The organism is Pseudomonas parafulva NBRC 16636 = DSM 17004 (assembly GCF_000730645.1).
Taxonomy (GTDB): Bacteria; Pseudomonadota; Gammaproteobacteria; order Pseudomonadales; family Pseudomonadaceae; genus Aquipseudomonas; species Aquipseudomonas parafulva.
In genome coordinates this window covers 1-111,283 of record NZ_BBIU01000007.1, presented here as the reverse complement: position 1 = coordinate 111,283, position 111,283 = coordinate 1, and the positions used below count along the sequence as shown (strand labels likewise).

At 62.4% G+C, this 111,283-nt stretch carries 108 protein-coding genes and 3 pseudogenes (1 of these 111 cut by a window edge); 63 read left to right on the top strand and 48 right to left on the bottom strand.

Features of this window, described 5'->3' with window-relative positions:
• The 3 genes from PPA02S_RS06250 to PPA02S_RS06240 all read left to right on the top strand — a co-directional run.
• A protein-coding gene (locus tag PPA02S_RS06250) for a sugar kinase (protein ID WP_028633943.1) crosses the window boundary here: on the top strand, positions 1-251 show its 3' end. Its footprint begins 694 nt before the window's first position; only the last 251 of its 945 coding nucleotides appear in the window; the start codon falls outside the window, past its left edge; its stop codon occupies positions 249-251.
• 64 nt (positions 252-315) lie between these two features.
• On the top strand, positions 316-1,608 hold the full coding sequence (locus tag PPA02S_RS06245; protein ID WP_028633944.1) for an MFS transporter: 1,293 nt from the start codon (positions 316-318) through the stop codon (positions 1,606-1,608).
• 9 nt (positions 1,609-1,617) lie between these two features.
• On the top strand, positions 1,618-2,580 hold the full coding sequence (locus PPA02S_RS06240) for a 2-hydroxyacid dehydrogenase (RefSeq protein WP_028633945.1): 963 nt from the start codon (positions 1,618-1,620) through the stop codon (positions 2,578-2,580).
• 33 nt (positions 2,581-2,613) lie between these two features.
• Here PPA02S_RS06240 and PPA02S_RS06235 read toward each other — a convergent pair whose 3' ends face one another.
• From PPA02S_RS06235 to PPA02S_RS06225, 3 genes are all read right to left on the bottom strand, one after another.
• Positions 2,614-3,567, bottom strand: coding sequence for an endonuclease (locus PPA02S_RS06235; protein WP_028633946.1), 954 nt, complete (start codon positions 3,565-3,567; stop codon positions 2,614-2,616).
• A gap of 104 nt (positions 3,568-3,671) precedes the next feature.
• A complete protein-coding gene (locus PPA02S_RS06230; protein WP_028633947.1) occupies positions 3,672-4,667 on the bottom strand; it encodes an aldo/keto reductase in 996 nt (331 codons plus the stop codon).
• Between the two features lie 88 nt (positions 4,668-4,755).
• Complete coding sequence (locus tag PPA02S_RS06225; RefSeq protein WP_028633948.1) at positions 4,756-5,217, bottom strand: Lrp/AsnC family transcriptional regulator; 462 nt, start codon at positions 5,215-5,217, stop codon at positions 4,756-4,758.
• A gap of 135 nt (positions 5,218-5,352) precedes the next feature.
• Here PPA02S_RS06225 and PPA02S_RS06220 point away from each other — a divergent pair, with 135 nt between their 5' ends.
• Complete coding sequence (locus PPA02S_RS06220) at positions 5,353-6,603, top strand: Zn-dependent hydrolase (protein ID WP_028633949.1); 1,251 nt, start codon at positions 5,353-5,355, stop codon at positions 6,601-6,603.
• 66 nt (positions 6,604-6,669) lie between these two features.
• Positions 6,670-7,884, top strand: coding sequence for a diaminopropionate ammonia-lyase (locus PPA02S_RS06215; protein WP_028633950.1), 1,215 nt, complete (start codon positions 6,670-6,672; stop codon positions 7,882-7,884).
• Positions 7,885-7,896: 12 nt separating this feature from the next.
• On the opposite strand, the gene PPA02S_RS06210 is transcribed toward PPA02S_RS06215, so the two are convergent.
• Complete coding sequence (locus PPA02S_RS06210) at positions 7,897-9,081, bottom strand: MFS transporter (protein ID WP_028633951.1); 1,185 nt, start codon at positions 9,079-9,081, stop codon at positions 7,897-7,899.
• A 150-nt stretch (positions 9,082-9,231) separates the two neighbouring features.
• Positions 9,232-10,113, bottom strand: coding sequence for a LysR family transcriptional regulator (locus tag PPA02S_RS06205; RefSeq protein ID WP_028633952.1), 882 nt, complete (start codon positions 10,111-10,113; stop codon positions 9,232-9,234).
• Between the two features lie 170 nt (positions 10,114-10,283).
• Between PPA02S_RS06205 and PPA02S_RS06200 the strand changes: the two genes are divergently transcribed.
• A complete protein-coding gene (locus tag PPA02S_RS06200; RefSeq protein ID WP_028633953.1) occupies positions 10,284-11,927 on the top strand; it encodes an acetolactate synthase large subunit in 1,644 nt (547 codons plus the stop codon).
• A gap of 207 nt (positions 11,928-12,134) precedes the next feature.
• Here PPA02S_RS06200 and PPA02S_RS06195 read toward each other — a convergent pair whose 3' ends face one another.
• On the bottom strand, positions 12,135-14,678 hold the full coding sequence (locus tag PPA02S_RS06195; RefSeq protein WP_028633954.1) for an HWE histidine kinase domain-containing protein: 2,544 nt from the start codon (positions 14,676-14,678) through the stop codon (positions 12,135-12,137).
• Positions 14,679-14,875: 197 nt separating this feature from the next.
• Between PPA02S_RS06195 and PPA02S_RS06190 the strand changes: the two genes are divergently transcribed.
• Complete coding sequence (locus PPA02S_RS06190) at positions 14,876-15,505, top strand: dTMP kinase (protein WP_028633955.1); 630 nt, start codon at positions 14,876-14,878, stop codon at positions 15,503-15,505.
• Positions 15,506-15,508: 3 nt separating this feature from the next.
• Here PPA02S_RS06190 and PPA02S_RS06185 read toward each other — a convergent pair whose 3' ends face one another.
• Together PPA02S_RS06185 and PPA02S_RS06180 are read right to left on the bottom strand one after the other, a co-directional pair.
• Positions 15,509-16,516 carry a zinc-binding alcohol dehydrogenase family protein gene (locus PPA02S_RS06185; protein WP_028633956.1) on the bottom strand — a complete coding sequence of 336 codons (1,008 nt, stop codon included), beginning with the start codon at positions 16,514-16,516 and terminating at the stop codon, positions 15,509-15,511.
• A 165-nt stretch (positions 16,517-16,681) separates the two neighbouring features.
• Positions 16,682-17,119, bottom strand: coding sequence for a nuclear transport factor 2 family protein (locus tag PPA02S_RS06180; RefSeq protein ID WP_028633957.1), 438 nt, complete (start codon positions 17,117-17,119; stop codon positions 16,682-16,684).
• A 99-nt stretch (positions 17,120-17,218) separates the two neighbouring features.
• Between PPA02S_RS06180 and hisI the strand changes: the two genes are divergently transcribed.
• Genes hisI through dksA form a run of 3 tightly spaced genes read left to right on the top strand, consistent with a single transcriptional unit; the run spans position 17,219 to position 19,412 of the window.
• On the top strand, positions 17,219-17,632 hold the full coding sequence (hisI, locus tag PPA02S_RS06175) for a phosphoribosyl-AMP cyclohydrolase (protein ID WP_028633958.1): 414 nt from the start codon (positions 17,219-17,221) through the stop codon (positions 17,630-17,632).
• A complete protein-coding gene (locus PPA02S_RS06170; RefSeq protein WP_028633959.1) occupies positions 17,629-18,975 on the top strand; it encodes a dihydroorotase in 1,347 nt (448 codons plus the stop codon). The genes hisI and PPA02S_RS06170 overlap by 4 nt, the downstream gene beginning before the upstream one ends.
• A 32-nt stretch (positions 18,976-19,007) precedes the next feature.
• On the top strand, positions 19,008-19,412 hold the full coding sequence (gene dksA, locus PPA02S_RS06165) for an RNA polymerase-binding protein DksA (protein WP_028633960.1): 405 nt from the start codon (positions 19,008-19,010) through the stop codon (positions 19,410-19,412).
• Positions 19,413-19,456: 44 nt separating this feature from the next.
• Here the strand turns inward: dksA and PPA02S_RS06160 are convergent, their stop codons facing one another.
• The 3 genes from PPA02S_RS06160 to PPA02S_RS06145 all read right to left on the bottom strand — a co-directional run bounded on the left by PPA02S_RS06160 (position 19,457) and on the right by PPA02S_RS06145 (position 23,124).
• Positions 19,457-19,711: a type B 50S ribosomal protein L31 gene (locus PPA02S_RS06160; protein ID WP_028633961.1), complete on the bottom strand. Its 255-nt coding sequence runs from the start codon at positions 19,709-19,711 to the stop codon at positions 19,457-19,459.
• A gap of 71 nt (positions 19,712-19,782) precedes the next feature.
• Positions 19,783-20,718, bottom strand: a complete 936-nt coding sequence (locus PPA02S_RS06155; protein ID WP_154660077.1) for a LysR family transcriptional regulator — start codon at positions 20,716-20,718, stop codon at positions 19,783-19,785.
• Positions 20,719-20,865: 147 nt separating this feature from the next.
• Entirely contained in the window at positions 20,866-23,124 is a 2,259-nt protein-coding gene (locus PPA02S_RS06145; RefSeq protein ID WP_028633963.1) for a TonB-dependent receptor, read from the bottom strand.
• A gap of 408 nt (positions 23,125-23,532) precedes the next feature.
• Here PPA02S_RS06145 and PPA02S_RS06140 point away from each other — a divergent pair, with 408 nt between their 5' ends.
• Both PPA02S_RS06140 and PPA02S_RS06135 read left to right on the top strand, forming a co-directional pair.
• Complete coding sequence (locus tag PPA02S_RS06140) at positions 23,533-24,099, top strand: hypothetical protein (RefSeq protein WP_245614642.1); 567 nt, start codon at positions 23,533-23,535, stop codon at positions 24,097-24,099.
• Between the two features lie 26 nt (positions 24,100-24,125).
• A complete protein-coding gene (locus tag PPA02S_RS06135) occupies positions 24,126-24,503 on the top strand; it encodes a hypothetical protein (RefSeq protein WP_028633965.1) in 378 nt (125 codons plus the stop codon).
• Between the two features lie 27 nt (positions 24,504-24,530).
• Here the strand turns inward: PPA02S_RS06135 and PPA02S_RS06130 are convergent, their stop codons facing one another.
• The 3 genes from PPA02S_RS06130 to PPA02S_RS06120 form a co-directional block, all read right to left on the bottom strand.
• Positions 24,531-25,820: a DUF2254 domain-containing protein gene (locus tag PPA02S_RS06130; protein WP_028633966.1), complete on the bottom strand. Its 1,290-nt coding sequence runs from the start codon at positions 25,818-25,820 to the stop codon at positions 24,531-24,533.
• Positions 25,821-25,912: 92 nt separating this feature from the next.
• Positions 25,913-26,689 carry an alpha/beta fold hydrolase gene (locus PPA02S_RS06125; protein ID WP_028633967.1) on the bottom strand — a complete coding sequence of 259 codons (777 nt, stop codon included), beginning with the start codon at positions 26,687-26,689 and terminating at the stop codon, positions 25,913-25,915.
• Between the two features lie 75 nt (positions 26,690-26,764).
• The gene (locus PPA02S_RS06120) at positions 26,765-27,736 is read right to left on the bottom strand and encodes a LysR family transcriptional regulator (protein WP_042141380.1); all 972 of its coding nucleotides are present in this window, start codon (positions 27,734-27,736) and stop codon (positions 26,765-26,767) included.
• A gap of 87 nt (positions 27,737-27,823) precedes the next feature.
• Between PPA02S_RS06120 and PPA02S_RS06115 the strand changes: the two genes are divergently transcribed.
• Complete coding sequence (locus PPA02S_RS06115) at positions 27,824-28,747, top strand: carbon-nitrogen hydrolase family protein (RefSeq protein WP_028633968.1); 924 nt, start codon at positions 27,824-27,826, stop codon at positions 28,745-28,747.
• A gap of 112 nt (positions 28,748-28,859) precedes the next feature.
• Here PPA02S_RS06115 and PPA02S_RS06110 read toward each other — a convergent pair whose 3' ends face one another.
• Positions 28,860-29,627, bottom strand: coding sequence for an SDR family oxidoreductase (locus tag PPA02S_RS06110; protein WP_028633969.1), 768 nt, complete (start codon positions 29,625-29,627; stop codon positions 28,860-28,862).
• Here PPA02S_RS06110 and PPA02S_RS22975 point away from each other — a divergent pair.
• Positions 29,605-29,883 carry a hypothetical protein gene (locus tag PPA02S_RS22975; protein ID WP_154660078.1) on the top strand — a complete coding sequence of 93 codons (279 nt, stop codon included), beginning with the start codon at positions 29,605-29,607 and terminating at the stop codon, positions 29,881-29,883. The genes PPA02S_RS06110 and PPA02S_RS22975 overlap by 23 nt on opposite strands.
• 74 nt (positions 29,884-29,957) lie before the next feature.
• Here PPA02S_RS22975 and PPA02S_RS06105 read toward each other — a convergent pair whose 3' ends face one another.
• Positions 29,958-30,905 (bottom strand): aromatic alcohol reductase, encoded by a 948-nt coding sequence (locus tag PPA02S_RS06105; protein WP_028633970.1) that lies wholly within the window; start codon positions 30,903-30,905, stop codon positions 29,958-29,960.
• Positions 30,906-30,952: 47 nt separating this feature from the next.
• Between PPA02S_RS06105 and PPA02S_RS06100 the strand changes: the two genes are divergently transcribed.
• Positions 30,953-31,396, top strand: coding sequence for a winged helix-turn-helix transcriptional regulator (locus PPA02S_RS06100; RefSeq protein WP_028633971.1), 444 nt, complete (start codon positions 30,953-30,955; stop codon positions 31,394-31,396).
• Positions 31,397-31,569: 173 nt separating this feature from the next.
• Here the strand turns inward: PPA02S_RS06100 and PPA02S_RS06095 are convergent, their stop codons facing one another.
• Together PPA02S_RS06095 and PPA02S_RS06090 are read right to left on the bottom strand one after the other, a co-directional pair.
• Positions 31,570-32,892 carry an APC family permease gene (locus PPA02S_RS06095; RefSeq protein WP_028633972.1) on the bottom strand — a complete coding sequence of 441 codons (1,323 nt, stop codon included), beginning with the start codon at positions 32,890-32,892 and terminating at the stop codon, positions 31,570-31,572.
• A 94-nt stretch (positions 32,893-32,986) separates the two neighbouring features.
• Positions 32,987-33,808 (bottom strand): carbon-nitrogen hydrolase family protein, encoded by an 822-nt coding sequence (locus tag PPA02S_RS06090; protein ID WP_028633973.1) that lies wholly within the window; start codon positions 33,806-33,808, stop codon positions 32,987-32,989.
• 160 nt (positions 33,809-33,968) lie between these two features.
• Here PPA02S_RS06090 and PPA02S_RS06085 point away from each other — a divergent pair, with 160 nt between their 5' ends.
• The 5 genes from PPA02S_RS06085 to PPA02S_RS22970 all read left to right on the top strand — a co-directional run bounded on the left by PPA02S_RS06085 (position 33,969) and on the right by PPA02S_RS22970 (position 38,493).
• Positions 33,969-34,754, top strand: a complete 786-nt coding sequence (locus PPA02S_RS06085) for a helix-turn-helix transcriptional regulator (RefSeq protein WP_028633974.1) — start codon at positions 33,969-33,971, stop codon at positions 34,752-34,754.
• A 167-nt stretch (positions 34,755-34,921) separates the two neighbouring features.
• The gene (locus tag PPA02S_RS06080; protein WP_033728051.1) at positions 34,922-36,349 is read left to right on the top strand and encodes a coniferyl aldehyde dehydrogenase; all 1,428 of its coding nucleotides are present in this window, start codon (positions 34,922-34,924) and stop codon (positions 36,347-36,349) included.
• A gap of 124 nt (positions 36,350-36,473) precedes the next feature.
• Positions 36,474-36,695 (top strand): nucleotidyltransferase family protein, encoded by a 222-nt coding sequence (locus PPA02S_RS23425; RefSeq protein WP_248696670.1) that lies wholly within the window; start codon positions 36,474-36,476, stop codon positions 36,693-36,695.
• 315 nt (positions 36,696-37,010) lie between these two features.
• Positions 37,011-37,607: a P-loop NTPase family protein gene (locus PPA02S_RS06075; RefSeq protein ID WP_028633976.1), complete on the top strand. Its 597-nt coding sequence runs from the start codon at positions 37,011-37,013 to the stop codon at positions 37,605-37,607.
• A 235-nt stretch (positions 37,608-37,842) separates the two neighbouring features.
• Positions 37,843-38,493, top strand: coding sequence for a hypothetical protein (locus tag PPA02S_RS22970; protein WP_154660079.1), 651 nt, complete (start codon positions 37,843-37,845; stop codon positions 38,491-38,493).
• Positions 38,494-38,519: 26 nt separating this feature from the next.
• Here the strand turns inward: PPA02S_RS22970 and PPA02S_RS22520 are convergent.
• Together PPA02S_RS22520 and PPA02S_RS06065 are read right to left on the bottom strand one after the other, a co-directional pair.
• Positions 38,520-38,708, bottom strand: a pseudogene (locus tag PPA02S_RS22520) (IS3 family transposase); the annotation flags it as partial.
• Positions 38,709-38,742: 34 nt separating this feature from the next.
• Positions 38,743-38,856, bottom strand: a pseudogene (locus PPA02S_RS06065) (transposase); the annotation flags it as partial.
• A gap of 342 nt (positions 38,857-39,198) precedes the next feature.
• Between PPA02S_RS06065 and PPA02S_RS06060 the strand changes: the two are divergent.
• Complete coding sequence (locus tag PPA02S_RS06060; protein ID WP_028633979.1) at positions 39,199-39,810, top strand: class I SAM-dependent DNA methyltransferase; 612 nt, start codon at positions 39,199-39,201, stop codon at positions 39,808-39,810.
• 76 nt (positions 39,811-39,886) lie between these two features.
• Here the strand turns inward: PPA02S_RS06060 and PPA02S_RS06055 are convergent, their stop codons facing one another.
• Entirely contained in the window at positions 39,887-41,104 is a 1,218-nt protein-coding gene (locus PPA02S_RS06055; RefSeq protein WP_028633980.1) for an MFS transporter, read from the bottom strand.
• Between the two features lie 323 nt (positions 41,105-41,427).
• Here PPA02S_RS06055 and PPA02S_RS06050 point away from each other — a divergent pair, with 323 nt between their 5' ends.
• Both PPA02S_RS06050 and PPA02S_RS06045 read left to right on the top strand, forming a co-directional pair.
• On the top strand, positions 41,428-42,681 hold the full coding sequence (locus PPA02S_RS06050) for an MFS transporter (protein WP_028633981.1): 1,254 nt from the start codon (positions 41,428-41,430) through the stop codon (positions 42,679-42,681).
• Positions 42,682-42,688: 7 nt separating this feature from the next.
• Positions 42,689-43,942 (top strand): arsenic transporter, encoded by a 1,254-nt coding sequence (locus PPA02S_RS06045; RefSeq protein WP_028633982.1) that lies wholly within the window; start codon positions 42,689-42,691, stop codon positions 43,940-43,942.
• A gap of 37 nt (positions 43,943-43,979) precedes the next feature.
• On the opposite strand, the gene PPA02S_RS06040 is transcribed toward PPA02S_RS06045, so the two are convergent.
• From PPA02S_RS06040 to paaY, 4 genes are all read right to left on the bottom strand, one after another.
• The gene (locus PPA02S_RS06040) at positions 43,980-45,194 is read right to left on the bottom strand and encodes a type II toxin-antitoxin system HipA family toxin (RefSeq protein ID WP_028633983.1); all 1,215 of its coding nucleotides are present in this window, start codon (positions 45,192-45,194) and stop codon (positions 43,980-43,982) included.
• Positions 45,194-45,538, bottom strand: a complete 345-nt coding sequence (locus tag PPA02S_RS06035) for a helix-turn-helix domain-containing protein (RefSeq protein ID WP_028633984.1) — start codon at positions 45,536-45,538, stop codon at positions 45,194-45,196. Before PPA02S_RS06035 ends, PPA02S_RS06040 begins: the two co-directional genes overlap by 1 nt.
• A 132-nt stretch (positions 45,539-45,670) precedes the next feature.
• Positions 45,671-46,594, bottom strand: a complete 924-nt coding sequence (paaX, locus tag PPA02S_RS06030) for a phenylacetic acid degradation operon negative regulatory protein PaaX (protein ID WP_174435879.1) — start codon at positions 46,592-46,594, stop codon at positions 45,671-45,673.
• A 77-nt stretch (positions 46,595-46,671) separates the two neighbouring features.
• The gene (gene paaY / locus PPA02S_RS06025; RefSeq protein WP_028633986.1) at positions 46,672-47,271 is read right to left on the bottom strand and encodes a phenylacetic acid degradation protein PaaY; all 600 of its coding nucleotides are present in this window, start codon (positions 47,269-47,271) and stop codon (positions 46,672-46,674) included.
• A 305-nt stretch (positions 47,272-47,576) separates the two neighbouring features.
• Between paaY and paaF the strand changes: the two genes are divergently transcribed.
• The 16 genes and pseudogenes from paaF (at position 47,577) to PPA02S_RS05945 (ending at position 63,439) form a co-directional block, all read left to right on the top strand.
• Positions 47,577-48,350, top strand: coding sequence for a 2,3-dehydroadipyl-CoA hydratase PaaF (gene paaF, locus PPA02S_RS06020; protein WP_028633987.1), 774 nt, complete (start codon positions 47,577-47,579; stop codon positions 48,348-48,350).
• Positions 48,351-48,383: 33 nt separating this feature from the next.
• Positions 48,384-49,175: a 2-(1,2-epoxy-1,2-dihydrophenyl)acetyl-CoA isomerase PaaG gene (gene paaG / locus PPA02S_RS06015; RefSeq protein ID WP_028633988.1), complete on the top strand. Its 792-nt coding sequence runs from the start codon at positions 48,384-48,386 to the stop codon at positions 49,173-49,175.
• A gap of 1 nt (position 49,176) precedes the next feature.
• Positions 49,177-50,694, top strand: coding sequence for a 3-hydroxyacyl-CoA dehydrogenase PaaH (paaH, locus tag PPA02S_RS06010; protein WP_028633989.1), 1,518 nt, complete (start codon positions 49,177-49,179; stop codon positions 50,692-50,694).
• Positions 50,687-51,127: a hydroxyphenylacetyl-CoA thioesterase PaaI gene (paaI, locus tag PPA02S_RS06005; RefSeq protein ID WP_028633990.1), complete on the top strand. Its 441-nt coding sequence runs from the start codon at positions 50,687-50,689 to the stop codon at positions 51,125-51,127. Before paaH ends, paaI begins: the two co-directional genes overlap by 8 nt.
• Positions 51,120-52,340, top strand: coding sequence for a 3-oxoadipyl-CoA thiolase (pcaF, locus tag PPA02S_RS06000; protein WP_028633991.1), 1,221 nt, complete (start codon positions 51,120-51,122; stop codon positions 52,338-52,340). The genes paaI and pcaF overlap by 8 nt, the downstream gene beginning before the upstream one ends.
• 120 nt (positions 52,341-52,460) lie before the next feature.
• Positions 52,461-53,780 (top strand): phenylacetate--CoA ligase PaaK, encoded by a 1,320-nt coding sequence (paaK, locus tag PPA02S_RS05995; protein ID WP_028633992.1) that lies wholly within the window; start codon positions 52,461-52,463, stop codon positions 53,778-53,780.
• Positions 53,781-53,969: 189 nt separating this feature from the next.
• Positions 53,970-54,959, top strand: a complete 990-nt coding sequence (gene paaA / locus PPA02S_RS05990) for a 1,2-phenylacetyl-CoA epoxidase subunit PaaA (protein ID WP_028633993.1) — start codon at positions 53,970-53,972, stop codon at positions 54,957-54,959.
• A 25-nt stretch (positions 54,960-54,984) separates the two neighbouring features.
• Positions 54,985-55,266, top strand: a complete 282-nt coding sequence (paaB, locus tag PPA02S_RS05985; protein WP_028633994.1) for a 1,2-phenylacetyl-CoA epoxidase subunit PaaB — start codon at positions 54,985-54,987, stop codon at positions 55,264-55,266.
• A gap of 8 nt (positions 55,267-55,274) precedes the next feature.
• Complete coding sequence (gene paaC, locus PPA02S_RS05980; protein WP_028633995.1) at positions 55,275-56,033, top strand: 1,2-phenylacetyl-CoA epoxidase subunit PaaC; 759 nt, start codon at positions 55,275-55,277, stop codon at positions 56,031-56,033.
• The gene (gene paaD / locus PPA02S_RS05975; protein WP_028633996.1) at positions 56,020-56,553 is read left to right on the top strand and encodes a 1,2-phenylacetyl-CoA epoxidase subunit PaaD; all 534 of its coding nucleotides are present in this window, start codon (positions 56,020-56,022) and stop codon (positions 56,551-56,553) included. Before paaC ends, paaD begins: the two co-directional genes overlap by 14 nt.
• A 15-nt stretch (positions 56,554-56,568) precedes the next feature.
• Positions 56,569-57,645 (top strand): 1,2-phenylacetyl-CoA epoxidase subunit PaaE, encoded by a 1,077-nt coding sequence (gene paaE / locus PPA02S_RS05970; RefSeq protein ID WP_028633997.1) that lies wholly within the window; start codon positions 56,569-56,571, stop codon positions 57,643-57,645.
• A gap of 107 nt (positions 57,646-57,752) precedes the next feature.
• On the top strand, positions 57,753-58,061 hold the full coding sequence (locus PPA02S_RS05965) for a DUF485 domain-containing protein (protein WP_028633998.1): 309 nt from the start codon (positions 57,753-57,755) through the stop codon (positions 58,059-58,061).
• Positions 58,052-59,620, top strand: a pseudogene (locus PPA02S_RS05960) (cation acetate symporter); the annotation flags it as partial. The gene PPA02S_RS05965 and the pseudogene PPA02S_RS05960, both read left to right, overlap by 10 nt.
• A 39-nt stretch (positions 59,621-59,659) precedes the next feature.
• Positions 59,660-60,892: an OprD family porin gene (locus PPA02S_RS05955; protein ID WP_028634000.1), complete on the top strand. Its 1,233-nt coding sequence runs from the start codon at positions 59,660-59,662 to the stop codon at positions 60,890-60,892.
• 33 nt (positions 60,893-60,925) lie between these two features.
• Entirely contained in the window at positions 60,926-62,980 is a 2,055-nt protein-coding gene (gene paaZ / locus PPA02S_RS05950; RefSeq protein ID WP_028634001.1) for a phenylacetic acid degradation bifunctional protein PaaZ, read from the top strand.
• 159 nt (positions 62,981-63,139) lie between these two features.
• The gene (locus tag PPA02S_RS05945) at positions 63,140-63,439 is read left to right on the top strand and encodes a hypothetical protein (RefSeq protein WP_028634002.1); all 300 of its coding nucleotides are present in this window, start codon (positions 63,140-63,142) and stop codon (positions 63,437-63,439) included.
• A gap of 19 nt (positions 63,440-63,458) precedes the next feature.
• On the opposite strand, the gene PPA02S_RS05940 is transcribed toward PPA02S_RS05945, so the two are convergent.
• Positions 63,459-65,081: an ATP-binding response regulator gene (locus PPA02S_RS05940; RefSeq protein ID WP_028634003.1), complete on the bottom strand. Its 1,623-nt coding sequence runs from the start codon at positions 65,079-65,081 to the stop codon at positions 63,459-63,461.
• A 113-nt stretch (positions 65,082-65,194) separates the two neighbouring features.
• On the opposite strand from PPA02S_RS05940, the gene PPA02S_RS05935 reads away from it, so the two are divergent.
• Both PPA02S_RS05935 and PPA02S_RS22965 read left to right on the top strand, forming a co-directional pair.
• A complete protein-coding gene (locus PPA02S_RS05935; protein ID WP_028634004.1) occupies positions 65,195-65,809 on the top strand; it encodes a LuxR C-terminal-related transcriptional regulator in 615 nt (204 codons plus the stop codon).
• A gap of 148 nt (positions 65,810-65,957) precedes the next feature.
• Positions 65,958-66,128, top strand: coding sequence for a hypothetical protein (locus tag PPA02S_RS22965; protein ID WP_154660081.1), 171 nt, complete (start codon positions 65,958-65,960; stop codon positions 66,126-66,128).
• A 22-nt stretch (positions 66,129-66,150) separates the two neighbouring features.
• Here the strand turns inward: PPA02S_RS22965 and PPA02S_RS05930 are convergent, their stop codons facing one another.
• Positions 66,151-66,420: a DUF6555 family protein gene (locus tag PPA02S_RS05930; protein WP_028634005.1), complete on the bottom strand. Its 270-nt coding sequence runs from the start codon at positions 66,418-66,420 to the stop codon at positions 66,151-66,153.
• Between the two features lie 248 nt (positions 66,421-66,668).
• Between PPA02S_RS05930 and PPA02S_RS05925 the strand changes: the two genes are divergently transcribed.
• Together PPA02S_RS05925 and PPA02S_RS05920 are read left to right on the top strand one after the other, a co-directional pair.
• Positions 66,669-70,808, top strand: coding sequence for a CheR family methyltransferase (locus PPA02S_RS05925; RefSeq protein WP_028634006.1), 4,140 nt, complete (start codon positions 66,669-66,671; stop codon positions 70,806-70,808).
• A 91-nt stretch (positions 70,809-70,899) separates the two neighbouring features.
• Positions 70,900-71,298 carry an NUDIX hydrolase gene (locus PPA02S_RS05920; RefSeq protein ID WP_028634007.1) on the top strand — a complete coding sequence of 133 codons (399 nt, stop codon included), beginning with the start codon at positions 70,900-70,902 and terminating at the stop codon, positions 71,296-71,298.
• Positions 71,299-71,319: 21 nt separating this feature from the next.
• On the opposite strand, the gene PPA02S_RS05915 is transcribed toward PPA02S_RS05920, so the two are convergent.
• Complete coding sequence (locus tag PPA02S_RS05915) at positions 71,320-71,871, bottom strand: ATP-dependent Clp protease proteolytic subunit (protein WP_028634008.1); 552 nt, start codon at positions 71,869-71,871, stop codon at positions 71,320-71,322.
• A gap of 181 nt (positions 71,872-72,052) precedes the next feature.
• Here PPA02S_RS05915 and PPA02S_RS05910 point away from each other — a divergent pair, with 181 nt between their 5' ends.
• Genes PPA02S_RS05910 through PPA02S_RS05895 form a run of 4 tightly spaced genes read left to right on the top strand, consistent with a single transcriptional unit; the run spans position 72,053 to position 75,904 of the window.
• Entirely contained in the window at positions 72,053-72,970 is a 918-nt protein-coding gene (locus PPA02S_RS05910) for a DUF72 domain-containing protein (protein ID WP_028634009.1), read from the top strand.
• Complete coding sequence (locus tag PPA02S_RS05905; RefSeq protein ID WP_028634010.1) at positions 72,967-73,752, top strand: endonuclease/exonuclease/phosphatase family protein; 786 nt, start codon at positions 72,967-72,969, stop codon at positions 73,750-73,752. Before PPA02S_RS05910 ends, PPA02S_RS05905 begins: the two co-directional genes overlap by 4 nt.
• The gene (gene clsB / locus PPA02S_RS05900; protein WP_028634011.1) at positions 73,749-74,951 is read left to right on the top strand and encodes a cardiolipin synthase ClsB; all 1,203 of its coding nucleotides are present in this window, start codon (positions 73,749-73,751) and stop codon (positions 74,949-74,951) included. The genes PPA02S_RS05905 and clsB overlap by 4 nt, the downstream gene beginning before the upstream one ends.
• Positions 74,951-75,904, top strand: coding sequence for a lysylphosphatidylglycerol synthase domain-containing protein (locus PPA02S_RS05895; RefSeq protein ID WP_028634012.1), 954 nt, complete (start codon positions 74,951-74,953; stop codon positions 75,902-75,904). Before clsB ends, PPA02S_RS05895 begins: the two co-directional genes overlap by 1 nt.
• Before the next feature lie 80 nt (positions 75,905-75,984).
• On the opposite strand, the gene PPA02S_RS05890 is transcribed toward PPA02S_RS05895, so the two are convergent.
• Positions 75,985-76,209: a metallothionein gene (locus PPA02S_RS05890; RefSeq protein ID WP_028634013.1), complete on the bottom strand. Its 225-nt coding sequence runs from the start codon at positions 76,207-76,209 to the stop codon at positions 75,985-75,987.
• Positions 76,206-76,670: a hypothetical protein gene (locus PPA02S_RS05885; protein WP_028634014.1), complete on the bottom strand. Its 465-nt coding sequence runs from the start codon at positions 76,668-76,670 to the stop codon at positions 76,206-76,208. The genes PPA02S_RS05890 and PPA02S_RS05885 overlap by 4 nt, the downstream gene beginning before the upstream one ends.
• Before the next feature lie 145 nt (positions 76,671-76,815).
• On the opposite strand from PPA02S_RS05885, the gene ligD reads away from it, so the two are divergent.
• Genes ligD through PPA02S_RS05860 form a run of 5 tightly spaced genes read left to right on the top strand, consistent with a single transcriptional unit; the run spans position 76,816 to position 82,399 of the window.
• Positions 76,816-79,305 (top strand): DNA ligase D, encoded by a 2,490-nt coding sequence (gene ligD, locus PPA02S_RS05880; RefSeq protein ID WP_028634015.1) that lies wholly within the window; start codon positions 76,816-76,818, stop codon positions 79,303-79,305.
• 31 nt (positions 79,306-79,336) lie between these two features.
• Positions 79,337-80,380 (top strand): acyl-CoA dehydrogenase family protein, encoded by a 1,044-nt coding sequence (locus PPA02S_RS05875; RefSeq protein WP_028634016.1) that lies wholly within the window; start codon positions 79,337-79,339, stop codon positions 80,378-80,380.
• On the top strand, positions 80,377-81,132 hold the full coding sequence (locus PPA02S_RS05870) for a PIG-L deacetylase family protein (protein WP_028634017.1): 756 nt from the start codon (positions 80,377-80,379) through the stop codon (positions 81,130-81,132). The genes PPA02S_RS05875 and PPA02S_RS05870 overlap by 4 nt, the downstream gene beginning before the upstream one ends.
• 11 nt (positions 81,133-81,143) lie before the next feature.
• Positions 81,144-81,743 (top strand): class I SAM-dependent methyltransferase, encoded by a 600-nt coding sequence (locus PPA02S_RS05865; protein WP_028634018.1) that lies wholly within the window; start codon positions 81,144-81,146, stop codon positions 81,741-81,743.
• Positions 81,740-82,399: a glycosyltransferase family 2 protein gene (locus PPA02S_RS05860; RefSeq protein ID WP_028634019.1), complete on the top strand. Its 660-nt coding sequence runs from the start codon at positions 81,740-81,742 to the stop codon at positions 82,397-82,399. The genes PPA02S_RS05865 and PPA02S_RS05860 overlap by 4 nt, the downstream gene beginning before the upstream one ends.
• A gap of 5 nt (positions 82,400-82,404) precedes the next feature.
• On the opposite strand, the gene ku is transcribed toward PPA02S_RS05860, so the two are convergent.
• The 6 genes from ku to PPA02S_RS05830 all read right to left on the bottom strand — a co-directional run bounded on the left by ku (position 82,405) and on the right by PPA02S_RS05830 (position 87,551).
• Positions 82,405-83,265, bottom strand: coding sequence for a non-homologous end joining protein Ku (ku, locus tag PPA02S_RS05855; protein WP_028634020.1), 861 nt, complete (start codon positions 83,263-83,265; stop codon positions 82,405-82,407).
• Between the two features lie 81 nt (positions 83,266-83,346).
• Positions 83,347-83,934: a 5'-methylthioadenosine/S-adenosylhomocysteine nucleosidase family protein gene (locus tag PPA02S_RS05850; protein WP_028634021.1), complete on the bottom strand. Its 588-nt coding sequence runs from the start codon at positions 83,932-83,934 to the stop codon at positions 83,347-83,349.
• Between the two features lie 126 nt (positions 83,935-84,060).
• Complete coding sequence (locus PPA02S_RS05845; RefSeq protein WP_028634022.1) at positions 84,061-84,237, bottom strand: con-10 family general stress protein; 177 nt, start codon at positions 84,235-84,237, stop codon at positions 84,061-84,063.
• 147 nt (positions 84,238-84,384) lie between these two features.
• Positions 84,385-85,668 (bottom strand): NTP/NDP exchange transporter, encoded by a 1,284-nt coding sequence (locus PPA02S_RS05840; protein WP_028634023.1) that lies wholly within the window; start codon positions 85,666-85,668, stop codon positions 84,385-84,387.
• Between the two features lie 4 nt (positions 85,669-85,672).
• Positions 85,673-86,578 (bottom strand): aldo/keto reductase, encoded by a 906-nt coding sequence (locus PPA02S_RS05835; RefSeq protein WP_028634024.1) that lies wholly within the window; start codon positions 86,576-86,578, stop codon positions 85,673-85,675.
• A gap of 91 nt (positions 86,579-86,669) precedes the next feature.
• Positions 86,670-87,551, bottom strand: coding sequence for a Dyp-type peroxidase (locus tag PPA02S_RS05830; protein ID WP_028634025.1), 882 nt, complete (start codon positions 87,549-87,551; stop codon positions 86,670-86,672).
• A gap of 181 nt (positions 87,552-87,732) precedes the next feature.
• On the opposite strand from PPA02S_RS05830, the gene PPA02S_RS05825 reads away from it, so the two are divergent.
• Positions 87,733-88,632: a bile acid:sodium symporter family protein gene (locus PPA02S_RS05825; RefSeq protein ID WP_028634026.1), complete on the top strand. Its 900-nt coding sequence runs from the start codon at positions 87,733-87,735 to the stop codon at positions 88,630-88,632.
• A 3-nt stretch (positions 88,633-88,635) separates the two neighbouring features.
• On the opposite strand, the gene PPA02S_RS05820 is transcribed toward PPA02S_RS05825, so the two are convergent.
• Entirely contained in the window at positions 88,636-89,106 is a 471-nt protein-coding gene (locus PPA02S_RS05820) for a sterol desaturase family protein (RefSeq protein ID WP_028634027.1), read from the bottom strand.
• A 392-nt stretch (positions 89,107-89,498) separates the two neighbouring features.
• Here PPA02S_RS05820 and PPA02S_RS05815 point away from each other — a divergent pair, with 392 nt between their 5' ends.
• Positions 89,499-90,218: an MgtC/SapB family protein gene (locus PPA02S_RS05815; protein WP_028634028.1), complete on the top strand. Its 720-nt coding sequence runs from the start codon at positions 89,499-89,501 to the stop codon at positions 90,216-90,218.
• Here the strand turns inward: PPA02S_RS05815 and PPA02S_RS05810 are convergent.
• Entirely contained in the window at positions 90,215-91,771 is a 1,557-nt protein-coding gene (locus PPA02S_RS05810; RefSeq protein ID WP_028634029.1) for a sensor domain-containing diguanylate cyclase, read from the bottom strand. The two genes, PPA02S_RS05815 and PPA02S_RS05810, sit on opposite strands and share 4 nt — an antisense overlap.
• A gap of 155 nt (positions 91,772-91,926) precedes the next feature.
• Between PPA02S_RS05810 and PPA02S_RS05805 the strand changes: the two genes are divergently transcribed.
• Together PPA02S_RS05805 and PPA02S_RS05800 are read left to right on the top strand one after the other, a co-directional pair.
• Positions 91,927-92,427 carry a DUF4142 domain-containing protein gene (locus tag PPA02S_RS05805; protein WP_028634030.1) on the top strand — a complete coding sequence of 167 codons (501 nt, stop codon included), beginning with the start codon at positions 91,927-91,929 and terminating at the stop codon, positions 92,425-92,427.
• Positions 92,428-92,434: 7 nt separating this feature from the next.
• Positions 92,435-92,704, top strand: a complete 270-nt coding sequence (locus PPA02S_RS05800; protein ID WP_028634031.1) for a hypothetical protein — start codon at positions 92,435-92,437, stop codon at positions 92,702-92,704.
• Positions 92,705-92,761: 57 nt separating this feature from the next.
• Here PPA02S_RS05800 and PPA02S_RS23305 read toward each other — a convergent pair whose 3' ends face one another.
• Positions 92,762-92,935, bottom strand: coding sequence for a DUF6021 family protein (locus PPA02S_RS23305; RefSeq protein ID WP_245614640.1), 174 nt, complete (start codon positions 92,933-92,935; stop codon positions 92,762-92,764).
• Between the two features lie 55 nt (positions 92,936-92,990).
• The gene (locus PPA02S_RS05795) at positions 92,991-93,977 is read right to left on the bottom strand and encodes a DNA-binding protein (protein WP_028634032.1); all 987 of its coding nucleotides are present in this window, start codon (positions 93,975-93,977) and stop codon (positions 92,991-92,993) included.
• A gap of 224 nt (positions 93,978-94,201) precedes the next feature.
• Between PPA02S_RS05795 and PPA02S_RS05790 the strand changes: the two genes are divergently transcribed.
• Both PPA02S_RS05790 and PPA02S_RS05785 read left to right on the top strand, forming a co-directional pair.
• Positions 94,202-94,807, top strand: coding sequence for a helix-turn-helix transcriptional regulator (locus PPA02S_RS05790; RefSeq protein WP_028634033.1), 606 nt, complete (start codon positions 94,202-94,204; stop codon positions 94,805-94,807).
• A 78-nt stretch (positions 94,808-94,885) separates the two neighbouring features.
• Positions 94,886-95,884, top strand: coding sequence for a threonine/serine dehydratase (locus PPA02S_RS05785; RefSeq protein WP_028634034.1), 999 nt, complete (start codon positions 94,886-94,888; stop codon positions 95,882-95,884).
• A gap of 18 nt (positions 95,885-95,902) precedes the next feature.
• Here the strand turns inward: PPA02S_RS05785 and codA are convergent, their stop codons facing one another.
• Genes codA through PPA02S_RS05770 form a run of 3 tightly spaced genes read right to left on the bottom strand, consistent with a single transcriptional unit; the run spans position 95,903 to position 98,507 of the window.
• Entirely contained in the window at positions 95,903-97,144 is a 1,242-nt protein-coding gene (gene codA / locus PPA02S_RS05780; protein WP_028634035.1) for a cytosine deaminase, read from the bottom strand.
• Positions 97,145-97,200: 56 nt separating this feature from the next.
• The gene (gene tenA, locus PPA02S_RS05775) at positions 97,201-97,863 is read right to left on the bottom strand and encodes a thiaminase II (RefSeq protein WP_028634036.1); all 663 of its coding nucleotides are present in this window, start codon (positions 97,861-97,863) and stop codon (positions 97,201-97,203) included.
• Positions 97,860-98,507 (bottom strand): TenA family protein, encoded by a 648-nt coding sequence (locus PPA02S_RS05770; RefSeq protein WP_028634037.1) that lies wholly within the window; start codon positions 98,505-98,507, stop codon positions 97,860-97,862. Before PPA02S_RS05770 ends, tenA begins: the two co-directional genes overlap by 4 nt.
• Positions 98,508-98,669: 162 nt before the next feature.
• Between PPA02S_RS05770 and PPA02S_RS05765 the strand changes: the two genes are divergently transcribed.
• Positions 98,670-100,895: a putative bifunctional diguanylate cyclase/phosphodiesterase gene (locus PPA02S_RS05765; RefSeq protein ID WP_028634038.1), complete on the top strand. Its 2,226-nt coding sequence runs from the start codon at positions 98,670-98,672 to the stop codon at positions 100,893-100,895.
• 78 nt (positions 100,896-100,973) lie between these two features.
• Positions 100,974-101,924 (top strand): site-specific integrase, encoded by a 951-nt coding sequence (locus tag PPA02S_RS05760; RefSeq protein WP_028634039.1) that lies wholly within the window; start codon positions 100,974-100,976, stop codon positions 101,922-101,924.
• Here PPA02S_RS05760 and PPA02S_RS05755 read toward each other — a convergent pair.
• Together PPA02S_RS05755 and PPA02S_RS05750 are read right to left on the bottom strand one after the other, a co-directional pair.
• On the bottom strand, positions 101,914-103,065 hold the full coding sequence (locus PPA02S_RS05755; RefSeq protein ID WP_028634040.1) for a glycerate kinase: 1,152 nt from the start codon (positions 103,063-103,065) through the stop codon (positions 101,914-101,916). The genes PPA02S_RS05760 and PPA02S_RS05755 overlap by 11 nt on opposite strands.
• 108 nt (positions 103,066-103,173) lie before the next feature.
• Positions 103,174-104,271 (bottom strand): sugar diacid recognition domain-containing protein, encoded by a 1,098-nt coding sequence (locus PPA02S_RS05750; protein ID WP_028634041.1) that lies wholly within the window; start codon positions 104,269-104,271, stop codon positions 103,174-103,176.
• A gap of 161 nt (positions 104,272-104,432) precedes the next feature.
• Here PPA02S_RS05750 and PPA02S_RS05745 point away from each other — a divergent pair, with 161 nt between their 5' ends.
• Positions 104,433-105,758, top strand: a complete 1,326-nt coding sequence (locus PPA02S_RS05745) for an MFS transporter (RefSeq protein ID WP_028634042.1) — start codon at positions 104,433-104,435, stop codon at positions 105,756-105,758.
• A 143-nt stretch (positions 105,759-105,901) separates the two neighbouring features.
• On the top strand, positions 105,902-107,434 hold the full coding sequence (locus tag PPA02S_RS05740; protein ID WP_028634043.1) for an FAD-dependent oxidoreductase: 1,533 nt from the start codon (positions 105,902-105,904) through the stop codon (positions 107,432-107,434).
• A gap of 69 nt (positions 107,435-107,503) precedes the next feature.
• On the opposite strand, the gene PPA02S_RS05735 is transcribed toward PPA02S_RS05740, so the two are convergent.
• Both PPA02S_RS05735 and PPA02S_RS05730 read right to left on the bottom strand, forming a co-directional pair.
• A complete protein-coding gene (locus tag PPA02S_RS05735) occupies positions 107,504-108,202 on the bottom strand; it encodes a TraX family protein (protein ID WP_028634044.1) in 699 nt (232 codons plus the stop codon).
• Positions 108,203-108,205: 3 nt separating this feature from the next.
• Positions 108,206-109,282 (bottom strand): metal-dependent hydrolase, encoded by a 1,077-nt coding sequence (locus PPA02S_RS05730; RefSeq protein ID WP_028634045.1) that lies wholly within the window; start codon positions 109,280-109,282, stop codon positions 108,206-108,208.
• 165 nt (positions 109,283-109,447) lie between these two features.
• On the opposite strand from PPA02S_RS05730, the gene PPA02S_RS05725 reads away from it, so the two are divergent.
• Complete coding sequence (locus PPA02S_RS05725; RefSeq protein ID WP_028634046.1) at positions 109,448-110,332, top strand: alpha/beta hydrolase; 885 nt, start codon at positions 109,448-109,450, stop codon at positions 110,330-110,332.
• A gap of 13 nt (positions 110,333-110,345) precedes the next feature.
• Here the strand turns inward: PPA02S_RS05725 and PPA02S_RS05720 are convergent, their stop codons facing one another.
• Positions 110,346-111,077, bottom strand: coding sequence for a hypothetical protein (locus PPA02S_RS05720; RefSeq protein ID WP_028634047.1), 732 nt, complete (start codon positions 111,075-111,077; stop codon positions 110,346-110,348).
• Between the last annotated feature and the right edge of the window lie 206 nt (positions 111,078-111,283).

Below are 111,283 nucleotides of genomic sequence, written 5' to 3'. Positions count from 1 at the left end.
CGGGCGCCTATTTCCGCAGTGCCAACAGCGAAGGCCAGGTCGCCGCCGTGCGCGCCCCCCAGGTTGTGGACACCGTGGGTGCGGGTGACGCATTTGCCGTTGGCGTGCTCAGCGCGCTGCTCGAAGGGCGTGACATCGGCCAGGCGGTTGCCCGTGGCAACTGGTGCGGCAGCCGCGCCGTGCAGTCGCGGGGCGATATGGAGGGCCTGCCCCGACGCCACGAACTGGAGGCCTACGAACGCCTGCCATAGCCCTGAAGTTGCTCCAACCAATCACCTGTCGCGACAAAAACAACAAGCTCAGGAGAACCACCCCATGAACAGCAAAAGCCTGGCCCCACGCCGTTGGTGGTACATCATCCCCATCGTGTTCTTCACCTATAGCCTTGCCTATCTGGACCGCGCCAACTACGGCTTCGCAGCGGCCTCCGGTATGGCCGAAGACCTGCGCATCACCCCCGTGCTGTCGTCGCTGCTGGGGGCACTGTTCTTCCTCGGATACTTCTTTTTCCAGGTGCCTGGGGCCATCTACGCCGAGAAGCGTAGCGTCAAGAAGCTGATCTTTGTCTGCCTGATCCTCTGGGGCGGGCTCGCCACGCTCACGGGCATGGTCAGCAACGTCTACATGCTGATCGGCATCCGTTTTCTGCTGGGCGTGGTCGAGGCGGCCGTGATGCCGGCGATGCTGGTGTACCTGTGCCACTGGTTCACCCGTGCCGAACGCTCACGGGCCAACACGTTCCTGATGCTGGGCAACCCGGTGACCATCTTGTGGATGTCGGTGGTTTCGGGGTACCTCATCAAGCATTTCGACTGGCGCTGGATGTTCATCATCGAAGGCCTGCCGGCGGTGATCTGGGCGTTCTGCTGGTGGCACCTGGTGGACGATCGCCCGGCCCAGGTCACCTGGCTGAGCGACACGGAGAAGCGCGACCTGCAGCACGCACTGGCTGCCGAGCAGCAGGGCATACCGCCGGTGAAGAACAACCGTGAGGCGTTCCGGTCGCGGCAAGTGATCATCCTGTCGCTGCAGTACTTCTGCTGGAGCATTGGCGTATACGGCTTCGTGCTGTGGCTGCCCTCCATCCTCAAGCAGGCTGCCAACGTGGATATCGTCGAAGCCGGCTGGCTGGCCTCGGTGCCTTACCTGGCAGCAGTAGTGGCCATGGTGGGTGTGTCGTGGGCATCGGACCGCCTGCAGAAACGCAAGTGCTTCGTGTGGCCACCGCTGCTGATCGCCGCCATTGCCTTCTATGGCTCGTATGCACTGGGCAGCGAGCACTTCTGGTTGTCGTATGGGTTGCTGGTGGTGGCGGGTGCCTGCATGTACGCACCCTACGGCCCGTTCTTCGCCATTGTGCCGGAAATCCTGCCGGCCAACGTGGCCGGCGGCGCCATGGCCCTGGTCAACAGCATGGGTGCGCTGGGGTCGTTCGGCGGCTCCTGGCTGGTGGGTTACCTGAACGGCGCCACAGGCAGCCCGGGCGCTTCGTACCTGTTCATGTGCGGTGCACTGCTGTGCGCCGTGGCACTCACCGCGGCCCTCAACAATTCAACCACCTCCGGCCGGGCCAAGCGTCAGCGTCCGCGGCTGGCGATGAACCACTAGGAAGCGATCATGAACAAGCGCATCGTGCTGTACAAACGCCTTTCACCAGACTTGCTCGCGCGCCTTGAGCAGCACGTGGAGGTGACCTTCGTAGACTTGGCCCAGCCCGATGGGCTAGCCAGGCTGCGCGAGGCATTACCGGGCGCACAAGGGCTGCTGGGCGCAAGCCTGCGCCTGGATGCCAGCCTGCTGGACCTCGCGCCCGACCTTGAGGTGATTGCCAGCGTGTCGGTAGGGGTGGACAACTACGATATCGCTGACCTCGACCGGCGCGGGGTAATGCTCACCAACACCCCGGACGTACTCACCGAAACCACCGCAGACACGGGGTTTGCGCTGATCTTGGCGACAGCCAGGCGCGTGGTGGAGCTGGCCAACTGGGTGCGCGAGGGCCACTGGCAGGCCAGCCTGGGGCCCGCGCATTTCGGCTGCGACGTGCACGGCAAGACGCTGGGGATCGTGGGCATGGGGCGTATTGGCGAGGCCCTGGCCCGGCGCGCAGCGGCGGGTTTCGGTATGCGCGTGGTGTATCACAGCCAGCGGCCCAAGCCTGAGGTGCAGGCGCGATACAACGCCCACCGGCGCGACCTGGACACGCTGCTGGCCGAGGCCGACTTTGTGTGCCTCACCGTGCCGCTGAGTGCCAGTACCGAAGGGCTGATCGGCGCGCGGGAGCTGGCCCTGATGAAGCCTGAGGCCATTCTGGTGAACATCTCCCGGGGGCGCGTGGTGGACGAAGCAGCATTGGCCGAGGCGTTGCAGGCCGGGCGTTTGCGCGGCGCCGGCCTGGATGTGTTCGTGCACGAGCCATTGGCGGCCGACTCGCCGTTGCTGAAACTGGACAAGGTCGTGGCCACACCGCATATCGGTTCGGCCACCGAGGAAACCCGCCAGGCCATGGCCCGCTGCGCGGTAGACAACCTGCTCAGCGCGCTGCGGGGCGAACGGCCAGCCAACCTGGTGAATGGCTAAGCCCCGGGCCCTGGCTGTGACGGGCTTGGCGGGTCAGCGGCAGTTGCCGGCCTTGCGATAACCGGCGGCCTGCGCCTCGCCTTCGCTGGCGAAGTTCACCTGGTTCTTCGACGCGACCTGGTGATAGCCCGGGCAGCCAGAGGCCAGGTGATACACATGGCTGTTGCGGTTGCCGAGCACCGCGCCGACTGCGACGGCACGGGCCTGGCCTGCTGGCTGGCGCGCTGCTGGCACAGCCTGTACCACGCCATCGCCCACGGGCTGGTAATTGGCGGTCCACTGGCGTTCGCCGGTCACGAACGGGTTCGCGTGCCCCATGATTGCGGCAATGCGCCGGTCACGCTCCTTTTCCCAGGCCGAAACCGGGTGTTGCTTGTCCCAGGCCATCAGCAGCTGCTGTTGCTGGCGCGACATGTTCAGCTGGTAGCGGTCGAACATGTAGAACGTGGTGCGTGCTACCAGGCCTTTCACTTCATCACGGGGCTCGGCGGCGCGCTGCACGAAGTCGACCTTGGTGGTGCACCGCCCGTACTCGCCAGCATTACCGGCGACCATGCCATAGTTGAAATTGCTGCGGTCGCCGTTTACTTCACCCACGGCCGGGTACAGGTTGAACAGGTCCGCTTCCATGGCGCGGAATACCGGGTCGGTGTCTACGCAATGCTCACGGCCGCCGTTTCTCCAGCACTGGCGCTGGTTGCCGAACGTATGGGCAGGCACGATGTGCTCCCACTCCGTACGCTCGGCGCGGTTCTGCTGCTTGCGCGTCTGGTAGCCGCAGGAGGCTGCGTCGATGCGCCCGCCAGACTTGCCCACCCAGGTCCACTGGCAGCCACAGTACAACTCGCCCATGGGGCTGCTGGCCTGGTCCATATAGACCCGCTGCTTGGCTACAACCTTGGCTTCGGTGAAGGTGGAGGGCGGGTTTGCCCAAGCTGCGAAGCTTAGAAGCAGCAGGAGGTTCAGGGCGTAACGCAATGATTTCATAGCTAAACAACACGCGGTTTTAACAGGGTCGCGCATTGTAATGCTTTATGTCTGGCTGAACAGCCCGCTGGCCGCGAGGCGCCAGCGGGCCCTGTGCACCAGGCTTATTTGAACCCTGTTACCCCGTGGGGCACGTAAGGGGCCTGCAGGCGCGCGATTTCATCCTCGTCAAGGTGCAGCGCCAGCGCGGCCAGGGCGTCATCCAGGTGTGCGGGCTTGGAAGCACCGACGATCGGCGCCGACACACCGGCCTTGCCGAGCACCCACGCCAACGCCACCTGTGCCATGGGTACCCCGCGTTCCCCGGCTATCTGCTCGACCACGTCGATGACCCGGCCGTCCTCCAGCTCGGTTTTTTCATAGAACGACTGGCCGGAAATATCAGTGCGCGTGCGTTCGGTCTGCTGGCCGTTGGGCCGGGTCAGGCGGCCGCGCGCCATGGGGCTCCAGGGCATCAGGCCAACACCTTGGTCGAGGCACAGGGGGATCATCTCGCGCTCTTCTTCGCGGTACAGCAGGTTGAGGTAGTTCTGCATCGACACGAACCGGCTCCAGCCGTGGCTGGCCGCCACCTGTTGCGCCTTGGCGAACTGCCAGGCATACATCGATGAGGCGCCGATGTAGCGGGCCTTGCCGGCCTTCACCACATCATGCAGGGCTTCCATGGTTTCCTCGATGGGCGTGTGGTAGTCCCAGCGGTGGATCTGGTAAAGGTCGACGTAATCGGTGCCAAGGCGCGTCAGGCTGGCGTCGATGCTGGTCATGATGGCCTTGCGCGACAGCCCTTGCTCGTTGGGCCGGCTGGCGCCTTGCCACATGTTGGCGGGGTAGAACACCTTGGTGGCGATGACGGTTTCGTCGCGGCGGGTGAATTCCTTCAGCAGCTTGCCCACGATCACTTCCGAGGTGCCGGCCGAGTAGCTGTTGGCGGTGTCGAAGAAGTTGATGCCTTGTTCCACCGCGTGGCGGATGATCGGCCGGCTGGCCTCTTCACCCAACGTCCAGGGGTGGGTGCCGGCATCCGGTTCACCGAAGGTCATGCAGCCCAGGCACAGCCTGGAGATGTCCAGCCCGGTGCTACCCAGCTTCACGTATTGCATCGTTGTCTCCTTCAGGGGCGCTAATGAGGGTTCAGCGTACCGACATCGGGCTTGTAGGCAAATTCCCCGAAGGTGGCGAACAAGGGTGTTACGCCGTCGGCACGCGCACGCCAGTCTTGACGTTGCTCATGGACACCAGCGTATTGAAGCGCTTGACGTTGTTGTTCTCGAAAAACAGCTCACGGGTGAGCTGGGTGTACTGCTCCATGTTGCGCACCAGCAGGATCAGCACGAAGTCATAGGCACCCGTGACGTAGTAGCACTGCTGCACCTGAGGGCAGGCCAGGAAGGTGCGCTTCATGGCATCGAGCAGGTCCAGGCGCTCGTTCTCCACCTCAACCTCGGTGATCACGGTCAGTACGTAGCCCAGCTGCACGGGGTCCACCTGGGCCACCGTTGCTGTGATCACGCCATCGGTGGTCATTTTTTTCAGGCGGCGGTTGACCGCGGCCGAGGACAGGTTGACTTGGGTGCCCAGCTGCATTTGCGAGGTGGTAGCGTCTTGCTGTACCGCATCGAGCAAGGTGAGGTCGAAGTGATCGAGGGGCATGACGCGCGTCCGGGGCAAAGTGAAGGTAATGCGTAATGAAAGTGCGTCAAGCACTCGATAATCAAGCTTTTATTGCACTGGCAGTGAATAGAATCTCCCCATTCGGATAAATAATCCTCATGGGCGGAGAACGGTATGGACACGGAACCTGCACTGCGCCTGGATGGCGCACTGCTGTTGCGGCAGCTTCACGCGCTTGGCCAGGTGGGCGCGGACCCTTACCAAGGCGGCCGCACGCGCATCGCGCTGACTGATGCAGACAAGGCCGGGCGGGACATGCTGGTGGGCTGGATGAAGGCCCTTGACCTGCACGTGCAGGTGGACCGCATTGGCAACATCTTCGCCACCTTGCCTGGGCGCGGCAAAGGCGCCGGGCAAGCGCCGTTGATGATGGGCTCGCACATCGACACGGTCACCAATGCCGGCGCCCTGGACGGTTGCTACGGCGTGCTGGCGGGCCTTGCGGTACTGCGCGCCTACCGGGTGGCTGGGCGGCTGCCCGAGCGCCCGCTCACCGTCGCGGCGTTCACCAACGAGGAGGGCGTGCGCTACCAGCCCGACATGATGGGCTCGCTGGTGCATGCTGGGGGGCTGGCGCTGCAGCAAGCGCTGGACACCGTAGGCAGTGACGGAACCCGCCTTGGCGACGAACTGGCACGCATTGGCTACGCCGGCCCGCTTGTGCCAGGGGCGATTGCTGCCCATGAATATGTCGAGCTGCACATCGAGCAAGGCCCCATTCTGGAGGCAGAAGGCGTTGAGATTGGCGTGGTGGAGCGCCTGCAGGGTATTTCGTGGCAGCAGGTGCAGGTCAAGGGCCACGCCAACCACGCCGGTACCACCCCCACCGCATTGCGGCACGATGCCGGGTTCGTCGCCTGTGCGGTGGTGGCAGCGCTGCGTGACCTGGCAACGGACTGCCCAACCACGCTGGCAACGGTCGGCTGCATGCAGTTCGAACCCAACGTCATCAATGTCATCCCGCGCAAGGCAACGTTCACGGTCGACCTGCGTGATCCTGACGAAGGCCGCCTGGCGGCTGCCGAAGCGCGTCTTCAACAGCTACTGGCCGACCTGGCGGAACGCGAGCAGGTCAGCATCAGCAGCGAGCGCCTGGCACGGTTTGCGCCAGTGGTGTTCGACGCAGGCCTGGCGGATGCCATCGAACAATCAGCGGCCCGCCTGGGCTTGAGCTATCGACGCATGGTGTCAGGTGCAGGCCATGACGCGCAGATGATCGCCCGTACGGCACCGGCAGCGATGATCTTCGTGCCCAGCCAGGGCGGTATCAGCCATAACCCGCGTGAGCACACCGATGACGCGCTGTTGATCCAGGGCGCCAACGTGCTGCTGGACGTGGTGGTCCAGCGCCTGAGCAGCGCATGAGCCACGCCTGTGTGGGCATTTCACTGACTGTTGCCATCGCTGGCTTGCCAGCAGGAGCCGTACTGCATGTTCGTTCGTAACCCCAACGCTTGCCGCCAGCCTTACCCACGTGCCCTTCAAGCGGTGATGAGCATCGCCATCGCCCAACAGAGCCGCCACTGGATGGGCGGGTGGGCTCGCCTGAACCAGAAGCCCACCCCGCTGTACAGCTTGCCCGGCCTTGCCGCTGAACTGGGTGTTGCGCAGGTAGCGGTCAAGGATGAATCTGTGCGCTCGGAACTGGGCAGCTTCAAGGCACTGGGTGCGCCTATCGCGCTGCTGCGCCTGGTACTGGGAAGCTTCCCCCTGCAACGCATGCACCCGTACGGCGTGCTTGCGGGGCACCACGCTCAGCTGCTCAGCGCGTTCACCGTTGTCAGTGCAACCGATGGCAACCACGGGCGGGCCCTGGCGGCGGCGGCGCAGAGCATAGGTTGCCGCTGTGTGATCGTGCTGCATGCGCACGTGAGCATCGAGCGTGAGCGCGCCATTGCCGCGTACGGTGCCCTGATCGTGCGTATTGCCGGCAATTATGACGCGTCGGTGGCACACGCCGCGGCGCTAGCCGCCAGCAACGGCTGGCACGTGGTGTCCGACACGTCCTATGAAGGTTACGAGGTGATCCCGCGGGACGTGATGCAGGGTTACGCCACCATTGCTGCAGAAGTCGTCGAAGCCAACGCCGGGCAGCCACCGTTCACCCATGTCTTTCTGCAAGGTGGGGTGGGCGGCCTGGCGGCAGGTGTTGTCAGCTACCTGTGGGAACTCTACGCGGAGCACCGTCCGGTGTTCGTGGTGGTTGAGCCCGAACAGGCCGACTGCCTGTACCAGAGCGCGTTGCGCGGTGAACCGGCCAAGGCTACCGGGTCGGTGGACTCGGTGATGGCGGGGCTGGCCTGCGGCGAAACATCACCGCTGGCGTGGCGCTTCTTGCAAACCAGCGTCGATGCCTTCATGACCATCAGTGATGCCGAAGCGATAGCTGCCATGCGCCGCCTGGCAGCCGGCAGTGAAGGTGACATACCGGTGTTGGCGGGTGAGTCGGCCGTGGCCGGGCTGGCAGGCGCCATGCAGTTGCTTGAACAAGCACCCGACGTTGCAGGGGGCCTGGCCCTTGGCCCTGAAGCACGCCTGCTTGTGATCAGTACCGAGGGCGCCACAGCCCCGGGTGTGTATGCCGAACTGGTGGGGGAGCGGGCCGAGTCGGTACTGGCGCGTCAGGCTGCGTGGACGGCTGCCTGACGCTGGTAAGGTTCAGTGGCCGCCCTTCATCCGCCGGGCGATGAAGTACAGCCCAAGGCCGGCCAGGGCGGTAGCCGCGCCGATGAAACCGGTGCTGGTCCAGCCCATGCCCGCCGTGATGGCCATACCGCCCAGCCAGGGGCCCAGGGCGTTGGCCAGGTTGAAGGCCGCGTGGTTCGAGGCAGCGGCAAGGCTTGGCGCCTCGTGGGCGATGTCCATCAGGCGGATCTGTAACGGGGCTGCCAGGGCGATCATGGTGCCCACCAGGCCAACGCCGAGCAGCAGGCTCCACAGGGCGTGGGCAGCGAAGGTGAAAAACAGCAGCACCGCGATGGACCATGCCAGCACCAACCCCACCGCCCGGAACTGCAGCCGGTCAAACAGCTTGCCGCCGGCAATGTTGCCGATGATACCGCCCAGGCCGAACGCGGCCAGGCCAAAAGGGATCCACTGCGGGGCTACCCGGGTGACTTCCAGCATGGTGGGTGCGAGGTAGCTGAACACGCAGAACATGCCGGCGAAGCCAATGGAGGCGATGGCCAGCGCCATCCACACCTGGGGCAGGGTGAAGGCCTTGAGTTCCTTGCGCGGGTCGCTGCGCACTTCATCGTGCCGCTGGGGGACGAAGCGCCAGACCATGGCGATGGTGCACAGGGCAATTACGCCCACCAGCACGAACGCAGAACGCCAGCCAAAGTATTGGCCCAGGAAGGTGGCGACCGGGTTGCCCAGCAGCATGGCCAGGGTCAGGCCCATCATGACCCGTGCTACAGCCCCCGCCCGCTGGTTGCTGACCACCATGCTCGAAGCGACCACGGCGGCTATGCCGAAATAGGCGCCGTGGGGCAGGCCGCTGACGAAACGGAAGGCCACCAGGCCACCAAAGGAGGGCGCGAAGGCAGTGGCCAGGTTGCCCAGTGCATACAGCGCCATCAAGAGCAGCAGCATGTGCTTGCGCAGCAACTTGGCCCCCAGTATCGCCAGGGTCGGGGCGCCCACCATCACTCCCAATGCGTAGGCACTGATGGCGTGGCCAACCTGGGGCTCGCTCAACTGCAGGTTGCTGGCGATATCAGGCATCAGGCCCATGATCGCGAATTCGCCGGTCCCGATGGCAAAGCTGCCCAGGGCCATGGCGGCTTCCATCCTGGCGACGGTGCCTTTAGTGGGCAACGGGGGTAATTGCTGAACTGACATCGTGGTCCTTAATGCAACAAGCTGAAACGATAAAGTTGAATCTTAGAGAATCATGGGCCTTGACGTCGAGCGTGTCTAACGGCGAGGCCTAGGGTCTGACCGTGCAAAAGGAGGGAAGTGCAGGCAGGAGTACAAATGTGCTCTTGCCGTTCAACGTTCCAGGTATTGGCTTTGCTCGGCAAAGTCGATGAACCGTTTACTGGCCAGCGATAGGTACTCCCCGGCCCGCCAGCACAGGCGAAAGCTCATCTGCTGCGCGGGTTTGAACGGTACCCCGACGATGCCGGGAGTGCGCAGTTGCACCGAGCGCAGCAACGTCGCGACGCCAAGGTTGTCCAGTGCCGCCTGCACCACCAGCGACACAAAGTTGCTTTGCAGGGCCACCTGGTAGGTGATGCCGTGTTCTGCAAAAAACGCATCCAACAGTTGGCGCTGCACGAATGTGCGGTCGAACACCACCATGTCGGTGTTGCGCAGGTCCTCGGCCGTCAGGCTGTCCTTGCGGGCATAAGGGTGGTCCGGGTGCATGCAGGCCAGCATCTCGTCGCTGCCCAGCAGGATCGACTGTTTGTCAGGGGGTACTCGCCTGGATTCGAGTAAGGCCAGGTCGATGTCACGTTGCTCCAGGCGCTGGCCGATGTCCTCGGCGCTGCCCTCGAACACGGTCATGGCAATGCCAGGGTAGAGGCGGCGGAAGGCGTTCATCAGGCCGGGCACATAGTGCAGGCCGAACATCGGCGGGATGCCCAGGCGCACTTCACCGCGCTTGAGGTCGGCCATATCACGCAGTTCCTGGCGGGCCACGTCCATCTCCCGCAGGGCCGATGCAATGCGCGGCAGAAACTGCTCGCCTTCGGCCGTGAGCACCACTTTGCGGGTGGTGCGGTTGAACAGGCTGACGCCCAGTTCCTCTTCCAGGCGCGTCACCGCCATGCTCAATGCTGGCTGGGCGATGTGCAGGTGCTGGGCCGCTTTGGTGAAGCTGCCCTGACGTACGATTTCGACGCAGCAGCGCAGTGCTTTGAGGTTCATCGGCGCGGTTCACCATTCATAACGTTTTGTGATGCTGAGCATCATAACAATATATTTAATATTATTAACGCGAAGGCCTACGATGCGCGGCACTGAGACATCCTGCAACATCTCAGTCACGCCGCTTTAACAAGCCGCAATTCCTCCAAGATTTCGAGGTAGTACCCTAAATGGCCAAGGCCGCCGATGTCGTTGTGCAATGTCTGGAAAACGAAGGTGTCGAGTATGTATTCGGCATCCCTGGTGAGGAAAACCTCGACCTGCTCGAATCCCTGCGCAAGTCGAAGATCAAGCTGGTACTGACCCGCCACGAGCAGTCCGCAGGCTTCATGGCGGCCACCTATGGCCGCCTGACCGGCAAGACCGGCGTCAGCCTGTCTACCCTCGGCCCCGGTGCTACCAACCTGGTCACTGCCAGTGCCTACGCTTACCTGGGCGGCATGCCGATGATGATGATCACCGGCCAGAAGCCGATCAAGAAGTCCAAGCAGGGCCGTTTCCAGATCATCGACGTGTGCGGCATGATGGACCCCATCACCAAGTACACCCACCAGTTCGCCTCGGCTGACAACATCCCGGCGCGCATGCGTGAAGCCTTCCGCCTGGCAGAAGAAGAAAAGCCCGGTGCCGTGCACCTGGAGCTGCCGGAAGACATCGCCGCCGAGCAGACCGACAGCCTGCCGATTCCCCCCAGCCTGCACCGTCGCCCGCTGGCTGAGCACAAGGCCATCGAGGCAGCCGTGCAGAAGCTGCAAAACGCCCGCAACCCGATCCTGGTGATCGGCGCCGGCGCCAACCGCAAGATGACCGCCAAGGTCTTGAAGCAGTTGATCGACAAGACCGGTATCCCGTTCATCACTACGCAGATGGGCAAAGGGGTGGTGGACGAGCGTCACCCACGCTTCTTGGGCAACGCCGCGTTGTCTTCGGGTGATTTCGTGCACCGCGCCGTCGAAGCAGCCGACCTGATCGTCAACATCGGCCACGACGTAATCGAGAAGCCGCCGTTCTTCATGGTGCGCGGCGGCACCGAGGTTATTCACATCAACTTCCGTTCGGCTGAAGTGGATGCGGTGTACTTCCCGCAGGTGGAAGTGATCGGCGATATCGCCAACGCCGTGTGGCAGATTGGCGAGGCCCTGACTGACACCAGCCACTGGGACTTCACGCGCCTGATGGCCATTCGCGAGGCCAACGAAGCGCAGACTGCCGAAGGCGCCGACGACGACCGCTTCCCGGTCTACCCGCAGCGCCTGGTGGCCGACATCCGTCGCGTGCTGCCGTCCGAAGGCATCGTGGCCTTGGACAACGGCATCTACAAGATCTGGTTCGCCCGCAACTACAAGGCCCATAAGCCTAACACCGTGCTGCTGGACAACGCCCTGGCGACCATGGGCGCCGGCCTGCCTTCGGCCATGGCGGCGCACCTGGTGTACCCGGACCGCCCGGTGATTTCGGTGTGTGGCGACGGTGGTTTCATGATGAACAGCCAGGAGCTGGAAACTGCCGTACGCCTGGGCATGCACGTGACCGTGGTGATTCTGCGCGATGACGGCTACGGCATGATCCGCTGGAAGCAGGCGAACATGGGCTTCACCGATTTCGGCCTGGACTACGGCAACCCGGACTTCGTGAAGTATGCCGAGGCCTACGGTGCCAATGGCCACCGTGTGGAAAGCGCTGAAGGTTTGCTGCCGTTGCTGGAGCACTGCATCAAGACCCCAGGCGTGCATGTGATCGACTGCCCGGTCGACTACAGCGAGAACGACCGCATTCTCAACAGCGAACTGCGCGAGCGCGCGTTGGCCATCTGAGATCAAGGTGGCGGGTGTACGCGGCTCGCCGCCTGCCTCTTTCCGGGTGCCCCGCACCCGGATTGCCAGCTAGATCTGATCTGATGAAGCTCACATAAGCTATTGATATTATGGGGTTCTGTGGGAGCGGCTTTAGCCGCGAACACCGGCGAAGCCGGTGCCATATATCGCGCTGCCTTCTTCGCGGGTGAACCCGCTCCCACAGGGTTACTGTGGCTTCAACAAGCTCTGCAGGTTTGCCAGGATGGTGCTGGTGTCGTACGGCTTGCGCGTGACCGGGATGTGCTTCAGATGCGCGGGGATGCTGATGCCGTCGCCGTAACCGGTGGCGAACAGGAAGGGTATCCCACGGCGCGTGAGCTCATCAGCCACGGAAATCGACGTGCTCCGCCCCAGATTCACATCCAGAATGGCTGCATCCGGCTGGCGCACTGTCAGCAACTGCATGGCTTCGTGCTCGGAACTCGCCGTCATCACGCAGTCCACGCCCGCGTCGGTCAAAATCTGCTCCAGGCCCACGGCAATCACCAGCTGATCCTCCAGAATCAGCACGTTCAAACCCGCCCGAGCCGCAAAGCGCTCCCCGGACGATGCCGCCGTCGTGCCGGCTGTCGCCGCAGCCTCCGCCTCGCCAAGCGCCAGGTGTTTATCGGGGATGGTGAAACAACCACGCAGCCCCTCCGGGCAATACTCGACCTGGCTGGTGCCACCCAGGTCGAAGGGGATGCTGCGGCTGATCAGCACCGAGCCAAAACCATTGCGGCTCGGCGCGCGCACAGGCGGGCCGCCGCGTTCCTGCCACTCGATGGTGCAGGCGCCTGCCTCATCCAGTGCCCAGCTGACCGACAGGGTACCGCCCGGGCGCGACAACGCCCCGTACTTGGCCGCGTTGGTGGCAAGTTCATGCAGGACCAACGCCATCACCGAATAGGCCCGTGCATCGAGGATCACGTTCGGCCCCTGCAGCTCGATCACCCCACTGGCGGTGCGGTAGGGCGACAGCTCCGCGTCCAGCAGCATCGCCAGCCGCCCACCGCCGTCACCGCGTACCACTTGGTCGTGCGCCAGTGCCAGTGCCTGGATCCGCCCCTGCAGCGTGGCCACATAACCCTGTAGCGTCTGGCTTTCGGAAGTGGGGTGGGCGACCAGCGCGCCAATCAGCGACAGGATGTTCTTGACCCTGTGGTTCAGCTCTTCGTTGAGAATGCGCTGGCGCACCTCGGCTTTGGACCGCTCGCTGGCCAGCAGCTCGCTGTTGTGCAGCACGACTTCAACGATGGCGGTGCGGATGGCATCGCCGAACTGGCGGTCCTGCTCCGTCCAGGGCAATGACTGCTGGTGGACGGTTTCTTTCCAGATGGCAAAGCTTTTGCGTGGCGTCAGGCGGTCACCCAAGGCGCCGCTGATGTAGGTTTTATTGGGATCGCCCGCCCAGTCGAGGGTTTCCACCACCTCCTTGCGGAAGAAGATGATGTAGTCCCGCGGGCGCTGCGATATAGGCAGTATCAGCACCCCGGACACCTCGGTGAAGTACGCCTGGGCTGCCGGGTGAGCCGCTGCCAGGCGGTGGGATGCCCAGGTTCTGCCTTCGGTGATGCCGTCGGCAAACCGCAGCAATTCTGGCATCGCGGATTTTGGCGGCACCGTGCCGGAGGACGACCAGCGCCCCTGCAGCGACAGGCCAATGCCGTCGCACGGTATCAGCGCCATCAGGCGCGGCAGACGCCCCTGGAAGAAGATGTCCATATCTGCCGCATGGTTGGCATCACGCAGCATCACGTCGAGGGTTTCGTGCACTTGCACGGCGGCTTCCAGCTTTTGCCGGCTGTGCAGGGTCTCGATGTGCAGCGAGAAGAACTCACCGAACATCTCCGCTGCCACGCGCTGCCCCATGTTCAACGTGCGCGGCGAATAGTGATGACAGGCAATGAGCCCCCACAGCTCACCTTTGACGATGACGGAAATCGACATCGAGGCGCCCACGCCCATGTTGTGCAGGTACTCGCAGTGCACGGGGGAGACGCTGCGCAGGTGCGCGTACGAAAGGTCCAGGGGCTCACCTGAAGCGTTGACCACAGGTTCAATGGCGACTGGCTCGAAGCCTACATCCGGGATGACCCTGATCAGGTTGCGCAGGTACAGCGAGCGTGCCTGGGGTGGAATATCGGACGCCGGAAAGTACTGCCCCAGAAAGCTCTCCAGAATGCTGCGCTTGGCTTCGGCGATGACCTTGCCGGCACCGTCACTGTCCAGTTGGTAGATCATCACCCGGTCATAGCCCAGCACCGCCCGCACAAAGCGCGCCGCATCACGGAACAGGCGGTTGGTCTTGTCGATTTCCCGCAGCTCGGCAATCAGGGTGCGGGCCAGCTCGACGGGCTCGGCGCCACTTTGGCCGGCCAGCTCGAACTCCAGCAGCGCATTGCCCTTGTACAGGTGGGCAGTGACATCCACAGCCACCCCGTTGGGCAGCCTCTCTGCGAAGCGAAGCGCAGGGCGGGAGCCTTCGCGCAGGCGTGCCAGGGCATTGCGCAGGGTATGAGCAAGTTCGGCACCGAGGACGGCGTCCAGCTTCTGGCCGTTGATGGCACCCTCTACCCCCAACAGTTGCGGGGCGTTCAGCGAATGACGCAGGAGGGTGGTTGCGGACGCGTCGCAGGTCAGTAGGCAGCCATGGGGCTGGATGCTGCCTGGAATCTGGATGGGCTCGTGGTCGCAGTTGCTCAGGTTTACCAGTGGGTCGGAGGTCATTAGCCAGGCCTGTGAAAAATGTAAAGGCTGCCCGCTGGGCCGCCTTGGTCAGCCTAGCAGGCCGGCTGGCCCGGGCATAGCTGGCGGTTGCAGGGCTAGCGGTTTTTTTGACGGTCAGCTGTTTGAATGGACGGCTGGCTTGTCTGAACACGGGGTTCGGTGGTCTCATGCCGCCCACTGCTCAACGGGTAACCTTGATGAACCGACCGCTTTTCATTGCCATGGACGGGCCCAAAGGCACCGGCAAGACCACATTGCTGGAGGCCGTGACCCAAGCGCTGAGGGCAGGCGGCAGAAAGGTGATCAGGCTCTGTGAGCGCAAGTGCGACCCGGCACGTGGCGACACCATGGCCTTGGTCAATCAGCTTGCCCGGCACCCCGGCGCCGAGCTGGAGCTACGCGTGTGCGAGCGCCTGGCGCACAGCCGGGCCTGGATCACCCGGCACGTCCTGCCCCGGCAACCCCAAGACAGCATCATCCTGATTGACCGCTGGTATCCGTCTGATGCAGCGTTTCGCCGAACCCTGCCGTTCAGCCAGATTTTGCAACTGAACCGGCAATACGATGTACAGGTACCCGACCTGCACATCGCCGTGGTCACGGCCCCGCAGGTTTCCTGGGCCAGGGCTGCCTCACGCACCCGTGGGCTGGGCAGCACTGTGATCCATACCTTGGAGGAGCAGGCCGCGTGCACGGCCGCGTTCACACTCGCCGCTCAAGAGCACGGCTGGCTGCTGTGCCACAACGACGGGCCCATCGATGTGGCTGTGGCGCAAATCGTGGCTGCAGTCGAGCGCGTACATAGCGAGCGCTATTGCATCGAATAAGGGTTAGAACCCCTCAAGCACGATCTTGCCCTTCGCCTTGCCGCTTTCGATCACTGCGTGAGCGCGTTTCAAGTTGGCGGCATTGATCGGGCCAAAATGCTCGCCCAAGGTGGTCTTCAGCACGCCGTCATCGACCAGTTGCGCGACACGGCACAGCAATTGGTGCTGCTTGATCATGTCGTCGGTCTGGTACAGCGAACGGGTGAACATCAGTTCCCAGTGCAGCGACAACGATTTGCGCTTGAGCGGCATCACATCCAGCTGTGCCGGGTCATCGATCAGGGCCAGTTGACCCTGAGGGCGCAACACCTCCACCAACTGCTCTAGATAGGTGTCGGTGTGGGTCAGGCTGATCACGTGGTCGATGGCCTCCAGCCCCAATTCGCGCAACTGCGGCGCCAGCGGCGCGCTGTGGTCGATCACATGGTGTGCGCCAAGGTCCTTGATCCATTGCCGGGTTTGCGGGCGTGAAGCCGTGCCGATTACGGTAAGTTGGGTCAGGCGCCTGGCCAGTTGCACCAGTATCGAACCTACGCCACCGCCGGCGCCAATGACCAGCAGGCGCTGGCCCTGGCCGCCTTGCTCTTCGACACGCAGGCGGTCGAACAGCAGTTCCCAGGCCGTGATGGCGGTCAAGGGCAGGGCGGCGGCCTCCGCAACAGTCAGGCTGTGCGGCTTGGCGCCAACGATGCGCTCGTCGACCAGGTGAAACTCGCTGTAGCAGCCCGCGCGATCAATGGCACCGGCGTAGAACACTTCATCGCCCGGCTTGAACAACGTAACGTCAGCGCCCACCTCGCGCACCACGCCAACGGCGTCCCAGCCCAGCACCTGCGGCGTGTCGCCACCACGGCTGGCCCTGATCTTGGTGTCGACCGGGTTCACCGCAATCGCTTTCACTTCTACCAACAGGTCACGGGCGCTTGGCGTCGGGATGGGCAGGTCTGCGTCATACAGCGATTGCGCGTGCTCGATCGGTAGACCGGGTTGCGAATAAACGACAGATTTCATGAGGCTGGCCTTGAGCAATAGGAAAGAGAGTCAGGGTATTCCTGTCGCTGAAAGAGAAAAATAGCCTTGAAGCATTAAGACTTTGTCTCAGGCAGTGAAAGCCAGTTACGGGCCAGCAGAGGAGGAAGATCGTCTACGGAAGTAAAGGCTGTTCATGGCGGTAACTCATGCTTCGATCGACGAATGATGCCCAGTGATAAGCCACCGTTCATCGATGCGCTCGAAGGTGAACAGAAAGCGCGCCGGTACGGTGCACTGCTCGCCACCGTCCCGGTAGACGAACGTGTAAAGCCCACCCACCACCACGGTGCCCAGCTTGCGACTGACACGTTTCTTGAACACCTGGATGTCGCACACCAGGCCATCGTTGGCCAGGAAGTTCTCGAAGTAATTACGGCGGCTGTCGTCGCAGTCGCGTACCAGATTGGACAGGGTAGGGACCAGGATCGCGTCGGCAGCATACAGCGCCAGCACCTTGTCCACATCACGCGTGGCTACGGTTTCGGCCCACCTGTACAGGGCTGCCTTGGCACCTGCTAGGCAGGCCATCTCCGTGTCAGCATAGGGTGCCTGGGTGGCAGGTGATGGGGGGGTCTGGCTCATGAAGGCTTACCTTTTTATGACTAACGCAAGGGGAGGGGGCTGAAAAGATAACAACATATGTTATGTTATAACACATGCATTTTACTCAGGTCCCAGCCTATGTTCACTACCCTCGAGCACGCACGAGCGGGCGCCCGCTTTCCCCTGGACGATGTCATCGGCCATATCCCCTGGAACGACCAGGGGCTGGTGCCTGCCGTCGCCGTGCAATACGACACCGGCGAGGTACTGATGCTGGCCTGGATGAACCGCGCCGCCCTGCATGAGACCTTGCACACCCGCCGTACCTGCTACTGGTCCCGTTCGCGTCAGGGCCTTTGGCGCAAAGGCCTGACCTCTGGCAGCGTCCAGCACGTGAAAGAGGTGCGCCTGGATTGCGACGGGGACGCCTTGCTGCTGTTGGTCGACCAGGTTGCGGGGGCTTGCCATACCGGTCGACGCAGCTGTTTCTATAACGTCATCGACGGTGATGAGGTGGTGGTGCAGGGCAACCCGGCGGGGTCAGTGCCATGAGCAGCGTTCTTATCCGTAACGCCCGGGCGGTCAACGAAGGGGCTGTGTTCGACGCTGATGTCTTGGTGGCCCATGGCCGAATTGAAAAGATTGCCTCCAGCATCTGCAACGGTTCGGCCGAGGTGGAAATCGACGCCGAAGGGCGCTGGCTCATCCCCGGTATGATCGATGATCAGGTGCACTTTCGTGAGCCGGGTGCCAGCCACAAGGCGACCATCGCCAGCGAATCCCGCGCCGCCGTGGCCGGTGGTATCACCAGCTTCATGGACATGCCCAACACCAACCCGCCTACGCTCACCCTCACCGCACTGGAGGACAAGAAGCGCCGGGCGGCGGCCTCATCAATGGCCAACTACGGCTTCCACTTTGGCGTGAGCAACGACAACCTCGACACCGTGGCTGCGCTGGACCCACGCCAGGTGGCAGGCGTGAAGGTATTCATGGGGGCATCCACGGGCAACATGCTGGTGGATGACCCCAAGGTGCTTGAGCGGCTCTTCGCGCAGGTGCCGACCCTTCTACTGGCGCATTGCGAGCACACGCCCTCGATTCTGGCGAATGAAGCACGCTACCGGGAGCGCTTCGGCGACCATGTGCCACCCGAGATGCATCCGCTGATCCGTGACGCCCAGGCGTGCTGGCGCTCGTCCAGCCTGGCTGTGGAGCTTGCCAACACCCACGGCACACGGCTGCATGTGCTGCACCTGACCACCGCACGGGAGCTGGCGCTGTTCGAGCCTGGCCCGGTGCTGAACAAGCTGATCACCGCCGAGGTCTGTGCGCACCACCTGCTGTTCGATGACAGCGACTACGCCGCCCTGGGCCACCTGATCAAGTGCAACCCGGCCATCAAGGCCCGCGAAGACAGGGATGCCTTGCGCCGGGCATTGCTCGACGACCGCATCGATGTGATAGGTACCGACCACGCACCGCACGCCTGGGCTGAGAAGCAACGCCCCTATGCGTCGGCACCCTCCGGGTTGCCCCTGGTGCAGCACGCTTTGCCGGCCCTGTTCGAGCTGGTGGAGGAAGGCCTGTTACCCCTCACACAGTTGGTGCGCAAGACCAGCCACGCGGTGGCCGACCTGTTCGGCATCCAGCACCGCGGCTACCTGCGCGAAGGCTACTGGGCGGACCTTGCACTGGTCGAACGGCTGGCCGTGCCGCGGCCGGTTCGCCTCGACCCTGTCCTTGCCCACTGTCAATGGACGCCGTTCGAACACCACAGCCTGCGCTACCGGGTTACCACCACCCTGGTGTCCGGCCAACTGGCCTGGCATGAGCAGCGCCTGCACGACAGCTGCCAGGGCCTGCCATTGGCCTTCGCTGCCTCGCGTCGCTGACCTCACCACACCCAGAATCAAGAGATAACACCATGACGGAACAAGAACTGCTGGGCATGCCTGCCGAGGCCTACATGGACGCCGCCCAACTGGCGTTTTTCCGCGACCTGCTGCTCGCCCAGCGTACCGATTTGCAACAGCGCATCGACCACGAGTTCGAACAGATGCGTGACTACGAGCCCAGCAGCGACCCTTCCGACCTGGGCACTGTGGAGGAGCAACGGCAGTGGCAGCTGCGCCTGCTGGAGCGGGAGAAAAAGCTGCTGGACAAGATCGACGAATCGCTTGAGCGCATTGCACGCGGGGAGTACGGCTGGTGCAAGGACACCGGCGAGCCTATCGGGCTGCGCCGCATGCTGTTGAGGCCAACGGCCACCCTCAGCATCGAAGCCAAGGAACGGCAGGAGAGAAAGGAGCGTCACCTGCGTGACGATTGAACGGCCCTGGCGTGCCTGAGGGCAGTGGCCAGGGCAGGAGGCGGTTATTTGCCGGTGAATGCCGCGAAGCGCTTGTTGAAGCCAGCAACGCGGCCTTCGGTCTTGGCCTTGCGTTCCTGACCGGTATAGACGGGGTGGGAGGCACTGGATATGTCGAGTGTGACGTACGGGTAGGTGACGCCGTCGCTGTGGGTATGCGTCTTGTCGGTATCGATGGTGGAACCGACCAGCCAGAACGCATTCGCAGAAACGTCATGGAACAGGACAGGGCGGTAGTTGGGGTGGATGCCAGGCTTCATGAGTAAGGTCCTTGAAATGATATAAAGTAACAATATAGATGATATTCACTCTCATTCCAAGGTCGGCACTCTCAGTTCGCCAGTTTCAACGCAGGGCCGAATGCAGCAGGCCGGGCGTCAGCCTCTTTGATGTACTCCAGCAGCCGTTCGCAAGCCGGACTCAGCCGCTGCTCGCGCCGCTGGATGACTGCATAGCGGGCAAACGGGCGCAACCCCTCTTCCAGTTGATCCAGGGGTTGAACGCCGAGCGCGGCCATTTCCGCTTCAAAGCCGGCCACCTGCATGAGCCCGATCAGATCGCTGCTTGCCACCACCCGCAGCAGCCCGTTGGCAGTATCGCTTTCCAAGGCTACCGCTGGGGGCTGAACCCCCAGTACCCGGGCCATGCGGCCGAGCACCGGGCGTGCACCGGCTGGCAGCGCGACCGGGAAGCTGAACAACCGTGCGGCTGTGAGTCGGCCAGGCTGTTGCAACAATGGGTGGCCCGCCCTGCAAACCAGTGCCATGCGTTGGGGATGCAATGGGGTTACCTCGTACTGCTCATCCAGCGTGAAGGGTTCCGAGGCCGTGATGAGAAAATCCAGCGTGTCACGCTTCAGCCCTCGCACCAATCCCTGCCAGTGCGCCACCTCCAGGCGTACCTGCATGCGCGGGTAGTCGCCCAAGAAACGCGCAATAGCGGGTGGCACAAGCCGTTCGCCGGCCAACGGTGCGCAGCCCACACGTATTTCGGCGGCCTCAAGCCCGGCCCCGGTGTGCAGTTCGCGGGTGAGGCGCGACATGCCCTCCAGCACGCTGCGGGCATGCTGCAGCACACGCTCGCCCTGTACCGTAGGCTGAAAGTTGCGGCCCGATTGACGATCGACCAATTGGCAGCCCAGCGCCTCTTCAAGACCTCGAATACTACGGCTGAAAGCTGGCTGGGTGATGTTGCAGGCTTCGGACGCCCGCACGAAACTGCGGTGTTCGATGAGGGCGACAAAATGGCTGAGCTGTTTGAAGTTCATGGCGCGGTCGACGGTAAGGAGGGCGCCGGCACTAAACACGCCGGCGCTTGGGACGACCAGAATAAGGAAATTATTTATTCCTAAATAGAATCAATATTCATATTCTTATGCGCCTATTTTTACTGCCTGCCACCTGATGGTTTTTGCTCAGAAGTCGACTGACGCGCTCAGGGACAAGGTGCGTGGCGCTCCCAGAACCAGGTAGTTGGAACCCGGGTAGCCACCCGCAGACGCCCAATAGTCACGCCCGGCAACGTTATCCAGGCGTGCACGCAGGGTCACGTCCTTGTCGTCCACCTTGAAGCCGTAACGCGCACCCAGGTCCAGGCGGGTCCAGGACGGGATTTCCAGGCTGTTGGCGTTGTTCACGTACTGGCGGCTGGTATAAACCACCCGGCTGGTCAAGGTCAGCCCATTCACGCCGGGTACGTCCCATTCACCACCCACGTTAGCCTGGGTTCTGGGCACGCCAATGGGTTCGTTGCCATCATTCTGGCCGTTCTGGGTCTTGGTCAGTTCAGCGTCCAGCAGCGTCACCCCACCCAGCAGCCGCACCCCAGGGCTTGGCTCGCCGAACAGCGAAAGTTCGATACCACGGTTGCGCTGTTCGCCACCGTCCTTGAATACCTGGTTCTCGACGATGCCCACCGGCTTGCGGGTCTCGAACACGGCCAGGCTACCGCCCAAACCGCCGCCGTCGTATTTCACGCCAACCTCGGTCTGTTTGGCCACATAAGGTGCCAGGGAGGCGCCAGCGTTGAGGACGGGCGCCTTCGAGCCGTCGGGCAGGGTAGTGGTGGCACCCGCCGTGTCGCCCTTGGTCAGGCCTTCGATGTAGTTGGCGTACACGGAGAACTGCTCATTGAGCTGATACACCACACCGGCTACAGGGGTGGTCTCGTAGCGGTTGTACTGGGACGTTTTGTCACCCGAGTTGTAGTCGTAACCGGTCACGTCCAGGCCCTGGCGGCGTGCGCCGAGGGTAACGAGTAACTGGTCATCGAAAAAGCCGAGTGTGTCGGCGATGGCAAGGCTCTGGGTGTGGGTGCGTGAGGTGATGTGTGGGTCGGACATGGAGCCGCTGAAACTGGTGTTGCCTGGCTTGGCCACGGTGAAGGGGTCGTACAGGTCATTGGCAAACCCGGTAAAGTTGCCAGCCCAGGCATTGCGGTCCTTGGTGTCGTACATCGCGCCGGATACCACCCACTGATGCGACACGGGGCCGGTCTGCAGGCTGTAACGCATGCCCACCTCACCGGTGGTTACGGTTTCTTCCCGGTAATTGTCAAAGCGCGTGGAGCGTGTCACGCCGTTTGCATCGGAAGACGGGTTGGCCAGCACGTTTTTCTCTTCGCCCTTGCGCATGCCCACCGCCGCCCAGGTGGTGAGCGCGTCGGACAGGTCGTACTCGGCGCGGAAGGTCCCGAACGTCTGTTTTTCTTTGGAATAGGTCCAGGGTTGCCCGTAGTTCTTGTCGGCATCCGGTGGGCTGGGCACCCGGCCGGTGGGGGTGACGCTGGGCAGCGGGTTGTCGATGAAGTGGTACTGGTTGCCAAGGTCCGCCGACAGGCGCAAGCGCTCACCCTGGTAATCCAGGCCCAGGGCGAACATGTCCAGCGAGCGGTCCTGGTCCTGCACCGCCGTTTCACCGCCGCGTTTGGCCACGTTCACGCGTACGCCAAAGCGGTCCTCTTCACCGAAGCGCCGGGCCACGTCGGCGGCCACCGTGCCGAACCCGCGGTTTTCCGCGCCCACGGTCAGCCGGGTGAGCGGGGTATTTGGTGCGCGTTTGGGCAGAATATTGATAGCCCCGCCAATGCCCGTGCCGCCCGGGGCTGCGCCGTTGAGGAACGCGCTGGCACCCCGGAACACTTCAACCCGCTCGATGAATTCCGAGGCCACGTATTGCCGAGGCAGCAGCCCGTACAGCCCGTTGTAGGCGATGTCATCGGAGTACAGCGGGAAGCCGCGCATCATGTACAGCTCCTGGAAGTTGCCGAACCCCCTGGCGATGCGCACAGAAGGGTCGTTTTGCAGGATATCCGCGACGCTGTGGGCCTGCTGGTCCTGGATCAGCTGGTTGGTGTAGGAGGTGGAGGTGAACGGCGTCTCCATGTAGTCCTTGTTGCCCAGGATACCCACCCGCCCACCGCGGGCCACCTGGCCACCCTCGTACTCAGGCACAAGGCCGTCCCTGGATGCGTCTGCACTGGCCGATACCGCTGTCTCTTCCAGCTCCAGCACCGCTCCCTGTGCCCCCTTGGCGCTGGCCGGTTGCGGAGTGGGGACGGGGATCTCCAGGCTCTGCTGTGCCAAGGCCATGGGGGATGCAACGCTCGCAACAAGCCCAAGGGGCAGCCAGACAGCGCGCAACGCGCATTTGCGCGGGAAGTTTGGGACGTACATGAGTCGACCTGCTTGAGGAAAAGGGGATGACGGGATCCAGCCTGGCGGCGGAGAACTGCATGATAGCGATTGCGAATCATTACCGCTTAGATTTTATGTAACGGCGGGAGCGCCCGCCTGCAGGGGCGGGCATGTCGTCGGCAGGGATAGGGAGTGGCAGACAGGTCAAATCGCGGGCAAAAGAAAGCCCGCTGCTAGGCGGGCAAGGTCTATCACACGTAGGGATAGCTTCAGGATCGCGCAGAGGGGGTGAAAATTAAGTGAAAGGAACGTCTTGAGTTTGTTTATTTTTGCGGTAGCAGGCAGGCCCTCAGTGCATCCGCCTAGTGCGCATGTACTAGATAGCCCTTTGCCAACCAACGACCGTGCAACGCTTGCAGTTTTTCACTAATGGCAAAGGAATGGCTCATGATGCGCTCTCCAACATGGCGATTGCTGCCGCTAGCACTGCTGTGCAACGCCGTCTCGGCCCAGGCAAGTGATGTGCTGATGGGCGACTACTGGGTGGTTCACTATCAGGGCGGTCTGGGCAAGCAACAGGTGTTCCTCGCCGATGGCGACCCCAAGAATATCTTTGCACGCCCGGGTGGTGCACAGTCGTTGGGGGTGTACCGGCTTTACGAAGAGCCGGGAAAACCCAATTTCACCGCCTATGACGTCGAAATCGACTGCAAGAAGAATCGTGCACGCGTCATGGGCGCGCAGGACTTCAGCAGTGTGTCCAACCAATTTCGCAAGGGCAAGTTCAATGCCCAGTGGCAAACCAAACCTGAGCCTTGGGTGGCGCAAAGCCGCGATTTTGTTTGTAAGCCAGGCGAACGCCCAGCGAAGAAAATGGAGCGCCTGGGTGTGATGTCTGCATCGCAAATGACCAAGGCGGGCCCTCAACTGTTCGAGATCCTCAACCGTGAATCGCTCAAGGTCGAGCTGATCAAGCAGATAGACGAAGCCTTTGCACAGATGCCTGCCAAGTAAGCCGGCTTTCAGGGAGAAATAACCTAATGCACCGATTGTTCATGCTGTGCCTAGGCGCGGCCTTGCTCAGCGGCTGTTCTTCACTGGAGGCCACCAGTGCCTGGAAAGGCCGGCCTGTTGGCGAATTGATCGACCATTTCGGCGCGCCGCGGGTGATCATGATTGCGCCGGACCAGGACCTGGTGGTGCTCAGATACGTGCGAGACACCGACTACATCACCCGCGAGGCGGCAGGCACGTACACCGGGCCAATGAACGGGCAACTGGTACACCAGGAGTACTGGGAAGACGTGCGGCATTCAGGCAGCTGCGAAATCAATGTATTCGTGAACCGGGCGCACATCGTCGAGAAGGTCAGGGCCAATGGCCGGTGCGCGGTTGTGCAGATGGCACCGAATACGTAGCCAGGCATGCTGACACGCCTTTGCCAATTAGCTCGGTCTACTGCCGGGCAATGGCGCCGACGACAAAACCAGCGCCTGCAGCCGCGCTTTGTCTTCCTCCAGCGGTAGCGCGCGTTCAGCGCGCTTGACCAGCAGGGCGGCATGCATGGCGCAGGCCTGCCCAAACTTGTCTGCGTCAATAGCCGCCAAGCTGGCGAGTGCCTTGATAAAGCGGATATCGATTTCAAGCAGGCCCGCTCCGTCGCGCGCGATCAGCGTGAAAAAGTCATCGAACATGTCATCCACACTCAGCGCACGCACGTATACATCCCTGCATGGGTGTTTGGCTTCCTGCTCGGGCGCCTGTTGAGCCCACTGGGTGAAACAGCGTACCCCCCGGCCTATCACGTCTATCACGGTGCCTGAGTCGTTGGTGGCGGGCGACAACGCGCGCGATGCGATCTCTGCCAGCACCGACAGCCCGAAGCGTGGGTCTTGCTCATAAGTGCGGCGCAAGCCGATGGTGAGCGCGGCCAATACCGCAGTTTGTAACTCAGCGCTGACCTGCTGGCTCCCTTTGCCCACGATGTGCGCAACCACGGCACCCAGATGCAGGAAACTGCCTGGCAGCACTTCCAGGTAAATGGCCACACCATGCTGCTTGGCCGCAAGCGCCAGGGCATTCACATCCACGTGTTGGACGTAGCCGGTGCCAGCACTCACGAGGGTGCTGGCATGGGCGGGCAGGGCAAAATCGCGGGGGTAGGCTTCGCCGCCCAGAAACGGCCAGCGCGCCCGGTTTTCCAGCGCCGTGATAGTGGCGACCTCCACACGGTCGATGGTCTCACCGACCCGGCCGAGCTTGGACAGGTGATCGATCCAGCGCAGCAGCGTGTACACGATCAGAATGACCATCACGAGGGTGACCGCAAACAGCACCACCCGGCCCTGCGCGCCATAGGCACCGGTGCTCAAGGCAATGATGCCCACCAGGCTGAACAGGAACGAGCCTATGAATGTGGCCAGTGCGTTCTGGGTGGTGGAGTCTTCCATCACCAGGCTGGTGGCCCGCGGGGTCACGCCGCTGCTGGCGGCGCCATAGGCCGACACCATGGTGCTGAGGGAGAACGTGGTCACGGCCAGCATGCTGGAGGCGATGATGCCGAGGATCTTGTCGACCGAATCCGCACCGACCTTGGCCGGCAGTGAGGGCGGCACGAAGTCGCGGAAGGCGATAGCCAGCAAGGCGGTGAGCACACCGATGAAGGAGAACAGGGTGGCGCGAAACCACAGCCGTTTTGTGGTTTGTGCCAGTGCCCAACGCCAGCGAGCGATCATGCGGGAGCCCTTGTTTCGTGATCAACGATCGAGAGACGACAGAGCTGCCGCCGTATTGGCCGATTGAGTGGGATCAAGGCGCAATAGTTTCATCAGCGTGGGTTGAGAAACGCTTCCAGCATCGGCATCAGCCATTGAGGCCGGCTTTCATGGGGGGAGTGATCGGCAAAGGCGAGGTTGAGCAGCTGCGCCCCAGGCACTTGGTCTGCCAGTTCCAATGCGTTGATACGGGACACCAGCAGATCTTCGTCACCGCGCACCACCAACAAAGGGGCGGTGATGGTACTGACGCTGGCGCCTGGGTACCCCGCCTCGCTGGTGTCGAGCCAAAGTGCTTTGACTGCATCCATCAAATGGGCAAAGTCAGGTTCCGGATTCAATGATTCGTACTGTTCGACGTCTTCTGCAAACAGCCCTCGCCACTTCGCAGCGGTTATGCCTGCATACAACCCACGCGTAGGGTCATCCTGGTTCAACGCCCAGTGGGCACCCAGGGTAACCAGCTTGTCCACTTGAACCTGCTTGGAGGCAGCAAGGCGCAGGCCGACAATGCCGCCATCGCTGTGCCCAATGATGCTGACCGATGTAAGCCCCAGGTGTTCAATAACGCGCTCTACATCCTGCTGCAAGCGCTGGTAGGTGAGGCCGGCAGCGCCCAACGTGGATTTGCCTTGGCCTCGGCTGTCGATACCGATCAAGCGCCAGTGTTCGGCAAGGTATGGGGTGATGGTATTGAAGGTTTCGATGTGGCCGAGGCCGCCGTGCAGCAGAATCAGTGTAGGGGCGTCTTGCGCACCCAGCTGTTCGAAATAGATACGGGCGTCGTCGATATCGAGGTAAGCGCCGTTACGGTGATTGAAGACATTCATGTCAGAACCTTCCCTGTTGCAAAGCGGTGAGCGGATAGAGGGCGGCATTGTATGTTGGATTGCGGTTGGGCCCAATCAAACCGAGCCGGTCAAATCACGCTGCACTCCGTCATGACCGAGCACCAGGTCGTGCGCCCCCATGGCCTGCAGCACCTCGCCAATCAAACCGCTAACCTTCCGCACCACCGGATCCCGCGCGCTGTCCACCCGCCAAGCCAGTTCGACCGAGTACCTGGGCAAGTCGATGGGGCAGGGGCAGCAGACCACCGCACTGGTCTTCGCCAAGGCATGGGCTGCATGGCTTGGAAGCGTGGCAACGCAATGGGTGCCCGCCAGCAGGCTGGGCAGTACGGCGAAGTGGGTGGTGGAGGCCTCGACCGTGCGTGACCTGCCCAGCGCTGCCAGGGCTTCATCGACCACGCCTACGTACCCACCCGACGACACCAGCAGGTGATTGCGCTCGAGAAACCCGTCCAGGGTCAGCTCAACCGGTTGCTGATCGGCTTGCCGGGCGATCAGGCAAGCGTAACCGCCGGTGCCCAGCACCTTGCGGCCCAGCGCCTGCGAACCGAGGGTACCTGCGGTCAAGGCCAGGTCGATATGCCTGCCCATCAAGGCATCGCCTGCCACCATGCTGTGGGTCTGCTTGAAGATGATCCTGAGCCCCGGCGCGCTGCGCTTGGCCAGGTCGACCAGTTGCCTGCCGATGGCCAGTTCGTGGTCATCGGAGAGCCCGAGCGTCAGGGTGCGCCCCGTGAACCCGTCGCCATCGGGGCTGGCGAGCAACAGGCTCTGACGGCACTTTTCCAGGGCGCTGGCGATCACCGGCCGCAGTTCTTCGCTCTTGGCCGTGGGGCGCAGGCCCCGGCCGGTCCGTTCGAACAGGTGGTCTGCGTACACCACACGCAAGCGCGTCAACGCAGCACTGACGGCGGGTTGCGTGATACCCAGGCGGATCGCGGCGCGGCTTGCACCGCCTTCTTCGTACAGGGCTTCGAACACTTTCAGCAAGTTGAGATCCATGCCCAAGATATCAATACTGCTCATATCAGTTAGTCAGCCCTGCGGATTGATTGATAGGTGGCCTGGGCGGACTATACCCATATTCCAGCCCTAACACCCGAGATGACGACTATGGCCACCACTACCGTTGCTGCACTGCAAATTGGCTCCAGGCCTGAAGGCAAAACCAGCACACTCGAGGCCATCCTGGCCTACGAGCCAAAGATCAAACAGGCGGGCGCCAACCTGGTGGTCATGCCAGAGGCCGTGCTTGGCGGTTACCCGAAAGGTGAAACCTTTGGCACCTACCTGGGCTATCGGCTGCCAGAGGGGCGGGAAAGCTTCCAGCGTTATTACGAGAACGCCATCGATGTGCCGGGCGTGGAAACCGACGAGCTGGCCGGGCTTGCCGAACGCACCGGTGCTCACTTGGTTGTGGGTGTGATCGAGCGGGGCGGTAATACCCTGTACTGCACGGCGTTGTTTTTCTCACCGGAACACGGGTTGGTCGCCAAGCACCGCAAACTGATGCCAACCGGAACCGAGCGCCTGATCTGGGGCCAGGGGGATGGCTCGACCTTGCCTGTGCTTGAGGCGCCATTCGGCAAGGTGGGCGCGGCGATCTGTTGGGAGAACCACATGCCGCTGCTGCGCACTGCGATGTACGCCAAGGGCGTGCAGGTCTGGTGCGCCCCTACGGTGGACGAGCGGGATGTATGGCAGGCGTCGATGCGCCACATTGCTCACGAGGGCCGGATGTTCGTGGTCAGTGCCTGCCAGGTGCAGCCTTCGCCGAAGCAACTGGGTGTGCAGGTGCCGCATTGGGACGAGGACCGGCCACTGATCCAGGGCAACAGTGTGATTGTGGGGCCACTGGGCGATGTGCTTGCCGGGCCGTTGCGTGGGGAGGAGGGGTTGTTGACAGCGCAGATTGATATCGAGGAATTGACCCGGGCTCGGTATGACTTCGATGTGGTTGGGCACTATGCGCGGCCAGATGTGTTTTCGCTTTCGGTCGATGAACGCGTGAAAAGTACCGTGGTGTTTAGCCGGTAACTGTACCTCAGCACTGGTGTTCCGGATTGTTTGGTACCGCCACGATCAGTAAGACCAGTGGCGACTTGAGTTAACAATACTCCAGTCGCCGCTGTGCCAGTGTTGCGCTCAACTACTCGCCGACCCGCGCAGCGACCATCTGGTCGTTGAACTGCTTGAAGAACTCGGCATATCCGCCATTCACCTCTGCAAACCGTAACGGTTTCACGCGCTCGACCAGAATCTCCTCCGCATCAGGCGAGTTCTGGAAAATGCCCATGACTTCGTCGATGTAGTCCTTCAGAGGCATGGCATGGGGGTCATTGGCCTGGCGCTCGCCCATCAGCTCGGTCTGTACGTAGGGCGGCACCAACTCGTGAACTTTCACCGCCGTGTCCTTGAGCTGATAGCGCAGCGACTGGCTGTAGGAATGCACTGCTGCCTTTGTCGCGCAGTAGCTGGGCGTGAGTGCCAGTGGCACGAAGGCAAGACCTGAGGAAACCGTTACGATGGCGGCGTGGGGTCGGGTCAAAAAGTGCGGCAACAGCAAGCCATCGAGGCGGATCGGGCCCACCAGGTTGGTGGCGACGGTAGTCTCGAGTTCTGTGGCGCCGTCGCGTAGGGATTCGCCACGCATGATGCCGGCACAATGGATCACTGCGTTGAGTTGCGGGTAATCGATGATCAATTGCCTGGCGACTTTTTGTGTAGATTCTGGGTCGCTGGTGTCCAGTACCACGTAGTGCAGGCCGGGGTTAGCCTCGGCCACTTGCTTGAGAACGGCCTCGCGGCGCCCGGCGATGATGATTTCATTGCCCAGCGCCAGAAAGGCTTCAGCGAGCGCACGGCCGATACCGCTGCCGCCACCGGTGATCAGGATGGTATTGCCTGTGGTTTGCATTGCAGGTCTCCTTGGGAATTCGGACGTTAATGCCCCTTTTATCATTCCACTGCTGTTGTCGGTCATATCACTGCTGCTGGGCGGCCTGACTGTATCGAGTCGATGGGGAGTGCCTCGCTGGCTGGCGGGGCTGGTGCGGGTGCCGCTGGTGATCATCGCTTTACTGCTGTCGCTGATAGCGACGTTGTTTTTTATGGGTGAGCCGCAAGCGGTATTCAGCCATTGGCAAGCGGCAGTTCGAATAATCTGGCGATGAACCCCGGCCCAGTGCCGCGCTATTGATCAGGGTGTAAAGCTGACCAAGTTTTGATGGACGAGTGCGCTGCACCTCTACAACATCCCCTCGCGACTGCGAAGATTGGCTCGAGCCCATTGTTCAGCGCTGGTCATGGGTATTCCATGGACTGCGTTAAAGGTTGCTGCCACGTCCCACGCCACACCTTGGCCGAGTGCGAAAACTGCCCGGTATTTTCGTAAACGGTCGTCTGGTCGTTGCTCAAGTTCCGCCAACACCTGAGGAATACCAAGCTCTCTACGTTGTATTTTCCGTTCGAGGACGCGCTCCACCAAGTTTGCCAGAGCACCATAGGTGAGGGTGTCACCAGCGGTATATACAATCTGGTTAACAAGCCGTGGTGTATGCAGAACAATGGCTGCGGTGAGCGTACCTATGTCTTCAGGGGTTGTGACCGTGACTTGTGTGTCGAAGCTGCCTAGTGCATTCACCTGTCCTGCGGTCAGGTCAACCACCCCGAAAGCAGGGTCGAACAGAAAGCTGGTGAACATACCTGTAGAAATGATGACCCATTCCGTTCGGGCCTGGGCACGTAACAAGTCGCGAACATCCAGTTGCTCGTCGAACAGATCTTGAGGGCTGCCACGCCCAATCAAATCGTAATCAACGCCAAATTGCCATGGAATATAGCGCTTCACCCCAGATGAAAGCGCGGCTTCAGTGAGCTTCAGTTGCGTGCCACGGCCTGCGGCAAACCCCACGCAGCTGATGACTGTGTCAAAACGTCCCAGCACGCCAGCAATCTCCTCGACGGTAGCAGTGGCGATGTCCAGTGTCTCGACGGCAATCCCCAGCCCCCTGATGGTTTGGATATCGTGATGTTTATCAGCTGACGAACACTCCTCGGTGGCCTGGCGCAGCAGCACGGTAATGCCTGACGACTCGGTCAATCTCGCTGCCAACCCTCGTAGGACGGCAAGCCCCAGCTCGCCGGCACCTAATACCAGAATGCCTTGTTTGACGTTTGAAATAGTAGTCATCATGGTTAACCTCTTTTTGACGTACTCCATCCGAAGTCAGGGATCTTGTCATGGGTATCGATGAGCAGAAAGTAGGTACACCGGTGATACCGAGCGGTCTGGATGCTCAGGAAATCGTCCGGCTTTCGCAACAGGCCTGCCGCGCACTTAGGGACGATGAAGATGGCCTCAAGCGAGATATTCTCGGTCATGCCGGTAATCGGTGGTCACTGGGCGTGGTGCACGCGCTGGGTGTAAAAAGCCCCCTGCGCCATGCAGAGTTACGCCGTCAGTTGAACGGCGTGACTCAACGCATGCTCACACATACCCTGCGCCAGCTGGAGCGCGATGGGCTGATATCCCGCCATGACTTCGGGGAGAAGCCGTTGCGTGTTGAATATGCGTTGACCGACCTTGGGATGGGATTGTTGGTCCAGATGATTCCTCTGTGGACATGGGTGCTAGGGCAGTCAGAAAGGTTCACCGATGCGCGAAGACGTTATGACCAGTGCTAGCGCCCTCTCAGACTCTCTCATTCAACTTATGGGCGATGTCATCTGCAGGGGGGGCTAGTCCACGAGGTGGTAGGTTTTTACTCAGCGATCAGTGACTGCAATGAGGAAATGATGGCAGATGCGCCGGAACACGCCCTGTCGTTTCCTGGCAAAGGCAGGGCGTCCGATCAGACCTAGGCTTCCTCGAAACTCATCTCTGGAGGGAGGTGTTTGAAACCGCGAGTCAGCACGGTGAGATAGATCATGCCGAGACAAAGCCAACCTATGCCGAGGTAGATTGCCAAATGATCCAGGCTCGCCATCAGCCAGAGGTTAGACGCGAGCCCTACCACTGGAAACGCCAAGTACATCAGCGCCGCCCTGCCACCGCGCTTTTTCATCGGGAGCCAGTAATGGAAAATCACGGCTAGGTTTACGAGACTGAAGGCGAGGAAGGCGCCGAAGTTGATGAACGAGGTAGACGTCGTCACGTCCATGCGCAGAGCGAGCAGGGCGACTACGCCACACAAAATGATGCTGGGAACAGGTGTGCTGAAACGTTCACTGAGCCTGCCAAAAAACGAGCGCGGAAGCACGCCATCACGGCCCATCGCGTACAGCAATCGGGATGCACTGGCCTGAGCTGAAAGGCCGGAGGTGAACTGCCCTACGATCAGTCCTAGAAGGAAAATGCTAACGAAGACATCGCCTCCGATGTTCTTGGCAATTTCGTAAGCCGCCGCATCTGCGTTGGCGAAGTCGGCCGATGGGTGAGCGAGTTGAACGAAGTAGCTGCAAGCGATGAAGATGCCCCCGCCAATCAACGTGATCAACATGATCGCTGTGGGGATGTTCTTGCGTGGGTCTTTCGTTTCTTCGGTCAGTGTGCTGACGGCATCAAAGCCCAGGAAGGAGTAGCAGGCGATCGCCGCACCACTCATGATGAGTGGAAGTTGAGCGCCTTCTTTGAAGAAGGGCTCAAGTGTCCAAAGAGGCCTGGTCGGGTCACCCCATACGTAGTGCACGGCCAGGACAACGAACGCCACGAGTACCAGTAGCTGAATTAGCATCAGCAAACCATTGACCGTTTTCGCCAAACGCAGGCCAATCACATTGATCGTTGTGGTGATGCCGATGAATGCTAATACCCAGAGAGCCTGGGGGACGTTCGGAAAGGCAGAGTGCAGGTAGGCTGCACCGATTAGCCATATCGCCATGGGAAGGAAGAGGTAATCGAGCAAGACTGCCCAACCTGTGATGAAGCCTAGCTGTGGACTTATAGATTTACGCACGTAGCTGTATGCCGAGCCAGCGACGGGAAATGCACGCGCCATGTTGCCGTAGCTGAACGCGGTGAACAGCATGGCGATGGAAGCGGCAAGGTAGGCCGCGGGGACGATCCCGTCGGTCGTATCAGCCAGAATCCCAAAAGTGCCAAGGACGATGATAGGGGTCATGTAGGCGATGCCGAATAGCACCACCGAGCCCAGCGAAAGTGTCCGCTTGAGTTTGGCCATTACTGCTTGCTCCAGTTTGTGATTGTTATTCAGAGTCGAACGTTGCGCCGTCCGTGGCAGCCATGCTTCTTCAATGGTTTGGATAGCCGAGCACTCAGGCGGGGATGATCAGCTCGCGAAGTCCGGTGTCGTGCTCGACGTGCTTACCGGGCAACTGGATGCGACGTTGCGCGACGTAGGTGTAATGGCGGCGGGACAACTGCAATTCTGACAAGTCCAGGTTGACTGTCATACGGCATTCGCTGCGACCCGCTTCGCACAGCAGTTGGCCGTAGGGGTCGACTGCTGCACTGCCGCCAGCGAATAGCAAGCCGCCGTCGCCTTCTCCGACCCGGTTGACCATAACTGCGAAAGCCTGGTTTTCCATAGCGCGTGCAGTGATCGCGGCTTTGTGGGTCGCCCCATAGGGATCCATATTGCCGTTGGTGACGATGATCAGCTCTGCGCCCAATTGCCCCAGCGCTCGGGCTGTTTCTGGGAACTCGATGTCAAAGCAAATCAGCAAACCGACTCGGACGCCTTTGAACACGGCGGTGGCAAAGCGATCGCCTGGGGTGAATACGCCGCAGTCGGATGACCAAAGGTGAGTCTTCCGGTAGCTCAGCGCCACGCCTTCTGGGGTGATCAATACAGTGGTGTTGTAGAACTTACCGTCGTCTCCCGCTTCCGCCGTGCCTACTACGACACCCACGTTCCTTGCTTTAGCCGCTTGCTGAACTGCGACTAGGCTAGGTCCATCTAAGGGTTCAGCGATGCGTGTTATGTTCTCAGCAGATGGAAACCCCATTAGCTGGGTTTCAGGAAAAACGATAAGGTCGGTATCAGCTCCGCAGCTGTTAATCGCCTCGACTGTGCGCTGTAGGTTGTACGCAGTGTCGCCATCACTGCCCGCCAATTGGATAAGCTCGACCTTCATTTTGATCCTCGACTAGCAGCCTCAATTTCCATGCTCTGGCGGCATGAAGCATTAAAAACAATCCCGGTGCAGGGTCTGTCAGCGTAAGCTAGCCCGGATTATGGGGGGTCATCACTACGCCGGGTATTACGCCCGGGAGGTAACCCCACAGGGGTAGAGCATGAATTTAACACTGCACGAAATTGCCTGGCACCGATCTATGGGCCAAATGATCGAGTCCCTGGACAAGGACAATTTCTGGGCGGCGCTGGCAAGACTGCTTGGCGAGTACGTCGCATGCGATAGCTGGGTTGCGCTGGTGTTTACGGTTGGGCGTCCGGTGGTTTTTGCTGAGTCTCCTACGGAGGATGGAAATCCAGATCCTCTGTTTCAGGACTACCTGAATGGCCTGTATTTGCTGGATCCATTCTACGTAGCCAGCCGTGAATCAGCGGTCAATGGATTGTTCCGGCTATCTGACGTAGCCCCCGAATGTTTTGACCAGACCGACTACTACCAGCGCTATTTCAGACTCAATGTCGTCGCCGACGAGCTTCAGTTCAACGTGCAGTTGGATTCGCAGCGCACGCTCTGCCTTTCCCTCGGGAGCAAGCGCCGATTCACCCTTGAACAGGTGACGTTGCTCGAGTTGTTGCGACCGTGGGTTGCTGCGCTGATGCGCCAGAGGATGACTTTTGAACGGGAGCTGCTTGACGCCGCCACGGAGCCCGCGCCGCATTGGCAGAGCAGGATAGAATCCCGCGTAGGACAGATCAACCCACCCCTGACGGGGCGGGAGCTAGAGGTTGGCCAGCTGGTGCTCAGTGGGTACTCCAGCAAGGAAATTGCCGGCAAGCTTGAGATCTCCGTGGAAACTGTCAAGGTTCATCGCAAGCACATGTACAGCAAGCTCGGTATAAAGTCGCAATCAGAGCTCTTTTCGCTGTTCCTGCAAGCGCAAATGTGAGTGATGGGCCACTCGGTGATAAAGGCAGTGATCTACTAACCCCGGATACCTTTTTAGGCGAGAATGCTCGCTGTACAGCGGTTTCGTGCCGCCGGCGGTTGCGGAAGAAAAACTCAATTCTGTGTCCGGGAATTGTTGACCACTGCATGCGATCACAAGAATCCCTCATGAACGTTCAAATCAATATCCCCGCCGAGTTCGTCCAGTGCCTGGAAGGCCAGCGCGCTCATTTCGAGGCCAACCGCTTCCCCGACCATGCACAGCGCGTGGCCGACCTCAAATCACTGGTGCGCATGGTCGCGGATAACCTTGAGCAACTGGTCGAAGCAGTCAACCGTGACTACGGCTGCCGGTCGCGCTTTGAAACGCTGTTCGCCGAGATCGCCGTGACCCTTGACGGTCTGCGATCGGCGATCAAACAACTGAAGAAGTGGATGAAGCCGCAAAAGCGTCACATCGACCCGCTGCAGTTGCCATTGGCCAAGGCACGCCTCATTCCGCAACCGATCGGTGTGGTCGGTGTAGTGGTGCCGTGGAACTTCCCGATTGCCATGGCCATGCACCCATTGACCTGCATCTTCGCAGCCGGTAATTCGGCCATGGTCAAGATGTCAGAAAACTCAAACCACCTGGCCCAGTTACTGCGCCAGCTGACCCCGCGCTATTTCCCACAGGGCAAGTTGGCGTTTTTCGCGGACGGCGGTGGCCATGGTCCCGCCTTCACTGCGCTGCCGTTCGACCATATCTTCTTCACGGGTTCGTCGGCCACCGGCAGCGCCGTCATGGCCAATGCTGCACGCAACCTCACCCCGGTAACGCTAGAGCTGGGCGGCAAGTCGCCGGCGGTCGTTGCGCCGGACTTCGCCATCGAAACCGCCGCACAGCGTATTCTCTGGGCCAAGATGTTCAACGCCGGGCAGGTGTGCACCAGCGTCGATTATCTATTCGTTCCAGAAGGCCAAGTTCAGGCCTTTATCACCGCGGCCAAGGCTTACATAGCCCGGCATTACCCTGATATCAACCGCGGGGACTACACGGCGATCATCGATCAGCGCGCCTACGACCGCCTGCAGGCCTCGCTAGCCGACGCCCAAAGCAAAGGCGCGCGCATCGTGCCCTTGTTGGAAAACCAGAAGCCGGATGCCACTCGGCGCATCATGGCGCCGCATATCGTGCTCAACCCGAGCGAGGCCATGGACGTGATGCAGCGCGAAATCTTCGGGCCGATACTGCCGATCAAAACCTACAAAACCCGCGAGGAAGTGGTGGCCTACATTAATAGCCATCCACGGCCGCTAGCCTTTTACGCTTATACCCGCGATCGCGATCTGGCCGACTGGTACGTCTACAACACCTTGTCCGGCGGCGTAACGATCAACGACAGCCTGCTGCATGTGGGTGTGCACAGCCTTCCGTTCGGTGGTATTGGGAACAGCGGAATGGGCCATTATCACGGCTACGAAGGCTTCCTGGCGTTCTCCAAACTGCGGCCGGTGCTGTACCAGGGCCCGATACGCGGTATCAACATGTTGTTGCCACCCTATGGAAAATTGGCCGATCGAGTGGTTAACCTGTTGATCGGGATGAAAAGCTAATGAGGATTGTGATGGAGGAGGGCGCTGTCCCAAGCCACACCTCTGACCAGTACCCTGGCACGAGCGGTCTTGAGGGAAGGCCACCGAATGAAGCCATGATCAACCAGCATCCACATCCGGTGACATGCACGTGACGTCTCAAGTGGGCAATAGCAATAGCTCGAGAATTAAAGCAATTATTTCGGATGACCCCATTCGGCGGAGGGTGCTCGAAATAGTGCGGTCCTTGAACTTGCCCGACTGCTGGATAGGCGCAGGTTTCGTCCGGAACGCGATTTTGGATCATCTGCACGGTAGCAGTGCATCTAGGGTCTCAACAGACTATGAACATTGCGAGCTCAGTTAGTGACTTTACCCCTGAGTTCTAGTGTGAAGCTGCCGACCTGGGGTTCGACCAAGGTCACAGTCGACGGTTCATTTCCATAGTGATGCTTCCCAAACTCGATCTATTCAAATCGTAGGCGTATGTGCCCAGAGTGGATTAGGCAGGGTTGAATCTTTGGTCCGGCCAACATATGATGCCGCCCGGCTTGATCGAAGCCTGCTGCCCACAGAGGCAAACCCGAATGGGACGGTCTTCTCCTTGATTTACAGCGTTTGGGATTCCCTGTGCGGATCTCGGCAGTGGGCACCGAATATCCGCGATCAGAGGAGTTACCCCTTGAAACGCATTTTCCTTATCCCCCAAAAAGCCGTCTCCCTCCTGAAACAACGTGCTCGCAATCTTAAGCGAAATCGCCAGATAACCCACCATGAAGCCCTTGAGATCGTGGCCAAAACCGTTGGATTCGACAGTTGGCATCAGGTCGCAGGGGCTGCAGAGAAGTGCAGACCAATTGAGGATGCATTTCGCAGAGGTTTTCTACTCGCCTTTGATAGCTCAGAAGTCCCTGACTTAGAAAACGATGAGTTACCAATCGAGTGGGAGGAGTACGCGTTCGAATTACTCAGAAGCCAGCTTTTCGAGAACTATTGCGCTCAGCTTGACGAAGAAGATCTAGCTCTGCGGCCTATATCGAAGACGCTCGACAGTGATGATCTCAAAGAGTATTTTGAACTGGATTGGGGTCACTTGTATTTTTTCAGGCTGCGCAGCCCTGAAGATGTATCGTCCTCGGTTCAGCTATTGGAGCTTATTGCAGAGCATTCCTTATGGATGCCAAGACTCGTTTTCTTCGAAGGGGAATTGATTGACATGTCTGTTCTGCCAGCTACTGACAAGGACCGCGAATGCTTGGAGAATTCCCATCTGTACTGAATTTTGGGCTGCTCGACAAGCGACTGATCGATTTGTCCATGGTATTCCCCGATAACCCAGACTTCGCCATCACGACTGCTTTTCCAAGATTGGACGATATCGTTCACCGAGAAATTGTGATGAGTAGTCGTGACGCAGTCTTCCTATATGGATCAATTTCGCGTCGTTAGTTAGGCTCAGTACGACATTCAGAACACCATATCGGCCTTTTCAGCGTACCCGAGGCCGGGGCGGAGTGCCTGTCTATAAAGACGGAAACTTTCGAGTATCAGCATTGGATCAGGACAATCTTGAGTTTCACCTATTTGGCGAGCAAAAGATAAACGATATCAAGTTTTCAGATAGAAAACGAATGAAATTCCCCTTAGTCAGGCGCCCGTATTATCCCGTTGCCATACACAAAATGCTAACAAAGATCGCTTTGGCACTTCTGCCTCCACGTGAACATGAGAAATTCCCTCACCTTAAAGCATGGTTGCTACGTCAGGATCATCAACCTCTGGCTAGTAGGGGCCCGCCTGTCATAGAATGGTTAGTCAGTGGCCCCATGCCTCCGGATCGGATCTATTGTGCGATTGCCAGGGCGAGGCCCGCCTTTCAGGAAAAAATGTTCAGATACCAACTCATATTTCAGTTTGGAAATTTTCAGTATCAGATGATCATTCCGCTGCTGGAAGAGAATGGTTGCTCTAAGGGCATTGTGGAACCGCCACTGCTTCTCCCAGACGAATATATTCGTCGCAACGGAATCTCTGATTTTAGACTGCATTCGTTCGACTCCAGCGAAAGGGTAAAAGGCGAAGAGGTAGAGGTTACCATAGGATACGAGTCAGAAGTAACTTATCTGGATGTTAAACAACTGCATTTTGGCGGCAACATCTCCTAAACCTGCTATGCAGATACTTGTAGTGGTCAACTCATTCCGGACACAGTTTTGAGTTTTTCTTCAGCTTTCGCCGGAGCCAGCCCATCGTTGAATTGATGCGGGCGGATCATGCGGTAGCACCACAGTCTCCGGCGGAACTGACGGCTGCCATATTGCGACCCCTGGTCGTAGTGGAACAGTAGCCCTTGAGGTTTGCCACGTTGTTCGTAAGCGAGGTGTTCGAAGTCACTCGCTCAAGTTACTACGCACATCGTCCAAACCGAGCGAGCGGGCTGCTTCGGCATGACTGTAGCCTTGATCGAGCACAAGGCAGGCAGCTTCGAGTTTGAACTCAGGGGTAAAGGTACGACGTTGCTTGGTCATCAGACACCTCTCTGTGGCGAGCATTCTCGCCTAAATAGAATGGGGATCAGGGTCGAGTGTGGTCAACCGGAGGTTGGTGAAGGGCCATGCGCAGAGATAGGATTATGAATGGAACCCAAGCTTTTGAATTTCTGTGAAACGGGGGTTTGTGGGGGTTTGACCGTAGGTATGTGGGATTGGACAGACAACAACGAGAGCGCCCGCATAATACCCAGTTTAACATAATATGGATTATGCGCATCCTTGGATTTTCCTCTGAGGGACACCTAAGGTACATTTCCGTCTCTGGATTACCTCAAATACGTCCTTTCTCGCCACTCAAGCCAAGGATGCCATTTACTCATGGTCCACCACCCATCCGCAGACCAGATCATCGATCTTTACGATCGTCACGCGTCTACCTGGAACACCCTACGTGCCAACCACTTCATCGACCGCAAATGGATTGAACGCTTTGGTTCGTTGCTGCCGTCAGCCGCCAATGTCCTTGATCTGGGCTGTGGCTCTGGCCAACCTGTAGCGCGTTACCTGGTAGAAATCGGCGCATCTGTCGTCGGTGTCGATACCTCTGCGCACATGCTGGCGCTGTGTAGCGCGCAGTTGCCGGCGCAGGAATGGATTCATGCAGACATGCGCACGCTTGCGCTGAACCGCCAGTTCGATGCGATTTTAGCTTGGAATAGCTTTTTCCATCTGACGCCCGATGATCAGCGCCAGATGTTTTCGGTTTTCAGCCGCCATGCAGCGCCGGGTGCGTTGCTCATGTTTACAAGTGGGCCCTCACATGGCGAGGCATTGGGCGTATTTGAAAGCGAAACGCTGTATCACGCGAGCCTGGATCCGCAGGAATATGCCACGTTGCTTAAAAATCACGGGTTCGAGATACGGGAGCATGTCGTCGAAGACGCAGAATGTGGCGGTCATACTGTATGGCTTGCGCGCCGCCTACCCTGATTAATAGGCGATTCGGTAATAACTATGCTAAATATTGATTTAGTTTAGTTATATATTAGGCTGCTGGTGATCTCTCTCACCCTGCCTGGGCGTCCAAGCCGCGCTGCACATACCAAGACAGCGGTAGCGTCAGTAGCAGAGTCGCGGCTAGCGCCATCACCGCCAAAGGGACCGCGGTTAGGTCGCCAAGGCCACCGAACAACACCGGGGCAAGTGCCCCGCCGCCGATGGTGCCGGTATAGAACAGAGAGAAGGCCTGCTCGCGTTTGCCTGCCCCCGCCAGGTCTGGCACCGCACCGTAAAGCACGGACGATGTACCGTTCAGCGCCAGCCCTAGCAGCGGCAGCGTCACCATCAACCCTCCATAGGGCAGGAACACGGCCAGCACGACCAGGCTGGCCGTGGTGAACTCGGTGATCCACACGGTCTTCATCATGCCGATGTGGGCCCCCAGGTAACCGCACAGCAACTTGCCGAAAGCGCCGCCAACGAAAAGCAGGGTCAGTGCCAGGCCGATACCCGCGGTGCCGGCGCCCTTTGCCTTGAGCAGGAATGGCAGGAAGGTCAGGAAACCCATACGTACCGCACTGTCCAGGGTACCCGTGAGAATCAGTGCTCGCAGGCCGCCCACCGAGCCCTGCCCCTGAACAGGCCTGGGCGCCTTTTGCTGCATGGCCAGGGTGGACGCGCGGGATGGCATCAGCCACCACAGCGCCAACGCGGCGGCCAGCCCGAGGAGGCCGATCAGGGACACGCTGGCGCGCCAGGTGATTACCGTCAGCAGTAGCCCCACCAACCCGGGAATCAGGGTCTTGCCGATGTCCCCGGCGAAGTTGTACTGGGACAGCGCCTGCTTGACCCCGCCACCGGCCTCATGGGTGTCGGTGATGAGCGATGATGCCAGCGGGTGCTGGGTACTCGCCCCCAAGCCGCCCAGCAACAGCGCCAGGAGCAGCACCCCTAGCCCCCCGGCCTGCCCCGCCAGCAGGTAGGCCAGCCCGGCCAGGGCAGTACCACCCACCAGCAGGCGCTCGCGCCCCCAACGTTTGGCGCCGCGGCTAGCCAGTAACTGGAAGCCGGCCATCATCCCGGAATAAGCGCCGCGCAGCAGGCCGATCTGGGCGTAGCTCATTGCGAACTGCGATTGCCAGATCGGAAGCAGCACGTAGATCACGTCGGTCAGGCCATCATGCACCGCATGGGCACCGCACCCGGCCAATAGGGAGCGGCGACGCACTGACACATCAGCTGCAGGCAATGCCTTCGGTGAGGCGAAATGTTTTAGCTCATTCATCGTCGAGGCGTACTGCAAAGGTAAAGGGGGGGCCAATTACGTACAGGATCGCATAAAGCATGATAGATGCCGTACAACCTTCCAGAAATAGAGTGACTCCGCGCAAGCTGTCCAAAAAACTTTCATTTTTCTTGTTGATCTACTTTGCCCTGCCCTCGCCTATCATCACGCACAGAGTACCCTTGATCACGGTTGCGCGCAGGCGCTCACCGGGCTGTTTCCAAGCCGGAACCTATTACTCAACGCCGCAGTCTTTTGCCACAGATACCCCAGCGCTGGTCCCCAACCAGCCCCATCCCCGTGGCCCACTCGAGATCACGTCCTTGGAAAACCAAAGGCCCAACACTCCCCATCGTTCGCTTGACTGGTTGAACTTCTTCCTTGCCGATGTGCGCGATGGCCTCGGGCCGTACCTCGCCATCTACCTGCTTGCGGTGCATCAGTGGCAACCGGCAAGCATCGGCCTGGTGATGACCCTGGCCGGTGTCACCGCACTGCTCGCCCAGACGCCCGCTGGCGCATTGATCGACCGCACGCCGGCGAAGCGGGCGGTGGTGGTCATCGCGGCACTACTGGTAACCGGCAGTTGCCTGGTATTGCCGTTTACTTCCTCCTTTACCTGGGTAGCGGTGACACAAACCATCAGTGCCTTGGCGGGCTCGGTGTTTGCGCCTGCGATCGCCGCCATCTCGCTCGGTATCACGGGGCCGAAGGCATTTACCCGGCGCGTCGGTCGTAACGAAACCTACAACCACGCGGGCAATGCATTTTCGGCGCTGTTGGCCGGTGGCCTGGCCTACCTGTATGGCCCTGTGGTGGTGTTCTACCTGATGGGTGTGTTGACCGTTGCCAGCATCTTTGCGGTCAGCCGTGTGCCGGCTGCTGCCATCGATCACCAAGTGGCACGTGGCCTGACACATGCCGATAACGGCCAGGAAAGCCCTGCAGGCTTTGCACTGCTGTTGCACAACCGTACGCTGCTGCTGTTCGCGGTGTGCTGCGCGCTGTTCCACCTGGCCAACGCGGCCATGCTGCCGCTGGTGAGCCAGAAGCTGTCGCAAGTGGACTTGCGCCTGGCTACGCCGCTGACGTCGGCGTGTATCGTTGCCGCACAACTGGTGATGGTGCCGATGGCACTGCTGGTGGGCGCCCGAGCCGAGCAATGGGGGCGCAAGCCGTTTCTGCTGGCGGGTTTTCTGATTTTGCCGTTGCGCGGCGCCCTGTACACGTTCTCCGACAACCCGTTCTGGCTGGTAGGTGTGCAACTGCTGGACGGCATTGGCGCTGGTATTTTCGGTGCGCTGTTCCCCATCATCGTCAAGGACCTCACCGAAGGTACCGGCCGCTTCAATGTCAGCCTTGGCGCGCTGACGGCAGTGTTCGGGCTGGGTGCAGCGCTGAGCCCTGGGCTTGCCGGGCTGGTGGTGCAGTCCTCAGGGTACAATGCCGCGTTCCTGACACTGGCGGGGATCGCTGCAGTCGCGTTCCTGCTGGTACTGCTCGCGCTGCCGGAAACCAGCCCACGCCGCAGCAGTGACACCCCTTCCCCGTCCATGCCCTCACCTGCCGGAAACTGAACCACCCATGCTTGCAAGCGAACATTCAATGATCATCTGGGCGGTGGCCGCTTTGGCCACTGCCGGTGTCATCCTGCGCCCCTTTCGCGTTCCCGAGTATGTCTGGGCGTTGGGTGGCGCGATATTGCTCACCGTATTCGGGCTGATCAGCCCGCGCAGCGCCCTGGCCGCCGTGGCCAAGGGTGGCGATGTGTACCTGTTTCTAATCGGCATGATGGTGCTGGCCGAGCTGGCACGTCAGGAGGGCTTGTTTGACTGGCTGGCCCGCTATGCCGTCGGTCACGCCCGTGGGTCGGGCCAGCGGTTGTTCGACCTGGTGTTCCTGGTGGGTACGGTGGTCACCGTGTTTCTGTCCAATGATGCCACGGCGGTCGTGCTGACCCCGGCAGTGTACGCAGCGTGCAAGGCGGCCAAGGCCGAGCCTCTGCCGTACCTGTTCATCTGCGCCTTCATCGCCAACGCCGCCAGTTTCGTACTGCCCATTTCCAACCCGGCCAACTTGGTGGTGTTCGGCAGCCAGATGCCGCCGCTGCTCGACTGGCTCCGGCAGTTTACCCTACCCTCGCTGGCGGCCATCGTCGTCACCTACCTGGTGCTGCGGGTCACCCAGCGCCGGCAAATCCGACAGCCACTGGCGCTGACGGTAGCCACCCAGCCGCTGTCGGCGGGCGCGCGGTTGTGTGCTGTCGGCATCGTGCTGACTGCCAGCTTGCTGCTGGTGGCTTCAGCCCTGGATCTGCCGCTGGGCCTGCCCACCTTTGGCGCAGGTGTTGCCACCACTGCACTCATCCACTTACGCCAGCGGCGCAGCCCCATGCCTGTACTGCGGCACGTGGCGTGGGGCGTGCTGCCACTGGTGGCCGGCCTGTTCGTGCTGGTAGAAGCTGTCGCGCAAACAGGCGTTATCGAATACCTGGCGCATGCGTTGTTGCACATGGAGCAAGGCTCGCAAGCCAAGGCAAGCTGGGTTGCCGGGGTGGGTGTGGCGCTGGCCAGCAACCTCATGAACAACCTACCGACGGGCCTGATAGCAGGCTCCATGGGCGATATCGTGCAACTGTCCCAGCAGACCACTGCGGCCTTGCTGATCGGTGTGGACCTGGGGCCCAACCTGTCGATCACCGGCTCGCTCGCCACCTTGCTCTGGCTGGTGGCGATTCGTCGGGAGGGTGAGTCGGTGAGCGCCTGGCGCTTCCTGCGTCTGGGTGTGCTGGTGATGCCGCCAGCGCTAGCTGCAGCACTGCTGTGCCTGACCCTCTGAAGCCTCGCGGCAAACGTGGCCTGCCTAAAGGGCGGGCCTAGCCGAGCATTCGCACCGCGCTGACTGCGTCACACGCCTTGTCCAGGTCTTCGCCTGACAGAAACTGGGCGTAGTGGTCCTTGAGTGCCCCTCCCCAGCTGGCGACTTCCTCCAGCACCTGCTCCGCCTCTTCCCGGCCCAATGCGAAGTGCGTGTGGTGGCTCAGCAGGTTCGCCCGGCTTATCTGGCTGCCTTCACGGCCAACAGCCATGGCCAGGGTTTTCGCCGGGCCTTCGTCAAGCATAGGCAGTACGTCATACAGCGGGGACAGGCGCCATTGCCCGCCCAGCCAGATCACCGCATGGTTGCGTGGGTGGTCGTCCGAGTTGCCCACCAGCGCGTTGTAGCACATGCGCTTGAACAGCTCCTGCAAATCGGCGGCTGGCACCCCGCGCCTGCGCATCTCATCGGCCACGCCTGCATAACGCCAGTCCTTGTGGTACGGGCCGTTCCATTCCGAGTCGAGCAAGGTCAGCGCGCTGAGCATGGGGATACGCCTGGCGCCCTGGTCAATGGGCGTACGGTCGAAGCGCTCCACCAGCAGGGTGGAGGGATGCTCGGCGTGCAGTGCAGTGCGGGCGACATGCAGCCCCTTCTGCGCGGCGAATGTCATGCAGGCATGTTCGATAGTGGGCAGGTCGTAGTGATCGAAGCGGTCCCGTGGTTTGGCCAGAATCAGCATGCCTTTATCCTGCAAGGTGCGTTTGGGCCGCGCGCCCCCCAAGGCGGAACGCTGTTGCCGTACGCTCAGCGCCGCGATGGCTTCAGCGTTCAGATGGCCGTCATACACCGCTTCGCACGCAGCGATGAACCGTGCCAGGCCTTTCAGGCCAGGCACAGCCCCATCGCCGATGCCTTCGGCCGGGGTATTGGCGCTGCCGGCCATCAGGTTGCCTACCCGGTCGTTGTTGGGGGACTTGAGCAGAAAATCCAGCGTGCTCAGCTCCTGGCCATACACCCGGTGCAGCAGCCGTTCGCCCCAGCCGTCAGGCATTGCATCATTGATGAAACCAGGTATACCCCGGTTGCGCGTGATGCCGGTGTAGGGCTCCGCCCGCAGCGGGTAGTTGATCGGGTCTGGCACCCAGTGGCCTTGGGCGACGTAATCTGGCGCATAGATGAACTCGCCGGCTTTGCCCTTGAGGGTCAGGCGGCCAAGCGTGACCACGCGCCCGGTGTCCGGGTGCTGCATGTAGATATAGGCGCGCTGCATCAGAAATCCTCCGCCTTGGGCTTGGCCAGGCGTACCCGTCTACTGGCCAGGCTCTGCGCACCTTCGACGCTCTCGGTGAAGCGGGTGACCTGAGAGGCCTGCTCCAGGCCCTCAAGCGATGTGAAGACGACATCGCTGATGCCCAGGCGCCAGAGCACCAGCATGAATGACCGCAGGTCGACCTGTTCGGAACCGCTCTCGATCTTGCGCAGCGTATGCGCCGACACGCCAATCGCCGCTTTGATATCAGCCTGCCGCAGGCCAAGCGCCAGGCGGCGAGCCTTGACCAGCAGCCCGATTTTCCCAAGCGTATCCGCGCAGGCAACCGGAAAGAAATCCAGCATAACTGTCACCTTCGTCGACCTTATGGTGCACAAGGCTAACGCTGGTGCGCTTTAAAGGACAGCAATAAATTAATAAGATTAACCGGTGTTAGCTTTATCCTGAATAAAACCTATGGGTATGAGCTTTAAAAACTATTCAAGGCCTCCAAAACGGCTGTAGAAACTTTCACTCACATCAGGCAACGGCCCGTCTGCCGTTTCCAGTGCAGTGTTCAGCCACTGCTCAGCCTGGGCGAATATCAGACGGTAAAGGTTGCGGCACAGCTGGCGGGCTGCCCTGCCTTCCCAGTCGCCTGGCAGCAGCTCATCCGGCAATTGCGGGTCGCGCAGCAGCAAGCGGCGGTACTCGTGAATCAGCAGCGTGCGCGCCAGGAAGCAGTCCTGGGGATTCAGCTCGGGCTGTTCCTTCAGGCTTTGCCACAACGGCCTGAACAGCTGGATGAACTCACTGTATTGCTGGCCAAGCTCTTCGATACGCCAGCTCTCGCGCACCTGGGCACGCATGGCCTTGGAGGCCAATACTTCCTGGGTGTGGGTTTCGAAGACAATGCTGTCATCCACGGCCTCCAGCTCACGCAACGTGCCCGCAAGGTCAGTACGGTCCGCACGCGGGCACCCGAGCAGGTTCGGCGCCATCAACCCGTAGCCCTGCCACTCAAGCTCCTCCCTGACCGCTTTGCGCTTGGCGGCGTCGAGCTGGGACAGCAACACCAGGGTCCAGGCGCCGTCCCAGGCTGGCTGGCTGGGGCTGTATACCCGTTTGAACGCTTTTTCGAAGCGCCGCCGACCGGTGCCGGTAAGGCTGTAATAGCTACGCCGGCCAACCTTCTCGGCGGTCAGCCAGCCTTCTTTGGTAAGCCGGAAGATGGAGGTGCGGATCAGCCGCTCATTGATCCCGATGGGTTCCAGCAGGTTGATCAGACTGCCCAGCCATACCGTGCCGCCATGGGGCTCGATGGCATCGCCGTACAGCGTGATGATCAACGAGCTGGCGCGGATTGGCGTCTGCTGCTGAAAGCGGGTGACCAGCGTGTTGAGGGGGGCAAGAGTGCTCATGGATGGACTGTGCGCAGATAAAGCCGTGACTATACCTGCGCTGCGGCCTGCGTGGCCATTGCGGGGGCTGGCAAGGCTCATGCCGGCCGCTGGCCTTTGGGGCGCAGCCCATCATCGGCCATGCGTGGGCGTTGTGCCTCAGCCTGGGCCAGCGGCGTGCATTCTACCAACCCCTGCATGCAACGCAGGGTCAATTGCTGGTACTGCGCCGTGCCACGCTGCTTCCAGGCCAGTTCCTCGTCAGTCAGTGCACGCTTGACCTGCGCAGGTGAACCCATCACCAGGCTTTGCGCAGCACCCTGGAAGCCCGCCTTGACGAAAGCAGTGGCCGCCACGATGCAGCGTGGGCCGATACTGGCACCGTCCATCACCACCGCATTCATGCCAATCAGCGCATCCTCGCCGACCCGGCAGCCGTGCAGCACGGCGCCGTGGCCGACGTGGCCGTTGCGTTCGATCACCGTATCGCCGCCCGGGAAACCATGCATCACGCAGGTGTCCTGCAGGTTGGCGCCCTCCTCGAGCACGATACGGCCAAAGTCACCGCGCAGCGAGGCCAGGGGGCCGACATAGCAACCGGCCCCGACTATCACGTCACCGATCAGCACCGCGCTGGGGTGCACATACGCACTGGGGTGGACGACCGGTGTAAGACCGTCAAGCCGATAACAAGGCATTGTAATCTCCCTAAAAAATTCGATACGTGAATAGATCTTGTATCACGTTTTAGAGTGCGTCAACGTCGAGATTTTCAGCGTAACCGCGGAGTTAAGCCCCGAATCAACGCCTTGAAGCCGCATATTTTGTCGATTAATTGAAGCGCACAAAGGATACATAAAAGCAATTTTGAAGTTGATTATAGGTATCGCATGTGACATATACTTGGTCACCGAGGCCGCCACCTGCGTGTGACGCCCCTGCAAACAACTCCAATAAAAGCCGGTGCCTTGACGCGCCGTGCGTGCAGCCCGAGGAACCCGACATGCCGCGATACCTTGACGTGCAGCCACCTGCAAACGGCGTCCAGTTGGTCACCCTGCAACGTCCAGACGCCCTGAACGCGTTGTGCACCGCACTACTGGCGGAACTTGCTGCCACCCTCGAAGCCGCTGCGCAGGATGATCAGGTGGCGGCCGTGGTCATCACAGGGAACCTCAAGGCCTTCGCTGCCGGCGCCGACATCGCGGAAATGGCTGAACGTGACCTGGTGGGCATGCTCAACGACCCCCGCATTGCCCACTGGCGCACCATCGCGGCATTCCCCAAAGCCTTGGTGGCTGCCGTCAACGGCTACGCCCTGGGTGGCGGCTGTGAGCTGGCCATGTGCGCGGACATCATCGTGGCAGGCAGTGATGCCCGCTTCGGCCAACCGGAAATCAACCTGGGGATCATGCCCGGTGCCGGCGGCACCCAACGCCTGTTGCGCGCCGTCGGCAAGCCCCTGGCCATGCAAATGGTGCTCACCGGCGAGCCCATCAGCAGCCAGCATGCCTTGCAAGCCGGGCTTGTCAGTGAGGTCACACAGCCCGAATTCACCGTGGAGCGGGCCCTACACATCGCCCGCACCATTGCCGCAAAGGCGCCCCTGGCCGTGCGCCTGGCCAAGCAGGCCCTTCTGCAGGCCGGCGACACCGACCTGGCCAGCGGCCTGCGCCTGGAACGCCAGGCCTTCACCGTGCTGGCGGGCACCGCCGACCGGGACGAAGGCATCCGCGCCTTCCAGGAAAAACGCCAGCCGCACTTCCAGGGCCGCTGAAACACTACCCGCCACCGACGGAGCGAGTCTGTCATGCCTTTCCAGCACATCGTGTTTGCCATCGAGGACGGCGTAGCCCTTCTCTCCTTCAACCGGCCAGCGCAGCTCAACAGTTTCAACACGGCCATGCACCTGGAAGTGCGCGAAGCGCTCAAACAGGTGCGCCACAGCAGCGAGGCCCGCGTGTTGCTGCTGACTGGCGAAGGCCGCGCGTTCTGCGCGGGCCAGGACCTGTCCGACCGTAACGTGGCACCAGGGGCCGACATGCCTGACCTGGGTGAGTCCATCGACAGGTTCTACAACCCGTTGGTGCGCACCCTGCGCGACCTGCCCATGCCGGTAGTGTGCGCCGTGAACGGTGTCGCCGCAGGGGCCGGGGCCAATATCCCACTGGCGTGCGACCTGGTGCTGGCAGCCCGCTCAGCCAGTTTCATCCAGGCTTTCTGCAAGATCGGCCTGGTGCCAGACTCGGGCGGCACCTGGCTGCTGCCGCGGCTGGTCGGCATGGCACGGGCCAAGGCCCTGGCCATGCTGGGCGAACGCCTTGGCGCAGAGCAGGCCGAGCAGTGGGGCTTGATCCACCGCGTAGTGGACGACGCCGCACTGCGTGACGAAGCGCTGGCCCTCGCCCGCCAGCTCGCCACCCAGCCCACCTATGGTCTGGCCCTGATCAAGCGCGGGCTCAATGCCAGTTTCGACAACGGGTTCGACGACCAGCTGCAGCTGGAGCGTGACCTGCAGCGCCTGGCCGGCCGCAGCGACGACTACCGTGAAGGGGTGAACGCGTTCATGAACAAACGCACCCCCGCGTTCAAGGGGCGCTGACATGAGCGTACTTTCTCGTGAAACCTACGTCGCCGTCATCGGTGCCGGGGCCATGGGCGCCGGCATCGCGCAGGTCGCGGCCCAGGCAGGCCACCCTGTGATGCTTTACGACACCCGCCCCGGCGCCGCAGCCGAGGGGCGGGCCGGTATCGACCGGCAATTGTCACGGCTGGTGGAAAAGGGCAAGTTGCAAGCGGCTGAGCGCGCCGCCATCTGCAACCGGTTGCACCCCGTCGACAGCCTGGAAGCGCTGGCCGATGCCGGCCTGGTGATCGAAGCGATCGTCGAGGACCTGCAGGTCAAGCAGACCTTGTTCCAGCAGCTGGAGTCGGTGTGCCGCAGCGACTGCATTCTCGCCAGCAATACCTCCTCCCTGTCCATTACCCGTCTGGCCTCCGGGCTGCAGCGCCCTGAGCAAGTGGTGGGCATGCACTTCTTCAACCCAGCCCCGCTGATGGCCTTGGTAGAGGTCGTTTCCGGCCTGGCTACCGCCCCGGATGTCGCCGCTGCCGTGCATGCCACGGCTCAAGCCTGGGGCAAACGCCCGGTGCATGCGCGCTCCACGCCGGGCTTCATCGTCAACCGGGTAGCACGGCCTTTTTATGCTGAAAGCCTGCGCCTGCTGCAGGAAGGTGCGGCCGACTGCGCCAGCCTCGATGCGGTGTTGCGCGAGGCCGGCGGCTTTCGCATGGGCGCCTTTGAACTCACCGACCTGATTGGGCATGACGTCAACTACGCCGTGACGTGCTCAGTGTTCGAAGCGTTTTATGGCGACCCTCGCTTTCAGCCATCCTTGGCGCAAAAAGAACTGGTGGATGCGGGCCGCCTGGGGCGCAAGAGTGGGCATGGCTTTTACAGCTACCGCGAACAGGCCGAACGCCCCCAGCCCGCAGAACTGTGTAGCGATGCGCCTGTGGACGCCTGCACCCTGGAAGGCCCGGCGGGCATCCTGCAGCCATTGATTGACCGCTTGCGCGCCGGTGGCGTTGCCGTCAACGGCCGCGCTGGCAGCGGCCTGATCCGGGTGGGCGATGCGAGCCTGGCACTGTCCGACGGGCGCCTGGCCAGCCAGCGCGCTCAAGAGGATGGCCTGCCCAACCTGATCTTGCTCGATCTTGCCTTCGACTATGCCACCGCCACCCGCCTTGCCATCAGCTGGTCGGCCGACACGTCCAACCAGGCGCTGGAGCAGGCCGTGGCATTGCTGCAGCGTGCGGGTTTGCGTGTGACGCCGGTGGCCGACCTGCCTGGGCTGGTGGTGCTGCGCACCGTTGCCATGCTGGCCAATGAAGCGGCCGATGCCGTGTTGCAAGGGGTTGGCACAGCAGCGGACATCGACCTGGCCATGCGCGCAGGCGTCAACTACCCCTGCGGGCCACTGGCATGGGCGTCGGCCATTGGCCTGGCCAACACCTTGCAGGTGCTCGAGAACCTGCAGCATGCCTATGGCGAAACCCGTTACCGGCCCTCGCTGCTGCTGCGCCGTTGTAAGGCCGAGGGAGGGTCTTTGCATGACTGATCACGAACTGGCGCAGGCCTGCGCCCAGGCCATGTACGCCCGCGACCCCGCCAGTCAGGGGCTGGGCATGCGCCTTGAAGCCGTTGCCCCCGGGCGTGTCACCGTCAGCATGGCGGTGCGGGCCGACATGATTCAGGGCCACGGCACCTGCCACGGTGGCTTTCTGTTCGCCCTGGCGGACTCGGCGTTCGCGTTCGCCTGCAACAGCCATGACCAGGCCACCGTGGCCTTGGGCTGCAGCATTGACTACCTGGCACCTGCGCTGCGCGATGACGTGCTCACCGCCAGCGCCGAGGAAGTCAGCCGCAAGGGCCGCACGGGCCTGTACCACGTGCGCATAAGTAACCAGCACGGAGCGCTGGTGGCGATGTTCCATGGCAAATCCTACAAAGTGCGCGGCACCGTGCTGGCGCAGGAGAGCGAAGATGAATGAACACATGCCCGGCGATGCCTTGATCATCGACGCCATCCGCACCCCCATCGGCCGCTACGGCGGGGCCCTGAGCGGGATCAGGGCCGATGACCTTGCCGCCATACCACTCAAGGCCCTGATGCTGCGGCACCCGGGGCTGGACTGGCAGGCCGTCGACGATGTCATCCTTGGCTGCGCCAACCAGGCCGGCGAGGACAACCGCAACGTGGCGCACATGGCCAGCCTGCTGGCTGGCCTGCCGGTCGACGTGCCGGGCACTACGCTGAACCGGCTGTGCGGCTCGGGCCTGGATGCCATTGGCAACGCTGCGCGGGCTTTGCGCTGCGGGGAGGCCGGGCTGATGCTGGCAGGCGGTGTGGAGTCCATGTCGCGAGCGCCCTTCGTGATGGGTAAAGCCGAGCAAGCCTTTGGCCGTACAGCCGAACTGTACGACACCACCATCGGCTGGCGCTTCGTCAACCCGGCGCTCAAGCAGGTATACGGCACCGACTCGATGCCAGAGACCGCCGAGAACGTAGCCGATCAGTACGGCATTTCCCGCGCCGACCAGGATGCCTTCGCCCTGCGCAGCCAGCAAAAAGCCGCCGCCGCCCAGGCCCGCGGGCGCCTGGCACAGGAAATCGTGCCGGTCGAGGTTGCCCGGCGCAAAGGCCCGGCCCTGGTGGTAGAGCATGACGAACACGTGCGTGCCGAAACCACGCTCGAGCAGCTTGCTCGCCTTGGTACGCCGTTTCGCGAAGGCGGCACCGTCACGGCGGGCAATGCCTCGGGGGTCAACGACGGCGCCTGCGCGTTGCTGTTGGCCAGCCCCTCGGCGGCGCGCCGTCATGGGCTGAAGGCCCGTGGCCGCATCGTCGGCATGGCTGTCGCCGGCGTCGAACCCAGGCTGATGGGCATCGGCCCGGTGCCCGCGACCCGCAAGGTGCTCGAACTGACCGGCCTGGCACTGGCAAGCATGGACGTCATCGAGCTCAACGAAGCGTTCGCTGCGCAGGGGCTGGCCGTGCTGCGCGAACTGGGCGTGGCAGACGACGACCCACGGGTCAACCGCAACGGCGGCGCCATTGCCCTCGGGCATCCGTTGGGCATGAGCGGTGCGCGGCTGGTGACCACGGCCCTGCACGAGCTAGAAGAAACCGCCGGGCGCTATGCCCTGTGCACCATGTGCATCGGGGTGGGCCAAGGCATCGCGATGGTCATCGAGCGCCTCTGAGCGCCCTGCGCCATCGCCGTATTACCTAGCGGCGCGCAGCCCTATATGCTGCGTTTATTGCACTCACCGCCCAGTGCCCTGACCGAGGCCACGGCGTACAACAACAATTCGAGTGAAACCATGAACATGTACCATGATGCCGATCGTGCCCTGCTGGACCCGCTGGAAACCGCCAGTGTCGATGCCTTGCGCCAGCACCAGCTGACGCAGTTGCGTTGGAGCCTGAAGCACGCCTACGACAATGTCCCGTTGTACCGTCAGCGCTTTGCCGAATGCGGTGCTCACCCCGATGACCTGCGTTGCCTGGAAGACCTGGCGAAGTTCCCCTTCACCGGCAAAAGCGATCTGCGTGACAACTACCCCTACGGTATGTTCGCCGTGCCCCAGGAAGAGGTGGTGCGCCTGCATGCCTCCAGCGGCACCACCGGCAAGCCTACGGTGGTGGGCTACACCCAGAACGACATCGACACCTGGGCCAACGTGGTGGCCCGCTCCATCCGCGCTGCGGGTGGGCGCAAGGGTGACAAGGTTCACGTGTCCTACGGTTACGGCCTGTTCACCGGCGGGCTCGGCGCTCACTACGGGGCCGAGCGCCTGGGCTGCACGGTGATCCCCATGTCGGGCGGGCAGACCGAGAAGCAGGTGCAGCTGATTCGCGACTTCCAGCCCGACATCATCATGGTCACGCCGTCCTACATGCTCAACCTGGCCGACGAGATCGAGCGCCAGGGCATCGACCCGCACGCCCTGAAGCTGCGCTTGGGCATTTTCGGCGCCGAGCCATGGACCGACGAACTGCGCCGGTCCATTGAACAGCGCCTGGGCATCCAGGCGCTGGACATCTATGGCCTCTCCGAAATCATGGGCCCCGGGGTGGCGATGGAATGCATCGAGACCAAAGATGGCCCGACCATTTGGGAAGACCACTTCTACCCCGAGATCATCGACCCGGTCACCGGTGCAGTGCTGCCTGACGGGCAGTTGGGCGAGCTGGTGTTCACCTCGCTGAGCAAGGAAGCCCTGCCCATGGTGCGCTACCGCACCCGCGACCTCACCCGGCTGCTACCCGGCACTGCCAGGCCGATGCGGCGCATCGGCAAGATCACTGGCCGGAGCGACGACATGCTCATCATCCGTGGGGTGAACGTATTCCCCACGCAGATCGAGGAGCAGGTGCTGAAAATAAAACAGCTTTCAGAGATGTATGAAATACACCTGTATCGCAATGGCAACCTCGACAGCGTCGAGGTGCACGTTGAGCTGCGCGCAGAATGCCAGCACCTCGACGACAGCCAGCGCACGTTGCTCACGGCCGAACTGGCGCGGCAGGTCAAGACCTACATCGGCATCAGCACCCAGGTGCGGTTGCAGCCCTGCGGCACGCTCAAGCGTTCAGAGGGCAAGGCTTGCCACGTTTTTGACAAGCGGCTTGCCAGCTGACTAATCCAGCTGCCTCCGAGCCCCGGCCTGTCCGGGGCTTTTTTTTGCACGTCGTGCCCCCGGTGGGGCGGGCTTGCCCACGAAAAGACCTGAACCGATACAAAAATCTCATTTGATACAGCATAAACTGTTTGACGATGTATTATGTATCGCTTACAAATGACGCATGCCCCAGCAGGAGTCGCCCCCATGTACGCACAGCTAGTGGAAACCGGCGTCAAGCACGTCAAGGCCCTGGAAGAAATGTCCCCCGAAGAGCGGCATTTCCAGGAAAAGATCGACGCTGAAATCAAGATCGAGGCCAAGAACTGGATGCCCGAGGCCTACCGCCAAACGCTCATCCGGCAGATCTCGCAGCACGCCCACTCAGAAATCGTCGGCATGCTCCCCGAAGGCAACTGGGTCACCCGCGCCCCCAGCCTCAAGCGCAAGCTGCAACTGATGGCCAAGATCCAGGATGAAGCCGGCCACGGGCTCTACCTGTACAGCGCCATGGAAACCCTGGGGGCCGACCGCGATGATGAAATCGCCAAGCTCCACAGCGGCAAGGCCAAGTACTCCAGCATCTTCAACTACCCCACCCTCAGCTGGGCCGACATGGGCGCCGTGGGCTGGCTGGTGGACGGCGCTGCCATCGTCAACCAGGTGGTGCTGCAGCGCACCTCCTATGGCCCATACGCCCGGGCCATGGTGCGCATCTGCAAGGAAGAAAGCTTTCACCAGCGCCAGGGCTACGAAATCCTCCTGACCATGATGCGCCAGGGCACCCAGGCCCAACGGGACATGGTGCAGGACGCCATCAACCGCCTGTGGTGGCCGGCCCTGATGATGTTCGGCCCAAGCGACGAGCATTCGCCCAACAGCGCCCAGTCCATGGCCTGGAAAATCAAACGCCAGACCAACGACGAGCTGCGCCAGCGCTTCATCGACCAGACCGTGCCGCAACTCGAACTGCTGGGCTGCACTGCCCCGGACCCGCACCTGAAATGGAACGCCGAGCGCGGCCATTACGACTTTGGCGACATCCAGTGGGACGAATTCTACGAGGTGATCAAGGGCAATGGCCCTTGCAACCAGGAACGTGTAGCCACCCGGCGCCAGGCCATCGAAGGCGGCGCCTGGGTACGCGAGGCCGCGGTGGCCTATGCGCGCAAGCAGCAGAACAAGAACGCCGCCTGAGCGGCGAATGATGCGGAGATTGAAAATGTCTGTCTGGACCCTCTACGAAGTGTTCGTGCGCAGCAAGCACGGCCTGAACCACAAGCATGTGGGCAGCGTGCACGCCGCCGATGCGGCCATGGCCATGGAAAACGCCCGCGAGCTGTACACCCGTCGCAGTGAAGGCGTCAGCCTGTGGGTAGTGCCTTCGGCTTTGATCACTGCCTCTGCGGCGGATGAAAAGGACCCGCTGTTTGCCCCCGCCGATGACAAGGTGTACCGCCATGCCAGCTTCTATGAGCTGCCCGATGAAGTGGGGCACATGTGAGGTCGGCCATGCATACACAACCCCTGATTCCCTACTTGCTGCTGCTGGGCGACAGTGCCCTGGTGCAGGGCCAACGGCTGTGCGAATGGTGCGGGCGGGCACCGGCCATCGAGGAAGAACTCGCGCTGATGAATGTCGGCCTCGACCTGGTGGGCCAGGCCCGCAACTGGCTGGACTACGCCGCCGAGCTGCTGGGCGACGGTCGCGATGCCGATGACCTGGCCATGCGCCGCGACGAGCGCGCATACCGCAACCTGCTGTTGGTCGAGCAGCCCAATGGTGACTTCGCCGTCACCATGACCCGGCAGTTTTTTTACGACGCCTGGCACCATGCCGTGCTGCAGGGCCTGGCGGGTTCCAGCGACGCACGTGTCGCCGGTATCGCGGCGAAGGCACTGAAAGAGGCGACCTACCACCTGCGCCGTTCCAGTGAATGGGTGCAGCGCCTGGGCGGCGGCACCGATGAAAGCCGCCGGCGCATGCTGGCCGCCATCACGCTGCTGTGGCGCTTCACCGTCGAATTGACCGCAGGCAGTGATGACGAAGTGCAGCTTGCCGAAGCGGGCGTGGCCGCAGACCCGGTCGCCGTGGCAAATGCCTGGCGCGAGCAGGTGGCCGCCACCTTCGCCGCCGTGGAGCTGCCCGTGCCCCAGCCTGCCAGCCATTTTTACCTGGATGGGCGCAAAGGCCTGCACACCGAGCACCTGGGCCTGTTGCTGGCCGAGATGCAGTTCCTGCCGAGGGCCTACCCTGATGCAACCTGGTGAGCTGATAGCCGGTGACCGCGGCGCCCGGGCCCTGCGCGAGGGCGACCTGGCCCGTGCCTGGGGGGTACTGGCCCAGGTCATGGACCCGGAGGTACCGGTTGTCAGCGTGGTGGACCTGGGCGTGGTGCGGGATGTGGCCTGGCGTGACGGGCACCTGCACCTGGTCGTGACCCCTACCTACTCCGGCTGCCCGGCCACCGAAGTGATCGAAGGCGATATCCGTCAGGCACTGGAGCAGGCCGGGTTTAGTGCGCCTGCGCTGGAGCGGCGCCTGACCCCGGCCTGGAGCAGCGACTGGATCAGCGAGCTGGGCCGCCAGCGCCTGCACGCCTATGGCATTGCCCCGCCCGAAGGCAGCACCAGCAAGGCCAGTTTGTTGGGCAAGCCGCCCGAGGTGCGCTGCCCGCAATGCGGCAGCGCCCATACCGAGCTGCTCAGCCAGTTCGGTTCCACGGCCTGCAAGGCGCTGTATCGCTGCCGCGCGTGCCTGGAGCCGTTCGACTATTTCAAATGCATTTGAGCCGTGGAGAGCACCATGAGCCAGTTTCACAGCCTGACCGTCAAGCAAGTGCGTAACGAGACCCGCGATGCGGTGTCCATCGTCTTCGACGTGCCCGAGCACCTGCAGGCGCAGTTTCGCTTCACCCAAGGTCAGTACCTGGTCATGCGTACGCAGCTGGATGACCAGGAGGTGCGCCGTTCCTATTCCATCTGCAGCGCTGTGCAGGACGGCGAGTTGCGGGTTGCGGTCAAGCGCGTGCCGGGCGGGCGCTTTTCGGCGTTTGCCAATGAAGTGCTTCAGCCCGGGCAGCAACTGGAGGTGATGCCGCCCGCCGGCAGCTTCTTCGTGTCGCTGGATCCAGCCCGCCACGGGCAGTACCTGGGTGTGGCGGCCGGCAGCGGTATCACGCCGTTGCTGTCCATCATCGCCACCACCCTGGCTACCGAGCCCCACAGCCGCTTTACCTTGCTGTACGGCAACCGCGCCAGCGCCAGTGCACTGTTTCGCGACAAGCTCGAAGACCTGAAAAACCAGTACCTCGACCGCCTCAACCTGATCTTCGTGTTCAGCCGCGAGCAGCAGGACGTGGACCTGTACAACGGCCGGATCGACGCAGACAAGTGCGGCCAGTTGTTTACCCGCTGGCTGGATGTGACGGCCCTGGACGCCGCGTTCATCTGCGGGCCACAGGCCATGACCGAGACGGTGCGGGCCAGCCTGCAGGCCAATGGCATGGCCAAGGATCGCATCCACTTCGAACTGTTCGCCGCTGAAGGCAGCCACGCCCGCCGCGAGGCGCGGGCGGTGGCCCGCCAGGTGGACGCTGCCGTCAGCCATATCACCGTGATCAGCGATGGCCGGGCGCTGGCCTTCGACTTGCCGCGCAACACCCAGAGTGTGCTGGATGCAGGCAATGCCATGGGTGCCGAGCTGCCGTATTCGTGCAAGGCCGGGGTGTGCTCCACCTGCAAGTGCCGCGTGGTCGAGGGCGAGGTGGAGATGGACAGTAACCATGCCCTGGAAGACTACGAAGTGGCGGCCGGGTATGTGCTGTCGTGCCAGACGTACCCGGTAAGCGACAAGGTAGTCCTCGACTTCGACCAGTTTTAAAACTGCGGCGCCTGCTTCGCGGGTAAAACCGCGAAGAGGCCCTGAGCAACACCGCAACACCTGCGTGACCTCAACAAAACAATTACAAAACCAAGAGATCGCTTGCCATGACCCCCGAGCACATAGAGAGCATCACCAACCACCCCGATTTCCAGCACCTGGTGCGGCGTAAGCGCCGCCTCAATGGCAGCCTGACCCTGACCATGCTGGTGATCTACTACGGCTTCGTGCTGCTGGTGGCCTTCTCCCCCAGCACCTTGGGCCAGTCCCTCAGTGGTGGCGTAACCACCGTCGGCATGCTGGTTGGGGTGCTCATGGTGCTGTTGTCCTTCGCCCTTACCGGCATTTATGTGCACCGCGCCAACCATGTGCTCGACCCGCTCAACGACAAGGTCCGCCAGGAGTGCGCACAATGAACTGGACAGCCATTTCGATGTTCATGGTGTTCGTCTGCTTCACCCTGCTGGTGACCCGCTGGGCTGCCCTGCGGACCCGTTCGGCCAGTGACTTCTACACTGCTGGCGGCGGCCTGACCGGCATGCAGAACGGCCTGGCCATCGCCGGCGACATGATCAGCGCGGCCTCGTTCCTGGGCATCTCGGCCATGATGTTCATGAACGGCTACGACGGGCTGCTGTACGCCCTGGGTGTGCTGGCAGGCTGGCCGATCATCCTGTTTCTGATCGCCGAACGGCTGCGCAACCTGGGCAAGTACACCTTTGCCGATGTGGTGAGCTACCGCTTGGCACAAACCCCCGTGCGCCTGACCTCCGCTTTCGGCACCCTGGTGGTGGCGCTGATGTACCTGGTGGCGCAGATGGTGGGGGCCGGCAAGCTGATCGAGTTGCTGTTCGGCATCAGCTACCTGTACGCGGTCATGCTGGTGGGGGTGCTGATGGTCGCCTATGTCACGTTTGGCGGCATGCTGGCCACCACCTGGGTGCAGATCATCAAGGCGGTGATGCTGCTGTCGGGCACCAGCTTCATGGCATTCATGGTGCTCAAACACTTTGGTTTCAGCACCGAGGCCATGTTCGCCAGTGCCGTGGCCGTGCACGCCAAGGGCCAGGCGATCATGGCGCCCGGGGGGTTGCTGTCCAACCCGATCGACGCCATTTCCCTGGGCCTGGGCATGATGTTTGGCACGGCCGGGCTGCCGCACATCCTCATGCGCTTCTTCACCGTCAGCGATGCCAAGGAAGCGCGCAAGAGCGTGTTCTACGCCACCGGCTTCATCGGCTACTTCTACCTGTTGCTGATCGTGATCGGCTTCGGCGCCATCGTCATGGTCGGTACCGAGCCTGCCTACCGTGATGCCGCTGGGGCCATCATCGGCGGCGGCAACATGGTGGCCGTGCACCTGGCCCAGGCTGTAGGCGGCAACCTGTTCCTGGGCTTCATCTCCGCTGTGGCCTTTGCCACCATCCTGGCGGTGGTGGCCGGCCTGGCCTTGTCGGGCGCTTCTGCCGTGTCCCACGACCTGTACGCGTGCGTGGTTCGCCAGGGCAAGGCCACCGAGCAGGAAGAAATGCGCGTGTCGCGCATCGCCACGCTGATGATCGGCCTGCTCGCCGTCATCCTGGGCCTGCTGTTCGAATCGCAGAACATCGCCTTCCTTTCCGGGCTGGTACTGGCCGTGGCCGCCTCGGTCAACTTCCCGGTGCTGCTGCTTTCGATGTTCTGGAAAGGCCTCACCACCCGCGGTGCGGTGTGCGGCAGCATGGCCGGGCTGGTGTCGGCGGTACTGCTGGTGGTGCTGGGCCCTGCGGTGTGGGTGAACGTACTGCACCACGAGCAGCCGTTGTTCCCCTACAGCAACCCGGCGTTGTTCTCCATGAGCCTGGCGTTTCTGGGTGCCTGGGCATTCTCGGTGACTGACACCTCCGAGCGTGCCCGCGAAGAACGCGGCCGCTACCTGGCCCAGTTCATCCGCTCCATGACCGGTATCGGCGCTGCCGGCGCCAGCAAGCATTGACAGCCAAGGCCTATCACCATGTCGGATAAAACAACAACAATGAACCGTACCCCTTTCATGTCAGCAGCGTGCCTGGCCGCCCTCGCCCTGCCCTTGCCCGCCTTTGCCGACTTCATCGGCGACAGCCATGCGCGGCTTGAACTGCGCAATCACTACATCAACCGCGACTTCAGACAGGCCAACGCGCCCCAGGCCAAGGCCGAGGAATGGGCACAGGGTTTCACCGCCCGTGTGGAGTCGGGCTTCACCGAAGGCCCGGTTGGGTTTGGCGTCGATGCCATGGGGCAGCTGGGCCTCAAGCTGGACAGCAGCCGCGATCGGCGTAACACCGGCTTGCTGCCCTTTGGCCCGCGCAGCCATGAACCGGTGGATGACTACAGCGAACTGGGCCTGACCGCAAAGGCCCGGGTGTCGAAAAGCACCCTGCGCCTGGGCACGCTGCAGCCGATATTGCCGGTGGTGGTGTTCAACGACACGCGCCTGCTGGCCTCCACCTTTCAGGGCGGCCTGCTCACCAGCCAGGAGGTGGACGGCCTGACCCTAAACGCAGGCAGGCTGACCAAGGCCAACCTGCGCGATTCTTCAGGCCGCGATGACATCGGCTACGGCGCCGCCAGCAGCGACCACCTTGACCTGGCGGGCGGCAGTTACGCCATCACCCCGCAGACCAGCGTCAGCTACTACTACGCCAAACTGCAGGACATCTACCGCCAGCAGTTCATCGGCCTGGTCGACACCCGCCCCTTGGGCGAAGGGCTGAGCCTGCGCAGCGACCTGCGTTATTTCGACAGCCGCAGCGATGGCGCACAGCGTGCGGGCGACATCGACAACCGCAACTTCAACGCCATGTTCACCCTAGGGGTACGTGCCCACAAGTTCACCGCCACCTGGCAACAGATGTCCGGAAGCAGCGCCTTCCCGTTCGTCAATGGCGGCGACCCGTTCACCGTGAACCTGGTCACCTACAACACCTTCACCCGCGCCGGGCTGGACTCCTGGCAACTGCGCTACGACTACGATTTCGTCGCGCTGGGCATCCCCGGGCTGAGTTTCATGACCCGCTACATCGATGGCCGTGGTGCACACACCGCCACCATCAGCAACGGCCGTGAGCGTGAGCGCGACACGGACCTCACCTATGTGATCCAGAGCGGCCCGTTCAAGGACGTGAGCCTGCGCTGGCGCAACGTCACCTTCCGCTCCGGCAACGGGCTGACCAATGCCGTTGACGAGAACCGCCTGATCATCGGTTACACCCTGGCGCTGTGGTAAGCGCCCCCTCACTTGACTCGCCTGGAGAAACGCATGTCTGCCGCCCCTACCCTGCAAAGCTTCATCGCCGGCCGCTGGCTGGGCCAACACGGTGCCCAGGCCCTGCGCAGCGCCCTTGACGGGCACACACTCGCCTACAGCCATGAGGAACGCCCCGACTTCGCCGAGGCTGTGGACTTCGCCCGCCAACGCGGCCTGCCCAGCCTGATGGGCATGGACTTCCAGCAGCGCGCTGCACGCCTCAAAGCCATCGCACTGTACCTGGCCGAACGCAAGGAACAGCTGTATGCCCTGTCTCACCACAGCGGCGCCACCCGCGCCGACAGCTGGATCGACATAGAAGGCGGCAATGCCACGCTGTTTTCCTATGCCGGTATCGGCAGCCGGGAGTTGCCGTCCGGCAATGTGCTGCACGAGGGCCCGGCCATGGCACTGGGCAAGCTCGGGCATTTCGCCGGCACCCATATCCTGGTGCCGCGTGCGGGTGTGGCGGTGCACATCAACGCCTTCAACTTCCCTATCTGGGGCATGCTGGAAAAGTTCGCGCCCACCTTCCTGGCTGGCATGCCGTGCATCGTCAAGCCGGCCACCTCGACCAGCTACCTGACCGAAGCGGTGGTACGCCTGATGCACGCCTCCGGGCTTCTGCCCGAAGGCAGCCTGCAACTGGTGATCGGCAGCACCGGCGACCTGCTCGATCGCCTGCAAGGGCAGGACGTAGTGACGTTCACCGGCTCCGCAGACACCGCCGCCAAGCTGCGCGTCACCCCTAACCTGATACGCCACTCGGTACCGTTCACCGCCGAGGCCGATTCGCTCAACTGCGCCATTCTTGGGCCCGACGTCAGCCCGGACAGCGAGGCATTCGAGCTGTACATCAAGGAGGTGGTGCGCGAAATGACCACCAAGGCCGGCCAGAAATGCACCGCTATCCGCCGCGCCATCGTGCCGGCCAGGCATATCGACGCCGTTGCCACGCGCCTGCGTGAGCGCCTGGCCAAGGTGGTGGTCGGTGACCCTTCGGTGGAGGGCGTGCGCATGGGCGCCCTGGCGTCCCATGACCAGCAGCGCGATGTGGCCGAACGTGTGCGCAGCCTGTTGCACAGTTGCGATCAACTGTTCGGGGCCAGCGACGGGTTCGCCCCCCGCGGCGAAGGCGTGGCCGAAGGCGCCTTCTTCGCGCCGACCTTGCTCCAGGCCCGCGACCCCCATGCCGAAGGCGGCGCCCACGACATCGAGGCCTTCGGCCCGGTGAGCACGCTGATGGCCTACCACGACCTGGAGGAAGCCCTGGCCCTCGCGGCCCGTGGCAAAGGCAGCCTGGTGGCCACCCTGGTGACCAGCGACCGCGCAGTGGCAGCCAAGGCGGTTCCCGTCGCAGCCGCCTGGCATGGCCGGCTGCTGGTGCTGGACAGCGAAGCGGCCAAGGAATCCACTGGCCACGGCTCGCCACTGCCGCAGCTCAAGCATGGCGGGCCTGGGCGCGCCGGTGGCGGTGAAGAACTGGGCGGCCTGCGCGCGGTCAAGCATTACCTGCAACGCGCCGCCGTACAGGGCTCACCCAGCATGCTCAGCGCAGTCACCGGTGAGTATGTGCGTGGCGGCGAAGTGATCGAAACCGAGGTGCACCCCTTCCGCCGCTACTTCGAACAGCTGCGCATCGGCGAGTCGCTGCTCACCCACCGGCGCACGGTCACCGAAGCCGACCTGGTGAACTTCGGTTGCCTGTCGGGCGATCATTTCTACATGCATTTCGACGAGATTGCCGCCAAGGCCTCGCAGTTTGGCAAGCGCATTGCCCATGGCTACTTCGTGTTGTCGGCCGCCGCCGGGCTGTTCGTCTCGCCCGGCGAAGGGCCCGTGCTGGCCAACTATGGCCTGGACACCCTGCGCTTCATCAACCCGGTAGGCATCGGCGATACCATTCAGGCGCGCCTGACCTGCAAGCGCAAGATCGACCAGGGCAAGGCCAGCCCGCTGGGCCAACCCCAGGGGGTGGTGGCCTGGGATGTGGAGGTGACCAATCAGCTGGGGGAAGTGGTTGCCAGTTATGACATCTTGACACTAGTGCTCAAGCAACCTGTATAAGCGGCAGCAGCCGTCGCGGCCCCGAGCCGTGCGCCGCGACGGCTGCACAAGCGATTAAGCAAGGTGGTGGCCTCTGGCTATTTAGTACATCCGTCCTAATCGCCCCGCCTGACTCGTGGGTTTATAGTCTGGGGATAACACCGCCAAGGAAGCTTCTTCATGACCCCCTTCAAACTGCTCATCAGTGCCGCCATCCTGGTCGGCGTGGCCGGCTGCCAGACCGTCAAGCCTTCTGACGAAACCCTCAAGCAACGTACCGAACTGGTGCTGAACACCAAGGTGTCCCGGATCGCGGACGTGCGCAACGACAGCACCATTACCTATTACACGGCAGCCACTGGCAAAGGACGATTCGAGTGTCAGATCCCGAGCGGCGGCCTGGTGGCGGTGGCGGGGATGGGTATCTACCAACCTTCACCCAGCTGCGTGAAGGAAGGCGAAACCCCGAGGCTGCAGTAGCAGCTGATACAGCGCTGGTTTAACCGACCGGCGCCGCCGAACCTTCGCGCAACGTGCGCAGGGCGGCCCGCAGCTCGGCTGGGCGCACGGGTTTGGACAGTACCGCGATGTCGCGACCCTGCACCACTGCCTGGATTCTGTCCGGGTCATGGCCGGTCATGATCAGCGCTGGTACTGCCCACCCCCGCTGCGCCCGCAACCGTTCAATGCAATCCACACCGGTCGCCTCTTGTCCCAGGTCATAGTCCGCCACGATCACGTCGCAGTCACGGTTGGTGACCTGCGCCGAACTGTGCGCAGCCACCTCGCATCCCCAGCGCTGCAGCAGCCCGGTGGTCGCGCGCAACACGTTGTGGTCATCCTCGATCAGGCACACGCGCAAGCCGCTCAGCATGCCGGGTGCTGCCAGTGTCTGTTCGGTAACGGCCTTTTGGGTTTGCGCAGCCAGGCGCGGCAAGCCTTGCAGGGCCAGTGTGGTGCCATGCCCCAGCCGCGAGCGCAATTGCACGTGCAAACCCATCAACCGGCCCAGCCTGCGCACAATCGACAGGCCCAGCCCCACGCCTTCGATGTCCTTGTCACGCACCTGCCGTACCCGATAGAACTCTTCGAAGACCAGCGCCTGGTGCGCCGGGTCGATCCCCCTGCCCTGGTCGCAGATGACAATGGCCAGCCCGTTACCACAGCGCCTTACGGCAATCAGCAGTGGGCGTTGCGCGGCGTACTTGAAGCTGTTGGACAGCACGTTCTGCACCATGGTGGCCAGCATCCCGCGGTCAGCCCGTGTCCAGTGGGTGCAGGGGCGCAGGCGCATGTCCACGCCGGCCCACCGGGCTGCTTCGGCGTTCTGGCGCAACAGCTCGGCCAGAAATTCGCCCAGCGCAAAGGTTTCGTAGCGAGGCTGCACACGGCCGTTGTCCAGGGTGTACAGGTCGAGAATCGAACGGAACAGCTGCGACACGTTCAACAGCGAGCGGTCGATGCTGTCCACCAAGCTGCGCTCTTCTTCCCCCAGCCGTGCCTCGCGCAGGCACGCCGTGAACAGGCTGATGGAGTGAATCGGCTGGCGCAGGTCATGGCTGGCCTGGGCCAGAAAACGCGATTTTTCGCGGTTGGCCGCCGCCGCCTGCTCCGAGGCCTTGCGGGTGCGTTCCAGCAGCAAGTGGGCGTAGCCGGGTATCACCGTGCTGGTGACCAGCAGCATCAGCACCATGAACGGGTTGGCCTGCCAGTACGGGGTAATCTGGTACACGGCCAGCAGCGCCACCAGCGCAAGGCCGGTAGCAATCGCCAGGTAGCGCGAGCCAAAGCGCATGCCGTTGCCCAGGTTCACCCACACCATCACTGCATACAGCGGCAATGCGGGCTCTCCGCCTACCACAAGGCCAAAGCAGGTGCCGGTGTAGTCATGCACCATGCCCAGCACCCGCCGCCAGGGGTAGTGGCCGGGCCAGCGGGCGATGGCCTGGCGCAAAGCCACCGACACCAACAGAAAAATGAAAATGTAGCAGCTTACGGTGAGATGGACGCCAGGCGTGCTGCCGGGCAGAAACACCAGCAGGCTGACGTACACCAGTGCACAACTGCCCACCACCAGGCGCAGGTTCGCTTGGTCCAGTTCAGTGTTCTTGTCCAGTTCCATGGGCATTGTCCTTTCCGTGCGGCTGAATCAAGCGAGTGCGAGCAGGCCCTTCCTGGAGGGGATGCTAAGTTAACATGGTTGGATCCAACCGCGGCCATAGGGAGTTGCCAAGCGTGAAGTGTCGCATCATTGTGGCGGATGACCATCCGCTGTTCAGGGAAGCCATGGTGCGCACCGTGCAGCGCGTGCTGCCGGGTGCCTGCGTGGAAGAAGCAGGGAGGCTGGACGAGGTGATCGCCCTGGCCGTGGTCGGGGACGTGCCAGATACGCTGATACTGGACCTGCGTTTCCCTGGTTTGACGGATATCGCCAGCCTGGCGCAGCTGCGCCGGCAGTGGCAGCGCACTACGCTGATCATCGTGTCCATGGTGGATGACCCGATGATCATCGAGCAGGTCATGGCCACAGGCGTGGACGGGTTTATTGGCAAGAGCCTGGGCGCTGATGAAATCGGGGCGGCCATCCTGGCCATTCGCCAGGGCGATGTGCTGGTCCGGTACCTGCCTTCAGGGTTGCTGCCCAGCCTCGACGCCGAGCAGGGCGTGGAGCAGCTCACCCAGCGTCAGCAGGAAGTGCTGCAACTCATTGCCCAAGGCAAGACCAACAAGGAAATCGCCAAGGAATTGGACATCTCGCCGTTCACCGTGCGCATCCATGTGTCATCACTGTTGAAAGCGTTGAACGTCAGCTCCCGCACCGCTGCCGCAGTCAAGTACACCGGCAGTTGAACCGTTGGTCCGGCTTGAGCCAACTGACGGGGACCTCTCACACATTAAGCGCTTCTCACACTATGAGAGGTCATCGGTGGCTTGGCCTCTCACTCCTGTGTTGGCCCGCCCATAGGCGGGCCCTTTTACCCGGACGGAGGGCGCAAACATGAGTACCAGGCACTGGATGGGTGGCGGTAACGTGCAGGATGATTGGCCGGAACTCGAACCAGACCGGCGTAACGACCGGGTGGATGACCCTGACACAGACCCTGGCATAGCAGATGACGAGCAAAACCGGCCAGCGGTGCCTGCCAGTGATCCGGAGTCAGGGGCCTGACAGGGCGTTATTAAAGGTGGTTTCAGGCAGTGGTCGCCGGGTCTTCAACTGACTGGTTGGGCTTGCTGCCTGAAATACGCCAGCTCACGTCGGTGACGCCATACCGTTCAGCCATTGGCCGGCTGACCTTGCGGATCTTCTCGCGCCCGAATTTCGGGATGATGCCAATCCCGGCATCACAGCTTGCCCAATGCCACGCCTCTGCATTGTCCATGCGCTCCAGGCGGATGATGAAACTGCGCAGCTCCCCGTGAAGCTTGTAGTCGATGATGTACAGCTGGGGACTAGGCATCGCTCGACCCTCCTCTTTTCCATGGATGACCCAAGGATGGAGTCTTGGGACTGGCCAAAAATTCCATCGGATGTGAAGCCTGGGCTGCACAGCGCCCCCGGCGCGCCAGGATGCCAAAAACTTGCAGGCCAACCATTGGCGTAATATCAGAGCGCTCGCGAATCCCCAGGCGCGGTGCCTATAATGGCCGCCTTCCTGCCCGGCGATGCGTCGATGGGCTGTCTGTCAGGTCTGTACAAGGCACCGCCATGAAGTCGACCGCTAACCAGCCCGCCGCGCCCCACCCGTCGAATCTCAGCCCCAGCCACTTGGACTTCCCCGTGGTCGGCATCGGCGCCTCGGCGGGTGGCATGGAGGCCATCTGCACCCTGTTCCGGCAAATGCCGGCTGACTCCGGCATGGCCTTTGTCATCGTGCTGCACCTGTCGCCCGACCATCAAAGCGTCGCCGACCGCATCATCCAGGAAACCACCAGCATGCCAGTGCGCCAGGTCACCGAGCCGGTGCCTATCGAGCGCAACCACGTCTACGTCATTTCGCCTGCCAATCGGCTGTCGACCAACGACGGTTATCTGCGTGTAGCGCCGGCCAACCGTCGCCGCGGCGATCACGTGGCGATCGACCTGTTTTTCCGTGACCTGGCCGACGTGCACAAGGACCATGCGTTCTGCGTCGTGTTGTCCGGTACCGGCGCGGACGGCGCGGTGGGCCTCTCGCGTATCAAGGAGCAAGGCGGCGTGACCCTGGTGCAGAGCCCGGACGATGCGCAATACGACAGCATGCCCCGGGCCGCCATCGAGACCGGCCTGGTGGATGTGGTGCTGCCGGCTGCGGAACTGGCGCAGAAACTCATGGAGCTGTGGCACAATGCCTGCCAGGTGAAGCTGCCCCGCATTGACGACGACACGCTGCCACCTGCCCTGGGTACTCGGGCAGGCGACCCGCAAGCCTCCGAGCCCCTGCTTGAGGAAATACTGCTGCAACTGCGCAGCGTCACCGGCCACGACTTCCAGCATTACAAACGCGCGACCGTGCTGCGCCGTATCGAACGGCGCCTGCACGTCACCGGTCAGCCCGACCTGGCCGCGTACCTGCATTACCTTGAAGAACACCAGGACGAGTCGGCAGCCCTGCTCGCCGACATGCTGATTGGCGTTACCAATTTCTTCCGCGACCGGGAAGCCTTCGAGGCCCTGGAGCGGCACGTGTTGCCACAGCTGGTCAGCGAACCGGACCCCAGCGAAGGTGCAGGCGAGATTCGCATCTGGTCTGCCGGCTGCTCCACCGGCGAAGAAGCGTACAGCCTTGCAATCCTTGCCTGCGAGCAACTTGCCGTGGAACAGCGCGCCAGCCAGGTGCAGGTGTTCGCCACCGACCTGGACGAACGGGCCATCGTCAATGCCCGCCAGGGGTCGTACCCGGAATCGATCGTGACCGACGTGCCGCCTTCCCGGCTACGCCAGTTCTTCGTCAGGGAAGACCAGCACTACCACGTGCGCAAGGAAATCCGCGAGAAGGTGCTGTTTGCGCGGCACAACCTGCTGTCTGATCCACCGTTCTCGCAGTTGAACCTGATCGTCTGCCGCAACCTGCTCATCTACCTCGACCGGGAGATCCAGAAGGACATCCTGCGGATGTTCCATTTTGCCCTGCGCCCGGGCGGCTTCCTGTTTCTGGGCACATCAGAGTCCGCCGAACTCGCCAGTGAGCTGTTTGCCGTGGTCGACAAACGCAACCGTATTTACCGTGCGCGCGAAGTCAACCATAGCAACCCGCGTTCCGGCCGCCAGTTGACGGGGGCCGACCTGCCCAACCTGCAGGTGCGTATTCCAGGCAAGGCAAAAGCAGCACGCAAGCCTGATTTCGCCGAAGTGCACCATCGGGCGTTGGCGCGATGCACCCCACCCAGCCTCATCATCGACGGCGAAGGCACCATCCTGCACCTGAGTGAAGGGGTTGGCCGCTACATGCAGCTAGGTGGCGGCGAGCTGAGCCGTAACCTGCTCAACCTGGTGTTGCCCAGCTTGCGCCTGGCCCTGCGCAGTTCGTTATTCCAGGCACGCCAGGGTAGCGAAGCCGTCACTTCCCGGCCGGTTGACCTGGGCGAAGGTGAACAGCGCTCCCAGGTGGAAATAACGGTTCAGCCCCACAAGGATGAGTTCAGCACCGGCGAGTACCTGCTGGTGGTGTTCGACGAGCGCGCGCCAGACCTGTCGCTCCCGTTGCCGGGCGCCATCCGCCAAACCGACAGCATGGTGCTGAACAACCTTGAGCGCGAACTGCAGCGCACGCGCCTGCAATTGCAGGAAACCATTGAGCAGTCGGAAGTTTCCAGCGAAGAGTTGACCGCTTCCAACGAAGAGATGCAGGCGATCAACGAGGAGCTGCGCTCGGCCAGCGAAGAGCTGGAAACCAGCAAGGAAGAGCTGCAGTCCATCAACGAGGAGCTGCTGACGGTCAATTACGAGCTGAAGAACAAGGTCGAGGAAACCGACAAGGTCAACGACTACCTCAGCAACCTGATCGCCAGTACCGATATCGCCACGGTGTTTGTCGACCGCAATCTGCACATCCGCTGGTTCACCCCCCGTGCTACCGACCTGTTCAACATGCTGCCGGTGGACACCGGCCGCTCCCTGCTCGACATCACCCACCGGCTGGACTACCCCGCCTTGGGGGATGATGCCCGGGCCGTGGTCAAAGGCGAGCACATCATCGAGCGGGAAATTGGCGGCAAGGACCAGCACTGGTACCTGGCGCGGTTGCTGCCCTACCGCTCCAGCGAAAAGAAGATCGACGGCGCGGTACTCACCTTCATCGACATCAGCAAGAGCCGCGCCGCCGAAGAGCGCGTACGCCTGGGCGAAGAGCGCATGCGGGTGGTGGCCGAAAGCACCCATGAATTTGCCATCATTCTGCTGGATGAACAGGGCCTGATCACCGACTGGAACACCGGTGCCACGCTGATTTTCGGCCACAGCAAGGCCGAGGTGATGGGCCAGCACTACCAGCTCATCTTCACTGAAGAAGACTGCCAGCACGGTGTGCCCGAGCACGAACTGCACGCCGCCCGGGTGAATGGCCGGGGCCAGGACGAGCGTTGGCATGTGCGCAAGGACGGCAGCCGCTTCTTTTCCAGCGGTGAAATCTCACGCCTCAAAGGCAGCTCCCTGCGCGGCTTCGTCAAGATCGCCCGCGACCTCACCGGCCTCAAACGGCTGCATGACGAGCAGAGCAAGCAGTTGGCCGAATCGCAGAGCAACAGCCACCTGAAGGATGAGTTCTTCGCCATCATGTCGCACGAGCTCAAGCACCCGCTCAACCTCATCCAGCTCAACGCCGAGATCCTTCGGCGCTTGCCATCCGTGGTGCACATGGGCGCTGCGAGCAAGGCGGTGGCGACCATTCGTGATGCGGTCACCAGCCAGGCACGCATCATCGATGACCTGCTGGATGTGGCGCGCATTCGCACCGGCAAACTCAAGCTCAAGACCGAGCCCGTGGATGTGTCGGCCATCGTGCAAGGCATCCACGCCGTGGTAGTGAGTGAGCAGCCGGCCTCGGGCGTGCTGCTGGAGCTGCCAGCCGACGGTTTGCCGCTGTATATCGACGGCGACAACACCCGCCTGGAACAGGTGATCTGGAACCTGTTGAACAACGCCATCAAGTTCAGCCCGCCCGGCAGCCCGATCCGCCTGGCGCTGAGCCACGACGAGGCGAAGGTATCGCTGCGCGTCATCGACCAGGGCATCGGCCTCACGCCAGATAGCCTGGAGCACATCTTCGACCTGTTCAGCCAGGCTGCGCCCCAAGGGGGGCACCCGGCCCGCGAGGGCCTGGGCATCGGGCTGTCGCTGGTGCGGCAACTGGTCGAAGCCCACGGCGGCACCGTGCATGCGCAGTCGGCTGGCATCGGCCAGGGGTGCACCTTTACCGTTACCCTGCCCTTGGCGCACGCCGGCCAGGTCACACCGGTGGCACCCAGCGACCCCGACACCGATGGCCGGCTGAGCGGCATCCATGTATTGCTGGTGGACGATTCGCCGGAGGTACTGGATGTGATGCAACAGTTGCTGGAAATGGAATGCGCCCGGGTAAGTGCCTTCAGTGACCCGCAACAGGCCCTGGCGGCCGCGCAAACGGGGCGTTACGACATCATCCTGTCCGATATCGGTATGCCGGTGATGGATGGCCATGCTCTGATTCGGGCACTCCGTGCGCTGGACCATCTGAAGCATGTCCCGGCAATTGCCCTGACGGGCTACGGGGCCAGCGCCGACCAGCACAAGTCTCGGCAATCCGGGTTCGACCGCCACCTGAACAAGCCGGTTGGCTACGACGAATTGGTAGAGGCTATCGAAAACCTGCACGGATCGGTGCCGTACTGACCGTTCGTCGGGATTGACGTGCCCTCAAGACACCAATGTGTGTCTCCTGGTGACTAATTCCTCATAGGAATATGCGTCACCAGGAGCCTGCATGAAATCGACCAAAGCCCGCGCCACCATCATCTGCCGCCATGGCAAGCACGGCCATAAATGGTTGTGGGTGCGCAAGCACAAAGCGCCGTGGACGCTGCCCGGCGGCAAGGTCGAACCCGGTGAGACACCTGCCCAGGCGGCGGAGCGTGAGTTGCTCGAAGAAACTGGCCTGCAGGCCATGAACCTCACGCTGCTGATGCGCCACGAGTCCACCGAACGGATGCATTACGTGTTCGAAGCAGAGTTTGACGACGCCCCAAAGCCTTGCGCCATGCACGAGATCGCTGACTTTCGCTTTGCCCATATCGACCATGTCGCGGCATTGAAAGGCGAAATAAAGGACCTTATACGCTCCTTGCTCGCCTGTGACGCCTCTACCGCTGCTTCTGTCCGTTAGCAGGCTGCCACAACGCGCTCGTCAGGCGTGAACACTCCATTGACACACGCCAGCCTCGATGGGCATCTCGTCTATCCCATGGATCAGACCACTGTCCAACGCTTCCTGCGGACCAAGTATGCGCGGGGCCGCCATTAGGTAACGGGGCACGTCCAGTACTTCACTGCCACCTTGGGTACGTTCCGAGACGATCTCTGCATACAGCCGCAGGTCGTAGTCCAGGCTCATCGCGTATTCGGCCATGCGCGCATGGTCGACGGAGCCGTGCAAGGTCCAGTGAAACGGGTGGAACAGGAACTTGCTGTGGGTACAGGCGGTACGGTGATCACCCGCCAGAAACAGGATATTGCCCATCGACTCCACGGTACCCAGGTTATGGGTATGCACACTGACAGGCAGGCCCCGCAAGTAGTTGTACAGGGTAAACCCGTAGCTGCATTCACCGCCCATGGTCGCGATGTTCAGTTGCAGCACCTCTGCGCCCTGGTTCAGAGCTTTTGTGCAGGTATTGATGAGGTTGCCGCACGTCGACGAGTTGATGGGGCCGGTGAAATGGATGATGTGTCTGGCCATGCCTGTCTCCAGAAGGCTCGTTTGAGTGCGTGGTGCATTGCCTTCTTGCTGAACGGTGGAAGCGCAGTGGCCGGCAAAGTTCAATCCACCCGCCATGCGCCGCTGGGCATCAGTGGCTGAACCACCGGGTAGCTGCATCGGTCGCATGGATGAACGGGGCGACAAGCAGTAAGGAGGGACCGTGAGCGACGTGCGCATTGGCATTTCAGGGTGGCGCTATGGCCCATGGCGCAAGGATTTCTACCCCCAGGGCTTGCGGCAGGACGATGAACTCGCCTTCGCCTCACGGGCGGTGAACACCATCGAGATAAACGGCTCGTTTTACAGCCTGCAAACACCTGAGCGGTATCTTGGCTGGGCCCAGGCCACGCCCGATGATTTCGTGTTTTCAGTCAAGGCGCCGCGCTATATCACCCATGTGCGCCGGTTGAAGGACATCAAGGAGCCGCTGGCCAACTTCTTTGCGTCAGGGCCGCTCATGTTGGGCGACAAGTTAGGCCCGTTCTTGTGGCAGTTCCCGCCCAACATGCAGTTCGATCAAGCCCGCTTCGCCGAGTTCTTCCAACTGTTGCCCCACGACCGGGCCGCGGCCCGGCGTTGTGCCAAAAACTGCAGTGAACGGCTCAAGGGCAACGGCGGTGCTGAGATCACCGGCAATACACCCTTGCGCCACGCGGTTGAGGTGCGCCACGACAGTTTCATGTGCGACGCCTTCGTCGACCTGCTGCGCGCCCACAAGCTTGCCCTGGTGGTGGCCGATAGCGCAGGCAAGTGGCCCTATGCCGAGGACCTTACGGCTGACTTCGTGTACATGCGGTTGCATGGCGATGTGGAGCTGCACAGCAGCGGCTATACGGTTGCCGCCCTGCGCCGCTGGAAGCACCGCATCGAGCGATGGACCAAGGGCGACCAGGCGGACGACGCACGGCTGATCGTACCGGGCCCACCGCCCCGCAAGGCATCGCGTGACGTGTACTGCTACTTCGATAACGATCAAAAGGTCCACGCCCCCTATGACGCACGGCGCCTGCTGGAAAAACTGCACCTGGACCACGACCTGATGACCGAACCCGGTACTGAACCTGAGGTAGAGCTTTGAATTCGACGCTATCTGCGCCCCACCCCGCCGCCGAGAGCCGCACAGCCGTGCATCGGTTGAATGTGCTCACGCTTAACGTGCACAAGGGTTTTACCTTTTTCAACCGGCGTTTCATCCTGCCGGAGCTGCGGGAGGCGGTAAGGGCCACCGGTGCAGACCTTGTTTTTCTCCAGGAGGTGCATGGCAGCCATGCGCAGCACGCGCTGCGCCACCCCGGCTGGCCGGCCTCCCCCCAGTACGAGTTTCTGGCCGACAGCATGTGGCCGCAGTTTGCCTACGGCCGCAATGCCGTGTACCCCCATGGCGATCACGGTAACGCGCTGCTGTCCAAGTTCCCGATCCTGCGCTCGCAGAACCTCGACGTGACCGTGCAAGGCACCGAGGAGCGCGGCCTGCTGCACTGCCAACTGCAGGTGCCCGGGCACGATGAGGTGCATGCCATTTGCGTGCACCTGGGCCTGCGGGAAGCCCACCGGCAGAGCCAGGTGAAACTGCTGCTGGCCTTGCTGGAGCGCTTGCCGGCCAAAGCCCCCGTGATCATCGCCGGCGATTTCAACGACTGGCGGCTGAAGGCTGACGCGGTGCTGTCGCAGTCGCTGGTAGAGGCGTTCGGTGAGCGCTTCGGTGCGCCGGCACGCACCTTTCCCGCGCGCCTGCCGCTGCTGCGGCTGGACCGCATCTACGTGCGCAACGGTATGCCGGCCAAGGCCCAGGTGCTGTCCAATTACCCGTGGTCGCACTTGTCCGACCACGCCCCTCTGGCTGCGGAGATCAGTGTGTGAAAAGACCTTGGGTAGAGGGCAACAGCGTCGAACTGTTGATCAATGGCGAGGCGTACTACCCCCGGGTTTTCGAGGCCATGGCCCAGGCCCGGGAAGAGATCCTGCTGGAAACCTTCATCATCTACGACGACAAGGTGGGCCAGCAGCTGCAACGGGTGCTGGCGGATGCTGCCCGCCGTGGTGTGCGAGTCGAGGTGGTGGCTGACGGTTACGGCACGGCAGATTTGCCGGCCGATTTCATTGCGGCCATGACCGATGCCGGCGTGCGTTTCCACCTCTTCGACCCGCAACCGCGCCTGGCAGGCATGCGGACCAACCTGTTCAGGCGGCTGCACCGCAAGATCGTGGTGATCGATGGCCAGCGCGCCTTCATCGGCGGGATCAACTACAGCGCCGATCACCTCGGTGATTTCGGGCCCATGGCCAAACAGGATTACGCCGTTGAAGTCACAGGGCCTGTGGTCGCACAGGTGCACGCGGTGAGCCGTCGGCTGATGTCCCCGGTGCTGGAACCGCCGAGTGACGTGCGCCCTGTCACCGCCCCCACTGGCGATATCACTGCCGTGCTGGTGGAGCGTGATAACGGGCAACGCAGCACCGCCATAGAAGCGTATTACCTCGAAGCACTGCGCAACGCGCGTTCACGTATCGTGGTGGCCAACGCCTATTTTTTCCCGGGCTACCGGCTGCTGCGTGAACTGCGTAACGCCGCACGGCGGGGTGTAGAGGTCACGCTGATCATGCAGGGCGAGCCGGACATGCGCTGGGTACGTGCACTGTCGCGCTTGCTCTACAACTACCTGCTGCGCGATGGCGTGCGTATACACGAATATTGCCGCCGCCCCCTGCACGGCAAGGTGGCCTTGGTCGATGACCAGTGGGCTACGGTGGGCTCCAGCAACCTCGACCCCCTGAGCCTGTCATTCAACCTGGAAGCCAACCTGTTTATCCGCGACCACGCCTTCAACCAGCAGCTGTACCAGCACTTGCAGTCGCTGGCCAGTGAGCAGTGCAAGCCTGTGACCCTGGAGCGCATGATCCGGGGCTACTGGTGGCGTGCACCGTTGATTTTCTTGTGCTTCCACGCAGTGCGCCACTTCCCGCGCATTGCGGGCTGGTTTCCGGCCCACCGCAAGCGGCTGGAACCGCAGCAACCGGAAGTGGCCACCCAAGGCAACCTGAACGAGGGCAACACCTGATGGAGCGCAAGCGTTGGCAGACCTGGGCCAAGCGCCTGTTTACCGTGTTGTTCCTGATTCTGATCCCGGCACTGCTGTTCACGTTGGCGCGCAACCTGGACTGGAACGAGGTGCGCCAGTCGCTGATGGCCTACAAACCCAGCACCCTGGTGATTGGGCTGGTCATGGCGTTGTGCAGTTTCCTGATCTTCGCCAGCTACGACTTGCTGGCGCGTGCCTACACCGGCCACCGGCTGCCGGCCAGGCAAGTGCTGCCCATCGCGTTCGTGTGTTATGCGTTCAACCTCAACTTCACCACCTGGGTAGGCGGTGTTGCCCTGCGCTACCGCTTGTACGGGCGCCTGGGGCTGGACACCCCCACCATCACTCGCATCCTGACCTTGGGGCTGTTGACCAACTGGATGGGCTACATGTTGATCGCTGGCAGCGTGTTTGCCCTGCGTCTGGTAGAGCTGCCGTCCCACTGGGCAGTGGGCACGACCGGCCTGCAGATGATCGGCTTCCTGTTGCTGGCGGTGTCGTTAGGCTATGTACTGGCGTGCGGATTTGCGACGAAGCGTACCTGGCGCTGGCGCGAGCATGAACTCACCTTGCCCTCACTGCGCCTGGCGGTTTGCCAAGTGGTGCTGGGCGCCAGCAACTGGGCAATGATGGCGCTGCTTATCTTCTGGCTGTTGCCGGACGAGGCCTTCTACCCGTCGATTTTGGGCATTCTGTTGATCAGCTGCGTGGCGGGGGTGGTGGCCCACATCCCTGCCGGGTTGGGTGTGCTGGAAACCGTGTTTCTTGGCCTGCTGCAAGGGCAGATGGCCCAGGGCAGCCTGGTGGCAGCCCTGTTGGCTTACCGCACGCTGTACTACCTCATCCCCCTGGTATTGGCAGTGATCACTTACTTGGTGCTGGAGAAGCGTGCAAGGGCCATGCGTCAGCACGAGAAGCCTGCGCAGACATAAGCCATGGGGCAGATGGGGGGGGGAGTGGCTAGCAGCTAACGACCCCGCTTTGAGCAGCGGGGTCGCGTGGCAGCCTATGCTCAGGGCGAGATGGGGTCGCTGGCGGGGAAGGTTTCATCGAGCGCGTTATCGACGCTGCTCTCTTTCTTCTGGGCTACCTGTCCGCAGGTGCAGCCCGGCATGCGGCATGGGTCGCCACTGCGGTGGCCGGTGGCGCAGGCTTCACAGCAGTAGGCCTTGCCATTCTGCGGCACGGCATTGACCGTGCAGGAACATTCAGTGCAGGCGCATCGTAATTCGCTCATTGTGGGCTCCGGTCATCTTCGTCAACTACATCATCGCTCCATGGCTCGCCGTCCAGCGGCGCGGAGCGGGCCAGTTCAGCTTCATCCAGGCCGATACCACCACCAATTTCGTCGGCATCCACCTCGGTAAGCGCCATATCTGCCGGGCCGCCATGGCCGGGTTCGTGCGGGTCGCGCGCGCCGGTTTCATCCAGCAGCGTGTCAGGGCTCAGGTCATCGTAGGTCACGTTGTCTTCGTGCAGGCTGTCGGTCAGGGCCTCGCCCCCGGTCATGCCGCTTTCGGCCACGCGCTCAGCGGGGAACTCCTGCTCGATGTCACCTGCAGGCCGTTCATCACCCACCCGCCCTCGCCGCTCGTCCAGGCGTTCACTGAAATCCAGTTCGTGCACGCTGCCCATGCGGTCTTCAATGTTGTCGATCTCAGTGGGTGTGTAGGGCTTAGGGTCGTTTGGCTTGGCCATGTGGCGTCTCCTTCAAGTGGCTCACTTGTGGTCGACTCTGCCCGGCGCAGGAAGATTCAGAGTTTTTCCGGGCTATCCGATTTATTGAACTCCCTGTTCCACGGTTGCCTCCCAACACCAAGACACTCATGGTGTGGAGCCAGTGATGGCAAGGTCCCTAGCGGAATATGCACGCAAGCGCGATTTTGATGCCACGCCGGAGCCCAGTGGCCAAGGGGGCAAGCGCAAGCGCGCCCATGCCTTGCAGTTCTGCATCCAGAAACATGATGCCAGCCACCTCCACTACGATTTCCGCCTGGAACTTGAAGGCACGCTGAAGAGCTGGGCCATACCCAAAGGCCCTTCCCTGGACCCGAAAGTACGAAGGCTGGCGGTGCACGTAGAAGATCATCCGCTCGAGTACGCCAGCTTTGAGGGGCATATCCCTGAAGGCCACTACGGTGGCGGTGATGTCATTGTGTGGGACAGAGGCGTATGGGAGCCCGAAGGCAACCCGGCCGAGGCTTATGCCAAAGGCAAGCTGCGCTTCCGCTTGCAGGGCGAAAAGCTTGGCGGCGTGTGGAACCTGTTTCGCACACGGATGGCGGGCAAGAAAGAGCAGTGGATGCTGGTCAAATCCAATGACAGCCAGGCCCGCCCCGAAAGCGAGTACGTCGTGGTGGATGAGCAGCCCGACAGTGTGCTCAGTGACCGGACCTTGATACCGAAAGCCAAAGTGCCCAAAAAACCGAGAGCCAAGGCGGCTGCACGCAAGCCAACGGGCGCCGGGCTGCCGACAGCGCTTGAACCACAACTGGCAACCTTGGTTGAAACGGCGCCCCGTGGTGAATGGCGCTATGAGGTGAAGTTCGACGGCTACCGCATTCTCGCCCGTGTCGATGGGGAGGATATACGCCTGTTTACCCGTAACGGTCATGACTGGACCGCCAAGATGCCAGGCCAGGTCGCGGCGTTGCGTGCACTGGGGTTGGATTCAGCCTGGCTCGACGGCGAGATGGTGGTCAACGATGCCGAGGGAGTGGCCGATTTCCAGGCGCTGCAAAATGCGTTCGACACCGAGCAGGATGATGCCATTGTCTATTACGTCTTTGACCTGCTGTTCCTGGGCGGTGAAGACCTTCGTCCCCTGCCCTTGCAGCAACGTCGTGCAACCCTGCAACAGCTGCTACAACACAGTGCCGATGGGCGGCTGATGTATTCAGCAGATTTCGATCAGCCGGTCGATTCGTTGCTCCAAAGTGCCTGTCGCCTTGGGCTGGAAGGGCTTATCGGCAAACGCGCCGATAGCCCCTACCTGGGTAAGCGCAGCGCTGACTGGGTCAAGCTCAAGTGCGGTCGCCGCCAAGAGTTTGTAGTGGTTGGCTACACCGACCCCAAAGGTAGCCGGAAAGGCTTTGGCGCCTTGCTCCTGGCCCTGCATGACGGTGAAAAGCATCAGCTGCGCTATGCCGGCAAGGTGGGCACCGGGTTCAGCGCAGCAACGCTGGCCAGCCTGCGTGCCCGCCTCGAACCGTTGCAGGTGGCTGAGCCTGCGCTGGCCCACCCACCGACTGGCGCAGAGGCGCGGGGCGTTCACTGGCTGCAGCCAGTGCTGCTGGCAGAGGTCGCCTACGCGCAGATGACCCGTGACGGCATCGTTCGCCATGCGGTGTTCCATGGGCTACGGCACGATAAACCCGCCCGCCACATAGACCTGGAGCAACCCATGGCCGGCAAAAGCACCGCCAGGCGCAAAGCCACTGAGCTACCGGAAGATCTGGGCAAACTGCGCCTGACCCACCCGGACCGGGTGATCGACGCCACTACGGGCGTCACCAAGCGCGAAATTGCCCACTATTACGCTGCTGTCAGTGAGTGGATCATCCCGCAACTCAAGCACCGACCCGTGGCCTTGGTGCGTGCCCCCGATGGGCTTGAGGGTGAGCTGTTCTTTCAGAAGAACGCCGAGCAGTTTCACATCCCTCACCTGCGCAGCTACGACAAGGCCGAAGCAGGCCAGGCTGCCATGGTCATCAATCGGCCAGATTCCCTGTTGGGTGCCGTACAGATGAACATGCTTGAGCTGCACACCTGGAATGCAATCGATAGCAACTTCGACAAGCCGGACCGGTTCGTCCTGGACCTGGACCCTGACCCGGCGCTCCCCTGGAAAGCCATGCTGGAGGCTACCCAGCTGACCTTGACCCTGCTCGATGAACTAGGGCTCACCGTGTTCATCAAGACCAGCGGCGGTAAAGGCATTCATCTGGTGGTGCCGCTGACGCGCCGGGCGGGCTGGGAAGAGGTGAAAGCGTTCAGCCACGCTATCGTGACTTATCTAGCCCAGTTGTTCCCGGACCGACTGACGGCAGTCTCAGGCCCAAAAAACCGGGTGGGCCGCATTTTTATCGACTACCTGCGCAATGGCAAAGGTGCCACAACTGCCTGCGCCTATTCGCTGCGTGCCCGCGAAGGCCTGCCGGTTTCCGTGCCTATCTGGCGGGAAGAGCTGGCCCAGCTCAAGGCCGCCAATCAGTGGACCATCGCCAACCTCGCGCAGCGTCTAGCCGAGGTGGACGACCCCTGGGCAGCGCTGGGCAATACCCGGCAGTCCATTACCGCGCGCATGCGCCGACAATTGGGCCTGGAGCAATGATTGCCCAGTACCAAGCCAAGGAGGGACGCCAATGACCACCGCGCAGGACCTCGACCTGACTCACCTGGACCGCGTGCTGCGCCCCTTCGGCGAGCGCCCGCAACCGCTCAGCCTGGATACGCAATTGCCGCCACTGCTCCAGGCCCTGCAAGCCGATCATCTGGACCAGCTACCATTGCCCGGCCACGGTGACACGTTGCGGCGCTGGCAGACTCTTGCCCGGGTGGCCGGGTGCGATCTGGCCCTGGCGAAGCTTTACGAGGGCCATACCGATGCATTGGCGATCATGGCCGAATGTGGTGCCGCTCATTACGCTGAGAGCGGAATCTGGGGCGTGTGGGCGGCCGAGCCTCCTGACGCTCGAGCCATTATCGTTGCGCGGGATGGCACCCAGGTTCGCCTGGGCGGCCGCAAGGCCTGGTGCTCGGGTGCCCTACAGGTCGACCGGGCGCTGATCACGGCGTGGGACGAAGAAATGCGTCCGCAACTGGTCGCCATCGAGCTGTCACAGCCCGGCCAGGGCTTGAATAGCGAACGCTGGCAGGCGGTCGGCATGGCCACTACCGCCAGCGTTGAAATCAAATTCGACGATACACCGGGCGTGCTGGTCGGCCAGCCCGGCCAATACCTGTCACGGCCTGGCTTCTGGCACGGCGGCGGTGGTATCGCCGCCTGTTGGTATGGCGCCGCCGAGGCGTTGGCTGGCTACCTGCGCGAGCACTGCACCAAGCCGCACCCTGACCCCCACGCCGATGCGCACCTGGGCGCAGTGGATGCTGCGTTGTACGGCGCCAAGGCAGCCCTGCGTGCATGCGCCGCCTGGATCGACCAGCAGCCGCAAGCCGATGCCAGCTTGCAGGTGCGCCGTACCCGCGCGCAGGTCGAACAGGCGGTCGAACAGGTTATCAGCCACGTCGGCCGAGCCCTGGGGGCCACCCCGTTCTGCCGCAGCAGCCACTTCGCCCGGCTCAGCGCGGACCTGCCGGTGTTCATCCGCCAGAGCCACGCAGAGCGCGACCTGGCCGTGCTGGGCCAACAACTCACACAGGTACCCGCTGGAGTATGGCAGTTATGAGCGAAAACCTGATCGAAGAAAGCCCTGGCACGCCGTGGTCTGCCTGGCAGCAATCCGCCCATCTGGCCCGCGCCACGTGGCTGGATGCCCATCAGCTGTGTCCACCTGGGCGGCGCCTGGTGCTGATCGCCCCGCACCCGGACGACGAGATTCTCATGGCCGGCGGCCTGCTGGCCGGGTTCAGGGGGCGAGAGGAGGACCTGGTGCTTGTCTCGGCCACCGATGGCGAAGGCAGCCATCCTGGGTCCAGCCACTGGACCGAGCATCGCTTGCGCCGCCAGCGGCCTCAGGAAAGCCGCCTGGCGCTGCAGCAACTTAACCTGGACCCCGGCCGCCTGGACTGGCGACGGCTCAATCTCAAAGATGGCCAGCTGCCCCGCGAAGAAGCGTTTCTGGTCAGCCACCTCACGCAGCTGCTACGGCCTGACGATTTGCTGATGGCCACCTGGCGGGGCGATGGGCACTGCGATCACGAAGCGGTCGGCCGGGCGGCGGCCCAGGCAGCCCTTGCCCGCAAAGTGCAACTGGCCGAGGTGCCCGTCTGGGCCTGGCATTGGGCCCAGCCCGATGACCCCCGCCTGCCGTGGCCACGGGCCCATCGCTTGCAATTGGATGAAGGCCAGGTGGGGCGCAAGCGCAAGGCAATCGCCGCGCACGCCAGCCAGTTTGAACCGGATGGCTGCAACCCACCGGTGCTGCGCCCAGACTTGCTGGACTGCCTGTTGCAACCCTTCGAACTGGTCTTCCTGTGAATGGAGCTGCCATGAGCATTGACGCCGAGTATTTCGCCGACCTGTATGCCACGAACGAAGACCCCTGGGCTTTTCGAACACGCTGGTACGAGAAGCGCAAGCGGGACCTGCTGATGGCCAGCCTGCCGCGGCAGTGCTACCAGCGCGTCTTCGAGCCGGCGTGCGCCAATGGCGAGCTCAGCGTCATGCTGGCCGAGCGCTGTGGAGCGCTGGTGTGCCAGGACCTCGACCCTACCGCCATCAGGCTCACCCTTGGCCGGCTCGCCGAGGCCCCCCACGTGCACGCAGAGGTGGCGCGTTTGCCAGCGGATTGGCCGGGGGGGCAGTTCGACCTGATCGTACTGAGCGAGGTGGGCTATTACCTGGACCCTGCAGACTGGTTGCAGGTTATCGAGCAGTCGGTCGCCAGCCTTACCTATGACGGCGGGCTGCTGACCTGCCACTGGAAGCACCCCATCGCAGGTTGCCCTCAAGATGGCCGCGAGGTACACCGCATGCTGGAAAAGCACCTTCCCCTCTATCCTCTGTTCTGCCACGAGGAAGCGGATTTCATCATGGCGTACTGGTCCGCCCAGCCAAGCGTGGTCGACCTCGACGAGACCTGCTTATGATCGGCATCGTCATCCCTGCCCACAATGAAGCCCGGCGCCTGGGCCGCTGCCTCAAGGCTGCGCTGCTGGCTGCCCGATATGCCGGGGATGCGGGGCACAGGGTTGAAATCGTTGTGGTGCTTGACCGCTGTACCGACAGCACCGCCGCGGTTGCGCTGCGCCATGGCATCGAAACTGTGGCGATTGAGGCCGGTAACGTGGGCGAAGCCCGGCGTACCGGCGCCGCCTGGATGCTGGACCGTGGCGCCACCTGGTTGGCCTGCACCGATGCCGACAGCCAGGTGCCGTTGCACTGGCTGGTATCGCAGCTGGGATGCGGCACGGAGGTGGTTTGTGGGACGGTGCATGTGCAGCGGTGGGAGCCATGGCAGAAGGCCGCGCTGCGCCGGCTGTATCACAGCCGTTACGACGACAAGGACGGGCACCGCCACATTCATGGTGCCAACCTGGGGGTGAGTGCGCATGCTTACGCACTGGTGGGTGGTTTCAAGGCGCTCGCGGCACATGAGGATGTGCAACTGGTCAGGGGGCTGGAGGCGTTAGGGGTTGCCATCAGCTGGAGCGGGCAGCACAGCGTGGCCACCAGCAGCCGACGCGAGAGCCGCGCCCGAGAAGGGTTTGGCGACTATCTGGCGGGGCTGCAGAAAACCCTCTGACGCTTTCACGACGCTTTGCGCGAACGCTTGGCCGGCTTTTTCTCGGGTGCGGTTTTCTTCTTTGTTGCCGCAGCTGCTTTCCCCCCGAGGCTACGTTTGAGCAGTTCGGTAAGGTCGATGATATCGGCGCTTTTTTCGGTGCCGCCTGCATCGCCCTTCTCGACCGTTTCAATCTTGCCCTTGCTGGCTTTCTCCTCTACCAGCTCCATGATCGTTTCCCTGAACGCATCATGATACTCATCGGGTGTCCAACTACCCGACATTTCCTTGACCAGCCGCTTGGCCATGTCCAGTTCACGCTTGTCTGGCTTCGCTTGCGTAACGGTGGTGTCCAGCTCCAGCGTATCCAGGCCGCGCACTTCTTCAGGCCAGCGCAAGGTAATCATAACCAGGGCGTCCTCCAGCGGCCTGAGCAAGGCCAAATGCTGACGGGTGTGCAACACCACGGTGGCCAGCGCCACCTTGCCGGTGCTTGCCAGTGTTTCGCGCAATAGTGCATACACTTTGCCGCCCCGGCGGTCGGGGCTCAGGTAGTAAGGCGTGTCGAAGTGCTGCAGGGGTATTTCCCCGGCATCAACGAACGAGAAGATATCGATGGTCTGGGTAGCTTCCGGGCGCGCTTTGCAAATTTCGTCTTCGCTGATAACCACATAGCGGCCCTTTTCATACTCCACACCTTTGACGACGTGCTCTTTGTCGATGTCCTTGCCAGTCACCTTGTTGATGCGCTTGTAGCCCACCGGGTCCATGCTGCGCTTGTCGAGCCAGTCGAAATCGACTCGCTCGGTGCTTACCGCCGTGTTCAGCGCGACCGGTATATGCACCAGCCCGAAACTGATTGCGCCTTTCCAGATTGCCCTGGCCATTGAGCATGCCCCCTGAATGATGGACCGATAACTCAAGTGACTGCATTGGCCAGGGAAGGTTTAGCCTGTTCGCCCGGTGGCTCACCGGGGCTGGAAGAGCACCCGCTTGAAGGCCTCGGCGGCCAGGTGCACCTGCACGGCCCAGTCACTCGCTGCCTCACTGCCCGCATCGTCGGAAATATATTTGAGGCAGACAAAGGGAATATTTTCGCTGCGGGCGATTAATGCCAGCACATAGGCTTCCATATCTACCACGTCATAGGGTGCGTCGCCGTGGCTCACTTCGAAGTTGTCACCGGTGCCGCAGGCTTCGAGGGGTAAGCCCGAGATGGCCATGCCATGCTCAAGCACTACTGGGGTATCCGAAAAAGGTGTCTCGTAGCGGGCGAAGCCCAAGGGGGTGACATCCATATCCCGTTGCACGAAGCGGTTGCAGCACACCACTGTGCCTTTGCCATGGCGTTTACTTCCGGCAGATCCCAGGTTGACGATCAGCCGAGGCTTATGGCGGGTGATGGCACGGGTGAGCGTGATAGCCGCATTGACCTTGCCAATGCCGGTAAATACGGTATTGAGATGGCCGAACACTTGGCCGGCTTCGGCTTCAAGCGCGAATACAAACAGGATGTCTTCAGGCGAGACTTGGGGGAACAGCGGGGTCAGCATCATCGGGCGTAGATTCCAGTCGACAGGAACGGGCCCGGCTATTGTCAGTCAACTCAGCGGCATTGCAAGCGGGTCGTAGCCTACCTGTAATGCGCGGTGCCGGGTTACCTCGGCACCGCGTAGCCTCACTTACGAACGGCCGCCTTTTGGCCCGGCTTTACCGCCTTGGTCGCTGGAGGAATGCTGGCCGCCTTTGCGCCCGGCTTCGGATGCTTTTTCACGGTCATTGGCAAAGTTGCCTGGGTTCTTGGTACCGCCCTGGCTGCCTTGTTGATTGCCGCTGCGGCTGTTCTCTTTGTTGGCCATGGTCTGAAACCTCATATGACTTCGGGATGCACGGCAATTGTGCCGTACATGGGTTCAGAGTTCGGCCATCAGCTGTGATTCGCTTTAAACAGCCGCCATCGGACCGGTGGCGTTAAATATGCGGTCGTCGGGTATTTGGCGTGGCGGTCAGTGGGGTGCCGGGGTGTCCAGGCGGGCCTGGCGCCGGCCCAACCATGCCCCGGTCACAGCCCAGCCGGTGGCGATAGCCGCACCGATCAGCATGGCAGCTTGAGGGTGCTCGCCCATTACATCCAGAGCACGTTTGAGCCAGCCGCTTATGGCGTCGCCGCCTCGGTATACCACGGTGTCGATGAAGTTCTTGGCCTTGTACTTGTCTTCGGCTGGTAGCACCGTGAACAGCATCTCCCGCCCAGGGCGCACCAGCGCGTATTCCCCGGCCCGCCGTATAACCATGACCACTACGAATACTGCGAACACGGGGGCCATCGCCAGCCAAATGAAGCCCATAGCCATTACCATGGGCACTGCCACCAGAAGCACGCCCACGCCAAGCCGCCGAGCCAAGCGCCCTGTGAGGAACAGTTGAGTGAGGATCGCCAGTGCTTGCACCAAGCTGTCTATCAGGCCGAATACCTGTGTCTGCCGGGTACTGTCGGTGAAGGTCTGGCTGACGATGCGAGCTTGCTCGAAATATAGGAACGTGCTGACACTGGCGAGCAAAACGACGAACAGGGCAGTGCCCAGCAGGTAAGGTGAACGCAGTACCGCTGTCGCCCCTGCGAAGGGGTTGCCGCCCAGTGGCTGCCGGGACGGCATAGGCGCTCGCTTTGTGATCGGCTGTGCAGCACGCCAGCGCTGCAGAAAACGTGTGGCCTGGATGCTTGCAACTAAAAAGCCTGCCGCCAGCACCAGCAACCCGGCATGACCCAGTGGCGCCACCAGCAATGCGCCTAGTAAGGGCCCAGTGAGCCCACCCAAACTGGCGCCAGCCGCAAGCAGGCCGAACAGGCGCTTGCTTTGCTCAGTGGAAAAGAGGTCTGCCAGCACGCTCCACGCCAGCGAGATACACAGCAGGTTGAACACCGACAGCCAGATGTAGAACGCGCGGGCCGTCCACACCGCATCAGGCGACCGGGCCATGAGCAGGGCGAACAACACCAGGTTGCTGGCGAAAAAACCATAGGTCCACGGCAGGATCAGCCTGCGCGGTACTTTAGAGGCCAGCCAGCCGAACAACGGCAGGCATACCAGTGTGACGATGAAAGTCCCGGTGAACAGCCATTGCAGGTTGTCTACACCACCCGCAATGCCCATGGTTTCACGCACGGGCCTCAGCATGAAGTAGCCGGTGAACAGTAGATAGAACAACAGCAGGCCGGCGAGCACTGCGGGTGCTTCACCGGGCTGGATATCGAGCAGCTGTTGCAGACGGCGCCGCAGGTTCGTCATCGCGTCACGCAAATTGCTGAATCAGCGCCTGTTGCTGCGCCAGGGTCAGCAATGGGCCATGACCCGCTTTCAATTGGTCGAGCTGGCGATCTGGCCGGCCGGTTGCAGGGATTACGGCGGTGACCGCTGGGTGGCTGATCGCAAACTTGAGGAACAGCTGCGCCCAACTGCCAATGCCAGCCTGCTCGGCCCACCCTGGCAGCGGCTGGTCCTTGACCTGGGCGAACAGCCGGCCATCGTCGAAGGCCCGGTTGATCAGCACCGCTACGCCTTTGTCGCGGCACAGTGGCAAGAGGGTCTTCGCTGCCTGAGGGGCATTGACTGCATAGTTGATCTGGATGAAATCCAGTGGCTCGCTGCGGACGATCGCCGCAACCTCCTCATGCCCGCTGTTCAGGTAATGGGTGATGCCCACATAGCGGGTTTTGCCCTGTTGCTTGAGTTCGCGGGCATAGGGCAACTGGGTTTTCCAGTCGCGCAAATTGTGTACCTGCAATAGGTCGACCTTTTCCGTGCGCAGGCTACGCAGGGTTTGTGCCCACTGGGTCTGGGCTGCGGCGAGGCTGTCGGCTGCAATCTTGGTGGCGATGAAGCACTGGCGGTGCCAACCGCCCTCTTCCAGAAGTTGCCCCAGGATAGCGTCGGCGCCGCCGTAGTTCGGCGACGTGTCGATGACCCGGCCGCCGCCTTGGAAGAACGCCGAGAGCACCTGTTCAAGCTGGCGATAGGCCGTAGAACCCGGCTCTACTTCAAAGCTACCAGACGTGCCGGCCCCGATAGCGGGCAGTGCTTCACCGGTGGCGGGTATCTTGCGTGTGAGCAGGCCTTGGGGCGCGGCGGCCAGCCACGGTGCGGCCGCCATAAGGCTAATAGCCGCCCCGGCGCGCAGAACATCGCGGCGTGCGTACATGGTCAGGCCCTCTTGAGGAAGCGGTGTCCCCCACAGGCTAGCCCCTGAAACCGTCGGATGCGCCTAGATGTGTGTCTGAATGTTTGACGTATCAGCCTTGCAACAGCAGGCGCAGGTCCACACCCGCCTCGCCCATGGGTGGGCACCAGTAGTAGCCGCCGGTCAGCGGCCGGGTGAAGCGGTACAGGCCGTCGATAATGCCGTCCTCCAACCCGCTCATGCGCCGCAGTTGCACCTCAAAAGCCGCAAAGGACTTGCCCAGGGCCACGAACGCCAGGCCCGCACCCCGGGTATCGGCCCAAGATATCGAACGGCGCACCATGAACGCCTCGGGTGCAAAGCTTTCCTGTGCCGTGCGTTTCACGTGGGCTGACGCTGGGGCATCATCCAGCTCTTCGTTGTCGCTGAGCCGGCGGCCAATGATGTTGTCCTGCACCTCCTGGGGCAGCGCCTTGAAATACTGCAGGTCGTGCTTCCACAGCTGGAAGGCGGCGAAGCTGGAGCCTTGCAGGCCCGGTACACCCTCGGCAAGAATCGCGGCTTGCACGGCATCGTCATCGCTGGGGTTTTCGGTGCCATCTTCGTACCCTGTCAGGTCACGCCCACCCTGGTGCAGGAAGCCCTCCACATGGTCAACCAGGCTGAACGCCGGGCTCAGCAACTGCTCCAGCGCCTGGGCCCGCAGGTACAGGTCGCCCCGCTCTTCGCCGCGCAGCCACAGCCACAGGGCATGCTGGGTGCTCGGGTTCTCCACGGCAGCGTCCAGCACGGGGAATGGCTCAAGCCCTTCGATGTTGGCGTTCAGCACCTTGGCCAACGGTGCGCCGACCCCCAGCGTCAAACGCAAGCCATCCACTTCGTTGAGTAGTGCATCGAGCGCCGCAGGTATGGCGCCTGGGGAGTTGATCGAAAAGAACAGGTGACGAGCATGCACGGGGACGGGGGTGGCGAGCAGACCTTGCTGGAACGGCATGAAGGGCGAGTCCTGGCTAAAAGCGCGCATGCTACTGCGCACCCTGGGTTACTGCAATGCGCGTTAAGCGCGCGGGTGAAGGCACCGCGGTAACAAATGGTTACCAAAGCTGGCCATATGCAATTAGCTATCAGGTCGGCGCCACCTAAACTGCTCGGCAACCCCGGCCCGAGACTGCGCCATGACCGCCTCCCCTCTGCTGACCACCTTTCTGCCCCTGGCCCTGGGCATCATCATGCTTGGCCTCGGCCTGTCATTGACCTTGGCCGATTTTGCCCGTGTGGTGAAATACCCCAAGCCTGTGCTGATCGGCCTGGCCTGCCAGATCGTGCTGTTGCCAATAGCGTGCTTCCTGATCGCCAACGGCCTGGGCCTGGAGGCCGCCCTGGCGGTCGGTTTGATGCTGCTGGCGGCGTCACCGGGTGGTACCACCGCCAACCTCTTCAGCCACCTGGCGCACGGCGACGTGGCGTTGAACATTACCCTGACAGCGGTCAATTCACTGATCGCTATCCTGACCATGCCACTGCTGGTCAACCTGTCGCTGAGCTGGTTCATGGCCTCTGACCAGGCGATCCCGCTGCAATTTGCCAAGGTGTTGCAGGTGTTTGCGATCGTGTTGCTGCCCGTGGCCTTGGGCATGCTGATCCGCCATGTTGCGCCGGCATTCGCTGCGCGCATGGAAAAACCGATGAAGATCGTGGCGGCGTTGTTCCTGGCGTTCACCATCGTGCTTGCCTTGGCCAAGGACTGGCAGACCGTGGTGGAGTACGCACCCGTGGTGGGCCTGGCGGCGCTGCTGTTCAATGTGCTCAGCCTGGCGGTGGGCTACTGGGTGCCCCGCTGGCTGCATGTTCCCAAGCGCCAGGCTATCGCCATCGGCATGGAAATCGGTATTCACAACGGCACCCTGGCCATTGCCCTGGCCCTTAGCCCTTCGTTGTTGAACAACGCGACAATGGCCGTGCCGGCAGCCTTGTACAGCCTGATCATGTTCTTTACCGCGGCCGCATTCGGCTGGTGGGTGAGCCGTGGGCATGTCAGCCCAGAAGCGGCTGCGGGCACGGGTGAGCGCGTCTAGCGTTCAGTTGCGCGGGCGCCTGTTACGTCGCAGCTGGCGTACCAGCACCTGCAAGGGCGGTGCATAGAAGAACCCGAACGAGACACTGCCCTCGCGCCCCTTTACCGCATGGTGCAGGCGGTGCGCGCGGTGCAGGCGCCTGAGGTAACGGCCCACCGGGCGCAGTTTGCGCGGCCAGTGTCGGTGGAACAGCCCATCGTGGGCGGCAACATAAAGCACCCCATAGGCCGCCACACCGCCGCCCACCCAGTGCAACGGCCAGTACCCGGCCTTGCCGATCGCCACCAGCGCGGCGGCCACCAGCCCCAGGGCCAGCAGGTACAGGTCGTTGGTTTCCAGCATGCCCAGGTGGGGCTCATGGTGGGAGCGGTGCAGCCACCAGCCCCAGCCATGCATGATGTACTTGTGGGCCAGCGTACCGACGCCTTCCATGGCCACCAGGGTGCCGAGCAGGATGGCGATGTTGAGCAACATGAAGCATTCCGCGATGTGTGCAAGAGAGACGGGAAGGTTACCGATTGGTGCGCTGTTTTTCCACGTAGTCGCTGCACGCTGTAGGGGTTTTCTCGATGAAGCCATTGTCATGTTTTTACCCTTGACCTGCCTTGCCCTGCGGCGTAACGTCCCCGCCGCAATTTTGCATCCCTGAACAGGAGTCCTGCATTGGACAGTAGCCCCAGTCGCTTGCGACAGGCCCACGCGGCACGCTAGTCCGGCAGCGCTTTAACTGCCTGGCGGCTTTGCCAACGCGGTGACGGTTTCAACACTCCTCCTCTCCCTTCGTGGTCCTGCGCATTTCTGGTTTTCTTAACCGCGTCGAACGTATCGACGCCAACACGGGCACCTGCCCGTGGATGAGGTTTGCTATGGATTGGAAAGTCTTTCTGCTGCGCGTCAGCATTGCCCTGCTGCTGGGCGCCCTGATCGGGGCCGAGCGGCAACTGCGTCAGCGCCTCACTGGCCTGCGTACCAATGCGCTGGTCAGCACCGGTGCCTGTCTGTTCGTGTTGATGACCCAGGCGGTGCCGGGCATGCAGCCTACCGATGCCTCACGCATCGCTGCCTACGTGGTGTCGGGCATCGGGTTTCTCGGTGGCGGGGTGATCATGCGCGACGGCTTCAACGTGCGTGGGCTGAACACTGCGGCGACCCTATGGTGCACCGCCGCCATAGGCGTGCTGTGCAGCCTCGGCCTTTTGCTGGAAGCTGCCTTGGGCAGCCTGGTGGTGCTGTGCGCCAATATTCTGCTGCGTGACATTGCCCAGCGGTTGGACCGGCAGGAGGTGGTACCTGCCAGTGAGGTGGAGCAACATTTCGAGGTGCGTATCGTCTGCCGGGCCCAGGATGAGATCCAGGTTCGCAGCCTGATGCTGCACAGCCTCAGCGACCCTGGGCTGCGTTTGCAGTCCTTGCACAGCGAAGACCTGGCAGACCCTTCCCGGCTGGAAGTGCGCGCCGAACTGCTGGGTACTTCCGAGGCGCCCTCGCAATTGGAGCGGCTGGTAAGCCGCGTCAGCCTGGAAAAAGGCGTCAGCTCGGTGCGCTGGCAGTTGCAGGCGCAGCAGCATGCGCTGGCAGCAGATTAACCCGCCACCCGCTCCATCACTTCGTAACGGTCGCGGCCCTGGTGCTTGGCCTCGTATAAAGCCAGGTCCGCAGCCCCCAGCAGTTGCTGCGGGGTGAGTGCTTGCTGGGAGAGGTCCGCCACGGCAATACCGGCACTGAATGAAACCCTGCCCAGCGGGCTGCCGGCATGTTCCAACATCTGCCCACGCAATGCTTGCTGCAGCTCACGCACCAGCGCCTGGGCGCCCTGGCTGTCGGTATCGGGCAGCAACAAGGTGAATTCCTCGCCGCCGTAGCGCACAGCCAGGTCGGCCGGGCGGCGCATGGCTTGGCGCAACAGCGCGGCGAACCGCTGCAGGCACGCATCACCTGCCGGGTGCCCGTAGCGGTCGTTGTAGGCCTTGAAGTAGTCCAGGTCGAGCATCACCACCACCAGTGGGTAGCCCTGGCGCCGGGCCCTGCGCAGTTCTGCATCGAACACTGCATCGAGCCGGCGACGGTTGCCCAGGCCCGTGAGGCTGTCGGTCAGTGCCAGCGCCTTCAATGTCTGATGGGCCTGGTGCAAGGCACGCTCCATGACAATGCGCTCACGCAGCTGGCGCAACACTACCCAGCCAAAGACTGCGAAGCCCAGCACCAACAGCAACAGCACAGCCAGCGACTTCAGGGCATCCTGCCGCCAGGGCGCCACGATGGACTCCCGGGACAGCCCTGCCTCCACCACCAGCGGGTAACTGGTCAACGCGCGGTAGGCATACAGGCGCGGCGTGCCATCGACCACCGCCACGGCTTCCACCAGGCCCTGTGGCGTGTACGGCAGGTAGTTGCGGAAAATCTCGCTGTTGGCCAGGCTTCGCCCCACCACCCGCTCGACGAAGGGGCGCCGCACCAGAATGGTACCGTCGCGCTTGGCCAATACCAGGGCGCCACGTTCATCGATCTTGAATTCACCGTAGTAGCGCACGAACCAGTCCACCTTGATGGTGCCCAGCAGCACCCCGGCAAAGCTGCCATCGGCATGCTGCAGGCGCCGGGATATGGGAATAATCAGGTTGCCGGTAGACCGGCTGCGCACCACTGAGCCGATGCGCACCGCCCGGCTCGGGTGGTCGCGGTGGTAGATGAAGTAATCGCGGTCGGCGTTGTTCGCCGCAGCTGGCGTGGCGGTTTTGTCCGTGACGATCCAGCGCCCATCGGGCCCGTACACGAACAGCCCGTGCAACTGCGGGATGATGCTTTTCTGCTGGGCAAGCAGCGCATGCAACCGGGGGCGGTCGATATGATCGAAGCCATCCCCTTCCAGGCGTTCGGCCAGTGCGGCGGTAATCGCATCCACTTGGCGGATGGCGTCTTCGGCGTGCTGTGCGGTGGCCTGTACCAGGTTGGTGACCATATTTTCAGCGTTGATGAAGGCATCGCGATAATCGCGCCAGATGCGCCAGCCTTCGACCGTTGCAAATGTCACCAGCACCAGCAACATGAACGCCAACACCAGGCGAAACACCGACACCCGCCTGCCCTCGCCCGTCAGAGCGAGGGGGCCTTGGTCATCCTGATCCGCGGCTGCACGCATTCGAATCCCTAGGTCGTGGTCCACTGGTCGCACTTGACTATAGCCAGCTAGCCGCGCAGGTGCGTAGCGCAGGGCAAAAAGATTAAACCTTTGCGTCTTGCCGGGCCTCAACAGTACGCGACACTGACGTCGCGCCATCGTTTAAGGAGCGGAACATGAGCAATCTCTTCATCAAGCGCGTCGGCCTGTCCATGGTGCTCGGCATGGCATCGGTCCACGCATTTGCAGCCAGCTCGGACGACTTCGTAGACGCAGCGACCGAAGCCGGCATCGCAGAAATCGTCACCGGCAACCTGGCTCAGGAGAAGACCAAGAGCGCTGACATCAAGACCTACGCTCAGCAAATGGTCAAAGACCACACAGAAGCCAACCAGAAGCTTGCCGCCATTGCCGCCAAGCTGGACATCTCGGTGCCAGATGAGGCTGCACTGACCGACAAGATCAAAAAGGTCATTCTGGAATGGCGTGACGAGTCCTTCGACAAGTCTTACGTCAACAACCAGGTCGATGCCCACGAAAAAACCGTCAACCTGTTCAAGAAAGAGGCTGAGTCTTCCGACAAGCCTGAGCTGAAGGCATTCGCTGCAGAAACACTGCCCAAGCTAGAACAGCACCTGCAGCATGCCAAGGCACTGCAAACCCAACACGGCAAGTGAGGTAACCATGAGCAACGACGCACTCAAATCCGAAGTCCTTACCCGCCTGCACCATGCTCACCCACATGGGCTTGGCAAGGAGTTGCTGGATAACTACCGGGGCGAGAAGGAAGTGGCTGACATGCTCATGTCGCTGCAGCAGGAAGGGCTGATCCACGACGGCAGCGTGCTGAAGGACAGCGATGAAAATGTGAGCCTCAGCTACCCCATCAAACTGTCGGCGGCCGGGGTAGATGCAGCGAAAAAGGCCGAGGCAGCCAAGAAAGCCGAGTCCTGAAGGACGTGCGAGGCCGTTTGGCAGTGTTTTAAAGGGGCGGCCTGATGGCCGCCCTTTTTATTGAGTGTCTTTCTCTACGTCACGCGGCGGTTTGGCGGGGCCCTGAGGGTCCACTTGAGGGTCGTCGACGCTGGGTGAGTCCGGATCAAACCCAAGGTCGTCCGGTTTGTCAGCGTGATCAGTGGAATGAGGCCCCTGCTGGGTGCTCGTTGCTTTGTCGTTACCGGTCATGGTTTTTCTCCAATGGCTGCCCTATTGAAGAAACCACCCGCCCCCGAAAGTTTGATTAATCTTGCACAGCACTGCGCGCAGCCTCGCACCGCGCCAACGCCTCATCCCTACCCTGCAATTGCACACGCAACTGCTCAAGCTGATTGGCCTGCTCGGTACAGATGCCGCGCTTGTCCTCCAGGCTTTGCACCTGTGCGGCAAGCTGACGGCGTAGTTCATCACCGCTGCCCTGTGCCTGGGCCAGCATGGTGCGCAGGCCTTGGATTTGCGCATCGCGCTGCTCCAGTAGTTCTTTCTGCGCGCGGCTTTCGCCCGAGGCCTGGCGGTGCTCGCCCAGCAACCGTTCGTTATCCCGGTGCAGGCGGGTGAGCTCGTCCTGTTTCACCACCATGCCCTGCTGCAACTGGCGCACTTCCACCTGTATCTGCTGCAGCTGCGCCTCATGCCGGCGTTGCTCCTGCTCACGCTGGTCCCGGCTGGCACTGCGGTAATGCTCAAGCGCATCGCGGGCATGGCGGTGTTTGTCTTCCAGCGAGCTGACCTGTGTTTCCTTGTCCGCCAGGCGGACCTGCAACTCGCCCAGCGACTGGCTCAGGCTGGCGTTGCGCAGCTGCTCCGTTTGTAGGGTGCTGTGTGCGGTTCGCAGCTTCTCGGACTCCGCTGCCAATGCAGCGACATCAATCTGATGCTGTTGCTGGGCCTCGGCCAGGGCCTGGCGAACGGTGGCGAGTTCCTTTTCCAAGTGTTCGCGCTGTTCGGTGAACACCCGCTCAGCCTGCTCGATAGAGAGGTCGGCTTCGTCCTGCAGTTGGGTCGCCAGTTGCCCGACCATGCGGCTGAGCACCTCGCTGATCGGTGCGCCGCCTTCCGAGGGCACGGGCTGCTGGCCAGTGAGCTCTTTGAGATAACGGTGGATGGTGGTTTTTGAGCCGGTATTGCCCAGTTCGATACGAATGGCATCGATGCTGGGGTTCTCGCCCCTGGCAATCAGCGCCTGCCGGGCCTGCTGCACCACAACCTTGTTTATGCCACCGCGGGCCATGGGATCTCCTACTATTTTGTACTGTTGTACGTAGCATGTAATTACATACCAATTTTGAGCCAGTGGCGTGCATATTTCAAGCCTAGGATAAGATGGAATAATCACGGCTTATCGAATGTGAGTGCTTTTTTGAGTCCCTATCCTGTCGCTCTGGCAGCGCGCAGTACCTTGAATCGCTCACCCGCAGGCGCCACCATGCACGCAACGCTCAAGGCCTCATCGACATGACCCTGCAGAACTACAAGGCAATCGCCGACAGCATCTCGCTGCTGCTTTATCCCCACGCCGAGGTCATCGTGCATGACCTGGCCAGCCAGACCGTGGTGTACATCGCCAACAACTTCTCCCAACGCCAGTTGGGGGATGACTCCGCCATTGATGACGAGCTGGACGCCCTGCTGGAGGGTGTCAACCTGGGGCCTTACGAGAAGCTCAACTGGAATGGCCAGAAGGTACGCGCCATCAGTACGGTGCTGCGCAACGAGGCGGGCGTTGCCGAACACCTGATGTGCATCAACCTGAATGTGTCGGTACTCGAACAGGCGCACGCGGCGCTGGAAGCGTTCTTCCAGGTAAGCCGCGTTGTGGCCAAACCCGATGCGTTGTTTCGCAATGATTGGCAGGAACGCATCAATACCTTCCTCCATGGATGGCTGCAGGCCAATGGCCTCTCGCTGCAGACATTGAAGATGAAAGACAAGCGCACACTGGTGCAGGCGCTACACGCCGAGGGTGCATTCGAGGGGCGCAGCGGTGCGGACTACGTGGCCAATGTGCTGAGCATGGGGCGGGCGACGGTGTACAAGTACCTGAAAGACCTCAAACGCTGACGAGACATCCCCGCTGTTGATGCGCGCAGACATAAATTCTATTATGGACATATATTCCATTTTAGATTGGGACCTGTCATGCCCCTTACTGCTTCTCTCAAACAGATTGATGGTTCAGTGCTCGATGCACTCTACGAATCAATCACTCAAGCGCACAGCACACTGCGCCCCGCCGTCAGCATTACCCCGCTTGAATACAGCCCTGGCCTGTCCACCATTACGGGCTGCCAGGTGCTGCTCAAGTGCGAGCACTTGCAGCACACTGGTTCATTCAAGTTTCGCGGAGCCAGCAACAAGATCCGCCTGCTGGATGAAGGTGGGCGGCAGAGCGGTGTGATTGCTGCATCTTCTGGCAACCATGGGCAGGCGCTGGCGTTGGCCGGCCAGCGGGCCGGAGTGCCCGTGACCGTTTACACCAGCACGTCTGCCTCCGCCTATAAAGTGCAGGCCATGCGCGCGCTGGGTGCACAGGTCATCAGTTTGCCGACAGACCCGCTCAGCGTTGAACTGGAAGCGGCCAGGCAGGCGCAAGCCCAGGGCAAGGTGTTCGTATCCCCCTACAACGACCTGCAGGTCATCGCCGGCCAAGGCACCATCGGCATCGAGCTGTTCGAACAGGCACCCGACCTGGATGCCGTATTCGTTGCCGTGGGCGGTGGCGGCATGATTGCCGGTATTGCCACTGCCTTACGGTCCCTGAAACCCGGTACGCACATCGTTGGCTGCTGGCCAGAAAACGACCCGGCCCTGCAACGCTCCCTGGAGGCCGGCGAAATCATCGACATCGACGCGCAGCCTACGCTGTCCGACGGCACTGCTGGGGGTGTGGAGCCCGGCAGCATCACCCTACCGCTGTGCCAGGCGCTACTGAGCGATACGGTGCTGGTCAGTGAGGACGAAATAAAAGCTGCCATGCGCGACATTGCCCGCCATGAGCGCTGGATCATCGAAGGCGCTGCGGCGGTCGCTGTGGCCGGCATGCACAAGCTCGCCGCACGCTACCAAGGCAAGCGTGTAGCGGTGGTGCTGTGCGGCCGGAATATCGTGCTGGAGCAGTTCTGCCAAGCCATCAGCTGAACGCTCCCCTATGTGGCCTCATCCCCGCCTGTGCACCTGGGCCGGCGTGCGGCGCATCAGCACCTCCCCATGGCGTATCGACACCAGCGCATGGCCCTGGCTACGGACCATTTCGTAGTCATCCGGCGCCGACAGCAGCAACAGGTTGGCCGGCCTGCCCACTTCGATGCCGTAGCGCTCACCCAGGTTGAGGGTGCGGGCGCTGTTTTCGGTGATCAGGTCCAGGCAACGCTGCAGGTCCTCGTACCCCAGCATGTGGCAGATGTGCAGCCCGGCTTCCAGAATGCGCAGGATGTTGCCGTTGCCCAGCGGGTACCAAGGGTCGACGATCGAATCCTGACCGAAGCACACGTTCATGCCGGCGCGGTCGATTTCCGCGACACGGGTCACGCCCCGCCGCTTGGGGTAGTTGTCGAAGCGGCCTTGCAGGTGGATGCTCTCGGTGGGGCATGAGACGAAGTTGATGCCCGAGCGTTTCAGCAGGCGGAACAGCTTGGAGCAGTAGGCGTTGTCGTACGACCCCATCGCCACGGTATGGCTGGCCGTAACCCGGGGGCCCATCTGCCGTACCCGTGCTTCCTCGGCCAACACCTCGAGAAAGCGCGACTGCGGGTCGTCGGTTTCGTCGCAATGCACATCCACCAGGCAGCCGCTGCGCTCAGCCAGGTCCATCAGGAACTTCAACGAGGCCACGCCTTGCTCGCGGGTGTTCTCGAAATGCGGGATGCCGCCCACCACGTCGGCACCGATGGCAATCGCCTCGGTCATCAGCGCCCGGCCATTGGGGTAGGACTCGATGCCCTCCTGGGGGAAGGCAACGATCTGCAGGTCTACCAGGTGGCGCACGTCCTCGCGGACCTCGACCATGGCCTTGAGTGCGACCAGGCCGGGTTCGGTGACATCCACGTGGGTACGCACGTGCTGGATGCCGTGGTCCACCAGCATGTCGATGGTTTTCTTGGCCCGGGCCTTGATGTCGTCGTGGGTAGTGGTTTCTTTGCGCTGTGCCCAGCGCTCGATCCCCTCGAACAAAGTGCCGCTCATGTTCCACTCCGGCTCCCCCGCCGTCAGCGTCGCGTCCAGGTGGATGTGCGGCTCGACGAAGGGCGGCACTACCAGGTTCTGGGCCGCGTCCAGGTCATCGGCAGCCCCAGGCGCGACAACGTCGGGCTGGGGCACGATGGCGGCGATGGCGGCACCGTTCAATTCGATGCGAAACAGGCCAGGCCTGCCACGCAGGCGGGCGTTGATGACGTTCATGCCGTTGCTCCTCGTTCACTACCTGGGGTTGCGTGCTGGGCAGGTTGCCCCTGGCCTCAGGCTGCGTCCAGCCCCATTTGCCAGAAATCCGCCTCCAGGTTCGACGCCTGGGCGAAAGTGCCCACCAGCTCGGCAAAGCGTTGTTCGGTCATGCTGCGGGTGGCCAGTTCGTCCAGATGCCTACGTGCCGCTGCGGCCACCGCCTGATACGCCGGCCCGGCATATTCGCCGATCCACTCGCGATACGGGTGTTGGCTGAGGTCACCGACCTGCTCGGCCAGCGCCTGGCCGATTTCGGCGTAGCCGATCACGCATGGCGCCAGTGCCACGTGCAGCTCCAGCAGGTCGCCAGCCGCCCCGCAGTCCAGCACGTAGCGGGTGTAAGCGACGGTGGCCGGGTGTTCTGCTGCCGCTTCGATATCGGCCTGGCTCAGGCCCCACCGGGCGCACAAGCGCAGGTGCAGGTCGGTTTCGTCCAGAATCGCCGTCAACCCGGCCTGGGCTGCGCGGATATCCGCCGGGCGCCGGCTCTTGTAGGCGGCCAGCGCCCAGGCCCGGGCGAACTGGATCAGGAACAGGTAGTCCTGAACCAGGTAATGACGAAACGCCGCCTCGCTCAAGGTGCCCTCGCCCATCTGGCGCACGAAGTCGTGGTCCACGTAACGCTGCCACTGTGGTGTGGCGGCCGCTTTCAAGCGCGCGAAGATATCCATGCTCATTGGCCCTCCGGGTAAACGGCGTCGAAGAATGCCAGCTCCAGCGCCACGGTACGCTGGTAGAAGTCCGTGGCCAGGGCAGCTTCGGCAGGGCCAACGCGGTCAAGCTCCGCCTGGAGAAAGGCAACGAAGGCTTGAAAAGCGGGGTTGTCGTGCAACGTGATCCACTCGGCGTGCACAAAGTGCTGCGGCAGCGGCTTCGGTGCCTTCAGCGCCCAATCCAGGTACAGGCCTTCGGCCACGTTGAGCACTGCCAGCGCTGCAGCATACGACCGGGTGGCAGCCGCCTCGCGCATGATCGCCTTGAACCCTGCAGTGGGCGCCGTATCCGCCGGCTCGCTGCGTTGGGCCGGGCTTACAGCCAGTGCGTCGAAGGCCCGCAGGAAGTAGGTGTTCTCATCGCTGGAAATCATGCCGGTGAAACGCCCAAGGCGCAGGCGCGCCTCGAAGGTGTCTGCGGTGGCGATGGCTGCGCCCAGCAGGGTCAGGAAGCTGTCGAGAAAACGGTGGTCCTGTACCAGGTAGTCGACCATCACGCGGTCTGGCAGGGTGCCGTCGCACAGTTGGGTCACGAAACGGTGGCCGGTGGCCGCGCACCAGGTTGGCTCGCATTGGCGACGCAGGGCCTGGTTGAAACGTTCGGTCATGAGAGTGCCTTCGATCAAGGGATGGCAGACCTATACCGCAATGCTTGTGCCCCTGTCACGCCGCGCCGGGCAAAAGAACAAAGGCTAATTGCCACCAGTCACCGTGCTGTCATCTTCCTGTCGTATTGTTGTGGCCTCACCCAGGGTCGGGAACTATCAGAAGTGATTCGTCGTTCGCTTTCTTCCGCCAGCCTGCTACGGCTGCTGATCCTGTTGCTGTGTGCTGCCACGCTGGCGTTCCTCTGGGGGCTGCATGTCTCGCAGAAAGCGTCGGCCGGGCAAGACGCGCTGGCGGCCAAAGCCGCCGAACACCTGAACCTGGCCAGCATCATCGGCCAGAACCTGCGCCAGGCACTCGACCGCGGCCAGGCCGACGACCCTGCATTCAAGCGCCTGGGCCTTTATGACCGGCACGGCCGCCTGCTATCGGCTACCCTGCCCGACGCCCCCGCCCAGCTGCCCAAGCCTTGGCTCGCGCAGTTGGAAAGGCAACTGGCGGTATACGGTGCCAAGCCATTTCTGGCTCAAGTACTGCCTCATGAAGGCGCAGCCCTGAGGGCCCTGGTGCCCCTTGATGGGGGCGACAATGGCAAGGTCCTGCTGCTTCAGTTGCAGCCCCTCTACCTGGCAGAACTGCTGCACCCTGTCGACCTGGGAAGCGGCGGCCGGGTCAGCCTCGTGCAGGATGACGGGTTGGAGCGCCTGCGCATCAATGGCCGCGGTGTGGCGGCTATCGAAAGCCCGCTGCAGCCAGCCTTGAGTGGCCGCGGTGCGGGGGCCGGGTTGCTCACCCAGTACGGCGCGGGCGACGCCTACCAAAGCCTCTATAGGCGGTTACCCGAACGCGGGCTCAGCGTGGTGGTGAGCCAACCCCAGGCGGAAATCGTCACCCCTTCGCAGCTGGCCTACGCCAGGCAGTTCTGGCTGAACCTGGGCATGACCCTGATGATTCTTGCCAGCCTGGCCTGGACCCTACGCCTGCTACGTAAACGCCAGGAAGCGTTCAGCGCGCTGGAGCATGCCCAGCAGGTCAACCAGCAGTTGATCGGCCGCCTGGAGGACGAACACCGGCGTAGCAGCCATGCCGCCGCCACCGACCACCTCAGCGGCCTGCACAACCGCCGCCAGTTCGTCGAAGTGGCCGCGCTGGCCCTGACTCGCCAGCGTGGGCGGCGGCAGTTGATGGCGATCCTGTTCATCGACATGGACCGCTTCAAGTCGATCAACGACTCATTGGGGCACAAGATTGGCGACCTGCTGCTGCAGGCCGTTGCCGGTCGTATTCAGCGCTTGCTGGAGCCCGGGGACGAGGCGTCGCGCTTCGGCGGCGATGAATTTGTGGTGTTGCTGGCCGGCGAGCGCAGCGAAGACCAGATCAACGCCTGGGTCGGTGAGCTGGTGCGCAGGCTCTCGGCCACCTATGCCCTGGACGGCCAGGAGGTCAACACCAGCCCCAGCGTTGGCGTCAGCATCTGCCCGCGCGATGGCCAGGACATCGACAGCCTGATCCGCAGCGCCGACGCCGCCATGTATTCGGCCAAGCAGGCCGGGCGTGCGCAGTACCGGTTCTTCGACCCGTCGCTAAACCTCGCGGATATTCAGGCGTTTACCCTGGAACAGGCGTTCGGCAGCGGGTTGGCGGCGCGCCAGTTCGTGCTGCACTACCAGCCACAGATCCATCTGGATACCCATCAGGTGGTGGGTTACGAAGCGCTGGTACGCTGGGACCACCCCGAATTCGGCCTGCTCTACCCAGACCGGTTCATCGGCCTGGCCGAGCGCAGCGGTTTTATTGTCGAGCTGGGCTGGGAAGTGCTGCGCCTGGCCTGCGAGGCGCTGGCAGGCTGGGCCGCCGAAGGGCGGGAGGCACGCCTGGCGGTGAATGTGTCCGCCCTGCAGTTGCGCCAGGCGGACTTCGCCAGCCGCCTGCTCGATGGGTTGCACAGCCATGGCATTGCACCGGGGCAACTGGAGCTGGAAATCACCGAAACCACCATCCTGGACCCCGAAGGCCCGGGCGTTGAGCACCTGCATCGGCTGCGTCTGGCGGGGCTAGGCATCAGCCTGGACGATTTTGGCCGCGGCTACGCAGGCTTTGCCCACCTGCACTCGCTGCCGTTGAGCAAGTTGAAGATCGATCGGTCGTTGATCGCCTCACTGTCCAACAGCCCTGACGACAGCCCGATCGTCTCGTCCACCATTATTCTGGCCAAGCGGTTGGGCTTGGCAGTGGTGGCCGAGGGGGTCGAAACCCGTGAGCAGGTGGTGTGTTTGAAGCTGGCCGGGTGCGATATCGCCCAGGGCTATCACTTCAGCCGCCCGCTGTCCGATGCGCAGTTACGCGAGTACGCGCCGTTCAAAGAGGTGGAAGAGAAAGTCGCTTACTGATACCGGCAGCTCCAATTACCGCACCCGCGCATTTTGTAGGTATCGTATAGGCCTCGCACACCCCGCTGGCCCCGGACCATGACCGATATAGACCTCTACCTGCGCGCTGCCACCCGTGACAACACCCGGCGCAGCTACCAGGCGGCCATCGACCACTTCGAAACCCACTGGGGCGGCTTCCTGCCGGCCACGGCCGACAGCATTGCCCGCTACCTGGCCGATCACGCCAACCAGCACGCGGTGAGCACGTTGCGCCAGCGCCTGGCAGCGCTTAGCCAGTGGCACATCAGCCAAGGCTTTCCCGACCCCACCAAAGCGCCGCTGGTGCGCCAGGTGCTGCGCGGTATCCGCACCCTCCACCCCGCGCCGCCACGGCAGGCGGCGCCGTTGCTGTTGCAGCACCTGCAAACCGCAGTGGGCTGTTTTGAGCAGGAGGCGCGCCTGGCCCGCGAACAGCACGACTTGCACACATTGCGGCGGGCGAGGCGTGACAGCGCCCTGTTGCTGTTGGGTTTCTGGCGCGGTTTTCGCGGGGATGAACTGGCGCGGCTGCGGGTGGAGCACATTCAGGCCGAACCCGGTGTCGGCATCACCCTGTTTCTGCCACGCAGCAAAGGTGACAGAGAGGCGCTGGGGGTGCAGCACCGCACCCCTGCCCTCAAGGCCCTGTGCCCGGTAACGGCGTACCTGCAATGGCTGGAGGTGGCGGGCATTGCCCACGGCCCGGTGTTCCGCAAGCTTGACCGCTGGGGCAACCTGGGCGATGCCCCGCTCAACAGCAACAGCCTGGTCGGCGTGTTGCGGCGCATGCTGGAGCGCGCCGGGGTGCCGGCGGCGTTGTACACCGGGCACTCCCTGCGCCGCGGTTTCGCCACTTGGGCCACGGCCAACGGCTGGGAGCTCAAGGCGCTGATGAGCTATGTGGGCTGGAAAGATGCCAAGTCTGCGTTGCGCTACATCGACGCCACGCAGCGTTTCGGTGAACTCGCCCTGCTGCCGGCCAGCCCGCTGCCGGCCCTTACGCCCTGACTGACCGCTGGTGAGCACACTGCCACAGGCGGCCGATATCGCAGGCGCGGGCCCGTAACAGCCGGGCCGCATCGGTACAGGCCTGATCCAGGCTGATCGGCCCGTCAGCCAACGCAAACGCAGCGTCCACCCCGTGGGCGTAGAGCTGCTGATAGCCCTCCCCCAACGTACCTGCCAGCACCACTACCGGCACGTCATGGCGCTTGGCGACCCGCGCCACGCCCATGGGCGTTTTGCCGCGCAGGGTCTGGGCGTCGAAACGGCCTTCGCCCGTCACGACCAGGTCCGCGCCCTGAACCAAGGCATCCAGCCCCGTCAGTTCAGCCACCACTTCTACCCCCGGGCGGAATTGCGCGCCCATGAACGCCCTGGCGGCAAAGCCCATGCCGCCTGCAGCGCCACTCCCCGGGAAGTCGCGCACATCCTGGCCCAGCAGGCGCGCACAATGGTCGGCAAAATGGCCGAGCGCCTTGTCCAGCGCCTGCACCTGCTCGGGGCTCGCACCTTTTTGCGGCCCGAAGATCGCCGATGCACCGTGCGCGCCGCACAGTGGGTTGTCGACGTCTGCGGCGACTTCAAACTGCACCTCGGCCAAGCGTGGGTCGAGGTCGCTGGCGTCGACCCTGGCCAGGCCTGCCAAGCCCAAACCACCCTCGACCAGCGGTTGCCCGTGGGCGTCCAGCAAGCGCAGGCCCAGCGCCCGCAACATGCCGCTGCCAGCATCGTTGGTGGCACTGCCTCCAATCGCCAACACCACACGCCTGGCCCCAGCCGCCAGCGCTGCCGCAATCAACTCGCCGGTGCCCCATGTGCTGCTGCGGCAGGCATCCCGCTGACCGGTAGGCACCAACTGCAGGCCGCTGGCCTGGGCCATTTCAATGATTGCGGTGCGGTTCTGCGGCAGCCAGCCCCACCCTGCCTCCACCTTTTGCCCCAATGGCCCACGCACGGTCTGCCGGCGCAACTCTCCGTCGCTTGCCGCCAGGATGGCCTCCATGGTGCCCTCACCGCCGTCGGCCATCGGGCACTCGATCAATTCGGCCTTGGGCAGCGCTTCGTGCAGGCCGTTGGCAATGGCACGGGCTACCCCGGCCGCGTCGAGGCTGTCCTTGAACGAGTCGGGCGCGATGACGATTTTCATGGTGATGCTCCTGTCCTGATAGCGGCATGCTGACACCTGGCAACGCCAGCGGCCTCAGTCAAATGCACAACGCTACGCGGAGGTTGTTTGGGCAACTGCCTGTGCTGGTCAGCCAGCGGGCAGCAACTGCAAACCCAGGTACAGGCTGAGCATGCCCTCCATGCGCAGCGGGTCCACCTCGCCCAGCTCGGCGATGCGCTCCAGGCGATAGCGCAAGCTGTTGCGGTGGATGCCCAGCGCGTCGGCACAGGCCTGGCTCTGCCCGTCATGGGCACACCAGGCACGCAAGGTGGCAAGCAACTGCCCGTTGCCATCCTTGGCGCGGATGCGTTGCAGCGGCTCCAGCAGCTCGTCCAGGGCGTCATCGTTGCGGTGGCGCCACAGCATTGCCGGCAGCCTGTAGCGGTGCAGGCTCAACAACTGTTCCCCGGGCAGCACTTCCCTACCGTAGGCGAGCAGGTCGCGGACCCGGCGATAGCCCCGGCGCAGTTGCTCCAACCCTTGGGCCACGCTGCCAAGCGCCAGGCGCTCGACAACCCAGCCATGGCGTTGCAGGCGTTCGAGCAGGCGTGCTTCATCCAGCGCAGCGCCTGCCGGGCGGCACCACAGCAGCGATTGGCGCGCAGGGCTCACGCACCAGCTGTCGGGGTAGCGGCTTATCAGCCAGGCGGCCAACGCCTCGGCGTCAGGGCCCGAGGCCAGTTCAAACAGGCACGGCACCCGCGGCAGCTGAGGCTTGAGGCCCAGTTGCCGCGCTTCATCGAGTAGCCGTGGCGAATCGCCCGCGCCACCCAGCAGCAACGCCAGCAGGTCATCGCAGCGCTGACGGCGCCATTGCTGATCGGCCTGCAGGTGACGCTGGGCCAGCAGCATCTCGGCAGTCATGCGCACCAGTTCGGCGTAGGTCCGCACCTGTTGCGGGTCTCCGGTAAGGCCCAGTACGCCCATCAGCCGGCCATCGAGCATCAGCGGCAGGTTCACGCCCGGTTGCACGCCCTTCAGGCAGCGTGCAGCATCGGTATCCAGCTCGACGATGCGCCCGTTGGCCAACACCAGTTGCGCGCCCTCGTGGCGGGTATTTACCCGTTCAGGCTCGCCACTGCCCAGAATCAGCCCTTGGCTGTCCATGACATTGACGTTGCACGGCAGAATGGCCATCGCCCGGTCGACAATATCCTGCGCCAGGTCGTGGTCGAGTTCGAACATTCAAGGGTCCTTGCAAGCGAGCGATTGGGCCAGGGCACAGCAGTGGCTGGCCGGTGCTGTGCAAAAGCACAAAGACAGGCATGCCGCCGTCCCCGAGACTCGGTGGGGCGAGCGCCGGCACAGGCGACGCGGCGACAACCATAACAACAGAGAACCCGATCATGGCACACAGCCCCGCCCCTGACCACGGCACGGACACCGAGCGTAACGCACTGTACCGGCGCATTACCCTGCGGTTGATTCCGTTCATTTTCATCTGCTACCTGTTCAACTACCTGGACCGCGTCAACGTCGGCTTTGCCAAGCTGCAGATGCTCGACGCGCTCAACTTCAGCGAAACCATCTACGGCCTCGGCGCCGGCATCTTTTTCATCGGCTACGTGCTGTGCGGCTTGCCCAGCAACCTGGCGCTCAACCGCTTCGGCCCGCGGCGCTGGATTGCCCTGATGATGATCGCCTGGGGCAGCTTGTCCACCTGCCTGCTGTTCGTCACCACCCCCACCGAGTTCTATGCCCTGCGCCTGCTCACTGGCGCTGCCGAAGCGGGCTTCTTCCCCGGTGTAGTGCTGTACCTTTCGCGCTGGTTCCCGGCAGCGCGTCGGGGCCGCATCATGGCCCTGTTCATGTCGGCCATCCCGGTTTCGGGGTTGCTGGGTGGGCCGTTCTCCGGCTGGATCCTCGAGCATTTCGCCGCAGGCCAGCACGGCCTGGCCGGCTGGCAGTGGATGTTCCTGATTCAGGGCCTGCCGACCGTGGCGCTGGGTGCGCTGGCGGTGTTCCTGCTCAGTGACGGCCACCAGAAGGCCCACTGGTTGAGTACCCGCGAACGCCAGCTGATCGCCGCCGACCTGCAGGCCGACGCCGACGCCAAGCCCCGCACCTCTGGCGACACCGTGCGGGCGGTGCTGACCAACCCGCTGATCTGGACATTTGGTTTCGTGTACTTCTGCATCCAGAGTGGCGTTTACGCCATCAACTTCTGGCTGCCGTCGATCATCAAGAACATGGGCTTCGACAACCCGCTGCTGATCGGCTGGCTCAGTGCCATTCCGTACCTGCTGGCCGGTGTGTTCATGATTCTGTGTGGCCGCTCGGCCGACCTGCGCAACGAGCGGCGCTGGCACCTTGTCGTGCCGATGCTGATGGGTGCAGCAGGGCTGCTGATTGCGGTGAACTTCGCTGGCACGCCGACCATCGCCATTCTGGGCCTGTCCATTGCCACCATGGGCGCACTGACCGGCCTGCCGATGTTCTGGCCCATGCCCACTGCCCTCCTGAGCGCAGGCGCCGCCGTCGCAGGCTTGGCCATCATCAACTCGGTGGGCCAGATGGCCGGGTTCCTCAGCCCGTATCTGGTGGGCTTCATCAAGGACCAGACCGGTTCGACCGACGCTGCGCTGTATTCCCTGGCGGCACTGATCGTGCTGGGCAGCCTGGTGGCCCTGCGGGTTACCCGGAGTGGTGTGGTAGGCGGTGTTCACCGGTAGAGTTTCAGCGCCTGGAAGATAGAGCGCCGCGCGTGCGGCGCTCCATCCTACAGACGGAACATCCCTGCCGGTCGTCAGCCCAACGCATCACCCTCCCCCGACCGGCGTCATAACCTCCAGAGCCCTTCCCTGGAGAAACGCCCATGACCCACCACGCCGTAGCCCATCTGAGCGACCTCGATGATCAGCGCCCCCTGCGTGTGCAGGCTGGCAGTGAAGAGCTCATCCTGCTGCGCCAAGGTGACCAGGTACACGCCTTCCAAGGCACCTGCCCCCATGCCGGCGCCCCGCTCGACGAAGGCCGTGTCTGTGACGGCATGCTGATTTGCCCGTGGCACAAGGCCGCGTTTGCCCTTGGCGATGGCGCAGTCTGCGAGCCGCCGGCACTCACGGGCTTGCAACGCTACAAGGCCTGGGTCCAGGACGCGCGGGTATGGGTGGATGATCGCCCGCTACCCAAGCCCCAGCCAGCCCGGCGCAGCGATGCCCGCTGCTTCGTGGTGGTTGGTGCCGGCGCGGCAGGTACTGCGGCGGTCGCCACACTGTTGGATCAAGGCTTCGCCGGCCGCCTGGTGTGGATTGACCAGGAGCGCCACCCCGCCTATGACCGCACGGCGCTCAGCAAATTTGTGCTTGCCGGTAAAATGCCGCCCGACGAGGTACCCGCGTTGCTGGAGCCCGATGACCTGCGCAAGGGGCAGCTGGAACGCAAGCACGCCAAGGTGCGCTCGCTGAATAGCCAGAAACGCCAGCTGCTGCTGGCTGACGGGCAGAGCATCGACTATGACGCCTGCCTGGTGGCGACGGGCGCCAAGCCGAAGCGCGTGGACGTGCCAGGTAGCACGCTTGCCGGCGTGTGTACCTTGCGTACCCGCGATGACGCCGAGCAATTGCTCGACGCAGCCACCCCGGGGGAGCCCGTGGTTATCGTCGGCGATGGCTTCATCGGCCTGGAGGCTGCCTCGGCGCTCTGTGAGTACGGCGCCCAGGTGCATGTGGTAAGCCGCCACGAAGTGCCCCTGGCCAAACAGCTGGGCGAGCGAATTGGTAAAAGCATCCGTGCGCTGCACCAAAGCAAGGGCGTCACCTTTCACGGCCCGGCAGATGTCGTTGCAATTGAAGGCGATGAACAGGCGCAAGCCGTGTTGCTGAGCACAGGTGAACGGTTGGCCACCGCGCTGGTACTGCTGGGTACCGGGGTTGAGCCCGTCACAAGCTTCATCCAGGGCGTGGCGCTGGCGGATGACAAGTCGCTGCAGGCCAACGGTGAAATGCGCGTGGCCGACGGCCTGTGGGCTGCAGGCGATATCGCCACCTTTCCGCTCTCAGGCCACGCGGTACGTATCGAGCACTGGCGCCTGGCCCAGCAGCACGGGGTGATCGCGGCAGCGAACATGCTCGGTGATAGGCGGCACTACGCAGATGTGCCCTACTTCTGGACCTTCCATCATGGCCAGCGCTACGAAAGGCTGGGGCATGCGCAGACGTGGGACCAGATAGAGTACGTGGGGGCACCGGAATCGGGTGACTTCATTGCCCTGCAGTGCACGGCTGGGCAAGTGCAGGCCGTGATCGCCAAGGGTTATGCCGATGCGATGATGGTGCTGTCTCAGCGTATGAGGCGGCCTCTGGACCTGGCCGAAGCCCTTGAGTTGATCGTGGTGCCCGTCAGTTGAAGCCGATGACCGCGGGCGATCCGGCTCCCAAGCCGGCTTGCCAGCGTCGGCTCACCCATCACGGTGAGCCTAACCTCCACCCATCAGCTTGATCAGCACCAGGTGCCCTGGGTAGAACGCATACCCCCACCGCCCCACGGCCGGTATTTCGGCCTTTGTACAGCGCAGTAAGGCAACCCCCAATGGGATGGCAAACAGTGCTGCACTGAGCACCAGCCATGTAAACGGCGCCAGCAAGTGCTCACGCAACCACCCATTGGTCAAGTTCCCCGCCATGGCCAGCAGGCACGGCACTAACCACCCAGCGCCACCGTGCCGACGTGCCAGCAGCCAGCCGGCAGGTAGCAACACCCCCGGCAAGCCATACATCAACCGATCGTTTGCCAGCCAGCCGCTTATCAGTGCTGCAAGACCCAGCAGGCGTGCCAAGCCCTGTTGATAGTGCACACCCCAGGCAACCAGCAGCCCCAACACCAGCGTTGGCATGATGCTGAACGTCAATGACCCACTGTCCAGCCAGCGATACACCGGTTCCGACAGCACGGTAAACACCAGCATCAAACCCAGGTACCGCAGGTTGCTGCGGGTACAGAGCGGCCCCGCCTCATTTCTGGCCACATTTACCGCAATGGCCAGGCAAAACAAAGGAAAGGCCACGCGCCCGACCACGAACAGCCCGTCGGCCTGCGGCCAGACAAAGCGCAGGTGGTCGGCGACCATGGTCAGCATCGCCAGCCATTTCACCAGGTCCAGGCCGGGTGCGCGCATGGGTCAATGCCCGGCTTCAGGAGGCTGCACGCCCAGGTAGCGAGAAGTCCAACTGGCCAGGGGGAGCGGTGGTTGCTGGGCGACTATGCGCCGCCAGATCAGCGCCAGGTCGTGCCCGTTGAACATGGACCCGGGGCCGCGTACCTGGTGCGCGGTAGGCGCCTGGATCACCCACTGCCCTTGGTCGTCCAGCTGGGCGAAGTCGAAGCGGAAACTGTAGTTGCCCGGCGTCCCCATGCGCAGGTCGGTCACCACCAGCGTGCGGCCCACTTGGTCATAGCGCAGCCAGTCGTCAGTGAACCAACGTAACCGTTGGTGCAATGGGTCGTTCGCCAATACCTCGGCCAGCGGCAGATGACGGGTGAGGCGCTGCATTTCTGGCGGGCCGCGGTCGAACAGGCTGCTGACACCTTCGTAGTAGATGCCACCGGGCGCCTTGGCCAGCACGCGCCACACCAGGCTGTTGAAGGCGATCGGGACCGCGCGCACCTCACTGGCCTGTATACCCTGAGCATCCAGTACGGCCTGGAAGCGGTGCTCCGCCACCATGCGGCTGCCAAGGCCAAAGCCCAAGTATGCGGTGCTGAATGCCAGTGCCAGGGCCATCAGGCGCGTGGCTTTCAACGTCACCCCCTTGCTGGCTGCGTACACCACCGCGCCCAGCAGTGGCAGCGTGTAGACCGGGTCGATGATGAACACCGCCGCCCAGCTTTGTGAGGTGAGTTGCAACGGCCAGAACAACTGGGTGCCATACACGGTGAAGGCATCGAGTACAGGGTGGGTTACCAGTACCAGCCAGAACGCCAGGAACAGCCTGGGCAATGTATAGCCCTTGCCAGGCCAGCTTTTGTTGACCAGCCATGCCAACAACAGCGCAAGGCCGGTGAGCACGAACAGGGAGTGGGAAAAGCCACGGTGGTAGGTCATCCGTGACACCGGGTCGGCGTAGCGGATGAGCACGTCCAGGTCGGGCACCGTTGCCAGCGCTGCCCCGTAGAGCAGCGAACGGCGGCCCTGGAGGCGGCCCAGCACGGTACCTTGCAGCGCCGCACCAAGAACGGCTTGGGTGATGGAGTCCAAGGGAAGGCCTTTGTCAGCGGGTATTAGCGCACGCTACCTGCATAGGGGCGCCCAGTGCAATTGCGGGGTCGCCCAGGCACGTGCCGAAACAGCTTGCAAACAAGCGGTGCGGCCGTTCGGTAACTTTTCTCACATTCGGGGCAGTGCATTTGATAAAAAGCCCGCATGCCTACTTTTATGTTTGCCCACCTGCGCCGCCGCTGGTTCAGCTGGCTGTGCGCCGCCCTGTTGCTGCTCGGGCTGCCGGCCGGCTGCTCCGTGTTGCAACACAAGGAACGGGAACTGGTGTTCCGTATCGAGCCGGGCCAGGCCAGTTGGTTCCATGGCCTGCCCAGCGGCATCCAGGAACTGGACCTGCGCCCGCGTACCTTCACCGATAACCAGAGCCTGCACGCCTGGTGGTGGCCCGCACAGCGCGCCAACGCCCCGGCCATCCTGTACCTGCACGGCGTGCGCTGGAACCTCACCGGCCAGCTGTTTCGCATCGAGCAGTTACATGCCATGGGCTATTCGGTGCTCGCCGTGGATTACCGCGGGTTTGGCCGTAGCCGCGGCGACCTGCCCTCGGAGGCCACCGTATACGAGGATGCGCGCATTGCCTGGGAGCGGTTCGCCCAGCTGCAGCCGGACCCTGCCAAGCGGCTGATTTTCGGCCATTCACTGGGCGGCGCGGTGGCGGTGGAACTGGCCAGCGAGCTGGCCCGTGATGCACGCGACAAGGCGGGCGTCGCCCCGGCACGGGGGCTGATTCTGGAGTCCACCTTCACCTCGCTCGGCGATGTGGCCGCCGTGGTGGCCAACACCTCACTGCCTGTGCGCTGGCTGATGTCGCAGAAATTCGACTCGCTGAACAAGATTCACGAAGTAGGGGTGCCGGTGTTGCTGGTGCATGGGCTGGACGACCGTTATGTGCCATCACGCTTCAGCCAGCAACTGTTCGAGGCAGCGCAAGAGCCCAAGACCTTGCTGCTGGTACCCGGCGCCACCCACAACAACAGCATGAGCCTGGCGGGCCAGCGCTATCGCAAGGCCATCCAGTCGTTGCTGTAGTCCCCGGCCACATTTACTGCACCGGCAGGAAGTTCATCAGCAACAAACTCTGCGCATAGTTCAGGCCAATACGGCGGTAGCGCTCATCCAGCAGCTCGGCCAGCAGGTCAAGGCGGGCCACCACCTTGCCAAACTCCACGGCAAAGCTCAGGTTGCTGCCCTCTTCTGACAGTTCGTTGGAGAACAACAGCAGTACGCCATTGGCATCCTGGCGCTGGCTGAGCATCCAGGTGGCCTTCTCGATGTTGCGCGCGGCGTTGTTGACGAACAGCGGGTCGATGGTGTCGGTGATGTAGAACTCGGTGCGCCCACCGTGCGCCGTGATCAGCATGCTGCCAATGGCATAGATGAAGGCGCCCACACGGTCCCCGCGAAATTCGGGGCTCAGGGCGTAGCTCAGGGCCGCCAGGTCGCGGCGGTTACCCAGCTGCGGCAGGGGTTGCCGTTGCTCGATGGCAATGCGGATCTGCCGCTCGGCGGTGGCGGCATCCAGGTAGCCGGACAGCTTCCACTGGCTGGGGTTGCGCAGGTACAGCTTGTTCATCAGCAGGTACAGGCTTTGCAGGTTGTCGCGCATCGCCAAGGTGGCCAGCCGGTCTACGCTGGTCTGGAACAGCTCGCTGGGCTTGCCGTCACTGAACTGGTTGACGATGTCACGCCCTTGCTGATGGCTGCAGGCGCACAGACATGTGAGGGCGCCTGCCAGCAGCAGGCGGAGTAACAGGTGGGGCTTGCACGCAACCATCGGCACCGGGTCGAAATCGGCGGCCACGCGGGGATCGCAGCGGCCTGGGCCTAGGATAGAGCGCCGAAAACGGAAAAAGTGCGGGTGGCTGTGGGGCGCGGCCCTCAAACGCTGGGTGAACAGCCCTGACACCGGGGCTGCTATGCAGACAACTTGCTTCGCAGGCAACCCACACCCATTGTGGGAGCGGTTTTACCCGCGAAGCA

Bases quoted from the DNA above. Each gene is read 5' to 3' on its own strand.
- PPA02S_RS06115 (WP_028633968.1), top strand. From the start codon at position 27,824: ATGGCCACCACTACCGTTGCTGCACTGCAAATTGGCTCCAGGCCTGAA.
- PPA02S_RS06090 (WP_028633973.1), bottom strand. From the start codon at position 33,808: ATGAAGGTCGAGCTTATCCAATTGGCGGGCAGTGATGGCGACACTGCG.
- PPA02S_RS06095 (WP_028633972.1), bottom strand. From the start codon at position 32,892: ATGGCCAAACTCAAGCGGACACTTTCGCTGGGCTCGGTGGTGCTATTC.
- PPA02S_RS05865 (WP_028634018.1), top strand. From the start codon at position 81,144: ATGAGCATTGACGCCGAGTATTTCGCCGACCTGTATGCCACGAACGAA.
- PPA02S_RS06195 (WP_028633954.1), bottom strand. From the start codon at position 14,678: ATGACCTCCGACCCACTGGTAAACCTGAGCAACTGCGACCACGAGCCC.
- PPA02S_RS05915 (WP_028634008.1), bottom strand. From the start codon at position 71,871: ATGGCCAGACACATCATCCATTTCACCGGCCCCATCAACTCGTCGACG.
- PPA02S_RS05790 (WP_028634033.1), top strand. From the start codon at position 94,202: ATGACCCTGCAGAACTACAAGGCAATCGCCGACAGCATCTCGCTGCTG.
- PPA02S_RS06130 (WP_028633966.1), bottom strand. From the start codon at position 25,820: ATGATCGCTCGCTGGCGTTGGGCACTGGCACAAACCACAAAACGGCTG.
- PPA02S_RS06080 (WP_033728051.1), top strand. From the start codon at position 34,922: ATGAACGTTCAAATCAATATCCCCGCCGAGTTCGTCCAGTGCCTGGAA.
- PPA02S_RS06135 (WP_028633965.1), top strand. From the start codon at position 24,126: ATGCACCGATTGTTCATGCTGTGCCTAGGCGCGGCCTTGCTCAGCGGC.
- PPA02S_RS06220 (WP_028633949.1), top strand. From the start codon at position 5,353: ATGGACACGGAACCTGCACTGCGCCTGGATGGCGCACTGCTGTTGCGG.
- PPA02S_RS05815 (WP_028634028.1), top strand. From the start codon at position 89,499: ATGGATTGGAAAGTCTTTCTGCTGCGCGTCAGCATTGCCCTGCTGCTG.
- pcaF (WP_028633991.1), top strand. From the start codon at position 51,120: ATGAATGAACACATGCCCGGCGATGCCTTGATCATCGACGCCATCCGC.
- PPA02S_RS05840 (WP_028634023.1), bottom strand. From the start codon at position 85,668: ATGACGAACCTGCGGCGCCGTCTGCAACAGCTGCTCGATATCCAGCCC.
- PPA02S_RS05930 (WP_028634005.1), bottom strand. From the start codon at position 66,420: ATGCCTAGTCCCCAGCTGTACATCATCGACTACAAGCTTCACGGGGAG.
- PPA02S_RS06120 (WP_042141380.1), bottom strand. From the start codon at position 27,736: ATGAGCAGTATTGATATCTTGGGCATGGATCTCAACTTGCTGAAAGTG.
- ligD (WP_028634015.1), top strand. From the start codon at position 76,816: ATGGCAAGGTCCCTAGCGGAATATGCACGCAAGCGCGATTTTGATGCC.
- PPA02S_RS05750 (WP_028634041.1), bottom strand. From the start codon at position 104,271: ATGTTCGAACTCGACCACGACCTGGCGCAGGATATTGTCGACCGGGCG.
- PPA02S_RS05845 (WP_028634022.1), bottom strand. From the start codon at position 84,237: ATGGCCAACAAAGAGAACAGCCGCAGCGGCAATCAACAAGGCAGCCAG.
- PPA02S_RS05805 (WP_028634030.1), top strand. From the start codon at position 91,927: ATGAGCAATCTCTTCATCAAGCGCGTCGGCCTGTCCATGGTGCTCGGC.
- hisI (WP_028633958.1), top strand. From the start codon at position 17,219: ATGTTCACTACCCTCGAGCACGCACGAGCGGGCGCCCGCTTTCCCCTG.
- PPA02S_RS06125 (WP_028633967.1), bottom strand. From the start codon at position 26,689: ATGAATGTCTTCAATCACCGTAACGGCGCTTACCTCGATATCGACGAC.
- PPA02S_RS06180 (WP_028633957.1), bottom strand. From the start codon at position 17,119: ATGAGCCAGACCCCCCCATCACCTGCCACCCAGGCACCCTATGCTGAC.
- paaK (WP_028633992.1), top strand. From the start codon at position 52,461: ATGAACATGTACCATGATGCCGATCGTGCCCTGCTGGACCCGCTGGAA.
- PPA02S_RS06055 (WP_028633980.1), bottom strand. From the start codon at position 41,104: ATGAATGAGCTAAAACATTTCGCCTCACCGAAGGCATTGCCTGCAGCT.
- paaD (WP_028633996.1), top strand. From the start codon at position 56,020: ATGCAACCTGGTGAGCTGATAGCCGGTGACCGCGGCGCCCGGGCCCTG.
- PPA02S_RS05885 (WP_028634014.1), bottom strand. From the start codon at position 76,670: ATGGCCAAGCCAAACGACCCTAAGCCCTACACACCCACTGAGATCGAC.
- PPA02S_RS05890 (WP_028634013.1), bottom strand. From the start codon at position 76,209: ATGAGCGAATTACGATGCGCCTGCACTGAATGTTCCTGCACGGTCAAT.
- PPA02S_RS06235 (WP_028633946.1), bottom strand. From the start codon at position 3,567: ATGAAATCATTGCGTTACGCCCTGAACCTCCTGCTGCTTCTAAGCTTC.
- PPA02S_RS05800 (WP_028634031.1), top strand. From the start codon at position 92,435: ATGAGCAACGACGCACTCAAATCCGAAGTCCTTACCCGCCTGCACCAT.
- PPA02S_RS05830 (WP_028634025.1), bottom strand. From the start codon at position 87,551: ATGCCGTTCCAGCAAGGTCTGCTCGCCACCCCCGTCCCCGTGCATGCT.
- PPA02S_RS05720 (WP_028634047.1), bottom strand. From the start codon at position 111,077: ATGGTTGCGTGCAAGCCCCACCTGTTACTCCGCCTGCTGCTGGCAGGC.
- PPA02S_RS06040 (WP_028633983.1), bottom strand. From the start codon at position 45,194: ATGCAGCGCGCCTATATCTACATGCAGCACCCGGACACCGGGCGCGTG.
- PPA02S_RS06245 (WP_028633944.1), top strand. From the start codon at position 316: ATGAACAGCAAAAGCCTGGCCCCACGCCGTTGGTGGTACATCATCCCC.
- PPA02S_RS06200 (WP_028633953.1), top strand. From the start codon at position 10,284: ATGGCCAAGGCCGCCGATGTCGTTGTGCAATGTCTGGAAAACGAAGGT.
- PPA02S_RS05760 (WP_028634039.1), top strand. From the start codon at position 100,974: ATGACCGATATAGACCTCTACCTGCGCGCTGCCACCCGTGACAACACC.
- paaH (WP_028633989.1), top strand. From the start codon at position 49,177: ATGAGCGTACTTTCTCGTGAAACCTACGTCGCCGTCATCGGTGCCGGG.
- PPA02S_RS06085 (WP_028633974.1), top strand. From the start codon at position 33,969: ATGAATTTAACACTGCACGAAATTGCCTGGCACCGATCTATGGGCCAA.
- paaY (WP_028633986.1), bottom strand. From the start codon at position 47,271: ATGCCTTGTTATCGGCTTGACGGTCTTACACCGGTCGTCCACCCCAGT.
- paaG (WP_028633988.1), top strand. From the start codon at position 48,384: ATGCCTTTCCAGCACATCGTGTTTGCCATCGAGGACGGCGTAGCCCTT.
- PPA02S_RS05895 (WP_028634012.1), top strand. From the start codon at position 74,951: ATGGAGCGCAAGCGTTGGCAGACCTGGGCCAAGCGCCTGTTTACCGTG.
- PPA02S_RS06100 (WP_028633971.1), top strand. From the start codon at position 30,953: ATGGGTATCGATGAGCAGAAAGTAGGTACACCGGTGATACCGAGCGGT.
- PPA02S_RS05925 (WP_028634006.1), top strand. From the start codon at position 66,669: ATGAAGTCGACCGCTAACCAGCCCGCCGCGCCCCACCCGTCGAATCTC.
- PPA02S_RS05735 (WP_028634044.1), bottom strand. From the start codon at position 108,202: ATGCGCGCACCCGGCCTGGACCTGGTGAAATGGCTGGCGATGCTGACC.
- PPA02S_RS05955 (WP_028634000.1), top strand. From the start codon at position 59,660: ATGAACCGTACCCCTTTCATGTCAGCAGCGTGCCTGGCCGCCCTCGCC.
- PPA02S_RS06035 (WP_028633984.1), bottom strand. From the start codon at position 45,538: ATGCTGGATTTCTTTCCGGTTGCCTGCGCGGATACGCTTGGGAAAATC.
- paaA (WP_028633993.1), top strand. From the start codon at position 53,970: ATGTACGCACAGCTAGTGGAAACCGGCGTCAAGCACGTCAAGGCCCTG.
- PPA02S_RS05825 (WP_028634026.1), top strand. From the start codon at position 87,733: ATGACCGCCTCCCCTCTGCTGACCACCTTTCTGCCCCTGGCCCTGGGC.
- PPA02S_RS05965 (WP_028633998.1), top strand. From the start codon at position 57,753: ATGACCCCCGAGCACATAGAGAGCATCACCAACCACCCCGATTTCCAG.
- PPA02S_RS05785 (WP_028634034.1), top strand. From the start codon at position 94,886: ATGCCCCTTACTGCTTCTCTCAAACAGATTGATGGTTCAGTGCTCGAT.
- PPA02S_RS05810 (WP_028634029.1), bottom strand. From the start codon at position 91,771: ATGCGTGCAGCCGCGGATCAGGATGACCAAGGCCCCCTCGCTCTGACG.
- PPA02S_RS06105 (WP_028633970.1), bottom strand. From the start codon at position 30,905: ATGATGACTACTATTTCAAACGTCAAACAAGGCATTCTGGTATTAGGT.
- PPA02S_RS05725 (WP_028634046.1), top strand. From the start codon at position 109,448: ATGCCTACTTTTATGTTTGCCCACCTGCGCCGCCGCTGGTTCAGCTGG.
- PPA02S_RS06155 (WP_154660077.1), bottom strand. From the start codon at position 20,718: ATGAACTTCAAACAGCTCAGCCATTTTGTCGCCCTCATCGAACACCGC.
- paaB (WP_028633994.1), top strand. From the start codon at position 54,985: ATGTCTGTCTGGACCCTCTACGAAGTGTTCGTGCGCAGCAAGCACGGC.
- PPA02S_RS22975 (WP_154660078.1), top strand. From the start codon at position 29,605: ATGGTATTGCCTGTGGTTTGCATTGCAGGTCTCCTTGGGAATTCGGAC.
- PPA02S_RS05920 (WP_028634007.1), top strand. From the start codon at position 70,900: ATGAAATCGACCAAAGCCCGCGCCACCATCATCTGCCGCCATGGCAAG.
- PPA02S_RS06170 (WP_028633959.1), top strand. From the start codon at position 17,629: ATGAGCAGCGTTCTTATCCGTAACGCCCGGGCGGTCAACGAAGGGGCT.
- PPA02S_RS06190 (WP_028633955.1), top strand. From the start codon at position 14,876: ATGAACCGACCGCTTTTCATTGCCATGGACGGGCCCAAAGGCACCGGC.
- PPA02S_RS06240 (WP_028633945.1), top strand. From the start codon at position 1,618: ATGAACAAGCGCATCGTGCTGTACAAACGCCTTTCACCAGACTTGCTC.
- paaZ (WP_028634001.1), top strand. From the start codon at position 60,926: ATGTCTGCCGCCCCTACCCTGCAAAGCTTCATCGCCGGCCGCTGGCTG.
- paaF (WP_028633987.1), top strand. From the start codon at position 47,577: ATGCCGCGATACCTTGACGTGCAGCCACCTGCAAACGGCGTCCAGTTG.
- PPA02S_RS05860 (WP_028634019.1), top strand. From the start codon at position 81,740: ATGATCGGCATCGTCATCCCTGCCCACAATGAAGCCCGGCGCCTGGGC.
- PPA02S_RS06060 (WP_028633979.1), top strand. From the start codon at position 39,199: ATGGTCCACCACCCATCCGCAGACCAGATCATCGATCTTTACGATCGT.
- PPA02S_RS23305 (WP_245614640.1), bottom strand. From the start codon at position 92,935: ATGACCGGTAACGACAAAGCAACGAGCACCCAGCAGGGGCCTCATTCC.
- paaI (WP_028633990.1), top strand. From the start codon at position 50,687: ATGACTGATCACGAACTGGCGCAGGCCTGCGCCCAGGCCATGTACGCC.
- PPA02S_RS22965 (WP_154660081.1), top strand. From the start codon at position 65,958: ATGAGTACCAGGCACTGGATGGGTGGCGGTAACGTGCAGGATGATTGG.
- PPA02S_RS05940 (WP_028634003.1), bottom strand. From the start codon at position 65,081: ATGGAACTGGACAAGAACACTGAACTGGACCAAGCGAACCTGCGCCTG.
- PPA02S_RS06160 (WP_028633961.1), bottom strand. From the start codon at position 19,711: ATGAAGCCTGGCATCCACCCCAACTACCGCCCTGTCCTGTTCCATGAC.
- PPA02S_RS05850 (WP_028634021.1), bottom strand. From the start codon at position 83,934: ATGATGCTGACCCCGCTGTTCCCCCAAGTCTCGCCTGAAGACATCCTG.
- PPA02S_RS06225 (WP_028633948.1), bottom strand. From the start codon at position 5,217: ATGCCCCTCGATCACTTCGACCTCACCTTGCTCGATGCGGTACAGCAA.
- ku (WP_028634020.1), bottom strand. From the start codon at position 83,265: ATGGCCAGGGCAATCTGGAAAGGCGCAATCAGTTTCGGGCTGGTGCAT.
- PPA02S_RS06210 (WP_028633951.1), bottom strand. From the start codon at position 9,081: ATGTCAGTTCAGCAATTACCCCCGTTGCCCACTAAAGGCACCGTCGCC.
- codA (WP_028634035.1), bottom strand. From the start codon at position 97,144: ATGAACGTCATCAACGCCCGCCTGCGTGGCAGGCCTGGCCTGTTTCGC.
- PPA02S_RS06185 (WP_028633956.1), bottom strand. From the start codon at position 16,516: ATGAAATCTGTCGTTTATTCGCAACCCGGTCTACCGATCGAGCACGCG.
- paaX (WP_174435879.1), bottom strand. From the start codon at position 46,594: ATGAGCACTCTTGCCCCCCTCAACACGCTGGTCACCCGCTTTCAGCAG.
- PPA02S_RS05795 (WP_028634032.1), bottom strand. From the start codon at position 93,977: ATGGCCCGCGGTGGCATAAACAAGGTTGTGGTGCAGCAGGCCCGGCAG.
- PPA02S_RS05820 (WP_028634027.1), bottom strand. From the start codon at position 89,106: ATGTTGCTCAACATCGCCATCCTGCTCGGCACCCTGGTGGCCATGGAA.
- PPA02S_RS06110 (WP_028633969.1), bottom strand. From the start codon at position 29,627: ATGCAAACCACAGGCAATACCATCCTGATCACCGGTGGCGGCAGCGGT.
- PPA02S_RS05755 (WP_028634040.1), bottom strand. From the start codon at position 103,065: ATGAAAATCGTCATCGCGCCCGACTCGTTCAAGGACAGCCTCGACGCG.
- paaC (WP_028633995.1), top strand. From the start codon at position 55,275: ATGCATACACAACCCCTGATTCCCTACTTGCTGCTGCTGGGCGACAGT.
- tenA (WP_028634036.1), bottom strand. From the start codon at position 97,863: ATGAGCATGGATATCTTCGCGCGCTTGAAAGCGGCCGCCACACCACAG.
- PPA02S_RS23425 (WP_248696670.1), top strand. From the start codon at position 36,474: ATGCACGTGACGTCTCAAGTGGGCAATAGCAATAGCTCGAGAATTAAA.
- PPA02S_RS06140 (WP_245614642.1), top strand. From the start codon at position 23,533: ATGATGCGCTCTCCAACATGGCGATTGCTGCCGCTAGCACTGCTGTGC.
- PPA02S_RS06045 (WP_028633982.1), top strand. From the start codon at position 42,689: ATGCTTGCAAGCGAACATTCAATGATCATCTGGGCGGTGGCCGCTTTG.
- PPA02S_RS05835 (WP_028634024.1), bottom strand. From the start codon at position 86,578: ATGTACGCACGCCGCGATGTTCTGCGCGCCGGGGCGGCTATTAGCCTT.
- PPA02S_RS06230 (WP_028633947.1), bottom strand. From the start codon at position 4,667: ATGCAATACGTGAAGCTGGGTAGCACCGGGCTGGACATCTCCAGGCTG.
- PPA02S_RS06205 (WP_028633952.1), bottom strand. From the start codon at position 10,113: ATGAACCTCAAAGCACTGCGCTGCTGCGTCGAAATCGTACGTCAGGGC.
- PPA02S_RS06145 (WP_028633963.1), bottom strand. From the start codon at position 23,124: ATGTACGTCCCAAACTTCCCGCGCAAATGCGCGTTGCGCGCTGTCTGG.
- PPA02S_RS05870 (WP_028634017.1), top strand. From the start codon at position 80,377: ATGAGCGAAAACCTGATCGAAGAAAGCCCTGGCACGCCGTGGTCTGCC.
- dksA (WP_028633960.1), top strand. From the start codon at position 19,008: ATGACGGAACAAGAACTGCTGGGCATGCCTGCCGAGGCCTACATGGAC.
- PPA02S_RS05770 (WP_028634037.1), bottom strand. From the start codon at position 98,507: ATGACCGAACGTTTCAACCAGGCCCTGCGTCGCCAATGCGAGCCAACC.
- PPA02S_RS05740 (WP_028634043.1), top strand. From the start codon at position 105,902: ATGACCCACCACGCCGTAGCCCATCTGAGCGACCTCGATGATCAGCGC.
- paaE (WP_028633997.1), top strand. From the start codon at position 56,569: ATGAGCCAGTTTCACAGCCTGACCGTCAAGCAAGTGCGTAACGAGACC.
- PPA02S_RS05875 (WP_028634016.1), top strand. From the start codon at position 79,337: ATGACCACCGCGCAGGACCTCGACCTGACTCACCTGGACCGCGTGCTG.
- PPA02S_RS05745 (WP_028634042.1), top strand. From the start codon at position 104,433: ATGGCACACAGCCCCGCCCCTGACCACGGCACGGACACCGAGCGTAAC.
- PPA02S_RS06215 (WP_028633950.1), top strand. From the start codon at position 6,670: ATGTTCGTTCGTAACCCCAACGCTTGCCGCCAGCCTTACCCACGTGCC.
- PPA02S_RS05945 (WP_028634002.1), top strand. From the start codon at position 63,140: ATGACCCCCTTCAAACTGCTCATCAGTGCCGCCATCCTGGTCGGCGTG.